General features: G+C 36.5%; 115 protein-coding genes, 22 tRNA genes, 3 rRNA genes, 5 pseudogenes and 1 riboswitch (2 of these 146 running past the window's edge). Of the genes and pseudogenes, 105 read left to right on the top strand and 40 right to left on the bottom strand.

Translation table 11 applies throughout. The annotated features are described in order from the left end of the window. On the bottom strand, positions 1–961 hold the 5' portion of the coding sequence (locus tag LCF45_RS24245) for a 2-hydroxyacid dehydrogenase (protein ID WP_033707944.1). 32 nt of this gene lie to the left of the window's left edge; 961 of the gene's 993 nt are visible here — the first part of the coding sequence; the start codon lies at positions 959–961; its stop codon lies beyond the left edge, outside the window. A 296-nt stretch (positions 962–1,257) separates the two neighbouring features. Between LCF45_RS24245 and LCF45_RS24240 the strand changes: the two genes are divergently transcribed. From LCF45_RS24240 to yugI, 3 genes are all read left to right on the top strand, one after another. Further along, positions 1,258–1,755, top strand: a complete 498-nt coding sequence (locus LCF45_RS24240) for an Lrp/AsnC family transcriptional regulator (protein ID WP_002129688.1) — start codon at positions 1,258–1,260, stop codon at positions 1,753–1,755. Continuing rightward, positions 1,752–2,942, top strand: a complete 1,191-nt coding sequence (locus LCF45_RS24235; RefSeq protein ID WP_002129685.1) for an aminotransferase — start codon at positions 1,752–1,754, stop codon at positions 2,940–2,942. The genes LCF45_RS24240 and LCF45_RS24235 overlap by 4 nt, the downstream gene beginning before the upstream one ends. A 252-nt stretch (positions 2,943–3,194) precedes the next feature. Next, complete coding sequence (gene yugI, locus LCF45_RS24230) at positions 3,195–3,539, top strand: S1 domain-containing post-transcriptional regulator GSP13 (RefSeq protein ID WP_002015848.1); 345 nt, start codon at positions 3,195–3,197, stop codon at positions 3,537–3,539. Between the two features lie 112 nt (positions 3,540–3,651). Here the strand turns inward: yugI and LCF45_RS24225 are convergent, their stop codons facing one another. Beyond that, a complete protein-coding gene (locus tag LCF45_RS24225; protein ID WP_002089278.1) occupies positions 3,652–3,885 on the bottom strand; it encodes a DUF378 domain-containing protein in 234 nt (77 codons plus the stop codon). A 282-nt stretch (positions 3,886–4,167) separates the two neighbouring features. Here LCF45_RS24225 and LCF45_RS24220 point away from each other — a divergent pair, with 282 nt between their 5' ends. After that, positions 4,168–5,520 (top strand): glucose-6-phosphate isomerase, encoded by a 1,353-nt coding sequence (locus tag LCF45_RS24220; RefSeq protein ID WP_002015845.1) that lies wholly within the window; start codon positions 4,168–4,170, stop codon positions 5,518–5,520. A gap of 108 nt (positions 5,521–5,628) precedes the next feature. Continuing rightward, positions 5,629–6,042: a YugN-like family protein gene (locus LCF45_RS24215; RefSeq protein ID WP_078206630.1), complete on the top strand. Its 414-nt coding sequence runs from the start codon at positions 5,629–5,631 to the stop codon at positions 6,040–6,042. On the opposite strand, the gene LCF45_RS24210 is transcribed toward LCF45_RS24215, so the two are convergent. Together LCF45_RS24210 and LCF45_RS24205 are read right to left on the bottom strand one after the other, a co-directional pair. Continuing rightward, on the bottom strand, positions 6,029–7,024 hold the full coding sequence (locus tag LCF45_RS24210; RefSeq protein WP_002167466.1) for a potassium channel family protein: 996 nt from the start codon (positions 7,022–7,024) through the stop codon (positions 6,029–6,031). The genes LCF45_RS24215 and LCF45_RS24210 overlap by 14 nt on opposite strands. A gap of 95 nt (positions 7,025–7,119) precedes the next feature. Further along, positions 7,120–7,803 (bottom strand): MgtC/SapB family protein, encoded by a 684-nt coding sequence (locus tag LCF45_RS24205; RefSeq protein WP_002034530.1) that lies wholly within the window; start codon positions 7,801–7,803, stop codon positions 7,120–7,122. 552 nt (positions 7,804–8,355) lie between these two features. On the opposite strand from LCF45_RS24205, the gene LCF45_RS24200 reads away from it, so the two are divergent. The 30 genes and pseudogenes from LCF45_RS24200 to LCF45_RS24060 all read left to right on the top strand — a co-directional run bounded on the left by LCF45_RS24200 (position 8,356) and on the right by LCF45_RS24060 (position 19,010). Further along, positions 8,356–9,907 (top strand): 16S ribosomal RNA (locus tag LCF45_RS24200). Positions 9,908–10,053: 146 nt separating this feature from the next. Next, positions 10,054–12,975 (top strand): 23S ribosomal RNA (locus LCF45_RS24195). 101 nt (positions 12,976–13,076) lie between these two features. Further along, positions 13,077–13,192 (top strand): 5S ribosomal RNA (gene rrf / locus LCF45_RS24190). The 16S, 23S and 5S rRNA genes sit together here with 22 tRNA genes alongside, the layout of an rRNA operon. 5 nt (positions 13,193–13,197) lie before the next feature. Next, a tRNA-Val gene (locus tag LCF45_RS24185) sits at positions 13,198–13,273 on the top strand. A 4-nt stretch (positions 13,274–13,277) separates the two neighbouring features. Next, positions 13,278–13,353 (top strand) — tRNA-Thr (locus LCF45_RS24180). 10 nt (positions 13,354–13,363) lie between these two features. Further along, a tRNA-His gene (locus tag LCF45_RS24175) sits at positions 13,364–13,439 on the top strand. Between the two features lie 24 nt (positions 13,440–13,463). Then, positions 13,464–13,544 (top strand) — tRNA-Leu (locus tag LCF45_RS24170). Between the two features lie 29 nt (positions 13,545–13,573). Continuing rightward, positions 13,574–13,648 (top strand) — tRNA-Gly (locus tag LCF45_RS24165). 16 nt (positions 13,649–13,664) lie between these two features. Next, a tRNA-Leu gene (locus LCF45_RS24160) sits at positions 13,665–13,753 on the top strand. Between the two features lie 3 nt (positions 13,754–13,756). After that, a tRNA-Arg gene (locus tag LCF45_RS24155) sits at positions 13,757–13,830 on the top strand. An 11-nt stretch (positions 13,831–13,841) separates the two neighbouring features. Beyond that, positions 13,842–13,915, top strand: a tRNA-Pro gene (locus tag LCF45_RS24150). 14 nt (positions 13,916–13,929) lie between these two features. Next, positions 13,930–14,002 (top strand) — tRNA-Ala (locus LCF45_RS24145). Positions 14,003–14,022: 20 nt separating this feature from the next. Next, positions 14,023–14,099: transfer RNA gene (locus LCF45_RS24140), tRNA-Met, on the top strand. Between the two features lie 4 nt (positions 14,100–14,103). Next, positions 14,104–14,180, top strand: a tRNA-Ile gene (locus LCF45_RS24135). Positions 14,181–14,197: 17 nt separating this feature from the next. Further along, positions 14,198–14,290: transfer RNA gene (locus tag LCF45_RS24130), tRNA-Ser, on the top strand. 27 nt (positions 14,291–14,317) lie between these two features. Beyond that, positions 14,318–14,394 (top strand) — tRNA-Met (locus tag LCF45_RS24125). Positions 14,395–14,397: 3 nt separating this feature from the next. Then, a tRNA-Asp gene (locus tag LCF45_RS24120) sits at positions 14,398–14,473 on the top strand. A gap of 14 nt (positions 14,474–14,487) precedes the next feature. Next, positions 14,488–14,563: transfer RNA gene (locus tag LCF45_RS24115), tRNA-Phe, on the top strand. A 14-nt stretch (positions 14,564–14,577) separates the two neighbouring features. Then, positions 14,578–14,653 (top strand) — tRNA-Thr (locus tag LCF45_RS24110). A 10-nt stretch (positions 14,654–14,663) separates the two neighbouring features. Next, positions 14,664–14,739, top strand: a tRNA-Lys gene (locus LCF45_RS24105). 13 nt (positions 14,740–14,752) lie between these two features. Beyond that, positions 14,753–14,823: transfer RNA gene (locus LCF45_RS24100), tRNA-Gly, on the top strand. A gap of 10 nt (positions 14,824–14,833) precedes the next feature. Continuing rightward, positions 14,834–14,910, top strand: a tRNA-Ile gene (locus LCF45_RS24095). A gap of 7 nt (positions 14,911–14,917) precedes the next feature. Next, positions 14,918–14,992: transfer RNA gene (locus LCF45_RS24090), tRNA-Asn, on the top strand. A 6-nt stretch (positions 14,993–14,998) separates the two neighbouring features. After that, a tRNA-Ser gene (locus LCF45_RS24085) sits at positions 14,999–15,089 on the top strand. Between the two features lie 6 nt (positions 15,090–15,095). Next, positions 15,096–15,167 (top strand) — tRNA-Glu (locus LCF45_RS24080). Between the two features lie 137 nt (positions 15,168–15,304). Next, a pseudogene (locus tag LCF45_RS27095) lies at positions 15,305–15,367 on the top strand (RNA polymerase subunit sigma-70); the annotation flags it as partial. A 309-nt stretch (positions 15,368–15,676) separates the two neighbouring features. Next, positions 15,677–16,207, top strand: a complete 531-nt coding sequence (locus tag LCF45_RS24075) for a sigma-70 family RNA polymerase sigma factor (protein WP_012261907.1) — start codon at positions 15,677–15,679, stop codon at positions 16,205–16,207. After that, a complete protein-coding gene (locus tag LCF45_RS24070; protein ID WP_078206442.1) occupies positions 16,200–17,228 on the top strand; it encodes a DUF4179 domain-containing protein in 1,029 nt (342 codons plus the stop codon). The genes LCF45_RS24075 and LCF45_RS24070 overlap by 8 nt, the downstream gene beginning before the upstream one ends. A gap of 170 nt (positions 17,229–17,398) precedes the next feature. Beyond that, positions 17,399–17,642 (top strand): annotated as a pseudogene (locus tag LCF45_RS24065) (IS4 family transposase); the annotation flags it as partial. Between the two features lie 423 nt (positions 17,643–18,065). Next, positions 18,066–19,010: an L-lactate dehydrogenase gene (locus tag LCF45_RS24060; RefSeq protein ID WP_002129674.1), complete on the top strand. Its 945-nt coding sequence runs from the start codon at positions 18,066–18,068 to the stop codon at positions 19,008–19,010. A 173-nt stretch (positions 19,011–19,183) separates the two neighbouring features. Here the strand turns inward: LCF45_RS24060 and LCF45_RS24055 are convergent. Beyond that, positions 19,184–19,537: pseudogene (locus tag LCF45_RS24055) on the bottom strand (dockerin type I domain-containing protein); the annotation flags it as partial. Continuing rightward, a pseudogene (locus LCF45_RS24050) lies at positions 19,531–19,650 on the bottom strand (TasA family protein); the annotation flags it as partial. The pseudogenes LCF45_RS24055 and LCF45_RS24050, both read right to left, overlap by 7 nt. Positions 19,651–20,120: 470 nt before the next feature. Between LCF45_RS24050 and glgB the strand changes: the two are divergent. From glgB to glgP, 5 genes are all read left to right on the top strand, one after another. Then, positions 20,121–22,058: a 1,4-alpha-glucan branching protein GlgB gene (gene glgB, locus LCF45_RS24045; protein ID WP_263894338.1), complete on the top strand. Its 1,938-nt coding sequence runs from the start codon at positions 20,121–20,123 to the stop codon at positions 22,056–22,058. After that, positions 22,006–23,136 (top strand): glucose-1-phosphate adenylyltransferase, encoded by a 1,131-nt coding sequence (gene glgC / locus LCF45_RS24040; RefSeq protein WP_002129671.1) that lies wholly within the window; start codon positions 22,006–22,008, stop codon positions 23,134–23,136. The genes glgB and glgC overlap by 53 nt, the downstream gene beginning before the upstream one ends. Before the next feature lie 18 nt (positions 23,137–23,154). Beyond that, positions 23,155–24,189, top strand: coding sequence for a glucose-1-phosphate adenylyltransferase subunit GlgD (gene glgD / locus LCF45_RS24035; protein WP_033731555.1), 1,035 nt, complete (start codon positions 23,155–23,157; stop codon positions 24,187–24,189). A gap of 137 nt (positions 24,190–24,326) precedes the next feature. Then, entirely contained in the window at positions 24,327–25,757 is a 1,431-nt protein-coding gene (gene glgA / locus LCF45_RS24030; RefSeq protein ID WP_002167471.1) for a glycogen synthase GlgA, read from the top strand. An 18-nt stretch (positions 25,758–25,775) separates the two neighbouring features. Next, positions 25,776–28,184 (top strand): glycogen phosphorylase, encoded by a 2,409-nt coding sequence (glgP, locus tag LCF45_RS24025; RefSeq protein ID WP_263894337.1) that lies wholly within the window; start codon positions 25,776–25,778, stop codon positions 28,182–28,184. Positions 28,185–28,433: 249 nt separating this feature from the next. Here glgP and LCF45_RS24020 read toward each other — a convergent pair whose 3' ends face one another. Next, positions 28,434–29,156 carry a lipase family protein gene (locus LCF45_RS24020; protein ID WP_002089241.1) on the bottom strand — a complete coding sequence of 241 codons (723 nt, stop codon included), beginning with the start codon at positions 29,154–29,156 and terminating at the stop codon, positions 28,434–28,436. Positions 29,157–29,297: 141 nt separating this feature from the next. Between LCF45_RS24020 and LCF45_RS24015 the strand changes: the two genes are divergently transcribed. Beyond that, positions 29,298–30,068, top strand: coding sequence for a MerR family transcriptional regulator (locus LCF45_RS24015; RefSeq protein ID WP_050000920.1), 771 nt, complete (start codon positions 29,298–29,300; stop codon positions 30,066–30,068). Positions 30,069–30,091: 23 nt separating this feature from the next. Here LCF45_RS24015 and LCF45_RS24010 read toward each other — a convergent pair whose 3' ends face one another. Then, complete coding sequence (locus LCF45_RS24010; RefSeq protein ID WP_263894336.1) at positions 30,092–30,874, bottom strand: TIGR00266 family protein; 783 nt, start codon at positions 30,872–30,874, stop codon at positions 30,092–30,094. Positions 30,875–31,195: 321 nt separating this feature from the next. Here LCF45_RS24010 and cspD point away from each other — a divergent pair, with 321 nt between their 5' ends. After that, positions 31,196–31,396, top strand: coding sequence for a cold-shock protein CspD (cspD, locus tag LCF45_RS24005; RefSeq protein WP_001193051.1), 201 nt, complete (start codon positions 31,196–31,198; stop codon positions 31,394–31,396). Positions 31,397–31,439: 43 nt separating this feature from the next. Here the strand turns inward: cspD and LCF45_RS24000 are convergent, their stop codons facing one another. Beyond that, positions 31,440–32,171, bottom strand: coding sequence for a yteA family sporulation protein (locus tag LCF45_RS24000; RefSeq protein ID WP_002129658.1), 732 nt, complete (start codon positions 32,169–32,171; stop codon positions 31,440–31,442). A gap of 124 nt (positions 32,172–32,295) precedes the next feature. Continuing rightward, positions 32,296–33,249, bottom strand: coding sequence for a 1,4-dihydroxy-2-naphthoate polyprenyltransferase (locus LCF45_RS23995; protein WP_002129656.1), 954 nt, complete (start codon positions 33,247–33,249; stop codon positions 32,296–32,298). Between the two features lie 193 nt (positions 33,250–33,442). Here LCF45_RS23995 and LCF45_RS23990 point away from each other — a divergent pair, with 193 nt between their 5' ends. The 18 genes from LCF45_RS23990 (at position 33,443) to LCF45_RS23905 (ending at position 51,149) form a co-directional block, all read left to right on the top strand. Continuing rightward, complete coding sequence (locus tag LCF45_RS23990; protein WP_002129654.1) at positions 33,443–34,837, top strand: isochorismate synthase; 1,395 nt, start codon at positions 33,443–33,445, stop codon at positions 34,835–34,837. Next, complete coding sequence (gene menD / locus LCF45_RS23985; protein ID WP_002129652.1) at positions 34,834–36,588, top strand: 2-succinyl-5-enolpyruvyl-6-hydroxy-3-cyclohexene-1-carboxylic-acid synthase; 1,755 nt, start codon at positions 34,834–34,836, stop codon at positions 36,586–36,588. The genes LCF45_RS23990 and menD overlap by 4 nt, the downstream gene beginning before the upstream one ends. Continuing rightward, the gene (gene menH, locus LCF45_RS23980; RefSeq protein ID WP_197219516.1) at positions 36,585–37,397 is read left to right on the top strand and encodes a 2-succinyl-6-hydroxy-2,4-cyclohexadiene-1-carboxylate synthase; all 813 of its coding nucleotides are present in this window, start codon (positions 36,585–36,587) and stop codon (positions 37,395–37,397) included. Before menD ends, menH begins: the two co-directional genes overlap by 4 nt. A gap of 68 nt (positions 37,398–37,465) precedes the next feature. Beyond that, a complete protein-coding gene (gene menB, locus LCF45_RS23975) occupies positions 37,466–38,284 on the top strand; it encodes a 1,4-dihydroxy-2-naphthoyl-CoA synthase (RefSeq protein ID WP_002089233.1) in 819 nt (272 codons plus the stop codon). Positions 38,285–38,405: 121 nt separating this feature from the next. Then, positions 38,406–38,531, top strand: a complete 126-nt coding sequence (locus LCF45_RS23970) for a hypothetical protein (protein ID WP_263894335.1) — start codon at positions 38,406–38,408, stop codon at positions 38,529–38,531. Continuing rightward, positions 38,528–38,686, top strand: a complete 159-nt coding sequence (locus LCF45_RS23965) for a hypothetical protein (protein WP_033713152.1) — start codon at positions 38,528–38,530, stop codon at positions 38,684–38,686. Before LCF45_RS23970 ends, LCF45_RS23965 begins: the two co-directional genes overlap by 4 nt. A gap of 212 nt (positions 38,687–38,898) precedes the next feature. Next, positions 38,899–40,344, top strand: a complete 1,446-nt coding sequence (locus LCF45_RS23960) for an o-succinylbenzoate--CoA ligase (RefSeq protein ID WP_263894334.1) — start codon at positions 38,899–38,901, stop codon at positions 40,342–40,344. Further along, entirely contained in the window at positions 40,345–41,451 is a 1,107-nt protein-coding gene (menC, locus tag LCF45_RS23955; RefSeq protein ID WP_263894333.1) for an o-succinylbenzoate synthase, read from the top strand. A gap of 246 nt (positions 41,452–41,697) precedes the next feature. After that, complete coding sequence (locus tag LCF45_RS23950; protein WP_002015820.1) at positions 41,698–42,396, top strand: response regulator transcription factor; 699 nt, start codon at positions 41,698–41,700, stop codon at positions 42,394–42,396. Further along, on the top strand, positions 42,389–43,495 hold the full coding sequence (locus LCF45_RS23945; RefSeq protein WP_002164874.1) for a HAMP domain-containing sensor histidine kinase: 1,107 nt from the start codon (positions 42,389–42,391) through the stop codon (positions 43,493–43,495). The genes LCF45_RS23950 and LCF45_RS23945 overlap by 8 nt, the downstream gene beginning before the upstream one ends. An 82-nt stretch (positions 43,496–43,577) precedes the next feature. Then, complete coding sequence (locus LCF45_RS23940) at positions 43,578–44,438, top strand: M15 family metallopeptidase (protein WP_263894332.1); 861 nt, start codon at positions 43,578–43,580, stop codon at positions 44,436–44,438. Between the two features lie 276 nt (positions 44,439–44,714). Continuing rightward, positions 44,715–45,815, top strand: a complete 1,101-nt coding sequence (locus LCF45_RS23935) for an amidohydrolase/deacetylase family metallohydrolase (RefSeq protein ID WP_263894331.1) — start codon at positions 44,715–44,717, stop codon at positions 45,813–45,815. Beyond that, positions 45,793–46,896 (top strand): DgaE family pyridoxal phosphate-dependent ammonia lyase, encoded by a 1,104-nt coding sequence (locus LCF45_RS23930; RefSeq protein ID WP_263894330.1) that lies wholly within the window; start codon positions 45,793–45,795, stop codon positions 46,894–46,896. Before LCF45_RS23935 ends, LCF45_RS23930 begins: the two co-directional genes overlap by 23 nt. 1 nt (position 46,897) lies before the next feature. Next, positions 46,898–47,653: a 2-dehydro-3-deoxy-phosphogluconate aldolase gene (gene dagF / locus LCF45_RS23925; protein ID WP_002129639.1), complete on the top strand. Its 756-nt coding sequence runs from the start codon at positions 46,898–46,900 to the stop codon at positions 47,651–47,653. Beyond that, positions 47,646–48,662 carry a sugar kinase gene (locus LCF45_RS23920; RefSeq protein ID WP_002129637.1) on the top strand — a complete coding sequence of 339 codons (1,017 nt, stop codon included), beginning with the start codon at positions 47,646–47,648 and terminating at the stop codon, positions 48,660–48,662. Before dagF ends, LCF45_RS23920 begins: the two co-directional genes overlap by 8 nt. After that, positions 48,662–49,387, top strand: coding sequence for a GntR family transcriptional regulator (locus tag LCF45_RS23915; protein ID WP_002015828.1), 726 nt, complete (start codon positions 48,662–48,664; stop codon positions 49,385–49,387). Before LCF45_RS23920 ends, LCF45_RS23915 begins: the two co-directional genes overlap by 1 nt. A gap of 65 nt (positions 49,388–49,452) precedes the next feature. Beyond that, entirely contained in the window at positions 49,453–50,778 is a 1,326-nt protein-coding gene (gene gntP, locus LCF45_RS23910) for a gluconate permease GntP (RefSeq protein ID WP_063226030.1), read from the top strand. 179 nt (positions 50,779–50,957) lie between these two features. After that, entirely contained in the window at positions 50,958–51,149 is a 192-nt protein-coding gene (locus LCF45_RS23905) for a YjcZ family sporulation protein (RefSeq protein WP_002167484.1), read from the top strand. Between the two features lie 53 nt (positions 51,150–51,202). On the opposite strand, the gene LCF45_RS23900 is transcribed toward LCF45_RS23905, so the two are convergent. The 6 genes from LCF45_RS23900 to LCF45_RS23875 all read right to left on the bottom strand — a co-directional run bounded on the left by LCF45_RS23900 (position 51,203) and on the right by LCF45_RS23875 (position 59,774). Continuing rightward, entirely contained in the window at positions 51,203–53,182 is a 1,980-nt protein-coding gene (locus LCF45_RS23900) for an FtsX-like permease family protein (RefSeq protein WP_000144926.1), read from the bottom strand. Continuing rightward, positions 53,179–53,931 carry an ABC transporter ATP-binding protein gene (locus LCF45_RS23895; protein ID WP_000393251.1) on the bottom strand — a complete coding sequence of 251 codons (753 nt, stop codon included), beginning with the start codon at positions 53,929–53,931 and terminating at the stop codon, positions 53,179–53,181. Before LCF45_RS23895 ends, LCF45_RS23900 begins: the two co-directional genes overlap by 4 nt. Positions 53,932–53,950: 19 nt before the next feature. Beyond that, positions 53,951–55,909 carry an FtsX-like permease family protein gene (locus LCF45_RS23890; protein ID WP_263894329.1) on the bottom strand — a complete coding sequence of 653 codons (1,959 nt, stop codon included), beginning with the start codon at positions 55,907–55,909 and terminating at the stop codon, positions 53,951–53,953. A 79-nt stretch (positions 55,910–55,988) separates the two neighbouring features. Beyond that, positions 55,989–57,959 carry an FtsX-like permease family protein gene (locus tag LCF45_RS23885; RefSeq protein WP_078203708.1) on the bottom strand — a complete coding sequence of 657 codons (1,971 nt, stop codon included), beginning with the start codon at positions 57,957–57,959 and terminating at the stop codon, positions 55,989–55,991. 94 nt (positions 57,960–58,053) lie between these two features. Then, complete coding sequence (locus tag LCF45_RS23880) at positions 58,054–59,076, bottom strand: sensor histidine kinase (RefSeq protein ID WP_263894328.1); 1,023 nt, start codon at positions 59,074–59,076, stop codon at positions 58,054–58,056. A gap of 2 nt (positions 59,077–59,078) precedes the next feature. Continuing rightward, positions 59,079–59,774 carry a response regulator transcription factor gene (locus tag LCF45_RS23875; protein WP_000276730.1) on the bottom strand — a complete coding sequence of 232 codons (696 nt, stop codon included), beginning with the start codon at positions 59,772–59,774 and terminating at the stop codon, positions 59,079–59,081. A gap of 414 nt (positions 59,775–60,188) precedes the next feature. On the opposite strand from LCF45_RS23875, the gene LCF45_RS23870 reads away from it, so the two are divergent. From LCF45_RS23870 to LCF45_RS23855, 4 genes are all read left to right on the top strand, one after another. After that, a complete protein-coding gene (locus LCF45_RS23870) occupies positions 60,189–60,461 on the top strand; it encodes an autorepressor SdpR family transcription factor (RefSeq protein WP_001070538.1) in 273 nt (90 codons plus the stop codon). Beyond that, positions 60,458–61,093: an SdpI family protein gene (locus LCF45_RS23865; protein WP_000716338.1), complete on the top strand. Its 636-nt coding sequence runs from the start codon at positions 60,458–60,460 to the stop codon at positions 61,091–61,093. The genes LCF45_RS23870 and LCF45_RS23865 overlap by 4 nt, the downstream gene beginning before the upstream one ends. A 160-nt stretch (positions 61,094–61,253) precedes the next feature. Beyond that, a complete protein-coding gene (locus tag LCF45_RS23860) occupies positions 61,254–61,970 on the top strand; it encodes an ABC transporter ATP-binding protein (protein ID WP_002167491.1) in 717 nt (238 codons plus the stop codon). Beyond that, the gene (locus LCF45_RS23855) at positions 61,960–63,534 is read left to right on the top strand and encodes a permease (RefSeq protein WP_263894327.1); all 1,575 of its coding nucleotides are present in this window, start codon (positions 61,960–61,962) and stop codon (positions 63,532–63,534) included. The genes LCF45_RS23860 and LCF45_RS23855 overlap by 11 nt, the downstream gene beginning before the upstream one ends. A 65-nt stretch (positions 63,535–63,599) precedes the next feature. Here the strand turns inward: LCF45_RS23855 and LCF45_RS23850 are convergent, their stop codons facing one another. After that, entirely contained in the window at positions 63,600–64,472 is an 873-nt protein-coding gene (locus LCF45_RS23850; protein ID WP_000377692.1) for an AraC family transcriptional regulator, read from the bottom strand. A 305-nt stretch (positions 64,473–64,777) separates the two neighbouring features. On the opposite strand from LCF45_RS23850, the gene LCF45_RS23845 reads away from it, so the two are divergent. Continuing rightward, positions 64,778–65,548, top strand: a complete 771-nt coding sequence (locus LCF45_RS23845; protein WP_000859658.1) for an ABC transporter ATP-binding protein — start codon at positions 64,778–64,780, stop codon at positions 65,546–65,548. Beyond that, entirely contained in the window at positions 65,535–67,484 is a 1,950-nt protein-coding gene (locus tag LCF45_RS23840; protein ID WP_033731526.1) for an ABC transporter permease, read from the top strand. Before LCF45_RS23845 ends, LCF45_RS23840 begins: the two co-directional genes overlap by 14 nt. A gap of 65 nt (positions 67,485–67,549) precedes the next feature. Here the strand turns inward: LCF45_RS23840 and LCF45_RS23835 are convergent, their stop codons facing one another. After that, positions 67,550–68,008, bottom strand: a complete 459-nt coding sequence (locus LCF45_RS23835; RefSeq protein WP_001064712.1) for a hypothetical protein — start codon at positions 68,006–68,008, stop codon at positions 67,550–67,552. A 307-nt stretch (positions 68,009–68,315) separates the two neighbouring features. Between LCF45_RS23835 and LCF45_RS23830 the strand changes: the two genes are divergently transcribed. The 8 genes from LCF45_RS23830 to LCF45_RS23795 all read left to right on the top strand — a co-directional run bounded on the left by LCF45_RS23830 (position 68,316) and on the right by LCF45_RS23795 (position 76,221). Beyond that, positions 68,316–68,894 carry a class I SAM-dependent methyltransferase gene (locus LCF45_RS23830; RefSeq protein ID WP_078203705.1) on the top strand — a complete coding sequence of 193 codons (579 nt, stop codon included), beginning with the start codon at positions 68,316–68,318 and terminating at the stop codon, positions 68,892–68,894. Beyond that, on the top strand, positions 68,894–69,508 hold the full coding sequence (locus tag LCF45_RS23825) for a DedA family protein (protein WP_000418950.1): 615 nt from the start codon (positions 68,894–68,896) through the stop codon (positions 69,506–69,508). The genes LCF45_RS23830 and LCF45_RS23825 overlap by 1 nt, the downstream gene beginning before the upstream one ends. Before the next feature lie 28 nt (positions 69,509–69,536). Beyond that, entirely contained in the window at positions 69,537–70,238 is a 702-nt protein-coding gene (locus LCF45_RS23820) for a response regulator transcription factor (RefSeq protein WP_000033680.1), read from the top strand. Beyond that, the gene (locus LCF45_RS23815) at positions 70,222–71,730 is read left to right on the top strand and encodes a sensor histidine kinase (protein ID WP_016127568.1); all 1,509 of its coding nucleotides are present in this window, start codon (positions 70,222–70,224) and stop codon (positions 71,728–71,730) included. Before LCF45_RS23820 ends, LCF45_RS23815 begins: the two co-directional genes overlap by 17 nt. A gap of 112 nt (positions 71,731–71,842) precedes the next feature. Further along, entirely contained in the window at positions 71,843–72,208 is a 366-nt protein-coding gene (locus LCF45_RS23810) for a YxeA family protein (RefSeq protein ID WP_003192005.1), read from the top strand. Positions 72,209–72,408: 200 nt separating this feature from the next. Further along, the gene (gene mreC, locus LCF45_RS23805) at positions 72,409–73,173 is read left to right on the top strand and encodes a rod shape-determining protein MreC (RefSeq protein ID WP_263894326.1); all 765 of its coding nucleotides are present in this window, start codon (positions 72,409–72,411) and stop codon (positions 73,171–73,173) included. Between the two features lie 423 nt (positions 73,174–73,596). Next, positions 73,597–74,358, top strand: a complete 762-nt coding sequence (locus LCF45_RS23800) for an ABC transporter ATP-binding protein (protein WP_263894325.1) — start codon at positions 73,597–73,599, stop codon at positions 74,356–74,358. Between the two features lie 15 nt (positions 74,359–74,373). Continuing rightward, complete coding sequence (locus LCF45_RS23795; RefSeq protein WP_215574047.1) at positions 74,374–76,221, top strand: FtsX-like permease family protein; 1,848 nt, start codon at positions 74,374–74,376, stop codon at positions 76,219–76,221. Between the two features lie 217 nt (positions 76,222–76,438). Here the strand turns inward: LCF45_RS23795 and LCF45_RS23790 are convergent, their stop codons facing one another. The 3 genes from LCF45_RS23790 to hpt form a co-directional block, all read right to left on the bottom strand. Next, positions 76,439–76,618, bottom strand: coding sequence for a cold-inducible protein YdjO-related protein (locus LCF45_RS23790; RefSeq protein WP_002067775.1), 180 nt, complete (start codon positions 76,616–76,618; stop codon positions 76,439–76,441). A 149-nt stretch (positions 76,619–76,767) separates the two neighbouring features. Next, positions 76,768–77,670: a diacylglycerol/lipid kinase family protein gene (locus LCF45_RS23785; RefSeq protein ID WP_263894324.1), complete on the bottom strand. Its 903-nt coding sequence runs from the start codon at positions 77,668–77,670 to the stop codon at positions 76,768–76,770. Positions 77,671–77,754: 84 nt separating this feature from the next. Then, entirely contained in the window at positions 77,755–78,282 is a 528-nt protein-coding gene (hpt, locus tag LCF45_RS23780; protein WP_000687586.1) for a hypoxanthine phosphoribosyltransferase, read from the bottom strand. A gap of 161 nt (positions 78,283–78,443) precedes the next feature. On the opposite strand from hpt, the gene LCF45_RS23775 reads away from it, so the two are divergent. The 6 genes from LCF45_RS23775 (at position 78,444) to LCF45_RS23750 (ending at position 83,185) form a co-directional block, all read left to right on the top strand. Continuing rightward, the gene (locus LCF45_RS23775) at positions 78,444–78,659 is read left to right on the top strand and encodes a hypothetical protein (RefSeq protein WP_002129607.1); all 216 of its coding nucleotides are present in this window, start codon (positions 78,444–78,446) and stop codon (positions 78,657–78,659) included. Between the two features lie 185 nt (positions 78,660–78,844). After that, positions 78,845–79,177, top strand: coding sequence for a hypothetical protein (locus tag LCF45_RS23770; protein WP_000410949.1), 333 nt, complete (start codon positions 78,845–78,847; stop codon positions 79,175–79,177). 186 nt (positions 79,178–79,363) lie between these two features. Further along, positions 79,364–79,858, top strand: coding sequence for an LPXTG cell wall anchor domain-containing protein (locus tag LCF45_RS23765; protein ID WP_263894323.1), 495 nt, complete (start codon positions 79,364–79,366; stop codon positions 79,856–79,858). Between the two features lie 89 nt (positions 79,859–79,947). Then, positions 79,948–80,568, top strand: a complete 621-nt coding sequence (locus tag LCF45_RS23760) for a class D sortase (protein WP_033731505.1) — start codon at positions 79,948–79,950, stop codon at positions 80,566–80,568. 53 nt (positions 80,569–80,621) lie between these two features. Further along, positions 80,622–81,311: a response regulator transcription factor gene (locus LCF45_RS23755; protein ID WP_263894322.1), complete on the top strand. Its 690-nt coding sequence runs from the start codon at positions 80,622–80,624 to the stop codon at positions 81,309–81,311. Further along, positions 81,308–83,185, top strand: coding sequence for a sensor histidine kinase (locus tag LCF45_RS23750; protein ID WP_002184777.1), 1,878 nt, complete (start codon positions 81,308–81,310; stop codon positions 83,183–83,185). The genes LCF45_RS23755 and LCF45_RS23750 overlap by 4 nt, the downstream gene beginning before the upstream one ends. A gap of 208 nt (positions 83,186–83,393) precedes the next feature. On the opposite strand, the gene LCF45_RS23745 is transcribed toward LCF45_RS23750, so the two are convergent. Beyond that, entirely contained in the window at positions 83,394–84,065 is a 672-nt protein-coding gene (locus LCF45_RS23745; protein ID WP_002129599.1) for an energy-coupled thiamine transporter ThiT, read from the bottom strand. A gap of 86 nt (positions 84,066–84,151) precedes the next feature. Further along, positions 84,152–84,253, bottom strand: a riboswitch (TPP riboswitch). Positions 84,254–84,447: 194 nt separating this feature from the next. On the opposite strand from LCF45_RS23745, the gene LCF45_RS23740 reads away from it, so the two are divergent. From LCF45_RS23740 to LCF45_RS23730, 3 genes are read left to right on the top strand one after another with little or no spacing between them, the layout of a single operon-like run. After that, positions 84,448–84,675 (top strand): FeoA family protein, encoded by a 228-nt coding sequence (locus tag LCF45_RS23740; RefSeq protein ID WP_000060512.1) that lies wholly within the window; start codon positions 84,448–84,450, stop codon positions 84,673–84,675. After that, positions 84,672–86,660 carry a ferrous iron transport protein B gene (feoB, locus tag LCF45_RS23735; RefSeq protein ID WP_002129597.1) on the top strand — a complete coding sequence of 663 codons (1,989 nt, stop codon included), beginning with the start codon at positions 84,672–84,674 and terminating at the stop codon, positions 86,658–86,660. The genes LCF45_RS23740 and feoB overlap by 4 nt, the downstream gene beginning before the upstream one ends. Before the next feature lie 16 nt (positions 86,661–86,676). Beyond that, entirely contained in the window at positions 86,677–86,844 is a 168-nt protein-coding gene (locus LCF45_RS23730; protein ID WP_000989601.1) for a FeoB-associated Cys-rich membrane protein, read from the top strand. Positions 86,845–86,879: 35 nt separating this feature from the next. Here the strand turns inward: LCF45_RS23730 and LCF45_RS23725 are convergent, their stop codons facing one another. Continuing rightward, a complete protein-coding gene (locus tag LCF45_RS23725; protein WP_002129594.1) occupies positions 86,880–87,458 on the bottom strand; it encodes a lipoprotein BA_5634 family protein in 579 nt (192 codons plus the stop codon). Between the two features lie 403 nt (positions 87,459–87,861). Between LCF45_RS23725 and LCF45_RS23720 the strand changes: the two genes are divergently transcribed. From LCF45_RS23720 to LCF45_RS23700, 5 genes are all read left to right on the top strand, one after another. Further along, the gene (locus LCF45_RS23720) at positions 87,862–88,527 is read left to right on the top strand and encodes a PspA/IM30 family protein (RefSeq protein WP_002015754.1); all 666 of its coding nucleotides are present in this window, start codon (positions 87,862–87,864) and stop codon (positions 88,525–88,527) included. 80 nt (positions 88,528–88,607) lie between these two features. Further along, entirely contained in the window at positions 88,608–89,012 is a 405-nt protein-coding gene (locus LCF45_RS23715; protein WP_002015753.1) for a DUF350 domain-containing protein, read from the top strand. Positions 89,013–89,033: 21 nt separating this feature from the next. After that, on the top strand, positions 89,034–89,540 hold the full coding sequence (locus LCF45_RS23710) for a DUF4178 domain-containing protein (protein ID WP_002129592.1): 507 nt from the start codon (positions 89,034–89,036) through the stop codon (positions 89,538–89,540). 13 nt (positions 89,541–89,553) lie between these two features. Further along, the gene (locus LCF45_RS23705) at positions 89,554–90,372 is read left to right on the top strand and encodes a DUF4247 domain-containing protein (protein WP_002129590.1); all 819 of its coding nucleotides are present in this window, start codon (positions 89,554–89,556) and stop codon (positions 90,370–90,372) included. 97 nt (positions 90,373–90,469) lie between these two features. After that, a complete protein-coding gene (locus tag LCF45_RS23700) occupies positions 90,470–90,688 on the top strand; it encodes a hypothetical protein (RefSeq protein ID WP_033707954.1) in 219 nt (72 codons plus the stop codon). A gap of 138 nt (positions 90,689–90,826) precedes the next feature. Here LCF45_RS23700 and LCF45_RS23695 read toward each other — a convergent pair whose 3' ends face one another. Beyond that, positions 90,827–91,699: a YitT family protein gene (locus tag LCF45_RS23695; protein ID WP_000738210.1), complete on the bottom strand. Its 873-nt coding sequence runs from the start codon at positions 91,697–91,699 to the stop codon at positions 90,827–90,829. A gap of 202 nt (positions 91,700–91,901) precedes the next feature. Continuing rightward, positions 91,902–92,936 carry a YdcF family protein gene (locus tag LCF45_RS23690; RefSeq protein ID WP_002129589.1) on the bottom strand — a complete coding sequence of 345 codons (1,035 nt, stop codon included), beginning with the start codon at positions 92,934–92,936 and terminating at the stop codon, positions 91,902–91,904. Positions 92,937–93,681: 745 nt separating this feature from the next. On the opposite strand from LCF45_RS23690, the gene LCF45_RS23685 reads away from it, so the two are divergent. Together LCF45_RS23685 and LCF45_RS23680 are read left to right on the top strand one after the other, a co-directional pair. Next, positions 93,682–94,494, top strand: a complete 813-nt coding sequence (locus LCF45_RS23685) for an S-layer homology domain-containing protein (protein WP_002089166.1) — start codon at positions 93,682–93,684, stop codon at positions 94,492–94,494. An 84-nt stretch (positions 94,495–94,578) separates the two neighbouring features. Then, complete coding sequence (locus LCF45_RS23680) at positions 94,579–94,812, top strand: spore germination protein (RefSeq protein WP_002129587.1); 234 nt, start codon at positions 94,579–94,581, stop codon at positions 94,810–94,812. Positions 94,813–94,981: 169 nt separating this feature from the next. Here the strand turns inward: LCF45_RS23680 and cydB are convergent, their stop codons facing one another. After that, positions 94,982–96,010 carry a cytochrome d ubiquinol oxidase subunit II gene (gene cydB, locus LCF45_RS23675; RefSeq protein ID WP_002129586.1) on the bottom strand — a complete coding sequence of 343 codons (1,029 nt, stop codon included), beginning with the start codon at positions 96,008–96,010 and terminating at the stop codon, positions 94,982–94,984. After that, the gene (gene cydA / locus LCF45_RS23670; RefSeq protein WP_002129584.1) at positions 96,000–97,349 is read right to left on the bottom strand and encodes a cytochrome ubiquinol oxidase subunit I; all 1,350 of its coding nucleotides are present in this window, start codon (positions 97,347–97,349) and stop codon (positions 96,000–96,002) included. The genes cydB and cydA overlap by 11 nt, the downstream gene beginning before the upstream one ends. A gap of 223 nt (positions 97,350–97,572) precedes the next feature. Between cydA and LCF45_RS23665 the strand changes: the two genes are divergently transcribed. Then, positions 97,573–98,136, top strand: a complete 564-nt coding sequence (locus LCF45_RS23665) for a beta-class carbonic anhydrase (RefSeq protein WP_263894321.1) — start codon at positions 97,573–97,575, stop codon at positions 98,134–98,136. On the opposite strand, the gene yidD is transcribed toward LCF45_RS23665, so the two are convergent. Further along, positions 98,133–98,369 carry a membrane protein insertion efficiency factor YidD gene (gene yidD / locus LCF45_RS23660; RefSeq protein WP_002112460.1) on the bottom strand — a complete coding sequence of 79 codons (237 nt, stop codon included), beginning with the start codon at positions 98,367–98,369 and terminating at the stop codon, positions 98,133–98,135. The genes LCF45_RS23665 and yidD overlap by 4 nt on opposite strands. A 128-nt stretch (positions 98,370–98,497) precedes the next feature. Here yidD and luxS point away from each other — a divergent pair, with 128 nt between their 5' ends. The 4 genes from luxS to LCF45_RS23640 all read left to right on the top strand — a co-directional run bounded on the left by luxS (position 98,498) and on the right by LCF45_RS23640 (position 100,977). Further along, a complete protein-coding gene (luxS, locus tag LCF45_RS23655) occupies positions 98,498–98,971 on the top strand; it encodes an S-ribosylhomocysteine lyase LuxS (protein ID WP_001141371.1) in 474 nt (157 codons plus the stop codon). A gap of 236 nt (positions 98,972–99,207) precedes the next feature. Beyond that, positions 99,208–99,969 carry a MerR family transcriptional regulator gene (locus tag LCF45_RS23650; RefSeq protein WP_098632321.1) on the top strand — a complete coding sequence of 254 codons (762 nt, stop codon included), beginning with the start codon at positions 99,208–99,210 and terminating at the stop codon, positions 99,967–99,969. Beyond that, positions 99,966–100,661 carry a DMT family transporter gene (locus tag LCF45_RS23645; protein ID WP_002129582.1) on the top strand — a complete coding sequence of 232 codons (696 nt, stop codon included), beginning with the start codon at positions 99,966–99,968 and terminating at the stop codon, positions 100,659–100,661. The genes LCF45_RS23650 and LCF45_RS23645 overlap by 4 nt, the downstream gene beginning before the upstream one ends. A gap of 1 nt (position 100,662) precedes the next feature. Next, entirely contained in the window at positions 100,663–100,977 is a 315-nt protein-coding gene (locus tag LCF45_RS23640) for a DMT family transporter (protein WP_002129581.1), read from the top strand. A gap of 27 nt (positions 100,978–101,004) precedes the next feature. Here the strand turns inward: LCF45_RS23640 and LCF45_RS23635 are convergent, their stop codons facing one another. The 6 genes and pseudogenes from LCF45_RS23635 to ytzI form a co-directional block, all read right to left on the bottom strand. Continuing rightward, positions 101,005–101,235, bottom strand: a complete 231-nt coding sequence (locus LCF45_RS23635) for a YczI family protein (protein ID WP_063226026.1) — start codon at positions 101,233–101,235, stop codon at positions 101,005–101,007. An 11-nt stretch (positions 101,236–101,246) separates the two neighbouring features. Beyond that, positions 101,247–101,469: pseudogene (locus LCF45_RS27090) on the bottom strand (hypothetical protein). Between the two features lie 29 nt (positions 101,470–101,498). Next, positions 101,499–101,732 (bottom strand): hypothetical protein, encoded by a 234-nt coding sequence (locus LCF45_RS23630; RefSeq protein ID WP_002129577.1) that lies wholly within the window; start codon positions 101,730–101,732, stop codon positions 101,499–101,501. Positions 101,733–102,072: 340 nt separating this feature from the next. Then, positions 102,073–102,303, bottom strand: a complete 231-nt coding sequence (locus tag LCF45_RS23625) for a DUF3953 domain-containing protein (RefSeq protein ID WP_002089156.1) — start codon at positions 102,301–102,303, stop codon at positions 102,073–102,075. 13 nt (positions 102,304–102,316) lie between these two features. Next, positions 102,317–102,547, bottom strand: coding sequence for a DUF3953 domain-containing protein (locus tag LCF45_RS23620; RefSeq protein ID WP_048517047.1), 231 nt, complete (start codon positions 102,545–102,547; stop codon positions 102,317–102,319). Further along, the gene (ytzI, locus tag LCF45_RS23615; protein WP_002129575.1) at positions 102,540–102,689 is read right to left on the bottom strand and encodes a YtzI protein; all 150 of its coding nucleotides are present in this window, start codon (positions 102,687–102,689) and stop codon (positions 102,540–102,542) included. The genes LCF45_RS23620 and ytzI overlap by 8 nt, the downstream gene beginning before the upstream one ends. 83 nt (positions 102,690–102,772) lie before the next feature. On the opposite strand from ytzI, the gene LCF45_RS23610 reads away from it, so the two are divergent. From LCF45_RS23610 to LCF45_RS23600, 3 genes are all read left to right on the top strand, one after another. Beyond that, positions 102,773–103,090 carry a hypothetical protein gene (locus tag LCF45_RS23610; protein ID WP_002089150.1) on the top strand — a complete coding sequence of 106 codons (318 nt, stop codon included), beginning with the start codon at positions 102,773–102,775 and terminating at the stop codon, positions 103,088–103,090. A gap of 84 nt (positions 103,091–103,174) precedes the next feature. Further along, complete coding sequence (mutTA, locus tag LCF45_RS23605; protein WP_002015736.1) at positions 103,175–103,654, top strand: antimutator 8-oxo-(dGTP/GTP)ase; 480 nt, start codon at positions 103,175–103,177, stop codon at positions 103,652–103,654. 108 nt (positions 103,655–103,762) lie between these two features. Beyond that, positions 103,763–104,299 carry a DUF3267 domain-containing protein gene (locus LCF45_RS23600; protein ID WP_263894320.1) on the top strand — a complete coding sequence of 179 codons (537 nt, stop codon included), beginning with the start codon at positions 103,763–103,765 and terminating at the stop codon, positions 104,297–104,299. An 89-nt stretch (positions 104,300–104,388) separates the two neighbouring features. Here LCF45_RS23600 and LCF45_RS23595 read toward each other — a convergent pair whose 3' ends face one another. Next, a complete protein-coding gene (locus LCF45_RS23595) occupies positions 104,389–105,063 on the bottom strand; it encodes an HAD family hydrolase (RefSeq protein WP_002129571.1) in 675 nt (224 codons plus the stop codon). 93 nt (positions 105,064–105,156) lie between these two features. Here LCF45_RS23595 and LCF45_RS23590 point away from each other — a divergent pair, with 93 nt between their 5' ends. Then, positions 105,157–106,275, top strand: coding sequence for a hypothetical protein (locus LCF45_RS23590; RefSeq protein ID WP_002129569.1), 1,119 nt, complete (start codon positions 105,157–105,159; stop codon positions 106,273–106,275). Between the two features lie 225 nt (positions 106,276–106,500). Further along, positions 106,501–106,728, top strand: coding sequence for a hypothetical protein (locus LCF45_RS23585; RefSeq protein WP_002129567.1), 228 nt, complete (start codon positions 106,501–106,503; stop codon positions 106,726–106,728). Positions 106,729–106,762: 34 nt separating this feature from the next. On the opposite strand, the gene LCF45_RS23580 is transcribed toward LCF45_RS23585, so the two are convergent. Genes LCF45_RS23580 through LCF45_RS23570 form a run of 3 tightly spaced genes read right to left on the bottom strand, consistent with a single transcriptional unit; the run spans position 106,763 to position 109,345 of the window. Then, a complete protein-coding gene (locus tag LCF45_RS23580; RefSeq protein ID WP_002129566.1) occupies positions 106,763–107,569 on the bottom strand; it encodes an ABC transporter permease in 807 nt (268 codons plus the stop codon). Beyond that, entirely contained in the window at positions 107,562–108,326 is a 765-nt protein-coding gene (locus LCF45_RS23575) for an ABC transporter ATP-binding protein (RefSeq protein WP_263894319.1), read from the bottom strand. Before LCF45_RS23575 ends, LCF45_RS23580 begins: the two co-directional genes overlap by 8 nt. 11 nt (positions 108,327–108,337) lie before the next feature. Beyond that, positions 108,338–109,345, bottom strand: coding sequence for an ABC transporter substrate-binding protein (locus tag LCF45_RS23570; RefSeq protein ID WP_002089139.1), 1,008 nt, complete (start codon positions 109,343–109,345; stop codon positions 108,338–108,340). Positions 109,346–109,465: 120 nt separating this feature from the next. Between LCF45_RS23570 and LCF45_RS23565 the strand changes: the two genes are divergently transcribed. The 3 genes from LCF45_RS23565 to LCF45_RS23555 all read left to right on the top strand — a co-directional run bounded on the left by LCF45_RS23565 (position 109,466) and on the right by LCF45_RS23555 (position 110,821). Beyond that, positions 109,466–109,762: a DUF3986 family protein gene (locus LCF45_RS23565; protein ID WP_002129563.1), complete on the top strand. Its 297-nt coding sequence runs from the start codon at positions 109,466–109,468 to the stop codon at positions 109,760–109,762. Continuing rightward, positions 109,717–110,004, top strand: coding sequence for a hypothetical protein (locus LCF45_RS23560; RefSeq protein ID WP_048517045.1), 288 nt, complete (start codon positions 109,717–109,719; stop codon positions 110,002–110,004). The genes LCF45_RS23565 and LCF45_RS23560 overlap by 46 nt, the downstream gene beginning before the upstream one ends. Before the next feature lie 193 nt (positions 110,005–110,197). Further along, positions 110,198–110,821: a YwbE family protein gene (locus LCF45_RS23555; RefSeq protein ID WP_263894318.1), complete on the top strand. Its 624-nt coding sequence runs from the start codon at positions 110,198–110,200 to the stop codon at positions 110,819–110,821. A 41-nt stretch (positions 110,822–110,862) separates the two neighbouring features. Here the strand turns inward: LCF45_RS23555 and LCF45_RS23550 are convergent, their stop codons facing one another. Continuing rightward, complete coding sequence (locus tag LCF45_RS23550) at positions 110,863–112,116, bottom strand: glycosyltransferase family 39 protein (RefSeq protein WP_078203699.1); 1,254 nt, start codon at positions 112,114–112,116, stop codon at positions 110,863–110,865. A gap of 290 nt (positions 112,117–112,406) precedes the next feature. On the opposite strand from LCF45_RS23550, the gene LCF45_RS23545 reads away from it, so the two are divergent. Further along, a complete protein-coding gene (locus LCF45_RS23545; protein WP_002129556.1) occupies positions 112,407–114,473 on the top strand; it encodes an LTA synthase family protein in 2,067 nt (688 codons plus the stop codon). A 212-nt stretch (positions 114,474–114,685) separates the two neighbouring features. Continuing rightward, on the top strand, positions 114,686–114,910 hold the full coding sequence (locus LCF45_RS23540; protein WP_254841661.1) for a peptide ABC transporter permease: 225 nt from the start codon (positions 114,686–114,688) through the stop codon (positions 114,908–114,910). Between the two features lie 49 nt (positions 114,911–114,959). On the opposite strand, the gene LCF45_RS23535 is transcribed toward LCF45_RS23540, so the two are convergent. Continuing rightward, on the bottom strand, positions 114,960–115,343 hold the end of the coding sequence (locus LCF45_RS23535; RefSeq protein WP_263894317.1) for an alpha/beta fold hydrolase. 426 nt of this gene lie beyond the right edge of the window; only the last 384 of its 810 coding nucleotides appear in the window; its start codon lies off the right edge, out of view; the stop codon is at positions 114,960–114,962.

Raw genomic sequence — 115,343 nt, 5'->3', positions numbered from 1 at the left:
CTTGTAATCCTGCTACTAAATTTTCAGCAGCTGTCATTGCCATTTGCTGCCGAGTTTTTAATGTTGCAGATCCGATGTGCGGTAAAGTTACAACGTTTTGTAATGATAAGAGCGGATTCTCTTTTTGAATCGGCTCTTGTGTAAATGTGTCGATGCCGGCTGCAAATATTTTCTTTTCTGTTAACGCATGAATTAATGCAGTTTCATCTACTGTTTTCCCGCGAGAAGCATTAATGAAAATTGCTGTTTCTTTCATTAATGAAAATTCCTTTTCACCGATAAGATGATACGTTTCATCTGTTAATGGAGTAAGAAGAATAATAAAATCAGATTGTTTGATTAAAGTTTGTAAATCACAATATGTAGCATCAAATTTTTGCTCAGCTTCTTCTTTACGGCGACGATTATAGTAAAGGACATTCATATCAAAGCCGAATTTCGCTCGTTTTGCGACAGCTTCTCCAATTCGTCCCATTCCGATAATACCAATCGTACTATGATGTACATCTAGTCCGAAGTGTTCTTTTCCAATTTCAGCGTTCCATTCACCATTTTTTACATAGGAATTGAGTTCGCAAACACGGCGACCAGCAGATAACATAAGAGCGAAAACGAGATCGGCTACTGTATCATCTAACACATATGGAGTATTCGTTCCGATAACATTTTGTTTTTCCATCGCTTTTAAATCAAAGTTATCATGGCCAACAGAAATGTTACTTACTACTTTTAAATTAGGAGCAACCTGCAATAACTCTTCATTTATAGTAGATCCGAAATTTAATAACCCATCTTTATCTTTTATTTTTTCTAATAGAACATCACGAGGTACTTTCTCATTTTGATCCCATTTTTCAAAATCACAGTGTTCTGATAAATAGTTTTCTACAAATGTTGGAACTGGTTCGGCAATATATACTTTTGGTTTCACGGTTCCATCCCCTTTCCTCTTTACCTGGATTGGTGTGTGCTAATAATCAGCGGGATAAAGCATTCCGCTGATTAAAGTTTCACTTTATCCCGCATTAATGGACAGTAAGCTTTCCGCCTTGAAGAACAGCTAAGGCAAAGAATATAAGTTGGAAAGCACCTATCCGTAAATGCCCGATTGGTGCGGGTTAATAATCAGCGGGATAAAGCATTCCGCTGATTAAAGTTTCACTTTATTTTGACATAATTCTCGAAAAAAATCTTCTTTTCAAACTGGAAAGAGTATTTGTATAATTTAGACAGAAACTAAAAGGAAGGATGATTTATATGGTGACAGAGAAAGAATTGGAATTATTAGCTTGTCTTGAAAAGAATAGTCGTTTATCTGTAGATACATTAGCGAAGTTGTTAAATATAGAAGTAGAAGAAGTGAAAAAAATGGTTGCGAAATTAGAAAGTGAAAAGATTATCGTGGACTATGTAACACATATCGATTGGACAAAAGTGAAAGAACATACTGGTTTAACGGCGATGATTGATGTGAAAGTTACACCGAAGCGTGGTGTCGGTTTTGATGCAGTAGCTGAACAAATTTATCGCTATTCAGAAGTGAAATCCGTTTATTTAATGTCTGGGACATATGACCTTTCTATTACATTAGAAGGAAAGACGATGGGAGAAGTAGCGATGTTTGTTTCTGAGAAATTAGCAACAATTGAATCTGTCGTTTCAACGACAACTCATTTTATTTTGAAGAAGTATAAACATGAGGGGATTATTTATGAAAAGACAGATGATGATAAGAGAATTGTGGTGACACCGTGAAGCAATTTGACCTATCTAGAGTAGCAGAATCTTTACAACCGTCCGGTATACGAAAGTTTTTTGATTTAGCGGCAAGTATGAAAGGTGTTATTTCACTTGGAGTGGGAGAGCCGGACTTTGTTACACCTTGGAATGTAAGGCAAGCATGTATTCGTTCTTTAGAACAAGGATATACGTCATATACAGCAAATGCAGGATTATTGGAGCTCCGTCAAGAAATAGCAAAGTATCTAAAAAAACAATTTGCAGTATCTTATGATCCGAATGATGAAATCATTGTTACAGTTGGAGCGAGTCAAGCGCTAGATGTAGCGATGCGTGCTATTGTAAACCCTGATGATGAAATACTTATTATTGAACCAAGTTTCGTTTCGTATGCACCGCTTGTTACGTTAGCGGGCGGGGTCCCAGTTCCAGTGGCGACTTCATTAGAAGATGAATTTAAAGTACAGCCAGATCAAATTGAAGCAGCTATTACAACGAAAACAAAGGCAATATTACTTTGTTCTCCCAATAACCCAACAGGCGCAATGTTAAATAAATCCGAATTAGAAAAGCTAGCTGTTATTGTTGAGAAGTATAATTTAATCGTGTTATCGGATGAAATTTATGCAGAGCTCGTATACGACGAAGCATATACGAGTTTCGCGAGTATTAAAAATATGCGTGACCATACGATTTTAATTTCAGGATTTTCAAAAGGGTTTGCCATGACGGGATGGCGTCTTGGGATGATTGCAGCCCCTGTTCAATTTTCAGAATTAATGCTCAAAATCCACCAGTATTCAATGATGTGTGCACCGACGATGTCTCAATTTGCAGCACTTGAAGCATTACGCGGGGGAAATGATGAAGTAATTCGAATGAGAGATAGCTATAAAAAACGTCGTAACTTTATGACGACATCTTTCAATGAAATGGGCTTAACATGTCATGTGCCAGGCGGGGCATTTTATGTCTTCCCTTCTATAGCTTCAACCGGACTATCTTCAGCAGAATTTGCAGAACAATTATTATTAGAAGAAAAAGTGGCTGTTGTTCCTGGAAATGTGTTTGGCGGGAGTGGTGAAGGATTTATTCGTTGTTCATATGCAACATCGCTTGAGCAACTTATGGAAGCAATGAAGAGAATGGAACGGTTCATAGAGAATAAAAAAAGGACAAAACACAATACGTTTTGTCCATAAAAGGGGGGGAATACTAGAAAGCCATGTGTTAGTATTATATCCTAATATTGGAGAATTATACGTATTACAGGAAATTTTTTCGTGAATTTTGAATGAGTTCTATCAAAGTGGTATAATTTACTAATATAAGGTGGGAGTATCCTCGGTGTTTTACTTAGGATACTTACCACTAATCGGATATTTAACAATAAATACATCTGCTTTGCTATTTACAATTGTAGAGAAAATGGTAAACGTATGGGAGTGTTTCACATGTCAGAACAATATACAACGGGAGTGGTTGTAACAGGGAAAGTAACTGGAATTCAAGATTACGGTGCATTTGTAGCTTTGGATGCAGAAACACAAGGACTTGTGCATATATCTGAAATCACAAATGGGTATGTAAAAGACATTCATGACTTTTTAAAGGTCGGAGATACAGTAGAAGTAAAAGTACTTTCAATTGATGAAGAACACAGAAAAATGAGTTTATCGTTAAAAGCGGCGAAAAGAAAGCAAGGACGAATTCTTATACCGAATCCATCAGAGAACGGATTTAATACACTGCGAGAAAAGCTAGCAGAATGGATTGAAGAGTCGGAGGTAATAAAGTAAAAGAGGAACGCATATGAGCGTTCCTCTTTTACTGTGACTTATGATATATATATTTGCAAATATGATTGCATGCAATCATATTCGTATGTCGGAGGCGAAAAAGACATACTGACTATTGAATTTCATGTGTTTCTGGGTGAGTACCAAGATTCTCGGATGGTTTAAATAGTAAGCCGAGATTGATAAGCCCAGAAATACCAACGATGCCGTAAATAATACGTGCAAGAGCTGATTTCTGTCCCCCGAAAATAGCTGCTACTAAGTCAAACTGGAAGAACCCGATCAGTCCCCAGTTAACAGCGCCGATTACAGTGAAGACTAATGCGATACGTTGCAAGGTACTCATGAAAAGCCCCCCCTTAATGTGAAGCGTGAGCAAGCAAGGAGTTAATAAGAAAATTTAACTCCTTTATAGAATGGTATAGTTTTGTTGTTTTTATACATGAAAAATGTACGAAAAACGATGTATATACATCTATACCGAAAAATTCGAATTTTTATGCAAAAAATGAACTTTTTCTAAAAAATAAATAATGGTTACGTTTACAATTGTTGAATCGCTTGATTTACAACTTTAGTTTCGCTAAAGTGAATACAGAAATACATATACATAATTGGAGGGAAAAAGATGAGTACACATGTAACGTTCGACTATTCTAAAGCGTTATCCTTCATCGGTGAAAATGAACTAACTTATTTACGTGATGCAGTAAAAGTAACACATCATGCAATCCACGAAAAAACTGGAGCTGGGAACGATTTCCTTGGGTGGGTAGAGCTTCCGCTTCAATATGACAAAGAAGAATTCGCTCGCATTCAAAAATGCGCAGAAAAAATTAAAAATGACTCTGACATTTTACTTGTTGTAGGTATTGGTGGTTCTTATCTAGGAGCACGCGCAGCAATTGAAATGTTAAACCATTCTTTCTATAACACGCTTTCTAAAGAACAACGTAAAACTCCACAAGTGCTATTTGTTGGACAAAACATTAGCTCCACTTACATGAAAGATTTAATGGACGTACTAGAAGGTAAAGACTTTTCTATTAACGTTATTTCCAAATCAGGTACAACAACAGAGCCTGCAATCGCATTCCGTATTTTCCGTAAATTATTAGAAGAAAAGTATGGAAAAGAAGAAGCACGCAAACGTATTTATGCGACTACAGATAAAGCGCGCGGTGCTTTAAAAACATTATCTGATAATGAAGGCTACGAAACGTTCGTTATTCCAGATGATGTTGGCGGTCGTTTCTCTGTATTAACACCAGTAGGTTTATTGCCAATCGCTGTAAGTGGCCTAAACATTGAAGAGATGATGAAAGGTGCAGCTGCTGGCCATAATGATTTCGCGAAATCAGAACTTGAAGAAAACCCAGCTTACCAATACGCAGTAGTTCGTAATGCTCTATATAATAAAGGGAAAACAATTGAAATGCTTGTTAACTATGAGCCAGCACTTCACTACTTCTCTGAGTGGTGGAAACAGTTATTTGGTGAAAGTGAAGGAAAAGATCAAAAAGGTATTTTCCCATCTTCAGCAAACTTCTCAACTGACTTACACTCATTAGGTCAATACATTCAAGAAGGTCGTCGTGACCTATTCGAAACAGTTCTTAAAGTAGGTAAATCTACACACGAACTAAAAATCGAATTAGACGACAACGATTTAGATGGATTAAACTACCTTGCTGGTGAAACGATAGACTTCGTAAACACAAAAGCATACGAAGGTACATTACTTGCACATAGCGATGGCGGAGTACCAAACTTAATCGTAAACATCCCTGAATTAAATGAGTACACATTCGGTTACCTTGTATACTTCTTCGAAAAAGCATGTGCGATGAGCGGCTACCTATTAGGCGTAAATCCATTTGACCAACCAGGAGTAGAAGCATACAAGAAAAACATGTTTGCTTTACTTGGTAAACCAGGATTTGAAGAATTAAAAGCAGAATTAGAAGAGCGTTTAAAATAATGAAAAGCGATCGGGTCTCCGGTCGCTTTTTATTATTTTATTGAAAGGTACATCGGTATATTCAAACTAGAATGGGTATGCTAAAGGAAAAGTCTAGGAGGGATGGGCTTGATTCCGATTCAATCAAAATTAGAAGGATGTACATATGCGTTATATAAGTTAGAAGAGGTTATGAAACCACTTGGATATAGTATTGGCGGTAATTGGGATTATGATAAAGGATGCTTTGATTATAAAATCGACGAAGAAGAAGGGTATCAATTTTTACGCGTACCATTTACAGCGGTGGATGGGGAACTAGATGTGCCTGGTGTAATAGTCCGTCTTGAAACACCGTATATTCTTTCGCACGTATATCAAGACGAACTAGATGATAATGTTAATGCTTTAACAGTTGGAACGAGTGGATTGGATCAATTTGCGGAGCCGCAAGATCCAGATGGAGATGTGAAAAGAAAGTATGTCAATATTGGTAAAGTATTGGTACAAGAACTAGAAAATCATTTTTTTAATGGTGAATAACGATGAGTATGTCGCTTTCGATGAGAATGAAAGAATGAACTGGATTGATCATATATTGTTCGTCGCGCTTTACACCTAGTAAGAGAATGTTTTGCTTTAAAAGAGTATAGCTACAATTTGCAAAGGATTGTCCGGTGCAGGACGGGGGAATCTCCATCAGTTGTAATTTGTTATCAGAGATTTCATCGTAAAGTGAGAATAGTACACCTGAAATGGAAGGGAATAAAAGAGAAGCGGTAAATACATAGCTCGTTAATTTATTTCCTTCTATAATTTCTGATACGCCAGCTCTCGTTGCATTTTGGATTTGTTCAGAAGTAAGAAGTTCAGCGATGCAGTGAATGTTTGGATTAAGTCCTTTTGCAGTTAAAATATTTAAAATGGACTGTGTATCTGCTAAGCTTTCGTTCTTCTCTTTATCCGCTGTTATTAATATAGTGTGAGCTGTTGTAATGTTAGCTTTTAATAAAGTTTGATCGTGATGCGGACAACCTTTTATAAATTCTAAATGATGAAATGGCTTTGGAAGTAAAGAAAGTGTTTCATCAATTAAAACGATATCAAGGTTCGGTTGTAATATGTGCATTTGTTTTACAACATGTTTTGCACGCTCATTCCAGCCAACGATAATCATATGACCATTAGAGGTAGCAGCTGCTTCACCCTTAATTCTCATATATTGTTTATTAATCATGTCGGTAGCGAATAGAACCATATAATAAGAACAAAATCCCGTTCCTAATAAAATAATACATATACCAATAAGTTTTCCTATCGTTGTATGGGGGGCGAAATCGCCGTATCCAACGGTGAAAATGGTAACGATTGACCACCAAACCCCGTCGAACCATGTGGTGAAGTGAGATGGCTCTAATATATGTATAAGAAAGCCGGAGAAGGTAGTAAGTACAATAATAAAACAAATTAAACGAAATATAATGGAATCACGAAATGTATCTACTAAATTCGGACGGGATTTCAAGTTCCTATTCCTCCTTACTTTTCAGGACTACATTCATTGTTACCATTATAGAAAAAAGAAAAACTCTCTAATTAAAAAGAGAGTTCATTTCATAATTAATACATACTTTCAACTTCAGTTTGTTGAACACTTTCAAGATGCTGAAGAGCATAATAAACATCAGCAGTATGTCTTTTTTGATCGATAGACAATTTTAAATGTAAATAGTGCGAACCATTTTCCAATGTTTTGAGCTTCATGTTCTTAACTTTTATATCCATTTCTTTTATTTCTTCAATTACGGTCGGGATATTGTCCATATTTCGTACAACGAGTTTCACTGCGATATCACGTTGGCGAAATGATCTAGGACCGACGTATTTCATCGCTAATGGTATAAGTTCTACACTAATCATAAGGAAACACATTCCGAAAATAGCCTCGATATAGAAACCAGCTCCAACGGCAATGCCGATGCCAGAAGCACCCCAAATCATAGCGGCGGTCGTTAACCCCGCAATACTATCGTTTCCTCTGCGTAAAATTACACCGGCACCTAAAAAACCAATTCCTGATACAATTTGAGCGGCAAGTCGAAGTGGATCCATATTCATATGATCGGTATGTGGTAAGTTGTAAGCTGCTTTAATAGAAACAATGGTTAGGAGGCAACTAATAATAGAAATAACTAAACACGTTTTTAAGCCGAGTGGTTTACGTTTTAATTCGCGCTCTAAACCGATAGCGAATCCTAAAATAGCCGAGAGACCTAGTTTTATTAATAAGTCGGTGTAGTCCATGTATATTCCTCCTTGTATGATATGGTATATGAATAAAACGTTTATCCCACTATTTGCGGGCAGTAAGCCCCGCCTCAAAATTCGCCGAATGCGAGAAAGTTAGGTGGGGGACAACTGCCCGTAAATGCCCGATTGGTGAAGGCTAATAATCAGTGGGGGATGAATACCCCCCACTGATTAAAGTTTCACTTTATATAGAAAGAAACGTTTTTTGACAGAGTGACTTTCTATAGAATATATGTAGGAATTACTTAGAAATGAAAGAGATGTTTCGTTTAAGTATATGATATTAAAAAAGAAATGTAGTTGGTTTCAAAAAAGTTTTCAAAAGGTGTTGCATTTCATTTTTTCACATGATATATTAATAAACGTCGCTGATGCAGAAACGCAGAAAACGACAAAAAAGAAATTGAAAAACATAGTTGACATCGAAAAATGAAGATGTTAATATGATGAAGTCGCTTCTGAAGCGGCAGATAAGTTCTTTGAAAACTGAACGAAACAAACAACGTGAACGTCAATTTTTATTTTTAGATGCTAGACAAACTAACTTTATTGGAGAGTTTGATCCTGGCTCAGGATGAACGCTGGCGGCGTGCCTAATACATGCAAGTCGAGCGAATGGATTAAGAGCTTGCTCTTATGAAGTTAGCGGCGGACGGGTGAGTAACACGTGGGTAACCTACCCATAAGACTGGGATAACTCCGGGAAACCGGGGCTAATACCGGATAATATTTTGAACTGCATAGTTCGAAATTGAAAGGCGGCTTCGGCTGTCACTTATGGATGGACCCGCGTCGCATTAGCTAGTTGGTGAGGTAACGGCTCACCAAGGCGACGATGCGTAGCCGACCTGAGAGGGTGATCGGCCACACTGGGACTGAGACACGGCCCAGACTCCTACGGGAGGCAGCAGTAGGGAATCTTCCGCAATGGACGAAAGTCTGACGGAGCAACGCCGCGTGAGTGATGAAGGCTTTCGGGTCGTAAAACTCTGTTGTTAGGGAAGAACAAGTGCTAGTTGAATAAGCTGGCACCTTGACGGTACCTAACCAGAAAGCCACGGCTAACTACGTGCCAGCAGCCGCGGTAATACGTAGGTGGCAAGCGTTATCCGGAATTATTGGGCGTAAAGCGCGCGCAGGTGGTTTCTTAAGTCTGATGTGAAAGCCCACGGCTCAACCGTGGAGGGTCATTGGAAACTGGGAGACTTGAGTGCAGAAGAGGAAAGTGGAATTCCATGTGTAGCGGTGAAATGCGTAGAGATATGGAGGAACACCAGTGGCGAAGGCGACTTTCTGGTCTGTAACTGACACTGAGGCGCGAAAGCGTGGGGAGCAAACAGGATTAGATACCCTGGTAGTCCACGCCGTAAACGATGAGTGCTAAGTGTTAGAGGGTTTCCGCCCTTTAGTGCTGAAGTTAACGCATTAAGCACTCCGCCTGGGGAGTACGGCCGCAAGGCTGAAACTCAAAGGAATTGACGGGGGCCCGCACAAGCGGTGGAGCATGTGGTTTAATTCGAAGCAACGCGAAGAACCTTACCAGGTCTTGACATCCTCTGAAAACTCTAGAGATAGAGCTTCTCCTTCGGGAGCAGAGTGACAGGTGGTGCATGGTTGTCGTCAGCTCGTGTCGTGAGATGTTGGGTTAAGTCCCGCAACGAGCGCAACCCTTGATCTTAGTTGCCATCATTAAGTTGGGCACTCTAAGGTGACTGCCGGTGACAAACCGGAGGAAGGTGGGGATGACGTCAAATCATCATGCCCCTTATGACCTGGGCTACACACGTGCTACAATGGACGGTACAAAGAGCTGCAAGACCGCGAGGTGGAGCTAATCTCATAAAACCGTTCTCAGTTCGGATTGTAGGCTGCAACTCGCCTACATGAAGCTGGAATCGCTAGTAATCGCGGATCAGCATGCCGCGGTGAATACGTTCCCGGGCCTTGTACACACCGCCCGTCACACCACGAGAGTTTGTAACACCCGAAGTCGGTGGGGTAACCTTTATGGAGCCAGCCGCCTAAGGTGGGACAGATGATTGGGGTGAAGTCGTAACAAGGTAGCCGTATCGGAAGGTGCGGCTGGATCACCTCCTTTCTATGGAGAATTGATGAACGCAGTTCATCAATAAACGTTGACTTGTTTTGTTTCGTTCAGTTTTGAGAGAACTATCTCTCAAGTTTAAATGTATGTTCTTTGAAAACTAGATAACAGTGTAGCTCATATTTTTTTAATTTTAGTTTGGTTAAGTTAGAAAGGGCGCACGGTGGATGCCTTGACACTAGGAGTCGATGAAGGACGGGACTAACGCCGATATGCTTCGGGGAGCTGTAAGTAAGCTTTGATCCGAAGATTTCCGAATGGGGAAACCCACTATACGTAATGGTATGGTATCCTTACCTGAATACATAGGGTATGGAAGACAGACCCAGGGAACTGAAACATCTAAGTACCTGGAGGAAGAGAAAGCAAATGCGATTTCCTGAGTAGCGGCGAGCGAAACGGAATCTAGCCCAAACCAAGAGGCTTGCCTCTTGGGGTTGTAGGACATTCTATACGGAGTTACAAAGGAACGAGGTAGACGAAGCGACCTGGAAAGGTCCGTCACAGAGGGTAACAACCCCGTAGTCGAAACTTCGTTCTCTCTTGAATGTATCCTGAGTACGGCGGAACACGTGAAATTCCGTCGGAATCTGGGAGGACCATCTCCCAAGGCTAAATACTCCCTAGTGATCGATAGTGAACCAGTACCGTGAGGGAAAGGTGAAAAGCACCCCGGAAGGGGAGTGAAAGAGATCCTGAAACCGTGTGCCTACAAATAGTCAGAGCCCGTTAATGGGTGATGGCGTGCCTTTTGTAGAATGAACCGGCGAGTTACGATCCCGTGCGAGGTTAAGCTGAAGAGGCGGAGCCGCAGCGAAAGCGAGTCTGAATAGGGCGTTTAGTACGTGGTCGTAGACCCGAAACCAGGTGATCTACCCATGTCCAGGGTGAAGTTCAGGTAACACTGAATGGAGGCCCGAACCCACGCACGTTGAAAAGTGCGGGGATGAGGTGTGGGTAGCGGAGAAATTCCAATCGAACCTGGAGATAGCTGGTTCTCCCCGAAATAGCTTTAGGGCTAGCCTTAAGTGTAAGAGTCTTGGAGGTAGAGCACTGATTGAACTAGGGGTCCTCATCGGATTACCGAATTCAGTCAAACTCCGAATGCCAATGACTTATCCTTAGGAGTCAGACTGCGAGTGATAAGATCCGTAGTCAAGAGGGAAACAGCCCAGATCGCCAGCTAAGGTCCCAAAGTGTGTATTAAGTGGAAAAGGATGTGGAGTTGCTTAGACAACTAGGATGTTGGCTCAGAAGCAGCCACCATTTAAAGAGTGCGTAATAGCTCACTAGTCGAGTGACTCTGCGCCGAAAATGTACCGGGGCTAAATACACCACCGAAGCTGCGAATTGATACCAATGGTATCAGTGGTAGGGGAGCGTTCTAAGTGCAGTGAAGTCAGACCGGAAGGACTGGTGGAGCGCTTAGAAGTGAGAATGCCGGTATGAGTAGCGAAAGACGGGTGAGAATCCCGTCCACCGAATGCCTAAGGTTTCCTGAGGAAGGCTCGTCCGCTCAGGGTTAGTCAGGACCTAAGCCGAGGCCGACAGGCGTAGGCGATGGACAACAGGTTGATATTCCTGTACCACCTCTTTATCGTTTGAGCAATGGAGGGACGCAGAAGGATAGAAGAAGCGTGCGATTGGTTGTGCACGTCCAAGCAGTTAGGCTGATAAGTAGGCAAATCCGCTTATCGTGAAGGCTGAGCTGTGATGGGGAAGCTCCTTATGGAGCGAAGTCTTTGATTCCCCGCTGCCAAGAAAAGCTTCTAGCGAGATAAAAGGTGCCTGTACCGCAAACCGACACAGGTAGGCGAGGAGAGAATCCTAAGGTGTGCGAGAGAACTCTGGTTAAGGAACTCGGCAAAATGACCCCGTAACTTCGGGAGAAGGGGTGCTTTCTTAACGGAAAGCCGCAGTGAATAGGCCCAAGCGACTGTTTAGCAAAAACACAGGTCTCTGCGAAGCCGTAAGGCGAAGTATAGGGGCTGACACCTGCCCGGTGCTGGAAGGTTAAGGAGAGGGGTTAGCGTAAGCGAAGCTCTGAACTGAAGCCCCAGTAAACGGCGGCCGTAACTATAACGGTCCTAAGGTAGCGAAATTCCTTGTCGGGTAAGTTCCGACCCGCACGAAAGGTGTAACGATTTGGGCACTGTCTCAACCAGAGACTCGGTGAAATTATAGTACCTGTGAAGATGCAGGTTACCCGCGACAGGACGGAAAGACCCCGTGGAGCTTTACTGTAGCCTGATATTGAATTTTGGTACAGTTTGTACAGGATAGGCGGGAGCCATTGAAACCGGAGCGCTAGCTTCGGTGGAGGCGCTGGTGGGATACCGCCCTGACTGTATTGAAATTCTAACCTACGGGTCTTATCGACCCGGGAGACAGTGTCAGGTGGGCAGTTTGACTGGGGCGGTCGCCTCCTAAAGTGTAACGGAGGCGCCCAAAGGTTCCCTCAGAATGGTTGGAAATCATTCGTAGAGTGCAAAGGCATAAGGGAGCTTGACTGCGAGACCTACAAGTCGAGCAGGGACGAAAGTCGGGCTTAGTGATCCGGTGGTTCCGCATGGAAGGGCCATCGCTCAACGGATAAAAGCTACCCCGGGGATAACAGGCTTATCTCCCCCAAGAGTCCACATCGACGGGGAGGTTTGGCACCTCGATGTCGGCTCATCGCATCCTGGGGCTGTAGTCGGTCCCAAGGGTTGGGCTGTTCGCCCATTAAAGCGGTACGCGAGCTGGGTTCAGAACGTCGTGAGACAGTTCGGTCCCTATCCGTCGTGGGCGCAGGAAATTTGAGAGGAGCTGTCCTTAGTACGAGAGGACCGGGATGGACGCACCGCTGGTGTACCAGTTGTTCTGCCAAGGGCATAGCTGGGTAGCTATGTGCGGAAGGGATAAGTGCTGAAAGCATCTAAGCATGAAGCCCCCCTCAAGATGAGATTTCCCATAGCGTAAGCTAGTAAGATCCCTGAAAGATGATCAGGTTGATAGGTTCGAGGTGGAAGCATGGTGACATGTGGAGCTGACGAATACTAATAGATCGAGGACTTAACCATATAATATGAAGCAATGTTATCTAGTTTTGAAAGAATATAAAAAACTTGTTGACTTTAAATGTCGAATAAGTTATGATAATTCTTGTCTTAAATGAATACAGTCTGGTAATGATGGCAGAGAGGTCACACCCGTTCCCATACCGAACACGGAAGTTAAGCTCTCTAGCGCCGATGGTAGTTGGGACCTTGTCCCTGTGAGAGTAGGACGTTGCCAGGCAATTCGGAGGATTAGCTCAGCTGGGAGAGCACCTGCCTTACAAGCAGGGGGTCGGCGGTTCGATCCCGTCATCCTCCACCATTTAGCCGACTTAGCTCAATTGGTAGAGCAACTGACTTGTAATCAGTAGGTTGGGGGTTCAAGTCCTCTAGTCGGCACCAGAAAATCATGGCGGTTGTGGCGAAGTGGTTAACGCACCGGATTGTGGCTCCGGCACTCGTGGGTTCAATTCCCATCAGTCGCCCCATTTTTTCTTTTTAAATTATAATATGCGGGTGTGGCGGAATTGGCAGACGCACTAGACTTAGGATCTAGCGCCTTTGGCGTGGGGGTTCGACTCCCTTCACCCGCACTTTTAATAAAATAACTCAAACATGTCTTGCGGAAGTAGTTCAGTGGTAGAATACAACCTTGCCAAGGTTGGGGTCGCGGGTTCGAATCCCGTCTTCCGCTCCAATTTTCAGTATGACATGCCGGGGTGGCGGAACAGGCAGACGCACAGGACTTAAAATCCTGCGGTGGGTGACCACCGTGCGGGTTCGACCCCCGCCCTCGGCACCATATGCGCCCGTAGCTCAATTGGATAGAGCGTTTGACTACGGATCAAGAGGTTAGGGGTTCGACTCCTCTCGGGCGCGTTTTTTATTAACGGGAAGTGGCTCAGCTTGGTAGAGCACCTGGTTTGGGACCAGGGGGTCGCAGGTTCAAATCCTGTCTTCCCGATATTTTCAAAATATGGGGCCTTAGCTCAGCTGGGAGAGCGCCTGCCTTGCACGCAGGAGGTCAGCGGTTCGATCCCGCTAGGCTCCACTTATTTGAATATAACTTATGGCGGTGTAGCTCAGCTGGCTAGAGCGTACGGTTCATACCCGTGAGGTCGGGGGTTCGATCCCCTCCGCCGCTACCATAAAGGACCTTTAGCTCAGCTGGTTAGAGCAGACGGCTCATAACCGTCCGGTCGTAGGTTCGAGTCCTACAAGGTCCACCACTCAAAGTTCATATCTCGGAGGTATACCCAAGTTCGGCTGAAGGGATCGGTCTTGAAAACCGACAGGCGGCGAGAGTCGCGCGGGGGTTCGAATCCCTCTACCTCCTCCATTTTTTCTAAATTAAATATTATATCATCGCGGGGTGGAGCAGTACGGTAGCTCGTCGGGCTCATAACCCGAAGGTCGCAGGTTCAAATCCTGTCCCCGCAACCAAATGGTCCCGTGGTGTAGTGGTTAACATGCCTGCCTGTCACGCAGGAGATCGCCGGTTCGACCCCGGTCGGGACCGCCATTTTTTTACATAAAGGCTCGGTAGCTCAGTCGGTAGAGCAGAGGACTGAAAATCCTCGTGTCGGCGGTTCGATTCCGTCCCGAGCCACCATTTTGAAATCGCAAGCCGGCTTAGCTCAATTGGTAGAGCAACTGACTTGTAATCAGTAGGTTGGGGGTTCAAGTCCTCTAGCCGGCACCACTTTCAAAATGAGCCATTAGCTCAGTTGGTAGAGCATCTGACTTTTAATCAGAGGGTCGAAGGTTCGAATCCTTCATGGCTCACCATTTTTAATTTAATGCGGGTGTAGTTTAGTGGTAAAACAAGAGCCTTCCAAGCTCTGGTCGAGAGTTCGATTCTCTTCACCCGCTTATCTATTATGGGCCTATAGCTCAGCTGGTTAGAGCGCACGCCTGATAAGCGTGAGGTCGATGGTTCGAGTCCATTTAGGCCCACCATAATTATTCCGCAGTAGCTCAGTGGTAGAGCTATCGGCTGTTAACCGATCGGTCGTAGGTTCGAGTCCTACCTGCGGAGCCATATTATAGAGAAGTACCCAAGTGGCTCAAGGGGCTCCCCTGCTAAGGGAGTAGATCGCGAACGCGGTGCGAGGGTTCGAATCCCTTCTTCTCTGCCAGATTTTGGCCCGTTGGTCAAGTGGTTAAGACACCGCCCTTTCACGGCGGTAACACGGGTTCGAATCCCGTACGGGTCATACTAAAAGAGATAGCATAATCTGCTATCTCTTTTTTGTTGTATAAAAGTGGACTTTGAATAGTCTGCTTTTTTTTTATGGATTTCTTGTATACTTTTTTCTATTTGAATCGTCTAACTAATAGAAAAGAGAGAGCGATGGAGTATGAAAAGCTTATTATAGAAACATCAAAAAGTATTTATAGATATTTGCTTAAAATAGAGCTAACATCACATGCCCATCAAGCTAAGATTTTAAGACACCCCCATAACGAGAATTTTACCTTTTTTACAGTTATTTATGAGAATTCAGCTCGTTTTTCCGTTTTGGGAGATCTTTTTTACTTTAAATTTGGTATGAACAAGCTATATATTTGGCTCTTATTTCTATCTGGATTTCTGGTGTCTTTTCTTTAATGCTGGATATTAATCATTGCAATAAGTTGTAGGAGATTTATGTATATGCACTTATTTTTGCAACCTTTTTATCCTCTCATTCGACTATATTAGTAAAGGGAGGAAGAAATAAAAATGGACATAGCCTATCTAGTAAAACAAGCAACAAGAGGAAATGATCAAGCATTTGAACAACTTATTACTTTTGTTCGCCCGAAATTATATCGAACAGCCTATTCTTATGTAAGAAATGAACAAGATGCACTGGATATATACCAAGAAACAATTTATGAAGCATATCTTTCACTGAGAAAATTAAAAAAGCCGGAGAAATTTCAAAGTTGGATTACCAAAATTCTTGTTTTTAAATCCATTGATTTTGTAAGAAAATCCTCTAGACAATTTGTTGCGAATGATGAAATATTTGCTAATTTATGTACAGAAGAAAGCATGAATAAATTAGAACAATCATTGGATTTAACCGAGGCATTTAATTTCTTAGATCCTACTTACAAAACTATTATTTTATTAAGGTATTATCACGATTTATCTATTAAGGAAATTGCTGAGGTTCTTAACTCTCCAGAAGGAACGGTAAAATCTCAATTACATCGAGCAAAGCAAGCCTTACGCCCCATTTTAAAGGAGGGATATAGTTATGAATAAAGAAGAATTTAATCACCATATCAATGATATTCCTATACCAGAAGACCGGTTAATTCAAAGAGAAAAAACAGCCATGCTTCAAGCTAAGAAAAATCAATACCGTAGAAAAAAAACAATCAAGTATTCTAGTCTTGTTGCTTGTGGAATATGTGTTTCTCTCTTAGGTTTTGGATTCATTTCTCCTGCTATGGCAAAGACTTTATCGAGTGTTCCAGTTATAGGCCCCATTTATGCACAATTTAATGATATTGCTTCTGATAAAATTGAAAAGGATGAGCTTGCTACATCAATTGAAAGACAAGATAACCATAGTGGTTTAACGATGAATGTGAAAGAAGCAGTTTACGATGGCGGACGTTTAGTGATCACGGTGGAATACAAAGGAGAAAATACTATTTCCAATAGCAATGAAGAGAAAGCTGGATTTAGTTATGTAACCATTAATGGGAAAGAAGTCAGAGCTGCAATTAGTTCTACTTCACAGAAGTCAAAAGGACGAAACACCATTATTGAGCAGCATGAATTCACTCTGGCTAATTACGGTGAATTTGGTGATAAAATTGATGTTTCCGTCCATGGAGAAGATTTATTTGGAAAAGCAGGAACATGGAATGTAGCATTTCCTCTTACAAAAGTTGAAGGTGAGATTCGTAAATTTACTCCTAATATAAAAACATTAACGAAAGATAATCTGTATGCATTAACAGTAGATCAAGTAACTTTTTCTTCACTTTCAACGAGGATTGATTTGACCTTTGATTATCCAAAAGAAATGGAAGCTAATGATAGTTGGCCAGCACTTGATTATACTGTCACTGATGTTAAAGGAAAAATCTACGAAGGAGTCAGCTTGCAAGTTGGTAGCACGGGACTCTACGGACACCATATTGTTTTAGCTCTTCCACCAATGGATAATCCTCCAAAATCCTTAACAATTAAACCTACGTATCTTAGTGGTCAAAATGATACTTTAAAAAATGGAGGTTCTGAAGATTTAAAAATGACTGTTTTACTACAATAATTGAAGGGCTTTGCTAGGTTTCCATGTCTATTGACTGTTAATAAGTGACGTTGTGTTAACTTGATGTGTATGGAAAAAACATCACTATCAAGCTAAGATAAATTTGTATCCATGTAATCAAAAAAACGCTATTCTTTTTGTAGAATTATACAGAAAGGATGGCGTTTTTGATGAAGTCTATCATTTCAAATGAACTGAACCTTTTCGCACAAGAGCTCCAGTAGTCCTACAAGAGATCGCCAAACAAGTTGGTTTTATACAGCGATCTAGCAAGTATCAAGCAAACGAACTCATTGCCCTTTGCGTATGGCTCAGTCAAGAAATTGCATACAATTGTGCAGTCAGTTAGAAGTTTCTACAGGTGTACTTATGAGCTCAGAAGGACTGAATCAACGCTTTAATCCAGAAGCTGTCTTTCAATAGGTGATCTACTGAAGGCAGCTTCTTTATGCTGTTATTATTATAGGGTTTTGTCGGTAAGTCGATATTCCTTGTCGAATCGTTGATATATTTTGAGTTACGGTAGATATATTCTAAAAATCGTTGATATATTTAAATAATCGTCGATATAATTTCACTTACCGACAAAAAACCTAAGAAAAACCCTTTCACAATCTAAAGAAAACGCCTCCATTGAGATGGATTTCACCCGCACTCTAATAACTTTACACTCTATGTGAAAAAGTTCACAAATAGGTCATAATTTGTGAAGGAATTCACAATAATCCGTGCTACAATATGTATGTAAAGAAGTTAAACAACATTAAATTAGTATTTTAATTAATTACTTAAACAATAATAAAAAATAGATATAAACAATTGAAAGGGGAAATTAACATGAAAAAAGGTATCAATCGCGTAGTATTAGTAGGAACAGGAGCTGTAGGTTGTAGTTACGCTTACTCAATGATCAACCAAGGTGTAGCTGAAGAATTCGTACTAGTAGATGTTAATGAAGCAAAAGCAGAAGGAGAAGCAATGGACTTAAGCCATGCGGTACCATTCTCTCCAGCACCAACAAAAGTTTGGAGCGGTAGCTATGCAGATTGTAAAGATGCAGATTTAGTAGTTATCACTGCTGGATTACCACAAAAGCCAGGTGAAACTCGTTTAGACTTAGTTGAGAAAAATACAAAGATCTTTAAACAAATCGTTCGCGGTATTATGGATAGCGGATTCGATGGAATCTTCTTAATCGCAACTAACCCAGTTGATATTTTAACTTACGTAACTTGGAAAGAATCTGGTTTACCGAAAGAGCGCGTAATCGGTTCTGGTACTACTTTAGACTCTGCTCGTTTCCGTTACATGTTAGGTGACTACTTAGATGTAGATCCACGTAACGTTCATGCTTACATCGTTGGTGAGCACGGTGACACTGAACTTCCAGTATGGAGCCACGCTACTGTAGGTGTACAAAAACTAGAAACAATCTTAGCGAACAACGAACAGTATAACCAAGAAGATTTAGATAAAATCTTTGAAAATGTACGCGATGCAGCTTACCACATTATTGAGCGTAAAGGCGCAACTTACTACGGAATCGGTATGTCACTACTTCGTGTAACTAAAGCAATCTTAAGCAACGAGAACAGCGTATTAACTGTATCGGCATACCTTGAAGGTCAATATGGTGAGAAAGATGCTTTCGTAGGTGTTCCAGCTGTTATTAACCGCGAAGGTGTACGTGAAATCGTAGAACTTGAGCTAAATGAAGAAGAAAAAGCGAAATTCGCTCATTCTGTAAAAGTATTAAAAGAAACCATGGCACCAGTACTATAATAATTGCTAAATAATTCAGAGGCGGGAAACTGCTTCCTACCTCTGAGTTTTTATATAATTTAATATAAATTCCTTTTCCGGTTTCCCTTGTATATCCCCAATATACCCCTTTTGCTGGATAAGGGTCGTTTATAGAAAAGAGCACTCTACTTTATATAGAGTGCTCTTTATTATTATTTTTTAGGTGTTAATCCTAATTTCTTTAAAATATCTGCCAGTGTACCGCTTTTTGATTTTTCTACAGGTGTTTGTGATTTTGCTGCATCTGGTCCTTTTTTCAAGAATTTCTTTTCTACGAAGCGAATGTCTTTTTCGTCGACGATGCCGTCATTATTAAGATCGCCATCTTTTACAGATACTCCTTTTTTACCATAGTTATTAGCGATAATTTCAGCATCTTTAATATCAATTATTTTATCGCCATTTACGTCGCCTGCAAGGTTTTCATCTGGACGAGCATATTAATATTGACCGAGTAGCTTACCATCTTTTTCATTACCTAATTTCGTTGTTAGACGGTTTGAAATGAATTACCCGATGTTTCAGAATCACTGAAATAGGCGAATACACCGCCGAATGTAAGGGATAAGCCAAGTGAAGCTGTGACAACTCCCATTCCAACCTTTTGTTTTAATGACATAAGAAAGCTCCCTAATTTAATTTTTATCAGACTTTCGCCTGGAGCATCGATAGAGTAAACATAGTGTTTCAGTATGAATTATATTTGCGAAGGTTCAATGTTCTTTATTGAGAATGAGTATATGCTTATGAATTTTCCATTTCAATAAAATTGTGACAAAAAATATTGAGAAACATTTTTTTATAACAGATTATTTTGTTACGATTTTAAGTGATAAATAGCGAGTAAAATAGGATAAATCTTATGAAATAAAGGTTGAGAAATAAATAATAGGATGAAAGGCTAGTAGGAAATGAAGCGTTTGCAATGAATATTCGTCAAAATTCGATAATTTACACGGAAAATGTGAAAATTTTAAGTGAAATTTAAGAAAAAAACGAATATTTTTTAAAAAATAACAAGGATATTTCAGTTTTTCGCAGAAATGATAAAGAGTAAAAAATTTCTGTCATCTTAGTGAGGTGAACATATTGGATGTAATAAATTGTGAAGAAGTGAAACGAGATGAGTTTCATACAGAAAAGTACTATGACAGTTATAACATCTTTGGCGCACATATTGTGACGGAAGATGGGATGCGAGGTGTACGATTCACAGTATGGGCTCCTCATGCGAAAGCAATGAGTGTTGTTGGGGATTTTAATGAATGGGATTATGAGCAACATAAGATGCTACAAGTGACAGAAGAGGGGATTTGGTCCTTGTTTGTACCGCATATTGAAGAGAATGATATATATAAGTATGCGATTGAAACGATGGATGGTGACGTTATTTTAAAAGCGGATCCTTATGCAGTATATGCAGAAGTAAGACCAAATACGGCATCTGTAGTTTTTGATATAGAGGGATATGAATGGAATGATAAAAACTGGATTCGTAAGAGAAAGAAAAAATCGATTTATAAAGAAGCGATGACAGTTTATGAATTACATTTCGGTTCTTGGAAAAAGAAAGAGAAAGGCGCTCTGTATTCTTACAGAGAAATGGCCGAGGAGCTCATTCCGTATGTGGTGGAACATCAATTTACACATATTGAAATTATGCCGCTTGTTGAGCATCCATATGATCGTTCTTGGGGATATCAAGGAACAGGATATTATGCAGCGACAAGTAGATTCGGCACGCCACATGATTTGATGTATTTTGTCGATGAATGTCATAAATATGGAATCGGTGTCATTTTAGATTGGGTACCGGGGCATTTTTGTAAAGATGCTCACGGTTTATATTTGTTTGATGGGACACCGACTTATGAATATAAAGATAGAGACGTACAAGAAAACCTTGTATGGGGAACTGTTAATTTTGATTTAGGGAAGAGAGAAGTACGTAATTTCTTAATTTCAAATGCGTTATTTTGGATGAAGTATTTCCATATTGATGGTTTCAGGGTAGATGCAGTTGCGAATATGCTGTACTGGAATAAAGAAGGAAAAGAGCAAAGCAATGAACACGCCGTTTCTTTCTTACGAGAGTTAAATGAAGCCGTGTTTGCAGAAGATGAAGAGTTTCTTATGACAGCGGAAGATTCAACAGCTTGGCCACTTGTAACAGCTCCAACATACGAGGGTGGACTTGGATTCAATTATAAATGGAATATGGGTTGGATGAATGACGTGCTGAAATATATGGAATGTGCGCCAGAGTACCGGAAATACATTCATGAGAAAATGACATTCTCTTTAATATATGCTCACTCTGAAAACTTCATATTGCCGCTTTCTCATGATGAAGTCGTTCATGGGAAAAAGTCGTTATTAAATAAAATGCCGGGAGATTACTGGGATAAGTTTGCTCAGCTTCGTTTATTATATGGATATTTCTTTACTCATCCAGGTAAGAAATTACTCTTTATGGGTGGAGAATTCGGGCAATTTGATGAGTGGAAAGACCTTGAAGATTTAGATTGGAATTTACATGATTTTGAAATGCATCGTAATATGCATGATTACTTTAAAGAGCTCATAGCATTGTATAAGCGCTCAAAACCACTTTGGCAGTTAGATCACTCGCCTGAAGGATTTCAGTGGATTGATGCTAATAATAATGAGCAAAGTATTTTCTCGTTTATCCGCCAAGGGGATAAGCAGGAAGATGCGTTAGTTGTCGTATGTAATTTTACGAAAGCTACATATGAAAACTATAAAGTAGGTGTACCAGATTTCGAGTACTATAACGAAATTTTAAACAGTGACTCGGCGCAATATGGCGGATCGGGGCAAGTTAATAAGAAACGTCTCAAGACGATTCTAGAGCCATATCATAATCAAGCGGCACATGTAGAAATTACAATTCCACCATTTGGCGTATCCATATTACGACCAGTGAAGACGAGAAAGGGGAGCAAAAAACAAGATGGCTCAAAAACAAAAGTGCGTAGCAATGTTACTAGCAGGGGGAAAAGGTAGTCGTTTAAGTGCATTAACAAAAAATTTAGCTAAGCCAGCTGTTCCATTTGGTGGTAAATATCGCATTATTGATTTTACGTTAAGTAACTGTGCAAACTCCGGTATTGAAACGGTGGGGATTTTAACACAATATCAACCGTTAGAACTTCATAATTATATTGGAATCGGAAATGCTTGGGATCTTGATCGTGTAAACGGTGGAGTCACTGTGTTACCTCCTTATGCGGAGTCTTCAGGTGTGAAGTGGTATACAGGTACGGCAAGTGCTATTTATCAAAACTTAAACTATTTAAGTCAGTATGAACCAGAATATGTCCTTATTTTATCAGGCGATCATATTTATAAAATGGATTACAGCAAAATGCTAGATTACCATATTGAGAAAGAAGCGGACGTTTCGATTTCTGTTATTGAAGTGCCGTGGGATGAAGCAAGTCGCTTTGGCATCATGAATACAAATGAAGAGATGGAAGTTGTTGAATTTGAGGAGAAACCGCAATTTCCAAGAAGTAATCTTGCATCAATGGGAATTTATATTTTTAACTGGGCTATTTTAAAAGAATATTTAGAGATGGATGCAAGAAACCCTGAATCTAGTAATGACTTCGGAAAAGATGTACTTCCGCTTTTATTAGATGAAGGGAAGAAGTTGATGGCGTATCCGTTTGAAGGATATTGGAAAGATGTTGGAACGGTGAAAAGCTTATGGGAAGCGAATATGGATTTACTTCGCGATGAAACATCGTTGAACTTGAACGATCGTAATTGGCGCATTTATTCTGTAAATCCAAACGAGCCACCTCAATATATTGCAGAAAAGGCAAAAGTAGAAGAGTCACTTATTAATGAAGGGTGCGTCATTGAAGGGGACGTGAAGCATTCTGTTTTATTCCAAGGAGTGACGGTGGAAGAAGGTAGTATGGTAATCGATTCTGTCGTTATGCCGGGGGCAAAGATTGGTAAAAACGTTGTGATTGAAAGAGCGATCGTTGGATCGGAAATGGTTATTGAAGATGGGACAATAATTCGTCCAGAAAAAAATGTGGATGATGTAGTACTAATTGCTGAAGGAAAATAGAAAAGGGGGATGAAATGAATGGGAGAAAAAATGTTAGGAATTATTAATGCAACGGGAAGTTTTCCTTCCTTAAAGAAAGTAACAGGGCATCGTTCATTAGCGGCGTTACCGTTTGGAGGCCGTTACCGCCTCATTGATTTCATGCTTTCAAATATGGTGAATTCTAATATTCATAGCGTGGCGGTTTTTACAAGTCATAAAAATCGTTCTTTAATGGATCATGTCGGTTCAGGAAAACAGTGGGATTTAGATAGAAAGCGTGATGGACTGTTTTTATTCCCACCGAACTGCCAATGTGATCATGACGAATTTGGATCTTTTGCACATTTTAGAAGACATATTGATTATTTTCTAAGAAGCAGAGAAGAATATGTTGTTATTACGAATAGCCATCTTGTAACAGCGTTAAACTTTCAAGCGGTGTTAGAGCGACATATACATACGTCTGCAGATATTACTGAAGTTTGTCATGAAGGGGTTTCGCTTCAAACATATGTGTTAAAGAAACAATTATTGCTAGACTTATTTGAGGCATATAAAGATGTGGAGCAATACAGTTTATTTGATGTAGTGAGAGAAAAGAGCGGGAAATCACTGCATATTACTACGTACGAACATACAGGATATGTAGCTATTATTGATTCTATTGAAAGTTACTATAAACATAGCCTAGAAATTTTGCAGCCTTCTATTTGGAAGCAATTATTTAAGAAAGAAGCACCAATCTTTACGAAAGTAAAAGATGAGCCACCAACTCGTTATATGAAGGGTGCAGTAGTGAAAAATACGATGATTGCAAACGGTAGTATTATTGAGGGTGAAGTAGAAAATAGTGTTGTCTCCCGTTCTGTTAAAATTGGAAAAGGTTCAATTGTTCGTAATAGTATTATTATGCAAAAGAGCCAAATTGGAGATAATTGCATAATAGACGGTGTTATTATCGATAAAGATGTGAAACTTGGCGACGGCGTAGTGTTAAAAGGAAATGCCGATGAGCCATATGTTGTAGAAAAAGGTAGTGTACAAAATAGTACAATCAACAGTTATTCGTAAATAGCAGGTGCATAATTAGTGGGGGATTTAGAAAACCCCCACTAATTAAGGTTTTACTCTATATGAAAACTTGAAGGGAGGAAGCTGTAAGAAGAGCGATTTATGATGTATACGCTTTTCGTGCAGTGGAACAACAGGTGAATATTTTATTTGCAGTATCAGAATGTGTACCGTTTATTAAATCCGGAGGTCTAGCTGATGTAGCAGGAGCGCTTCCAAAAGAATTAAAAAAATTAGGAGTGAATGTTCGCATTATACTTCCAAACTACAGTCTTATCCCGAAAGAGTTAAGAGAAGGATGTACGCTTCATAAAGTAATTAGCGTTCCCCTTGGATGGAGAAATCAATATTGCGGGATTTTAAAAGGTGAGCAGGACGGGATTACGTATTACTTAATAGACAATGAATATTATTTTAAGAGAGATTCTCTATATGGCCATTATGATGATGGGGAGCGTTTTTCTTATTTTTCAAAAGCAGTTTTAGAGTGTATTCCGCATCTTGATTTCGAAGTAGATGTTCTTCATAGCCATGATTGGCATACAGCTATGGTTAATTTCTTACTTCGTGAAAAGTATCAAGATAACCCGTTATATGAGCATATTAAAACGGTATATACGATTCATAACTTGCAGTTCCAAGGTGTATTTCCTCCTGAAGTGATGTACGACTTACTGGAGCTTGGTCATGAATATTTTCATAGTGAACAGCTTGAGTTTTATGGAAACGTGAACTTTATGAAAGGCGGTATTATCGCATCTGACCAAATTACAGCGGTTAGCCCGACATATAAAGAAGAGATTCAATATGAGTTTTTCGGTGAGAAGTTAGATGGATTGCTACGAAAATATAATGATAAGCTTAGTGGCATTGTAAATGGAATTGATACGAGCGTATATAATCCAGAAACAGATCCATATATTACGGCTCAGTATAGTGCAGAATCGCTAGATGAAAAGAATGAAAATAAACGCGCATTGCAGCGTTATTTTGGTTTACCAGAAAAAGAAGATACACCAGTTATTTCGATGGTAACACGATTAACGAAACAAAAGGGGCTTGATCTAGTACGTACTGTATTCCGTGAAATAATGGAAGAAGATGTACAATGTATTATTTTAGGATCAGGCGATTCTGAATACGAGCAGTTCTTTGAATGGATGGCATACGAGTATCCAGAAAAGGTAAAAGTATATATTGGGTTTAATGAAGCGTTAGCGCACCAAGTGTACGCGGGAAGCGATTTGTTTTTAATGCCATCGCTGTTTGAACCGTGTGGACTTGGACAACTTATTGCGCTAGCATATGGCACGATTCCAATTGTAAGAGAAACAGGCGGATTAAATGATACTGTACATTCTTACGATGAGGACACTGGAATTGGGAATGGCTTTAGCTTTACGAATTTTAATGCGCATGACATGTTACATACGATTCTTCGTGCAATTGAGTTTTATCAAGATAAACCGGTATGGGATAAGCTTGTAAAGCAAGCGATGACTGAAGATTATAGCTGGGGGAAATCTGCTCTTGCATACAAGAAATTGTATAAAAGTCTCATGGAATAACATTGAGGTGGTGAAAAAATGTTTACTCATGTTGAAAGCTTCAAATCCGCTTTTCTAGAAAAATTAGAAACGATGTATGGGAAAAGTTTCAAAGATTCTACAACTCGTGATCAGTATAATACGCTCGGTCATATGGTACGTGAGTATATGAATAGTCAATGGATTGCAACGAATGAAAGGTATCGTTCTGGGGATCAAAAACAAATGTATTATTTATCCATTGAATTTTTACTTGGGCGTTTACTAGGCAGTAATATATTAAATTTAGGCATTCGAGATGTATGTGAAAAAGGACTTTTTGAACTTGGAATTTCTTTGCACGAGTTAGAAGAAATTGAAGCAGATGCTGGCCTTGGTAACGGTGGACTTGGACGTTTAGCAGCCTGTTTTCTCGATTCACTCGCTTCTTTAAACTTACCAGGACATGGCTGTGGTATTCGTTATAAGCATGGTCTGTTTGATCAAAAAATTGTTGATGGCTATCAAGTAGAATTTCCAGAACAGTGGCTTCTTCATGAAAACGTTTGGGAAGTAAGAAGGTATGACCAAGCAGTAGAAGTAAGTTATTTTGGAAACGTTGAACCACTAGAAATTGATGGACGTTTAGAGTTCAGGCATACAAATGCAGAAGTTATTATGGCAGTACCATATGACGTTCCAGTTGTAGGGTATGAAACCAGTACTGTAAATACGCTTCGGCTTTGGAATGCGGAGCCAGTTCCTTTCCCGCAAAATTGTAAAGATATTTTGAAATATAAGCGTGAAACAGAGGCCGTATCGGAGTTTTTATATCCAGATGATACGCATGATGAGGGGAAAATACTTCGTTTAAAACAACAGTATTTCCTCGTATCAGCAAGTTTGCAAAATATCGTTCGTATGCATAGGGAGAGACACGGTAGTCTTCGTCAGTTACATGAAAAAATCGCGATTCATATAAACGATACACATCCGGTTCTAGCAATTCCAGAACTTATGCGTATTTTATTAGACGAAGAAAAATTGACATGGGAAGAAGCTTGGCACATAACAACGCAGACGATTTCCTATACGAATCATACGACGTTATCAGAAGCGCTTGAGAAATGGCCAATTCGCATTTTTAAACCGTTATTACCGAGAATTTATATGATTATTGAAGAAATTAATGAACGTTTCTGTCATGAGCTTTGGGACCGTTATTCGTACGATTGGAAGCGTATTGAGGACATGGCCATTATTGCGCATGACCTTGTGAAAATGGCTCATTTAGCGATTGTTGGTAGCCATAGCGTTAACGGTGTGGCGAAAATTCATACAGAAATTTTAAAGCAGCGTGAAATGCGATTGTTCTATGAATTTTATCCAGATAAGTTTAATAATAAAACGAATGGAATTGCTCATAGGCGCTGGCTAATGAAGGCGAATCCACAGCTGACGAATCTTATTTCGGAAGCGATTGGAGAAGAATGGAAGAAAGAGCCAATTAAGCTGCAAGCACTGCAAAACTTCATACATGATACTAGTTTTCAAGAAAAGCTTGCAGGGGTAAAACAAGAGCGTAAGATTATTTTAGCGGAGAGCATTCATAATAAGATGGGGATCACTATTGATCCAAATTCTATTTTTGATGTGCAAGTGAAAAGGCTACATGCTTATAAACGACAGTTATTAAATGTTCTTCATATTTTGTACTTGTATAACCGTTTAAAAGAGGATACTAGTTTTTCATTTTACCCGCGTACTTTTATTTTTGGAGCGAAAGCATCACCTGGCTATTATTATGCGAAGAAAATTATTAAATTAATAAATGAGCTTGCAAGAAAAGTGAATACCGATCCGTACGTAAGTCAATTTATGAAAGTTATCTTTCTAGAAAACTACCGAGTTTCTTTAGCGGAAGATATATTCCCGGCGGCAGATGTAAGTGAACAAATTTCAACTGCAAGTAAAGAAGCATCGGGAACAGGTAACATGAAATTCATGATGAATGGTGCAATTACACTCGGAACGTTAGATGGAGCTAATATTGAAATAAAAGACCGGGTCGGTGATGATGCCTGCTTCATTTTCGGCTTAACAGCGGATGAGGTTCTTCATTACTACCAAAAAGGTGGATATCGTGCAAGTGACTATTATCACCACAATATGCACATTAAAAAAGTAGTAGATCAGTTAACGAATGGTTTCTTTGCACAGTCGGGAGCTGAATTTGAAGCGATTTATGATTCTCTCGTTATTCAAAATGATGAATACTTCGTTCTTCGAGATTTTAGCCCATATGCTGAAAGACAAGAAGCTGTCGGAAGGGCCTACGAAAATAGGGAGAAATGGCTGGAAATGTCGATTTTGAACATTGCACAATCGGGGCATTTTGCGAGTGATCGAACAATTTTGCAGTACAGTAATGAAATTTGGGGTATTGGTAATACTGTTAAACTTTTTTAGATGAAGGCCCCTTTTGAAGGGGCTTTTATTTATTTTGCTTAAGAAAGGTAAGGCATGAACGTATATATTATACCTGTTCCGCCATATTCGCCTGTCGCAAAGTATGAAAATGTAAAGAAACCTGTAAACGAAAAAATTATTATAAGAAAAAGTGCAAAGAAAAATTTTAGCATGTAAGGTCCCCTCATCCGAAAGTAATTTCATAGATTATTATAGTATACAAATATTAAATTTCCAATTGTTTACTGGTTAAAAATGAGAGGTCAGACATGTTTTGTATGTTGTAATGGAATGGTTATTCGTAATGGATTTTGTATTTTTCGTAAATGTCATGTTGTGATGGACGTGTGCATATTCCCAGTCTTTATCATTAAAATGGACATTTCTTGGAGGGAGAAGAGGAACGACATCGAATAAATTGACAAAACGAAAGCTACTAGCTACTTGCAGTTTATAATAATTTCGAAAGGCGATATCTCCAACTTTCGGAGAGGCAAAGGTATAAAGACCGTACTGTGCGAAGGCAGTATTTATACGTGCATCTAGTATGTGTAGTGTAGCGAGTGCACCGCCTAAGCTATGGCCTGTTGCAAGAAGTTTCTTATGGGCTGGTAATGACACGAGCATATCCATAATGGAATCCCGGCAAGATTCATAAATTGAAAGAAAGCCATTATGGACATTTCCACTATTTAAAGCATATGGGTATGGCTTTTGGTTAACGAGTGAATCGATAATCCAATCTGTATCTGTTTGTGTGCCCCTAAAAGCTACAATAATTGTATCCTCAGATTCTAATATGAATCCGAACCATTCTGTCTTTTGAATGGCCTTTCCTTGAAACCCTTGTACATATTGGAACCCATCGGGTATTTCGAAAATGCCATTTTGTTTATATTGTTCATACGTTAGATCGCAGCAAGATGCTAACAATATGGCAGTGTCTTTATCAAAGGATAAAGGAGTACGCATCAAGAAAGCCCTCCTTAAGAAAAGGTATAGTTCAATATATGCAGTGAGGGACTTGATTCATTCTTTTTGAAAAAAGGCTTGAACCTACAGTTACGTGAGGGAGTATGATTTTTGTAAACATATTGTTAGGAGGAGTGTAGGATGAGCAAAAAGGAAGGCTATTCAATTGGTGAGTTTTCAAAGAGAACAGGTATATCAATACGAACACTACAGTATTACGATGAACTTGGCCTGCTTAAACCTGAAAAAAATATAAGTTCAGGACACCGTGTATATAAAGATAGAGATATATTAGCGCTCCAAAAAATAGTGAGTCTTAAAGTATTAGGATATAGTTTAGAAGAAATTCGTGTCATGCTCAATGTGAAAAGTTTGAATATAAGCTTAAAAGAAACATTACAAAATCAAAGAGTAGCCTTTGAAGAAAAGAAAAAACAACTTGAAGTTTCGATAAAGGCGATTGAACGAACAATGGTATACCTTGAGGAAGATGAAGAGGTAGATAGTAACATATTAATGAGCTTAATTAATAGTATCCAAAAAGAAAACGAACAACGTTTATGGCTTGAAGAATATGTATCAAAAGAAGTGGCTGATGGATTATATAATAAGCAGGAAGAAGAGGACATAGCACTTGATAAAGAGTTTATGCGTTTAGCAAAAGAAGTGAAAAGGTTATTTGGAAGACAAATTGAGGATTCAGAAGTGCAAAAATTGGTTGATGAACATATGAAAGCGACTCTTAAGTATGTCGGTGAAGAGACAATGTATTCTCTAGGTAAATTAGAGAATGTAGAAGAACAATATAATAATATGATGCCTTTTCCTTATACGGAAGAAGAAGGGGCGTGGCTTAATGAAGCGATGAAATACTTTATGATCCAAAATGGTTTGTATAGTCCACCTAAATAAAAAGTGCCCTATAAGGGCACTTCTTACTCTTTTCCATCTAATAAACGACCAAGTCCGCCTAAAACGCTACCTTCACCGCTGTTTTGAGCTGCTGGGCTTGTAAGGCGTGCTGCTAAGCGGCTAAGTGTTAAGGACTGAATCCAAACCGTTCCAGGACCTTCTAGCGTTGCGAAGAATAAACCTTCACCGCCAAATAGAGCTGTTTTTACTTTTCCAACGAATTGAACATCGTAGTTAACGTCTTTTGTCATTGCAACGAGACAACCTGTATCAATGCGAAGTTTCTCACCAGGTTTTAATTCACGCTTATATACAGTTCCGCCTGCATGCATGAAAGCTAGACCATCACCTTCAAGTTTCTGCATGATGAAACCTTCACCACCGAAGAAGCCAGTTCCTATTTTTTTAGTAAACTCAATTCCGATAGAAACACCTTTTGCGGCACAAAGAAATGCATCTTTTTGGCAGACTACTTTTCCTTGATATTCTGTTAAATCAACAGGAATAATTTTTCCAGGATAAGGAGCGGCGAATGATACGTGTCGTTTGCCATGACCTGTATTTGTAAATACAGTCATAAACATACTTTCACCTGTAACGAGACGTTTACCTGCGCCCATTAATTTACCGAATAGACCATTAGATGGTCCAGAACCATCACCGAAAATCGTTTCCATTTCGATATGATCTTCCATCATCATCATTGCGCCAGCCTCTGCGACAACGCTTTCTTCTGGATCCAATTCAATTTCAACAAACTGCATATCATCGCCATATAATTTATACTCGATTTCATGTGATTGCATTTTTTCACCTCATCATATGTAGTAATTATATTGTACAGAAATCAAAGGAATTAGAATACTGTAGTTTTATTAATTTTTGAATAAAAATAGAATAAAAATTTAAGGTTATACTAGAATTATAAAAAACGATGGGACGAAAGTGTTCTCATTTGACGTTTTTGATATAGCATGATATAGTGAAAACACTATTGAGCTACATAATGTGGTACGGAAATAAAGCACGTTGTATTAAAGGCTGTAAGCTTGTTATACATTCATGTCCTTTATATCCACCTTTTCATGTGGATTCATAGTTTCATTTTTATTTAGGAGGTACATGACATGCAAACAGGTAAAGTTAAATGGTTTAACGGCGAAAAAGGTTTTGGCTTCATCGAAGTTGAAGGCGGAGAAGACGTATTCGTACATTTCTCAGCTATTCAAGGCGACGGCTTCAAAACTTTAGAAGAAGGTCAAGAAGTTTCTTTCGAAATCGTTGATGGAAACCGCGGACCACAAGCAGCTAACGTTACAAAAAACTAATTAGCTAGCGAAAAAAAGCATTCCGAATTTCGGAATGCTTTTTTTATGCTTTAGAACCAGACTCATCTGAAGATAATTCACCTTTAAAGGTGCGTTCTTCAAAGTCATCAAGCAATTGTTCATATTCTTCATGTTCTTCTGTTGCGAAAACTTGTGGGTTTTTTCCATACATATCTGTTCCAATAAAGTTTTCGAAATCCTCTACATACCCAACATTTTCTTCACTATTTACGTACATGCCATTATAGTTTTTTGAATCCTGTCTTTCTAAATCGGATGGTGTTTCTGATGTTCCATAATTTGCGACGTCTTGCCAAGCATCTTCAGCATCGTACTCTACAGAATGATCTTCGTCGTGCTTATGAAACGAAGGATCTAGCACCTCTTCTTCAACTGGGCGCGTCTGCATATCTAATTTATTTGTAGTGTGCTGAATACACGTTGTAGCAGTTGGCATTGCTTCTAATCTTTCAAATGGAATTTCCTCACCAGACACTTCGCAAATTCCGTACGTACCAGCTTCAATTTTTTGCAGAGCATGTTTCGTATCTTCTAACTGTTTATGCCAAAATTCGATGAGTCCGAAATCTTTCTCACGTTCGTACAATTCTGTAGCCATATCACCTGGATGGTTGTCATAGCTAGACAATTCTCCTACTGAATCACGTTCAGATGCACGGTTTTCATCTTCATGAGTTTGTATCGTTTGTTCAACTTCTTGCTGTTGTTTTTCTAGAATAGATTTAAATTGATTTATTTGTTGTGGAGTTAACATAGTCGTCCACCTTCCTACAATTCAGTTTCTTTACATAGTATGAGCGTTGAGAGTAGGAATTATGAGATGAATTTCAGCCGGGAAGTCGGTATATGAAAAAAGGAGCCGCATAAGCAGCTCCTTTCTATAGGAAGTATCCAAGCAATAATCCGATTCCCATTAGGAGACCGAAAATTGTATTTGTTTTTGCTGTTGAAATCATCGCAGGTACCATTTCCATTGGAATGCTTTTGCCGATAAAGCCTTTCGTCGCTTTAAATGCTTTCGGTACACTTAAGAATACGATAAGCATCCATGGTGATACGATGTTAACGATGATTAAAGCGATTGTCCAAATGTAGGCAACGATAAACATAGAAGCAAGTACACCAACGGCTCTTTCGCGTCCAACGAGAATTGCTAACGTTTTACGACCATTTTCTTTATCACCATCTAAATCACGAATATTGTTAGATAGTAAAATTGCACCAATTAAAATGGAGCTTGGAATAGATAATAAAATCACTTCTGATGTTACTGCGCCTGTTTGGATAAAGAATGAAATACCAATAATAATGACACCCATAAATAATCCTGCTGTTAGCTCTCCAAATGGTGTGTACGCAATTGGAATAGGGCCACCAGTGTAAAGGTAAGCAACGGCCATACAAACAAGACCGATTGCAGCAAGCCACCAGCTAGAGTTCATACAAATATAAACACCTAATAGCGTTGCGATGCCTAAAAATCCGAATGCTAAGTTAAGAACGGTTTTTGGTTTAATGCCATCGCGGACGATAGCACCGCCTATTCCAACTGAACCTTCATGATCGAGTCCTCTTTTATAATCAAAGTATTCATTAAACATGTTCGTTGCTGCTTGAATGAGAAGGCAAGCAAGAAGCATCATAAAGAAAAGAGGAAGATGTATTTGATTTATACCTCCGACCTGCATTGCAAAAGCTGTTCCGATGAAAACAGGAACGAAAGCTGCTGTTAATGTATGGGGACGTAATAAACTCCACCAAATTCGCCAGCCTGTTTGTTTACTTGGCTTTGGCGACGTAGGAGAGGAATTCGTTTCGACGTTCATTTCCATGTTGAATCCTCCTTGGTCACATATTGTACACAATTAAGTGTAGAAAAAGCATCATTTAGTGTCAACGTTTATTTTCTAGGAAGAGAAGGTGAATTTCTCAGAAATGCTAAACGTTGACAGGCCTTTCCTTTGAGGTGTATCTTAAAATCAAGCGTAATTATGACTATTTTTCGCCCATAGGGGGGAGACAATTGTGATTCAAACGAAACGAAAAGGCTTACAAGAAGTTCTTGTTACAGCTATTAAGCGTGCGACTGATGAAAAAACATTAGTTAGTTTTGTAAAACAAATAGATTGGGTGGATCCACTTCTGTTTTATGCAGCAGGAAAAAGGATCGCATTCGAAAATAGATGTTATTTTGCAGACCCAGCTCAGCATGTAATATTTGCTGGAATTGGCTCTGTTTTCACTATAGCAAATTCTTCTCACAAACGCTTTCAAACTGCTCGTGACGAGTGGGATAAAGTAAAAGAGAAAGCATTCGTACAAAGAGAAGGATACGAATTTGGAACAGGTCCTCTTTTATTTGGTGGATTTTCATTTGACCAAGAAAAAGAAAAAACGAATCTTTGGAAAGAATTTGATGATACCACATTTTCACTACCAGCATTTTTATTAACTGTAAAAAATGAAAAGGCGTGGTTAACGATTAATCAGTTCGTTTCAGCCGAAGATTGTGCAGAAACTCTTTATAACGAAATTATTTCTGTAGAAGAGAGAATTTTACAAGAGAGTAAATGTGCACTAGTAGGATCAAAATTAACAGTTACTTCTAAAGTAGAAGTTGATCCGAGTGGCTGGATGAACGCGATTGGAAAAGTGCAAGATGAAATGAAGCAAGGGAACGTGCAGAAGGTTGTATTAGCAAGGGAGCTAAAATTAACGATGGATCAGCATATTGATTCCGTTCTTGTTTTAGAAGCGCTTCGCATTGGGCAACCGGATTGTTACGTATTTTCTTTTGATTATAAAGGAGCATGCTTCTTAGGGGCGACACCTGAGCGATTGATTCGAAAAGAAGGCGAGAAGTTCACATCGATGTGCCTTGCTGGTTCAATTGGTCATGGCAATTCTATAGAAGAAAGTAAAAAAAATGGTGAGACGCTTCTTCATGATGAAAAGAATTTGGCTGAACACGGTTATGTAGTTAACATGATTCGAGGTGTGCTAAGTGAGCATTGCGAATCTGTTAATATTCCGGAGAGCCCAGGCTTATTAACGACGAAAAATTTAATCCATTTATATACGCCAGTAGAAGCAAAAGGTGATGCAAGTCTTTTAACGATGGTAGAAGAATTACATCCAACACCAGCTCTTGGTGGTACACCTCGTCATGAGGCGTTGAAATTAATCCGTGATGTAGAGCTTTTAGATAGAGGATTATATGGTGCACCAATTGGCTTTATAGATGATGAAGGAAATGGTGAATTTGCGGTTGCACTTCGCTGCGGATTATTAAATGGCGAAAAGGCATCCTTATTTGCCGGCTGTGGTATCGTAATTGATTCAGTAGCTCAGCTTGAATATGAAGAAACAAGTTTGAAGTTTAGACCGATGCTTGGTGCTTTGGAGGAATTAATGAAATGAACAATCATATAGAAGCATTATCATATTATTTAGGCGCGTTCGTGGACGAACTGACGCGTCTAAATGTATGTGATGTTGTCATTAGTCCTGGCTCACGGTCAACGCCGATTGCCTTACTAATGGAACAACATGAAGGAATGAAAACATATTTACATGTAGACGAAAGATCAGCAGGATTTTTTGCGCTCGGTATTGCGAAAGCAAAAAAACGTCCTGTTGCGCTATTATGTACGTCAGGGACGGCAGCAGCGAACTATTATCCAGCTGTATGTGAAGCGTTTCATTCACGAGTGCCGCTTATCGTATTAACAGCGGATAGACCGCATGAATTAAGAGATGTGGGTGCACCACAGGCGATGAATCAATTTAATTTATACGGTACTTTTGTGAAGCAATTTACAGAGATGGCACTTCCTGAAGCGAGTGAAGCAATGTATCATTACGCTCGAATGACAACGCAGCGTACGATAGCAAGTGCACTTCTAGCCCCGCAAGGACCTGTTCATCTTAATTTTCCAGTTCGCGAGCCGCTTATACCGGATTTCTCATTAGAAAGTTTATGGGATAAAGGGCGTGGTGAATATACAGGAGTAGTTCAGCAAGGGAACGTGACGATGCCGAGTGAATATGTAGATTCTCTTGTAGGGCGCCTTTCACATATGGAAAAGGGGCTTATTATTTGTGGAGACGGCAGTCATCCAGAAATAACAGAAGTTGTTATGAAAGTAGCTGAGAAAACAGGGTATCCAATTTTAGCAGATCCACTTTCTAACCTCCGTAGTGGTAATCATGATAAAACGATGGTTATAGATTGTTACGATACATTTTTACGAAATGAATTGTTAAAAGAAACGTGGAAGCCGAATGTTTTAATTCGTTTCGGAGGAATGCCTGTCTCTAAAGCATTAACGCAGTTCATCAAAAAACAAACGAAAGCTGTTCATATCGTTGTCGATGAATCTGGACAATGGAGAGATCCAGCTCTAGTTGCGACAGAAGTTGTACAAGCTAGTGACAGTGAATTTTGCAGAGCATTACTAGAGAAAATGCCAGTTATGAAAAAGAATGATTGGTTCGGAATGTGGAAACAAATAAACGAGAAAACGAGAGAAACGCTTCGTGAGATGGAAACATATGAAACGGCATTTGAAGGGAAAGTAATTACGGATATTGTAAGTGTATTACCAGAAGGGGCAACGTTATTTGCGAGTAATAGTATGCCAATTCGCGATACCGATTCATTTTTCTTCACATCGGATAAAAACATTCAAGTAATGGCGAACCGCGGTGTAAATGGTATTGATGGAATCATTTCAACAGCTTTAGGAGCGAGTATTATTTGTGATCCGCTCGTATTAGTAATCGGTGATTTATCATTTTATCACGATTTAAACGGACTATTAGCCGCGAAACTACATGAGTTAAATATAACGATTGTTGTTGTAAATAATGATGGTGGAGGTATTTTCTCATTCTTACCACAATACGAGAAAAAGGAACATTTCGAATCATTATTTGGAACACCAATTGGGCTTGATTATGAACATGTTGTCAAAATGTATGGTGGTTCATTTAGCCGTGTAAATGGTTGGGAAAACTTCCGAGAAGAAGTACAAACTGGAACGAAAACGAATGGATTACACGTCGTGGAAATTTGTACGAATCGCGAAGAAAACTTGAAATTACATCGTGAACTATGGGCAAAAACAATGGACGTTATTACTACATCTTTGCAAGGTGAATCAAAATGAAAGTAACATTGCAAGGTGTATCGTATGAATATGAAGTAGCCGGAAGCGGGGAACCACTTCTACTTCTTCATGGTTTTACGGGAAGCATGGAAACGTGGGGTTCCTTTATTCCTTCTTGGAGCGAGCAGTTTCAAGTCATTCTAGTAGACATTGTTGGACACGGGAAAACGGAAAGTCCTGAAGATATGATGCATTATGATATTCAAAATGTGGCACTGCAAATGAAAGAACTACTGGATCATCTTCATATTGAAAATGCGCACATACTTGGCTATTCAATGGGTGGTAGACTTGCGATTACGATGGCATGCTTATATCCAGAATATGTGCGTTCGCTTCTTTTAGAAAACTGTACAGCTGGACTTGAGAGTGCAAAGGAGCGAAAAGAACGCAAGGAAAAAGATGAACGACTTGCCGATAAAATTGAGCAAGAAGGCATCCGAAGTTTTGTATCGATGTGGGAAAATATTCCGCTATTTGAAACGCAAAAACGTTTAGTGCAAAACGTAAAAGAAGCGGTGCGAAAAGAACGACTTGCTAATAATCCAAAAGGACTTGCAAATAGTCTTCGTGGCATGGGAACAGGGGCTCAACCTTCATGGTGGAACGAATTGCAAAACCTAAAAATGCCTGTCCTTTTACTGAATGGAGAAAGCGATGAAAAGTTCTTTCGCCTATTAAAAAACATCGAAAAATGCATCCCTCATGCGAAATTTGTCAAAATTGATGGGGCTGGCCATGCAATTCATGTGGAACAACCGGAAAAGTTTGATACAATAGTAAAGGGATTTCTAAAAACTATGCAGTGATACTTTTTTCAGCAAGAAGGAAGTTGCACTTATAGCGGAGATCAGAAATATAAAAGGAGGTAATAGTAATGACTATTGAATGGGTAAAAGAAGGCAATTACGAAGATATTATTTATTCAACATACAATGGCATCGCAAAGATTTCGATTAACCGCCCTGAAGTACATAATGCATTCCGTCCTAAAACGGTAATGGAGTTAATCAATGCTTTTGCACACGCTCGTGATGATGCAAATGTTGGCGTTATCATTTTAACAGGTGAAGGTGGACGTGCATTCTGTTCTGGCGGCGACCAAAAAGTTCGCGGTCATGGTGGCTATGTAGGTGACGACCAAATCCCACGTTTAAACGTATTAGACTTACAACGTCTAATTCGCGCAATCCCTAAACCGGTTATCGCAATGGTAGCAGGTTATGCAATCGGTGGTGGACACGTACTTCATATCGTATGTGACTTAACAATCGCTGCAGACAACGCTGTATTCGGACAAACAGGTCCTAAAGTAGGAAGCTTTGACGGTGGATACGGAGCTGGTTATTTAGCTCGTATGGTAGGCCATAAGAAAGCTCGTGAAATTTGGTACCTATGCCGTCAATATAGTGCACAAGAAGCACTTGATATGGGCTTAGTAAACACAGTAGTACCATTAGAAGAACTTGAAGCAGAAACAGTACAATGGTCACAAGAAATTTTAGCAAACAGCCCAATGGCACTTCGTTTCCTAAAAGCTGCATTCAACGCAGACACAGACGGTTTAGCTGGTATTCAACAACTAGCTGGAGACGCAACGTTATTGTACTACACAACTGACGAAGCAAAAGAAGGCCGCGATGCGTTCAAAGAAAAACGCACTCCGGACTTCGGTCAATTCCCTCGTTTCCCGTGATCAAACCAAAAGCGGAAGCGGCTCGCTTAGAATGTGAGGGGGATGGAGCTTCTGACAGAGAGGCGCTTTTTGCCTCGTAGGAAGAAGTGAAGCCACCGAACATTCTAGCCGCTGTAGCTGGATGAAACCAAAAGCGGAAGCAGCTCGTTCAGAACAAGAGGGCGTTGGAACTCCTGAAAAAGAGGCGCTTTTTGCCTCGCAGGAAGGCGTGAAACGACCGACTGTTCTAGCCGCTGTAGCTGGATGAAACCAAAAGCGGAAGCAGCTCGTTCAGAACAAGAGGGCGTTGGAACTCCTGAAAAAGAGGCGCTTTTTGCCTCGCAGGAAGGCGTGAAACGACCGACTGTTCTAGCTGCTGTAGCTGGATGTTTTAAAAGCGGAGCCGACTGTTTAGCCCCGTAGGCTAAGGTTCTTTCGCACAGAAAGTGTTTTTTACTTTCTCGTGCGGAAGGTTCTTAGACGGAAGGGGCTAGGAGGCGCAGCTGGATGTGATGAAAAGCGGAAGCAGCTCGCACACAATGTGAGACGCAACCAAAAGATCACACCGGAAACAAAACAACTAAGAGACTTGATGTCATATCAGGTCTCTTTCTTTCATGAAAGGAGAATGAGTGATGGAGACGATGCCGAATTGGTTAATGCAACGTGCATTTTTAACACCTGATCGCACTGCAATTGAAATTGAAGAGGAGAAGGTTACTTTCGTGCAGCTGCATGAAAAAGTAGTATCTGTTTGTGAACACCTCACGCATATAGGAGTGAAGCGGGCGCAAAAGGTGGCTGTTCTGATGAAAAATGGTATGGAGATGATTACAGTTATTCACGCCCTATCTTACATAGGTGCAGTAGCTGTGCTTTTAAATACGCGTCTTTCAAGAGAAGAGCTACTTTGGCAAATGGATGATGCGGAAGTTGTTTGTTTAGTGACGGATCAAGAGTTTGAGACGGAAAATGTTCCAGTATGTTCATTTGCTGAAGTGATGCAAGGACCGAAGGCGGAAGCATTTATACAAGAAGAATTCTCTTTAGAAGAAGCGATGACAATTATTTATACGTCAGGGACGACAGGGAAACCGAAAGGCGTTGTTTTAACGTACGGTAACCACTGGGCAAGTGCAGTCGGTTCTTCGCTTAATTTAGGGCTTCGTGATGATGATTGTTGGTTAGCTTGTATGCCAATGTTCCACGTTGGTGGGTTATCTCTTTTAATGAAAAATATTATGTACGGTATGCGCATTTTACTCGTTCCAAAATATGATGCTAATTTTATTCATAAAGCACTTCAAACGAGAGGCGTTACGATTATTTCTGTCGTTTCTAAAATGCTAACAGATTTATTAGAACGACTTGGCGAAGGTACATATCCATCTTCTTTACGATGCATGTTACTTGGGGGAGGACCAGCACCGAAGCCGTTATTAGAAACATGTGTGGAAAAAGGAATTCCTGTGTATCAAACGTACGGTATGACAGAAACATCATCGCAAATTTGTACGTTAACAGCAGATTACATGTTAACGAAAGTAGGATCAGCCGGAAAACCACTATTTCAGTGTCAGCTTCGTATTGAAAAAGACGGCGTAGTTGTGCCGCCCCGTGCTGAAGGAGAAATTGTAGTAAAAGGACCGAACGTAACAGGTGGCTACTTTAACCGTGAAGATGCGACGCATGAGGCGATCAGAAATGGATGGCTTCATACTGGTGACCTCGGTTATTTAGATGAGGAAGGATTTTTATACGTATTAGATCGACGCAGTGATTTAATTATTTCTGGCGGAGAAAATATATATCCAGCTCAAATTGAAGAAGTATTGCTCTCTCATCCGGCGGTAGTAGAAGCGGGTGTTGTCGGTATGGCTGACGAAAGTTGGGGACAAGTACCAGCTGCTTTTGTTGTAAAAAGTGGAGACGTAACAGAAGAAGAAATTCTTCGTTTTTGCGAAGAGAAATTAGCGAAATATAAAGTGCCGAAGAAAGCATGTTTCTTAGAGGAATTACCACGAAATGCTTCGAAGAAATTGTTAAGACGAGAGTTAAGACAATTAGTGGAGGAGATGTAGGTGGAAATAAAAAAAGCGACACTTTATATAACGGAAATGCCGCTCATTATCCCGTTTGCGGCAAGTTACGGGACTTATGAAAAGCGTGAAAGTATCGTCATTGAATTAGAAGATACAGATGGATACATTGGTTTTGGTGAAGTCGTTGCATTTTCTGAACCGTGGTATACGGAAGAAACGGTGAAGACAGCGCTGCATGTACTTCAGGATTTTTTATTACCAGATTTATTGAAAGCTGAAATCTCTCATCCGAATGAAGTACCATCTTTGTTCCAACATATAAAGAGAAACCGAATGGCAAAGGCCGGAATTGAAGGTGCTGTCTGGGATTTATATGCGAAGCGTCAAAAGCAGTCGTTAGCGATATTGCTTGGCGGAAATAGGTCTGAAATTGAAGTCGGCGTTGTGATTGGGATCAATACAATTCCAGTTATGCTAAAACAAATCGAGAAGTACGCGGAAGAAGGATACGAGCGCTTTAAAGTGAAAATAAAGCCAGAACATGATTACGAATTACTGAAAGAAATTCGTAAAGAGTTTCCGAATATCCCGTTAATGGCTGATGCAAATTCAGCTTATACATTAGCGGATACGGAGAAGTTGAAACGACTAGATGAATTCCAACTTATGATGATTGAACAACCGTTAGCGGATTATGATTTTCTTGATCATGCACAGTTGCAAAAGAAAATTGAAACACCGATTTGTTTAGATGAAAGCATCCATAGTTTAGAAGACGCACGTGTTGCGATTACGCTTGGCAGTTGCCGCGTCGTTAATATTAAACCAGGGCGAGTGGGCGGATTAACAGAGTCCGTTCAAATCCATAATTATTGTATGGAGCATAACATACCAGTTTGGTGCGGTGGTATGGTAGAAATGGGGATTTCACGAGCTCAAAATGTTGCACTTGCCTCTTTGCCAAACTTTACGATTCCTGGAGATATATCTGCTTCTAGTAGACATTGGGAGAAGGATATCATTTTACCAGAAGTGATGCTTGAAGGCGGAAAAGTAAGGGTACCGCAAAGTATTGAACGTGAGTATGAAGTAGATCGAGGCAGGTTGGAAGAAATAACAAAGCAGCGGATTATTTTTGAGCGATGAATGGGAGCTTTTATTAGTACTGACTACCTGCAAATAGCGGGATGATTTTGTCGTTAATTGTCGGTAAGTCGATATATTAAAAAAATCGCTGATATAATTTAAATTACAGTTGATATATTTTGAAAATCGCCGATATAATTTCATTTATCAAGGTTACTCTTACGGGTAGCCTTTTCTTATTGTACAAATTGGATAGACTAGTTTAAAATCGAGCGTATGAAAACAGAATAAAGTAGGGGGACTAAAATGAAGCGCATTTCAATTTTAATAGCTGATGATGAAGCGGAAATTGCTGATTTAATTGAGATACATTTAGAAAAAGAGGGTTACCACGTCGTTAAAGCAGCTGATGGAGAAGAAGCCATGCATATTATTCAAACGCAGCCAATTGACTTAGTGGTTTTAGATATTATGATGCCGAAAATGGATGGATATGAAGTGACGAGGCAGATTCGCGGCAAGCACCACATGCCAATCATTTTCTTAAGTGCGAAAACATCTGATTTTGATAAAGTGACAGGTCTTGTATTAGGCGCAGATGATTATATGACGAAACCTTTTACACCGATTGAATTAGTTGCACGTGTAAATGCACAACTGCGTAGATTTCTTACGTTAAATCAGCCGAAAGTAGCGGAGAATAAATCTGCTTTAGAAATAGGCGGAGTCGCTATTGATCCTGAGCGAAGAACAGTAAATGTGTACGGAGAGCCAATTGAATTAACACCAAAAGAATTTGATATTTTATATGTATTAGCAAGTCATCCGAAGAAAGTGTACAGTGTGGAAAATATTTTTCAGCAAGTATGGGCTGAAGGGTATTACGAAAGTGGAAATACAGTTATGGTACATATCCGTACTTTGCGAAAAAAGCTTGGGGAAGATAAAAGAAAGGATAAGTTAATAAAAACAGTGTGGGGGGTAGGTTATACTTTCAATGGCTAAAACGATGAGAAGCTTTCGCTCGAAGATGATTATGCTATTTGCGTTAAGTATGATATTAGCTGGTGGCGTAACGTATTTGATTTATGAGGGGCTACGTCTCTATTATAAATTAGCAGTTCGTTATGAGGATCCTTTAGCCCAATTTCGTTCAATGGTAAGACAAATTGGGGACATTAATTTCTTTTTAATTGTATTTATTCCTCTGTCCATTATGTTTTTCTTCTTTCTTACTAGACCGTATTTAAAATATTTTGATGAGATTTCGAACGGGATTCATCATCTTGCGAACGGAGATTTTTCAAATCAAGTTCGTGTTTCATCAAATGATGAGTTTGGATATATCGCACGCGAAATTAATGTAGCGAGTGAAAAATTAAAAGAAGCGGTTGAACGAGGAGACTTTGCGGAAAGTAGTAAAGATCAGCTAATTGTCAACTTAGCTCATGATTTAAGAACGCCGCTAACATCTGTTTTAGGGTATTTAGATTTAATTCTTAAAGATGAGAATTTGACGAAGGAACAAATTAAACATTTTTCCACAATTGCTTTTACGAAATCCGAAAGGCTTGAAATCTTAATTGATGAATTATTTGAAATAACGAGAATGAATTATGGCATGTTGCAAATTGAAAAAAGACCAATTGATATAAGTGAATTACTTATACAGTTAGATGAAGAATTATATCCGTTATTAGAAAAAAAAGGTTTAGAAGCGAGATTGAATATGGATTCGCATTTACCTATTAACGGTGACGGGAAATTGTTAGCTCGAGTATTTGAAAATCTTTTAACGAATGCGATTCGCTATGGATACGATGGAAAGTTTGTTGATGTGAACGGATATATTGATCATGAAGAGGTAGTTGTACAAATTATTAATTACGGAGATAGCATTCCAGAAGAGGATTTACCATATTTATTTGATATGTTTTATACAGGTGATAAGGCCAGGTCAGAGCAACAGGGCGGAACAGGCCTTGGGTTATTTATCGCAAAAAATATTATCGAACAGCATGATGGGACAATCTCTGCTGAAAGTAACGTAATTAGAACGATATTTGAAGTGAGATTACCAAAAGAAGAGAGCAAAGCAATTTAATAAAAATTTAAACTTTACCCCACTTTTTATTTTAATAGTTTTTTCTATTCTATACGTAAGTTACGTTAAGGAGGAACTAGAAATGAAAAAGTGGGTATTTATTTCTCTTTTTATAGTATGTACAGCATGTGTAGGCTTTTATATATTACCAGTATTTCAAAAGGAGATCGATGTTAAAATTGCAGAAAAAGATAACAAAGTAAAAGCCGCGAACACTGAAAAGATAGAGGTTACAGAGGAACAAATTTATAAAGGTGATCTATTATTAGTTAATAAAGATTACCCGGTTAAAAAAGATAGTGTTAGGTCCGATATTATAAATGTAAATCACAATAGTGAATTAGTAAGAGGTTATGTGGTATTTGATAGAAATCTTCGTTTATCAAAGGATATTGTAAAAAAGTTTTTAAACGTTGTCGATGCAGCTGGGAAAGATGGAGTACAGCATTTCTTAATGAGTAGCGGTTACCGAGATTTTCAAGAACAAAGTAAATTATATAAGGAAATGGGATCTGATTATGCACTTCCAGCAGGATACAGTGAACATAATTTAGGGTTATCACTCGACGTTGGGTCTACTCAAAAGAAGATGGAGAAAGCGCCTGAAGGAAAATGGATTGAAGAGAACGTATGGAAGCACGGATTTGTTTTACGTTATCCGAAAAATAAAAGTGATATTACGGGCATTCAATATGAGCCGTGGCACATACGTTATGTCGGCTTACCACATAGCGCAATTATGCAAAAAAAGAAGATTACGTTAGAGGAATATTTGGACTTTTTAAAAGAGGAAAAAGAAGTTTCAACGGAGGTTGAAGGTAAGAAATATACGGTTTCTTATTATAAAGTTTCAGATCGTATGAACGTGAATGTTCCAGTAAATAAGCAATATGAAATTTCGGGGAACAATATGGACGGGGTTATTGTGACGGTTCAAGAATAGAGAAAAAGGCTGGTCCGTTTTGGGTCAGTCTTTTGGCATATAAGAAATAGATTGCCGTTTTTTGTCGGTAAATCGATATTCCTTGTCGAATCATTGATATAATTTCCTGTACTATCAACATTTTGTGGATTGTTTTTTTATTTACCATTAAACATTATAACGTTATATTTACTTTTCTTTTTTTTCGTGATACTCTAAATATGTGAAAGAGATATAAAATGAAATTTTAATGTAAGCGTATTCTTATGGCTTCTTATAGAAAAGGGTGGAAATACAATGACAGAACGATTCGTGCTACGTAATGTGAAGCGTGTGAACGGGGAAGAGATTGACATTGTAGTTGAAAATAATAAAATCGCACAGGTGACGAAAGCTGGTGCTGGCGAGGGTGGAAAGGTTCTTGATTACTCAGGTACTTACGTATCGAGTGGATGGATTGATTTGCACGTTCATGCTTTTCCAGAGTTTGATCCGTATGGCGATGAGGTAGATGAAATTGGCGTTAAGCAAGGGGTAACGACAATTGTTGATGCGGGAAGCTGCGGAGCTGATCGTATCGCAGATTTAGTACAAAGTAGAGAACAGGCAAAAACGAATTTATTTGCCTTTTTAAATATTTCTCGCATCGGTTTGAAACGAATTGATGAATTATCCAATATGGAATGGATAGATAAAGAGAAAGTAATAGATGCAGTAGAAAAGTATAAAGATGTAATCGTTGGATTAAAAGCGAGAATGAGTAAAAGTGTCGTTTGTGATAGCGGAATTGAACCGCTGCACGTAGCGCGTTCTTTATCTCGTGAAACATCATTACCGATTATGGTACATATCGGTTCAGCTCCTCCGCGTATAGAGGAAGTTGTACCTCTTTTAGAAAAAGATGATGTCATTACACATTACTTAAACGGGAAAGAAAATAATTTATTTGATGAAGAAGGAAAACCGATATCTGTGTTATTAGATGCAGTGAAACGCGGTGTTCATTTAGATGTTGGGCATGGTAATGCTAGTTTTTCTTTTAAAGTAGCAGAGGCAGCGAAGCGTTACGGCATTGCCCTTAATACGATTAGTACAGATATTTACCGGAAGAATCGTATACACGGTCCAGTTTACAGTATGGCTAACGTTCTTTCGAAATTCCTTTACTTAGGTTATCCGCTAGAAGAAGTAATTGGTGCAGTTACGAAAAATGCGGCAGAGTGGCTGAAAAAACCAGAGCTTGGTCGTATTCAAGAAGGCGATATTGCAAACTTAACTTTATTTACGGTGAAAGATGAACCGATTACGTTAATTGATTCAGAAGGGGATCAGCGCATTGCTGAAATAAGAATTGATACGAAAGGGGTTGTAATCAATGGGTCATTCATTGAATGCTAAGTACGGATTAAAAAGAGTTATTAATGCGAGCGGTAGAATGAGTATTTTAGGTGTATCCGCTCCTACAGATACAGTTATGGATGCGATGAAACACGGTGGACAAAATTATGTAGAAATTGCTGATTTAGTAGATAAAGCGGGAGACCATATTGCGAGAATTCTAGATTCAGAGGCAGCAGTTGTTGTAAATTCAGCATCAAGCGGAATTGCGCTTTCTATCGCTGGTATCGTTACAGAAGGAAATCGTCGTAAGAGTGAACGACTTCATCAAGAGGTAATCCTGAAAAACGAAGTGATTATGTTAAAAGGTCATAACGTTCAATACGGTGCTCCTGTTGAAACGATGATTTATTTAGGCGGCGGTAAGCTCGTTGAAGTGGGTTACGCAAATGAAGGGAAAGCAGAGCATATTGAAGATGCAATTGGCGAAAATACAGCAGCTATTCTTTATGTGAAATCGCATCATGCAGTGCAAAAAAATATGATTTCTGTTGAAGAAGCATGGGAAGTTGCGCAGCGAAATAACGTACCACTTATCGTCGATGCGGCAGCTGAAGAAGATATTCAAAAGTATGTGAAGTATTCAGACCTTGCAATTTATAGCGGTTCAAAGGCAATTGAAGGACCTACTTCTGGTATTGTCGGAGGTAAACGAAAATATATTAAATGGCTAAAAGTACAATTACATTGCATCGGAAGAAGTATGAAAGTTGGGAAAGAGACGACTTTCGGCTTACTTCAAGCGCTTGATGAGTACGGAGTGAAAGAAGATAAGAGTGAGCAAGAAAAAGAGTTGTTACAAGTACTTATGCCGCTGAAAGAGTTAAACGGTGTAAATGTAACGATCGTTCAAGATGAAGCTGGAAGAGCAATTTTTAGAGCGCGTATTCATATTAACGAGAACGAATTAAATAAAACTGCAAAAGATGTTGTGACCGCGTTACGCGAAGGGGAAATCGCAATTTACACACGTGATTACGGAGTAAGACAAGGATTCTTTGATATTGATCCACGCCCACTTCAAGGTGATGACATACATGTAATTGAAGAAAAAATGAGAGAAATTGTAGGGGGAAACTAAGATGACAAACATTCAAAAACGTTTTTATAAAGGCCGCGTAGCATTAAATGTATTAGCGAACAATACCCGAAATGCGAAAGATATCTTTGAGGCAGCAGAAGGTTATGTAGTCGTTGGAGTGTTATCAAAAGATTATCCAACAGTAGAAGAAGCAGTAACTGCGATGAAAGCATACGGAAAAGAAATTGATGACGCTGTATCAATCGGACTAGGAGCAGGAGATAATCGCCAAGCAGCAGTTGTAGCTGAAATTGCGAAGCATTATCCAGGTAGCCATATTAACCAAGTGTTCCCTTCAGTTGGAGCAACACGTGCAAATCTTGGCGGAAAAGATAGCTGGATTAATAGTTTAGTATCACCAACAGGAAAAGTAGGTTACGTAAATATTTCTACTGGCCCAGTTAGTGCGGCTGGGGAAGAAAAAGCAATCGTTCCAATTAAAACAGCAATCGCACTTGTACGTGATATGGGCGGGAATTCATTGAAATACTTCCCAATGAAAGGTTTAGCGCATGAAGAAGAATATCGCGCTGTTGCGAAAGCATGTGCGGAAGAAGGATTTGCATTAGAGCCAACAGGCGGAATTGATAAAGAAAACTTTGAAACAATTGTACGTATTGCATTAGAAGCAAACGTAGAGCAAGTTATCCCGCACGTGTACTCTTCTATTATTGATAAAGAAACTGGCAATACGAAAACAGAAGATGTTCGTGAATTACTAGCGGTCGTGAAGAAGTTAGTTGATCAATATGCGTAAGAAAATTGCAGCATTCGGTGAAGTTATGATGCGCCTGCAAGTGCCAGGGTATGAATTGCTATCGCAAGCAAACACCTTAAATTACTCATTTTCTGGTACAGGTGTGAACGTTGCAGCAGCACTTTCTCATCTAGGGCATGAAGGTTTTCTTATTTCAACTTTACCGGAAAACTCTGTTGGGGATGCTGCGGTATCACATATTCAAAAGTTAGGCATTCAGGCACCGTTTGTTTCAAGAGGCGGTAAATATGTTGGTATGTACTTTTTAGAAAATGGATTTGGAGCACGCGCAAGCCGCGTTACATATTCGAACCGATTAGAAAGTAGTTTCAATACGGCATGTGAAGAGATGTACCAATTTGAAGAAATCGCAAAAGAAATTGATATCGTTCATTTTTGCGGGATTACCCTTGCGATGAATGATACTGTGCGCCATCATATGAAATCTTTGGCGAAGGCAGTTAAAGAAAATGGAGGCACTGTCGTTTTCGATTGCAACTATCGTCCATCGCTTTGGGGAGAAGATGGGTATGAACAGGCGAAACCGCATTATGAAGAAATGCTGGGACTTGCTGATATTGTTATGATGAATGAAAAAGATGCGATGTTTGTTCTCGGAATGAAAACGGAAGAGACGGAGCGAGAAGCACAGCTTGTTGATCTTATTCCAAAAGTCGCTGAAATATATAATATCGCTACAATTGCTGGGACACATCGTTCTATTAATAGCGATAATACACACTCACTTCGCGGATTCATATGTAAAGATGGGACGTTCACTTTTGCCAAAACACTTACGTTTTCTGTATATGATAGAATAGGTGCTGGAGATGCTTATACGAGCGGAATTATTCATGGCGAGATAGAAGAGTTTGCACCAGAGAAAGCTGTTTCATTTGCGTCAGCAGCTGGAATGCTTGCACATACAATCGTCGGTGATACGCCAATGTCATCAGAGAAAGATATACTTCGGGCAATGACGGCATCAGTAGGTGATGTAGAAAGGTAGTGGGTGTAACGGTGAACGTAACGAGAAAAAGAGGTCCATTATATTTACAAATTAAAAATATTATTCGTGATCGAATATTACATGGTGTTTATGCCATTCATACAAATATTCCTTCTGAACCACAATTAGAAGAAGAGTTCAAAGTGAGTAAAATTACAGTGCGAAACGCAATTAAAGAACTCGTTCAAGAAGGATATTTAGAAAAGAAAAGTGGTAAAGGAACGAAAGTCATTCGAAATACTTCTGCGACAAAGCTTTCAAAGGGAAAGAAATTTACAGAAGTGTTAGTGGAAGAAGGCTATAAAGTACAAAAGAAATTGCTAAAGGCAGAAGTGGTTCATAATGAAGAAGGAACAGTACCATTTCGTTTATTTGGTAAAGAGAGTTTTCGTATTGAGCGCCTATATGCTTTAAATGATACTCCGTACATTCATTATACGCACTATTTCTCAGCACAAATGGCAAGTACAGACTTAGCGGACTTTGACTTACAATCGCTTTATGATCTAGTCGAGGACCGTGGTATACATTTAGAAAACTTCAGAGATGAATTCGCTGTTGGATTTGCGCCTAATTTCGTTGCAGAAGCGTTAGGAGAAAAAGAGGGAACAGCGTTATTAAAACGTATGCGCTATTCTTACGATGAAGTTGGAGAAGTAATTGAATATAGTGAAGGCTACTACAATACGGAAATGCAGCATTACGTTGTAAATTATGATGTGTAAAAAGTGAAGAGGGACCAATTCCCTCTTTTTTTGTAAAAAAATTTCATATCGAAGGGGAATGGGATATGGATATATACTTATTAATCGTCACGTTAATTGCGATCGCAATTGTTATTTTAGGGGTATCATGGTGGAAATGGCATGCGTTTATTAGTCTAACAGTTGCTAGTCTATTTTTAGCTATTATGTCTGGGTTGAACTTGACCAAAATTGTTACTGCCTATGAAACTGGTGTTGGTAGTGTACTAGGGCATTTAGTTGGTATTTTGGCTCTCGGAACAATTTTAGGGAAAATGATGTCCGATTCAGGGGCTGGTATGCAAGTAGCAGATTTCTTCATTCGATTCTTCGGGGTGAAAAAATTACCTTGGGCTATGTTATTCGCCGGATTTGTTATAGGGATTCCAGTGTTTTTTGAAGTGGGAATCGTCATTTTATTACCACTTGTTATTTCAATTCGAAAAACAACGAAACAAAATATATTGTTAATTGCTTTACCTGTTATTGCTGGATTATCGATTGTACATGGGCTAGTGCCGCCGCATCCAGGTGCGATGACAGCAATCGGGATTTATAACGCGAATTTAGGAAAGGTACTATTGTATTCATTAATTATCGCGTTACCAACAGCAATTATCGCAGGACCGGTATTTGCAAAGTGGGTACATAAGAGGGTTATACCTGAAAATGAACCGGAGCTTGTTCGAGTTACGACAGTATCTACTGATTTGCCAAGTCGTAAAGCTTCATTCTTTATCATTTTATTACCAGTAGTTTTAATGATTTTATCAGTAGTCGCACCATATATTTCATTACCGAAAAAAATAACTGAATTTTTAGTATTTGTAGGAAGTCCGGTAATCGCTTTACTTATTTCATGTTTCGCAGCGTTTTATTTGCTTGGTATAAAACAAGGAATTAATAAAAAGATGATTAAAAAATTAACAGATGAAAGTTTACTACCTGTCGGTTCCATTATTTTAATAATTGGTGCAGGCGGTGGATTTAAACAAATATTAATTGAAAGCGGCGTTGGAACAGCCATCGCTCAAATGGCAGAACATATTTCATTATCACCAATCGTCTTAGCGTTCATGGTAGCGGGATTAATCCGAATTGCAACAGGTTCAGCTACTGTAGCATTAACGACAGCAGCTGGAATTGTTTCACCGGTTATTCAGCACATGTCGGGTGTAAATTTAGAATTACTCGTTATTGCAACCGGTGCAGGTTCATTAATGTTTTCTCACGTAAATGATGCAGGATTCTGGCTTGTAAAAGAGTATTTAGGTTTGACAGTAAAAGAAACGTTTAAAACGTGGACGGTGATGGAGACATTGTTATCATTTATTGCATTCGGCTTTGCGCTTTTACTTAATATGTTTGTTTAGAAGAAGGGGGTGCCTATTTAAAGGTATCCTCTTTTTGTGTTGGGGCTCTTTTCATGAAACAAGCCCGTTTTTAGGAGTGCCAAGCTTCCGATTTGCCCTGAAAACATAATATAAATGGAATCCCCTCATTTAGAGCAAGTTGAACTTGTTATGAATGATACTAAAGGAGGAATAGAGTAATGAGCGAAAAGTGTGAACACAGACATGATGATTGCGACCGTAGACGTGGCTGCGGCGGCGGTTTTGCGCTTCTAATCGTATTGTTTATTTTATTAATTATCATCGGTGCTAGCTGCTTCGGCGGAGGCGGCGGTGGTTGTGGTTACGGCGGTTATGGTGGATATGGCGGCGGCTATGGTGGATACTGCTAATTATTAAAAACTATTGGAAATAGCCTTGTGCAATATGCACAAGGCTATTTTATTCATATTTTTATATGCTGTGATAATTTATTAATGTACAGAGAGCGGATTAAGAAAAAGAAAATAATCTCGATAATCCCGAAAAAGGTGAGTACAATCAGTAACTCTTTTAGTAACGAGAAAGAAAACATGCTTTGTAAAAACTTAACCGCAAATAACGTGTGAACACCAGCAACGATGTAAGGAACGAAAAATAAAATTCCTAATTGAATCGTTGCGGAGCGAAACATTTCTGATTCAGTTAAGCCCAGTTTTGTAATCGTAATGTACTTTTGTTTTTCATTCGTTAAGTCGTTATACATACGGAAGTATAAAACGCTAGCCGCTCCGATAAAGAAGATAAAGCCAAGAAATGCCCAAATAAAGAATTGAGCAACTGCATTTTCTTTATTATGGAGTAACTCATCAGTAGCTGTATAAATATTAAAAGGGACGGGAGATGCATGCTTATCATCTTTATGTGCCTCATAATATTTTTCGGTGTCATTACTAATACTTTTTAATATATTTTTCGTTGGAATAATTGCATTTTCCCAATTATCCACGAAGTAGTTATAAACTGTAATGGTTTCAATATGAGGAATCATAGTATCGATTGCATAATCTTGCATAATAACTAAATTTGCTAATGCAAATGGTGGTGCTATTCCTTTGTTAATAAATCCCTTTATATAAAACTCCTTTTTATTGGATTCAAGCGTAATTGTATTTTGTTTTACAAATGGATTTGATACAAGGTTTAATAGCTCTGGTGAATAGCCAGAAATAATGTAAACTTCTTTTGAATCAAGGGTGATTGTAGGTCTCTTTAACTGCTTAGCAATTTCGTTATAATCACTCATTTTCATAATTGCAATCTCTTCTTTTGAAGCATTATCTTTTAAAAGCGTAAATTTATATTTTTTATATTGAAAATGAGCATTGGAAAGTTCGGATTCAATAGTATTAACGTGCTTTCGTTCAAGGGAATGATCCCCTTCTAATTTGTATGTGAAGGGAATAGGATATCGCTCTAGTATCGACGCTTTTGTATTATTATTCGCAGCAAATAGTCCGATAATAATCGTAAATGCAAGCGCAGATAGCATAGAAACGATAAAGAGTACATTAATATTACTACGGGTACGAGCAACTAAGTCTGAAATCCATAACATGTTTATTTGTTTCAAATAAAACTTTCTACGTTTCTTTAAAATATAGATAAGAAGAAGAAATGTTTGTGAAAAGAAAAAATATGTTCCGACTACTACGAGTGGCAAAATAGATAATATAATAAAGAAGACAGATCCGTTTTGCACATTTTTTTCGGTTACGTAGCCTTGTGGATAACCAGCAATATAATAACATAACCCTAAACAAGTTAAAGCAAATATCGAAATGAGTATAGACGGCCTTTTTTCGGCTGTCACTTTCTTGTTACCTTTAATAAGATGGACTGTTTTACGAGTCCGAATAAACATAGGTGTAAATGTAGAAACGATTAAAAATAAAATGATAAACGTTACGGTTGTCACGATAATCGCTTCTGTTGGCCAATATAAATAGAGACCTTTCGCACTTGTTAATTTTGAAGTGACTAATAAGAAAAAATTAGAGAACACTAGGCCACCTTGTATACCGATAAAGATGGACAATATCCCGATTATCATGTTTTCAGTAAATAACAGTCTTTTTAATTGTTTCTGTGAGATACCGAGAATCGTGAGTATCCCGAATTGCTGCTTCCGTACATTTAAAAATGTTCCAATTGAATATAAGAGAAAGAAGAACGAGAACATAACAATCACAAGCTGTGCTGTACTCGCTAAGTTCATTAGAGGATCCCGTTCTTGAAAGCTTTGTACATTTTGTAAGCGTGGATGATACGCGTATACAGTAAATGAAAAGAAAACCATAATAGAAAAAGCACTACTTACAAAATAAGCAAAATATGCTTTAGAATTACGCGAGACATTTTTAAATGCAAATTGCCAAAACGTCATCCACGCCTTCCTCCTAATAATGCTAAAACATCTAATATTTCTTGATAAAATTTCTCGCGATATAGTCCGCGGTGTAATTCATTGTAAAGCCCACCATCTTTAATGAAAATAACGCGGTTACAATAACTTGCTGCAAACGGATCATGAGTAACCATTAAAATTGTGGCATCCTCTTCTTTATTTAACTTCGTAAATAACTCCATTACATCGATTGCTGCTTTCGAATCTAAGTTTCCTGTCGGTTCATCGGCAAGTAGAAGTGAAGGATGATGAATAACAGCACGTGCTACTGCAGTACGCTGCGCTTGTCCTCCAGAAACTTCAAAAATACGCTTGTCCAAAATATGATCAATTCCAAGCTTTTTTGAAATGTTATCAAGCTTTTCGTCCATTTCTTTTAAAGGAACATTATCTAACGTTAAAGGGAGTACGATATTTTCACCGATTGTTAGTGTATCTAGCAGGTTAAAGTTTTGAAAAACAAACCCTAACTCTTGGCGGCGGAAAATAGCTAGTTTCTCTCTACGAAATGTGTGCGGTTTTTTTCCATTAATCACGACATCACCAGAAGTAGGGGAGTCAATTGTAGAGATAACGTTTAAAAATGTAGATTTACCGCTACCAGATGGTCCCATGATAGCAACAAATTCACCTTTATCTACATGTAAATTTATATTTTTTAAAGCGGTATGAGGTACTTTTCCTTCATACACTTTTGAGACGTTTTTTATGTGTAATACTTCTTCCATAATAATCACCTTTCTATTTTTAAAACTTAATATGTTGTGATAATTTTTGCATATAAAAGGAACGAATTAAAAGGAAAAAGATAATTTCAACCGTTCCAAAGATTACAAGTACAACTGTAATCTCAGCGAATAATGATAGATGTAATATCTCTTGTAACATCTTTGTCGCAAACATCGTATGGATCGATGCCATAATGTAAGGAACAAAGAAAAGAATCGCAAGTTGAATTGTAGCGGATTGCTTCATTTCGACTTCTGTTAAACCGATTTTTGTAATCGTTATATACTTTTCTTGCTCATTTGTTAAATCTGTATACATACGGAAGTAAAGAACACTGCCAGCTCCGATAAAGAAAATAACACCTAGGAAAGTACCAATTAAGAAAAACGAAGCAACATTTAATTTTGTTTTGTATAGAGAATCGCTTGCTTCACTTGCATGAAACGGTGGATGTTCTGCCTGAATAGCTGCATTGTCATTATCAATTTTTGTTATAAATGCTGAACCGATATTATGTGCCTTTTCCCAATCTGGAACTTTGAAGCTATATACACTCATCTGTTTTGAAGTAGTTGATAAGGCTTCTACATTTTCATCAGATAGTACGAGTAATTGGTATATTAAGCTGTTTGGGAAGGGGTTATAACTTTTATATTCTTTCACTTGTAGTTGTAAATTGTTTTGAGTAAGTGGAAGAATATTTTTCTTTTCTTTAGTATGAATTGTTCCAATAACTTGATCGTCTAAGTCTTTCATAAGAATATAAGATTCATTCTTATTCACCGTGAGAGTTTCCCAGCTTAATGCTTTAGCAAGTACATTATAGTCACTTTGTTTAATGGCATAATAGAGCTGTGAGTTATCCTCAGCTGAAGATACTTCATATATGTCTGTTTTAAATTTTGTATAAGTAAATTGCTCTTCGTTAAATTTTTGTTCTAACCAATTTAAATGTTCATCAGCTAACGTATTTTCAGTATGTGATAAATAAGTAAACGGGAAAGGATTTTGCCTTATTTCATCAAACTTTGTGAATTTCCCAAACCCATATAAGAATGTAATCATTGTAAAAGCGAGTGTCGATAACATCGTCACGATAAAGAGCATGTTAATATTTGTCCGAATCCGAGTTGCTAAATCAGAAACCCAAAGCATATTAATACGTTTCATATAAAATTTTCTTCTCGTCTTTAATATGCGAATGAGTAAGAAGCTAATTTGTGAGAAGAAAAAATATGTCCCAGCTGCAGCAAGTGATGGGATGACAAATATACAGGAGGCAGCGTACAAAAGCCCAGCGATATCTCCTAGTGACATAAAATATAGCGGGTTTGCTGCTAAAACATATCCAGATATTAAACATATCGCACCAAATAGAGAGATGAGTACGGATGCTTTTCTTTCTTTTTGTTTTGTTCCTTCTTTTAAAAGACGTACAGCTTTTCTCGTACGGATTAGCATCGGTGTAAAAGATGATACGAGAATGAAGAGTCCAAGAAAGATAATTATAGTTAAAACGATAGCACCTGTAGGCCACCAATATAAATATAAACCAGGCACATGCGTAATTTTGGCGGTAACTAATAAAAAGAACTGTGAAAAGACAAGGCCAAATTGAATGCCGAAAAATATGGATAGGCCACCAATTAGCATGTTTTCTAGAAATACGAGCCTCTTTAATTGCTTTGGAGATATGCCAAGTACTGTTAAAATCCCGAACTGTTTTTTTCGTACTTTTAAGAAAGTACCGATTGAATATAGTAAAAAGAAAAATGAAAAGAATACAATGACAACTTCTGAGATTGTCATTAATATGTTCAGAGCAACATTCACGCCTGTCATATGCAATTTAGGATGAAATAAATAAACTGCAAACGAGAAGAAAATTGCAATGGAAAACGCACTGCTTACAAAATAGGCGAAATAAGCTCTGGCGTTCCGCGAGACGTTTTTAAATGCAAACTGCCAAAATGTCATTCACCTAGACCTCCTAATAGAGTGAAGAGGAAAAGGATATAAGAGGTATCCTTTTCCTATACTAATATATTTATAAAACTTAACCATTCGTATACTCTGATAACTTTTGCATGTAAAAGGAGCGAATGAATAAGAAAAAGATGAATTCAACTACTCCAAAAATAATAAGAACGGCTGAAATTTCTTTGAATAGTGATAAAGCAATTACGTCTTGAAGCATTTTTGTTGCGAACATTGTATGAATGGACGCCATAACGTACGGAACGAAAAATAAAATGCTAAGTTGAATGGTTGCAGATCTTTTCATCTCTGCATCTGTTACACCAATTTTTGAAATTGCTACATATTTTTCTTGTTCGTTCGTTAAATCTGTATACATTCTGAAGTAAAGAACGCTACCAGCTCCAATAAAGAAAATGACACCTAAGAATGTCCCGATTAGGAAGTATGCGGCACTTCCTGATGTGATTCTATATAATGAGCCTGCTGATTCATAGAAGCGTATAAGTGGTCCTTCGTATTGGAATTCCTGTCGATCTCTTTGTATTTTCTTCATAAAATCATCAGCAATTTCATACGTCTTTTCCCAGTTTTGTACGTTATAATTGTACGCTGCTACATGCTTTGTTGTATTTGGTAAGTTGTTTACAACAGCGTCAGGTAAAATTAAAGTTTGATATGAAAAGTCAGAGGGAATGGCCCCTACTTGTTCATAGCCCTTTACTTGTAATATCGTATTTGTGCTAGAAAGTGTAATGGATTTTCTATTGAAGCTTGGCTCAAATTGGCTGAATAAGGTGAAATAAGCGCCACCGCTTAAGACATATGCTTCGTTATCGCTCATGAATAGTTGTTTCATTCGCAGGGAAGCTGCAAGTTTGTTATAGTCACTTTGTTTCATGGCATAGATGTCATTGTAAGTTGTTATACCTTCATCTTCTTTCAATGGTGTTTCATATAAATCAGCTTTGATCTTTTTATAAGAGAAATTTTCTTTTTGTAACTGCTGTTCAAGCCAAGTTAAATGCTCGTTAGCAAAAGGATTTGCGTCATATGAAAAATAAGAAAATGGAAAAGGTGAAGTTCTCGCAACATCTAGCTTTGTAAACTTTCCGACTCCATATAGGAACGTAATCATTGTGAAAGCAATTGTAGAAAGCATCGCTACAATAAAAAGCATATTGATATTCGTTCGAATACGACTTGCTAAATCCGAAATCCAAAGCATATTAATTCGTTTCATATAAAACTTTCTTCTTTTCTTTAAAATATAAATAAGTAAGAAACTAATTTGAGAAAAGAAAAAATAGGTCCCAATTGTAACAAGTGCTGGAATCACAAAAACACTTGACACCATATAGATAACGCCTACTTGCGTGTTTATTGAGAAGAAATATTTAGGGTTTGCAGCTAAAATATAACCACCTAATAAACAGATAGCACCAAATAGAGAGATAAATATGGATGGTTTTCTTTCCTTTTGTTTCCTACCATTCATTTTTAATAGGTTTACCGTCTTTTTCGTACGAATTAGCATGGGTGTAAATGAAGATACAGCGATAAAGAGACCAAGAAACACAATCGTTGTTAAAATGAAAGCATTCGTAGGGGGATATAAATATATCCCCGGTAGATGTGTAATTTTCGCTGTTACTAATAAGAAAAACTGCGAAAAGACAAGTCCAAACTGCATACCGAAAAAGATAGATAAAATACCAATTAACATATTTTCAGTGAAAACGAGTCGATGTAATTGTTTTTTTGATATACCTAAAATAGTTAAAATACCAAATTGCTTTTTACGAACTTTTAAAAACGATCCGATTGAATAGAGTAGAAAAAAGAACGAGAACAAAACAATTACAACTTCTGAAAATATCATTAATCCGGAAACTTCAGAGATCATAGTGAAATTTTGTAATTTCGGATGAAACAAATAAACAGCAAATGAAAAGAAAACAGCAATGGAAAAAGCACTGCTTACAAAGTAGGCAAAATAAGCTCTTGAGTTGCGCGTTACATTTTTAAATGCAAATTGCCAAAATGTCATAATATGAACCTCCCGCTAGAAGGCCAATATGTAGTTTTATTGCAAAAAATGTATGAGAGTATATTCTCATACATTTTGCTAGCATATGTTACGATCATGCTTCGGTCACCTTCTCCGTATTTTCTGCTTGATTATTTGCAGCGTTGTGGAAGATGATTTTAATCATCGTTCCTTTACCAACTTCAGAGTCTAGTTTCACAGAGTGACCTAAATAATCACAAATTTTACTTACAATATAAAGCCCCATACCAGTAGATTCTCCAAATGCACGACCGTTTTTTCCAGTGTAAAAAGGTTCAAATACTCTTCGAATATCTTCTTGCGGAATACCAACGCCTTCGTCACGAACTTCCAAAATAATATCTTTACCATTGCGATAAGCTGATAAGAAAACTTTCTTTCCGCGCTCACCAGAGTAGCGAACTGCATTTGTCATTAACTGATAAATAATGAACTTTAGCCATTTCGCATCAGAAGCAACTTTTAAATCTGAATGAACTTCTAAAACGGGGAAGACTCCGTTTCGAATGAATAGTTCTTTTAATCCGTTAATATTTTTTGTTACCGCATCTTTTAATGAAATCGTCTCAACATGGAAGTCCTCATGGAAGTTATTTAATCTTGCCATGTATAAAGCCATATCGAGCCCTTGATTTAATCGCTCTAGCTCTTTTTTGAATTTAGGGATTAAATGCTCATCTTCCATTTCAAGCACCATAAGCTGCATAACAGAAACAGGCGTTTTCATTTGATGTACCCAATGGTTAATAAATAATTGGTGTTCTTGCTGTTTTACTTCGAATGTTTGTAGGTCTTTTTGGAATAGGCGATATTGCGTACGAACGAGCTCGTTTACACTGTGGGGCATAGGAGCAGTCGCTCTTTCAATAAACGCATCTTCCATTTTCTCTGGTGGTTCACTTAATCTGTGGTACATTCTACGGTTACGAACGTAACGATAAGCGAGGAAACAGATGAATAAGTATAAGCTTAAAACGATGAAGTAAAACTTATTATTTTGAAATCCGTCTACTGCATCATAAAGAACGAAAATGATTCCGAAGTTTAATACATATAGTAGGAAAAATGCAAAATGATCACGTAAAAATAGCTTCATGTTTATTCACTCCAAGTTGCGTTAAAACGATACCCAAGTCCACGTACTGTTTCAATAGCATTTTCAATACCAAGCTCATTGAACTTTTTACGAAGACGCGTGATGTTTACGTTTAATGTATTTTCCTCAACGAAGCTTTCGTCGTCCCAAAGAGCGGCTAGTAAATCTTCACGACTCGCTGTACGCGGGAATTTAGATAATAGCATTTCTGCTAAAATTGCTTCTTTCTTCGTTAAAAGAACTTGCTCAGCTCCAAAATGAATTTCTGGACGCTCAGGGAATAGTTTTAGTCCTTCAACCTCAACGATACGTTCAGAAATATTTGGTGCATAATCACCGTAAATACGGCGTAATTGACCTTTGATTTTCGCCATTACAACGTCGTAGTGGAACGGCTTCGTAATATAATCATCCGCACCGCTTTCAATCGCCATAATTTGTTCCATTTCACCAGCACGAGCTGAAATGAAAATAATTGGACAAGTAGATTCATGACGAATTTGACGGCACCAGTAGAAACCATCGAATTTCGGTAAGTTTACATCAAGTAAAACAAGATGTGGTTTCACGGCGTTAAACGATTCCATAATATCATCGAAGTTCTCCGCAACAACAGCATCATAGCCATATTTTTGAATGTGAGATTGTAATAATGATGAAATATTTGGATCGTCTTCAACGATTAAAATTTTATACATATGTATATTCCTCCTAAAAAAACAATTGTAGCTATAGTGTATCATGTGTTTCAAGTCTTTTCATTATGTTGAAATGAGAGCTATATAAATATAAAAGTTTAAAAGACGACATAGAACTTGTCTTTTTAGGAGAGAGAGAGGATCCAGCCATGCATAGAAGCGGTCAGAGCCTTTTTTGCCCCGTACGAAGTAAAAACAAAGAAATCAAATGAATAGGCTTTCCTTTTTTGTTATACATAGCATAGTTGTGGCGTATTTATATGATGAAAGATTAAACAGGATTTATATAGTAAACAGTATGGGTCAAAAGTGGAAAAAGTAAAAAGGGCCTTATATATAATTGACAATTGACTGAAATCATTTTAACATTTAGATAAATATCTAAATGTCTAATTAGTGAAAGGAAGAAAGACATTGAATCAAGCATTCAAAGCATTAGCAGACCCAACAAGGCGAAAAATTTTAGATTTATTAAAAGAAGGCGATTTAACAGCTGGGGAAATTGCTGAACAGTTCAACATGACAAAGCCAAGTATTTCACACCACTTAAATGCACTTAAAAATGCTGAACTTATTCAAGATGAAAAAAGAGGGCAATTCGTTGTGTACTCTTTGAACACAACTGTCTTTCAAGATTTATTGACTTGGGTGTTTACATTTACAAATAAGGGGGAAGAGGGGAAATGAAAAAGCATCTTTTTGCAATTATATTAATTCTTATAACTTGTATAGCTTGGGCGTTTGCTTGGCCACATTTGCCGGATACAATCGCGACACATTGGAGTGGTGGTAAGGTAGATGGTTATTCTTCTAAATTATATGGAATGATTTCTATGGTTGGAATTATGATTGCGTTATATGTATTTCTAAATGTGATACCAAAGATTGATCCAAGGAAAGCAAATTACGAGAAATTTTCTAAAGCTTTTATGATGATGAATAACGGGATACTATTGCTACTATTTGTAGGAAATATAGATATTATTACAAGTGGACTAGGATATAATTTATTCATTAATCGAGTTCCAGAATTATTAGTTGGTGTTTTATTTTTAGTGATGGGTAATTATTTACCGCAGTGTAAGCCTAACTTTTTCGTTGGGATGCGTAATCCTTGGACGTTAAGTAATGAAGAAGTATGGCGGAAAACACATCGATTTAGTGGAAAAGTATTTGTAGCTTTAGGACTCATTATGATTATAAGTGTTTTCGCTCCAGCTGATTGGAGATCTTATATGATGCTAGGGATTATAGTAGTTGCTGTCCTCATAACAAATTTATATTCTTACGTTTTATATAAAAAAGAAATGCAATTGTGAGCAATAAGGGATTGAACTGTACTAGTCAAATTTTATATTTATAGTTTCTATGTGTTAAGAAATTTTAATACTCAGTGGGGATAACGAAAAAGCTCGCTGAGTAAATTTTTCGCTTTTGGGTCTGAAAATTCAGTTAAAAAGATAGTTTGGGGGAAATCACATGTTAGAAATTATAAATTTTAGCAAGACATACAAAGGGGGCAAAAAAGCAGTAGATCAGTTAAATATTACTGTTCAAGCAGGAGATATCTTTGGATTTATTGGGCATAACGGTGCGGGGAAAAGTACAACAATTAAGTCGTTAGTTGGAGTTATAGATTTTGAAGAGGGTGAAATTTTTGTTGATGGATATTCAGTAAAAAAGGATCCGATTGCATGTAAGAGAGTAGTGGCGTATATTCCCGATAATCCAGATTTATATGAGCAATTAACAGGAATTCAATATTTAAACTTTGTTGCGGATGTGTTTAAAGTGTCTGCAAAAGATCGGGAAAAGGAGATACAAAAGTATGGAGATGCTTTTGAGATTACACCGTACCTAGGTGATTTAATATCTTCTTATTCACATGGTATGAAACAAAAAGTGGCGATTATATCAGCGGTTTTGCATAAACCGAAATTATTAGTTTTAGATGAACCTTTCGTTGGTCTTGATCCAAAGGCTGCTGTAGTGTTGAAAGGTATTATGAAGGAGCTTTGTGAAAAGGGAAGTGCGATTTTCTTTTCTACGCATGTTTTAGATGTGGCGGAGAAGTTATGTAATAAAATAGCGATGATTAATAGAGGGAAATTAGCACTTTCAGGGGAAGTGAATTCTTTAATAAAGGAAGGATCATTGGAAGAGCTCTTTATGAAGGAGCTTGCTAATGAATATTAGTAGTCTAGGTCTTTTAAAAATCCGCTTGATAACGCAGCTTGGTTTAAATACTTTTAAATACGAAAAAGATAAAAAGAAGAAGCAGAATAAGATTTTACTGTCAGCATCTATTGCCTTAGTTGGTGTCATGTTAATGCTATATTGTGGGGCCTCGGCATATGGATTGGTGAGACTAGGAATAAGTGAAATTATCCCAGTTTATGCACTAGTTATTAGCAGTGTATTGACGTTGTTTTTCACTATATTTAAGGCAAATGGAGAGATTTTTGCTTTTAAGGATTACGATCTTTTAATGTCATTACCGATTCGTGTAAGTACGGTTATTACAAGTAGGTTTTTGTATTTATATTTGCTGAATACGATCTTTTCAATCATAATCATGCTACCAATGGGAGTTGTTTATGGCATACATGAGAGGCCATCAGTTTCTTTTTACTTTATGTGGTTCATCAGTATGTTTATAGCATCTTTAATTCCAACAACAATAGCAGCGATTTTTGGAGCTGCTATTACGGCAATCGCTTCTAAATTTAAAAATACGAATAAAATAACTACGACTTTAAGTTTTATAGTAATTATTACATTCGGTTTCTTTATGCTAAAAAGCGGAAATGCTCAATATAGTCTTAATGATATGAACGGAATAGGTGCAATTATTTCAGAGCAACTAACTAAAGTGTATCCATTAGCTAACATGTTTCAAAAAGCAATTGTTCATGCTGATATTGTAGCTTTCATCCTGTTTGTTGGGATATCGGTTATTTGGTATTATCTTTTTGTAAAAATCCTTTCGTTAAAATATAAGCAAATAAATACAGAGATTACCACTTATCATATGCTTTCAAATTATGAAATTCATAGCATGAGAAAAGAAAGTGTATTGGCCGCATTGTATAAAAAAGAACTGAAGCGTTTCTTTTCTTCTACAGTGTATGTGGTAAATAGCGGAATGGGAGTTGTGATGGCGCTAGCTTTCGCACTAGCTATAGTTGTAGTAGGACCAAGTCAATTAATAGCTTACCCTGGAATTGAGACCCTGTTGCAAAAGGTTGCGCCATTTGCTATTGCAGCAGCGATTTCGATGACGTGTACAACATGTGTGTCATTGTCATTAGAAGGAAAAAATGTATGGATTATTAAGTCGTTACCTATTACGCCAAAGATGATTTATGACAGTAAAATACTTATGAATCTTTCATTAAGTATACCTGCATCACTTATCAGTTCCGTATTACTGATAATAGGGTTAAAACTAGATATTTGGAGTTCTCTTTTAATCGTAATAACACCGATAACATATTCATTCTTTTCGGCAGTATGGGGGATTTTTATTAATAATCGATTTGGTTATTATGATTGGGTATCAGAAACTCAAATAGTAAAACAAAGTGTAGGATCGTTTGTCGGTATGTTTGGTGGCTTAATTATGGCTGTTATACCTGCCTTTTTAATCGGTACTGCTACGATCTCGAACTATAGAGTATTTACTTTGGTAGTTATTATAGTGCTTGCGATTATTACTATTTTCTTGTATAAGAACGAGTCGAGAAGAAGTATAAAATAAAAAGCTGCTTTTCCTTTAAAGAGGAAGAGCAGCTTCTTTATTTTGAAAAATTTTAGACCTTTATATTACTTTTTTAAAACAGGTACCCATATCTCGCTTCTGAAATTCGGCGATGATACGTCTTTACTTTCATTCCACAATATTTCCGGTCCTTCCGCTAGTTCATAGTTCGAAGAAGGGAACCATTCGGAATAAATACGTCCCCACACATTTTGTAATGCATCAGGAAATGGACCGACAGCTTCAAATATAGCCCATGTTGAAGCTAATACTTCAAGTTGTGTGAATTGCTCTGGACAAGTTTTCGTTGTGGCAACTCCAATGTAGTGATCGAGTTCGCCTTTTTCTTCCATTCTTCCTTCAGAAAAATTCGTAGAAGCACTAATAATGCCTGTAGGTTCAATATTTGAAAGGGACTTTAATATGTCGATTGATTGGCTGTCTAAACTTTTCCACATAGAAGCAATTTCTTCGTTTACCCCATTAAAAACAATCGGTACTCGTTTTTGTATACCAATGATTTGAAATGGCCCTTTTTCTTCAATTCGATAGTTCATTTCATTTCCTCCTTGAATGGATAGTTGGAAGGTCATTGGTGAATAAGCTTTCAAAGAACGACTAGTACTGCGAGCTTCTGAAGGCGTTATTCCGTGCAAATTTTGAAATGCACGTGTAAATGAATCTGGTGAGTTGTATCCATATTTTATAGCGACATCAATGACTTTTGCATTGCTATCTTTTAGTTCAAAGGCAGCAAGGGTAAGACGTCTACAGCGAATATATTCTGATAGTGATATGCCAGCTAGAAAAGAAAACATTCTTTTGAAATGATATTCGGAGCAGAAAGCTATTTTTGCGACTTCTTTAAAATCAATTTCGTGTGTAAGGTTGTCTTCAATATACTGCATTGCCGCATTCATATTTTTAAGTGAATCCATTATATGACCTCCTTTGTATATAGAATATCAGGAACGAAATAGCTCCATCCGACATTTCATGCACAACTTTGTGGGGGCATTTTTAACCTTACAAAATTGTAATGTTCCTGTAAGGAGAATGAATGGATGGCATGATATCCCAATGTTATAGTAACAAAGTACTTTAGTACATTAGGTTAAATTCTGATGTCTTTACTTATGTGCCTTACATAACTGTCATGTTTGTGTAAGAAACATCGATAGTGGCAAGAGTAGAGAGTGTATATAGTTGAAAATAGAGAATAGAAGAAATGAGGGATGTCGAGATGAAAACAGTGTTAGAAGCAAAAAATATTGAAAAAGTATATGACACAGGTGGGAATAAATTTGCAGCTTTAAAAGGTATTAACTTACAAGTAAAAGAAGGGGAGTTCGTTGGAATTATGGGGCCTTCTGGTTCGGGTAAGACGACTCTTTTAAATGTTCTTTCTACAATTGATAATGCGACGAACGGTGAAATTTTAATTGATGGAAAAGATATCGTGAAGATGAACGATGATAAGCTAGCGTTATTCCGCCGTGATCATTTAGGTTTCATTTTCCAAGATTATAACTTATTAGATACGTTAACGGTGAAAGAGAATATTGCGTTACCTCTTGCGTTATCAAAGGTGAAAGCGAGTGAGATTGATCGCCGCGTTCTTGAAATCTCAAAGAAATTCGGTATTGATCATATTTTAAGTCAGTTCCCATATCAAGTATCCGGTGGACAGAAGCAGCGCTGCGCAGCATCGCGTGCGATCGTTACAAGTCCTAGTATGATATTTGGGGACGAGCCGACTGGAGCACTTGATTCTAAATCAGCGACAGATTTATTAGAAAGTATGAAGTCGTTAAATGAATATGATAATTCTACAATTTTAATGGTAACGCATGATGCGTTTGCGGCTAGTTATTGTAAACGAGTTATTTTCATTAAAGATGGTGAGTTATATAAAGAATTACACCGTGGTGAATTAACACGTAAACAGTTCTTCCAAAAAGTCGTTGACGTAATGTCTTCCATTTCTGGAGGTATGGCTGATGACCTTATCTAGCATTGCCCTCCGCAACATACAGCGGAACTTTAAAGACTACTTTGTATATTTTGCATCTATGATATTTAGTATCGTAATTTACTTTACATTTAAAGCACTGCAATATAATTCACAAATGGAAAAAGCAGCGGAAGCATCAAAAAAGATTAGCGGTGCATTCCAAGTTTCCAGTGTAATGCTAATCATTTTCGTAGCAGTGTTTATTATATATTCGAACGGTTTCTTTACAAGAAAACGTAAAAAAGAAGTTGGGCTATATTCGTTACTTGGTATCCGAAAAAGACAGATCGGTAAAATGCTCTTTTATGAAAATATGTTAATGGGATTAATGTCTTTAATTATCGGGATTGCGATCGGTAGCGTCCTTTCGAAACTATTCCTTGAACTACTAGTAAGTATGATGGGATTAAACTTAAATGTTCATTTTGAAGTACCGATGGCTGCGATTATTGATACAGCAATTATTTTCTTTGTGATTATTTTATATACATCACTTCAAGGGTATCGTTTAATTTATCGCTTTAAGTTAATTGAACTTTTCCGCGCAGAGCGTGAAGGAGAAGCAATGCCAAAAGGATCCGTAATTATGGCGTTAATTTCAGTTTTCTTAATCGGCTCAGGTTATTTCTTAGCGTTAATGTTTATGAAGGCAGTTATGTATGCAAACTTTATGGCAGTCGCACTTTATATATTACTTGCGACAGTATTAGGTACGTATTTACTATTTATGTTCTTTACAGTATTCGTATTGAAACGTGCAAGAAATAATAAATCATCGTTTTATAACGGTATGAATATGATAACGACGTCACAGTTACTATATCGTATTAAAGGAAATGCAAAGTCACTTGCGACAATTTCTATTTTAAGTGCAGTAACATTAACGGCGGTTGGTACGTCAGTTACGATGTATTACAACACATTTACACAATCAAAAGCAGTTGCACCATACAGCTACTCTTATGAGAAGAAAGATGTAGAACTAGATAAGAAAGTAAATGCGATTTTTGCTGAAGAGAAAGAGAATCACCCTGTAAAAGATCAATTTGAAGTTGAGATGGTTCCTGTAAAAGGAAAGTTTGAAGGAGCTAAAGTCGATTTCATCTTTAATATGAACTACAGTATCTCAGAGAAATATCAATTTATATCTCAATCTGAATTCAACAAACTTGCGAAAAAAATCGATGCGGAAACAGTGAATATAGCTACTGGCGAAGCATTTATATATGATAGTTCTTATATTGAAGGGTATGAGTTTAGCCCTGAATATAAAGGAAATAAAGCGGTATTCCAAATTGGAAATGAAACGAAGACATTGACGATCCAAGGTGCAAATAATAATGCAATTACGAACTTAGGTGAATTAGTTGTTGTCGTTTCAGATGAAATGTATGAACAGGCGAAGCAAGCATTTGGAACACGTGTTGTAAAAAATATTGATGTAAAAGATGAAAGAAACAGTAAAGTATTAACAGAAAAATTAACAAAAGTGATGCCAGCTAGTGAATCAGAAATGGCACCACCATTTAGAGACTTCTATACTGGTTTCCATATGGGACTTGAAGCAACTGGACTAATGATGTTCATCGGAATGTTCTTAGGACTTGTATTCTTACTAGCAACAGGTTCTATTATTTACTTCAAACAGCTAACAGAAGCAAGTGCAGATCGTGAGCGTTACGTTGTCCTTCATAAAGTCGGTGTAACGAAACAAGAAATGAAAAAAGCTATTGCAAAACAAGTGAGCTTTATCTTTGCAATTCCACTAGTAATCGGAATTCTACACAGTTTGTTTGCATTAAAAGGTTTAGGGAACATACTACCATTTGAAATTATGATTCCGCTTCTAATTAGTATCGGAGTATACAGCGTTATTTATATCGGATATTACTTCTTAACAGTTCGCTCTTATTATAAGATTGTGAGCGCGAAGTAATGAAAGAGTTGTTTTATCTTAGTAAAAAAGCATCCGACTAACATGTTAGTCGAATGCTTTTTTGTCTATACGTGAGCTTTATTTTCGTCCGAACTATCAAACATGTCCATTACTTTAAAAATACCTTCCAATAGCAAGGTACATAGAATAGCGAAAATTAATACGGCATGAGGTGATAATTCAACTGATGTGAAGTTAAGGTCTGCCAACCAAAAGTAACCTACATAAAAACTTAGAAATGTGCTAACAGCCGAAAGTGTAAATCCTAAAAATCCTAATTCCTTTAATTTTTCCTCAGATAATTTACATAAACGTAAAACAATAGAGAAGAGAATTCCTACTATGAAAAATCCCATACATAATGCGAACAATGATATTATGCTTGGATACTTAACTTCATCGGGCATCCACTTTTTCATTCCCACTATTAAAAATGTAGGGACAAGAATAGGTAATAAAAGTGGTAGCACTATTTGTATAGCTGCAAATAATGCATTTGATTTATTATCGTTTTGATTATTCATAAAGCCTCCAAAAATGATTTCTATACTAATTTCAAATATCTTAGAGGATTCTAACATAAAAATAGTAACTTCGCTATACAAAATCGGAGTAGGATCATGATCATTCATGGTAAATAAACAAGATGCCTTATTCGTATATGTTCGAGTCGTTTATCCTTGTAATTCAATTTTTATATCTGCTTATAGTAAATAAGGAGATTTCCTTCATCTTCATAAAATCTTAAGAAATCTCCTCAATTTTTGTTAAGAAACGATAGTTATACTTAAACACAAGTTGAAAACTATTGAACGAATGGAGAGAAGTTACATGCAGCTCATAACATTCTTAAATGAATTTATTAAACATCCGAAACATACTGGTGCGATTGCGCCAAGTTCAAAGATATTAGCAAAGAAAATGGTAGATGTAATTGATTTTAATAGAGCGAAATGCATTGTAGAGCTAGGGCCTGGTACAGGAGCCTTTACGAAAGAAATTATGAAGAGAAAGAAGAAGGAGACAATATTTCTTCTTATTGAAATTAATGAAGTATTTTTCAAAGAGTTAAAGAGAAAATTTAAAGATGAGCAGAACGTGATTGTTATACACGGCTCAGCGGAAAATATAAAGAAGTATATGGAACAATTGAATATAGAATGTATTGATTACGTCTTATCGGGATTGCCTTTCACTTCTTTACCAGAAGAGGTTTCAAAGCGCATTTTAAACAGTGTAATGGAAACGATACATGAGAATGGAGAATTTATTACATTTCAATATTCACTTGTGAAAAAAGGATTTATACAGCATTTCTTCCCTGAAATTACACTAGAAAAAGTGTGGTTCAATTTCCCTCCAGCTTACGTCTTTAGCTGTAAAAAAGAGCTAAGGGGAGCATATGCATAATGGAGCTACATGAATTAATGTCATACATTGAGCAGTATGGTTATTGGGCACTATTTTTTTGTTTATGGCTTGGTATTATCGGTATGCCGATTCCAGATGAAATGATTGTAATGAGTGGTGGATTTGTATCATCGATGGGTATATTGAATTTGATTCCCGCCTTTTTATTAACGTATTTAGGCGTTGTATCCGGCCTTTCTTTAGGGTATATACTCGGGAAAATCTTTGGCATAAAAGTGCTTAATAAATTGATGAAAAAGAAAAAGATGAAGTATCTTCTAAAATCGCAAGAGATGATAGGGAAATATGGTCATTATGCATTAGTTATAAGTTATTTTATACCTGTTGTGAGGCATATCGTACCGTATTTAGTAGGAATGAATAACATGTCTTTTAAGACATATGCGATTTATTCATATGTAACAGGATTTGTCTGGACGTTAGTTTATTTTGTACTAGGTTCTATATTTGGAAAGCATATAGAAGTGATAGTAACCCTTGCGACCGAGTACGGTATATATTTTGGTGGCATCGTTATTGTAGTTTGTAGTATTTCTTATGTGTATATGCATAAGAAGAATGCAGTAGTGAGTGAAATAAAGCAACATTCTTAGTTTGGTAAATGATGCTGGAGGAGATTTTGTGAGTAAAGGAACGATACTAATCGTGGACGATGAGAAGGAAATTAGAAAACTTATCGCTATCTATTTAAAGAATGAAGGATACGAAGTATTACAAGCTGTAGATGGTGAAGAGGGGTTAGAAATAGTAAAGAAAAGAGACGTGCATCTAATTGTACTTGATATTATGATGCCGAAAATAGATGGCATTCATATGTGTATGAAAGTGAGAGAAATAGCGGAAATGCCTATTATTATGCTGTCGGCAAAAACGCAAGATATGGACAAGATTTTAGGGTTAACAACTGGGGCAGATGATTACGTAGCAAAACCATTTAATCCGCTGGAACTCATTGCTCGGATTAAATCACAACTTCGGAGATATATGAAAATGAGCGGGACAAGCGTAAAAGATGAAAGTGTATTTGAAGTTGGAGATATAAAGATAAATATAGTAACGCGTCAGGTCATTATTGCAAATGAAGAAGTGAAATTGACACCGAGAGAGTTTGAGGTATTAGAATTGCTCGCACGAAATCAAGGAATGGTATTAAATGCAGCGCAAATTTATGAAAGAGTATGGAAAGAACAAGCTTTCCAATCCGATAATACCGTGATGGTACATATTCGGAAAATACGCGAAAAGATAGAGGCGATTCCAAGAAAGCCTCGTTATATTAAAACAGTATGGGGAGTTGGCTACAAGATTGAGAAAGATATTTGAACCGATAATATGGATGAATCAAATTTTTAAAAAAATGATAGGTAAAACAGTGAGTTATTTGGAAAAAAGTATACGGATACAGCTAATTGCTACATTTACTTTCTGTACGTTACTCGGTGTATTAGTAGGATGGTCTTCATCTTCCTTTTTCGAGGATGCGAATAAAATTTCTATCATTGATTATGCATCAGGTATGGAAGCCATTGATGGACAGACACAATGGCTTGTTGGAAGTATAACAGAGGAAGGTAAGGAAATTAATATACAAGAACTGCTTGATCAATCGAATCATCAAAATCAACTGAAAATTTTAATAATAGATGAGAATGGGAAAGTCGTTTATAAAACAAAGGGAGCGCCGGAAGAACAAATCAATCTTCATGAGACGATGCGTAATGTGATGGATTTTAAAATGGATCAAGTACGATATGTAGAGGCGCAAAATTTAATTCAAGATGGAACTGAACAAAAGCGTAAGGAGTTTACAACCTTTTATCCGGTTACTGTTAATACGAAAAATATGTATATCATTGCAAGTGGTATACCACAAGGAAATGTGAAGTATATAGTGAATGAGAGTAGCCCATTTCCATCTTTACTAGGTTTTATCACTTTTATACTGTCTTTCTTTTATATAACGAAAAGGAAGATGAATCAGATTGAAGCGATGGCAGAAGGAGTAAGGGAATTTTCGAAAGGTAATTTACAATATAAAATCAAACAGGCAGGTCAAGATGAAATAGGTTTATTAACTTCTAATATTAATCAAATGGCAGAAAAGCTTTTGGCTAATATAGAAAAGGAAAAACAAATAGAGAAGCAAAAAAGTGAATTGATTACAAATGTATCACATGATTTAAGAACACCACTTACTTCTATTATGGGGTATTTACGTTTACTAGGTGATGCGAAATATGAAAATAAAGAACAGCATGATGAGTATATAAAAATTGCTTTCTCAAAATCAGAGCAGTTGAAGATGTTAATAGAGGATTTGTTTGAGTATACAAAACTAACAGATGAAAATATGGCGTTAGATTCGCAAGAAGTGTGTATGAATGAACTACTTGATCAGTTAATAGAAGAGCTAGTACCACAAGCGGAGGAGCATAATCTTTCTTTTGTGAAAGAATTTCAGGAAGATCGTATATATGCTGTTGTGGACTCAGAAAAAATGGTACGTGTGTTTGAAAATCTTTTAATAAATGCAATTAAATACAGTATAGATAAAGCAGAAATTCGAGTTTTACTTCAAAGAGAAGAACAGCATATCAAAATTTCTATAGCGAATCATAGTGAAGAATTTACAAAAAAAGAATTAGAGAATTTGTTTGAGCGTTTTTATAAAAAAGATCAATCAAGAAGTAGAGCTGTAGAAGGTTCAGGTTTGGGGCTTGCAATTGCAAAAAGCATTGTTGAATTGCACAAAGGAGAAATTCGAGCAGAATATGAAAATGGGGTTATTCAATTTATTATCTTATTGCCAATTTAATTAGAAGAGCATTAGGAAATTTGGTTACATTTTAATAAGTAATAGCGCTGCGATTGATTTAGAGGAAGTCCTTTAAGGGGAAGTATCTGAGAAGAGGAGAATAGAAAGTTTCATGAAAAAAATAAGTGTGTTTATCGTATTGATTATAGTTGGAGTTACATTACTTATCGGGAAAGGTGGACCGATTGTAGATCAACTCAATCCATTTATTAAAGAAGATGTTTATTATGCTGTTGTAGACAATGATGGTAAATTTGAGGCTAAGAAAGATGGTTTTGGTAGATGGCAATATAAATTCAAAGGATATAATGAATCCGGTCAAGAGCAAAAGATCGCGATGACTGCTTCAAAACATTTAAGAATAGGGTCATATTTAAAGATTAGATCTAAAGGAAGTTATGGTATGAAATGGGAGGAAGTACAAGTAGATGAAATACCTAATAAAGTAAAAGAGAAAGTACAAATAAAACATAATTAGTTATAGAAATTATAAGTTGCATTCCATGGATAAAGTAACGATCAAGCTTCGAATATAGTGGCAGTATATGATAATTTCTAAATTTTTTATAAAGAAGATAAAGTTTATCTGAACTTTATCCAAACTGTATTTCTTCTGTGTACAATGACTAGTATTCTATAGTATGTAGATAAAAAATAGTAAGGAGTAGCAGGATAATTATGCAGGTTTCTAAGAAGAAAATATTATTATTTCTTTCAATTATTCTTTTGGCTTTATTGATGGTGTATGTATGTACAAATAATAAGCATGTCCAAAATATTGTTCATAATATAGAAGACATCTATAAAGTATATAAAGAGAATCAGGTATTGAAAGGGAAAATTGAACATCAAGAATCGTTAAAGAGTAAAGTGCAAATGTTAAGTGAGGAGAAAGAAAGCCTTACTAAAATTATCAACAAAACGAAAGAATTAAAGGAACAGGGAAAATATAATTTCATTCAAGCTACAGTAGTAACCCGTGTAGCAGAAGAGTGGTATAGAGAAATTACTCTCGATAGAGGTTCACAACATGGTGTAAAGGCTGATATGGCTGTTATTACAGTGAACGGTTTTATCGGAAAGGTAGAGAGTGTAGATCAATATACATCTGTTGTGAAATTAATTACGAAAGATGAACGAACAAATCGTTTAGCAATCACCTTCCAAAATAACTCATCCATTTTAGGATTTGTCACAGGGTATGATAAGGAAAAACAAGCTCTTCGAATTAATAATATTCCATCAGATAAAGCGAAAGAAATAAAAATAGGTGATAGCATTATTACCTCTGAATTGAGCCAGAAAATACCACCTGGTCTTGAAGTAGCAGAGGTAATAGATCAAGAGCCCGATAAATATGGTCTTGCACATATTATTTATGCAAAACCCAAGGCGAATTTATATGATTTAGAAGATGTCATTTTAGTAGAACCTAAAGGGTAGCAAAGAATAGTGTCTATTAAAAGTGAAGAAGAGATGAATATCACTTTTTTTAGGTAGAGTAAGATTAAGAGGAATAAGAAAAAGTATGGAACAAAGAAAAAGAAGCTTTTGGAAAAGCACGAGAAGAAGTAAAATCAGTTCATAAATCTATAGATAAAATGGAAGATGCAGCTCTTCAGAAACAAGCAAAAATTAAGATTAAAGAGGAGAAATAAAGTCTTTATTTCTTACTCAAAAATAGAATATAGAAACCAAAAGTCCCAAGCTACTAGCTTTGGGGCTTTTTCATATTCTTAAAGAAATATTAAGAATATCCGCTGCTATTTATTAAGAAATGCTATCTATACTTAGAAATGGGTTAAGAAATGCTCGGGAAATATGTAAGGAAAACAAAAATTGGAAAAGAAGTGTAGGAGGATATAAATGACAGCATCAGTTGTAGAGGCAAAGAATGTACAAAAGGTATACGGTAGAAAAGATGAGAGTCAATCACATGCACTAAAGAATGTATCGTTCTCGATTCAAGAGGGTGAATTCGTTGGAATTATGGGACCATCTGGCTCAGGGAAAACAACATTATTGAATGTAATTTCTACATTAGATAAAGCGACAGGTGGAATTGTTGAAATTGCTGGAACAGATATTACGAAAATGAAGCAAGGGGAATTATCTGATTTTCGCTCAGAGAAACTAGGGTTTATCTTTCAAGATTTTAACTTACTTGAAAATTTATCAATCTATGAAAACATTGCATTACCGCTTTCTCTGCAAGGTGTTCATTCGAAAAGAATTGGATTAAATGTGAAAAAGGTAGCAGAGATGTTAGGAATTTCAGAGATTCTTCAAAAATATCCGTCCGAAGTATCTGGTGGACAAAAACAACGTTCGGCGGCGGCTCGTGCACTTGTACATGAGCCAGCAATAATTTTAGGAGATGAGCCAACAGGAGCGCTTGATTCTAAAAATGCGAAAAGTTTATTAGAGGCGATGACCAACTTAAATGAAGAACAGGATGTTTCAATTATGATGGTTACACACGATCCATTAAGCGCAAGTTATTGCCGACGTATTTTATTCATCCAAGATGGAGAATTGTATAAAGAAATTCATCGCAGAGGTACTCGTGAAGAGTTTTATAAAGAGATTTTAGATGTGCTTGCAGATTTAGGCACACAAAAAGCATAAGAAAGAAGGTTCAACATGTTATTCAAACTTTCCATGTCGGGACTAAAAAGTAAACGAAAAGACTATATGGTCTTATTAGTTGGGCTTATTATGTCTATTTCAATTTTTTATATGTTTCAAACGTTAGCGTTAAATAAAACGTTTATCGAAGGGAATTCCATGGATGGAATTTTTTCAGTCTTCCAAACAGGATCATTTTTATTAGGTTTCATTACATTATTTTATATTTTATACGCCAATTCATTTTTATTATCACTTCGGCAAAAAGAATTTGGTATGTATATGGTATTAGGGGCAAAAAAGCATAAAATTACATTGCTTATGTTTATTGAAACAATTGTATTAGGAATAGTATCTCTTATAGTAGGTGTGATAGTCGGTATAATCTTGGCACAAGGCGTTGGACATTTACTGATGAAGGAACTAGAATTTACTGGCGGTGGTTATCATGCATTTTATGTACCATCAATTATTGTTACTTTCATCTTTTTCATTGCATTATTTATGTTGTCCGCAATTATGAATGGTATGAAACTAGTGCGTAATTCGCTATTACAACTCGTTCACTCCAATAGTCATACAGAGCGTACGCCTATTAAAGGAAAACTAACGAATATAGTAGCACTTTTATCAATTATTTTATTAGCAGTTGGTTATGCTTCGATGATTTATATGAAAGAGTTAAAGGAATCAGGATTTATCATTGCTACAATTACAGTAACACTAGGAACTTATATGCTATTTGCATCATTCCTTCCCATTATTATTAACAAACTAAAAGCGAATAAAAATCGTAGTAAAAAAGGAATCAATGCATTTACGTTTGCACAGTTAAGTTTTTCTATTAATAGTTTAACGAAAGTATTAGCGACAGTGGCTATGTTAGTGGCTCTCGGTGCGGGTGCAATCTCCAGTGGTATGGCGTTAAAAAATAATGTCACAAATATGGTGGAGAGTGCAGAATACTATGATGTCGAAATTAAAAATCCCACAGCAGAAGAAAAGAAAATATTAGATAGTATTACATTTAAAGAAAAGAATGAATATCGATACAAATTAGATGAGCAGTTTATTTATCAATTGAAAGAAGATTTAGAAAGAAACCGTCCGCTAACACCTACTGGAAAAGACGAGAATAGTAGCCGATTCGTTCCTGTTTCGAGGGAGCTAATTGTCGGAGCCGTTTTAAGCCATAGGCAAGAAAAAAATGAGGATAATACCAATGTAATTCCAGAAGAGTGGGGAAATGTTTTAAGGTCTCTTCAAAAGACATATATGAATCCTAGTCAAAAGATACAAATTGTAGATCAAAAGATGTATGACGGGATACAAGGTAAAGAAGAAATTATAATACTGGGGAAAACGGACAATTTTATAACGTATAAAGAAGAATGGAAAAAAATCGATGAATTAGAGCTAGCTAGATATAAAGATATGAAAGAAGTACATCTTTTGAGTAAATATATGCTATATGAAGGATATTACAGTACTTACAGTGGAACAGTATTTATGGGATTTTTCTTAGGCATAGCTTTCTTAGCGATGCTGGCAAGCTGTTTAATGTTTAAAATTCTTTCTGGTGCTTCAAAAGATGTTATTCGCTATCAAATGCTTCGTAAAATTGGTGTGCGTTATGAGCTATTAACGAAATCAATTTATAAAGAGTTACTTTTAGTTTTCTTGTTCCCAGCGATCGTAGGTATAATGCACGTATTAGTCGGAATGAGCATGTTCTCGTTCTTAATAGATAATCCATATTTCCGTATTTGGCTGCCGATTATTATTTTCTTAGTCATTTATGTGTTTTATTATTTCATTACAGTTCAATTGTATAAAAAAATTGTTCTTCCGAAAGAAGTGTAGTATGTAGTGAGTAAGGGGGATGATGAATAGAGATAAATTTAGGGGAATATTATATGGAATTTATAGCGATGAAGAAGTTATAGATTGAAAGAAGCAGCTATTCTACGTAATAGCTGCTTCTTTCATTATTTATAATTAGGAAGCAACTTGTACTGTAGATAAGGAGAAATAAAATCCTCTATCTTTTCAGTATATAAAAGATAAAGAGGGAAAGGTATTATAACTTCTGTAGTAATCGTTCGCTGCTTTTCATGTCACCTTTACACAACGGACATTGTGGCTTATCTTCTAAAGAAAAGTTTTTACGCATCCATCCAAGGCAGTCGTCTGCTTCGCATTCCCACACAGCAATTGCTTCTGGTTCTTCTACAGGTTTATCATTTTTTCTCCAATACATGTGATCGCTCCTTTAAATTGAAAAGTTTTTTAGAAAAAACAAAAAAGGTTGTTAACGTTTTTGTTAACAACCTTTTATTTATTCATCATACTATATTTTTTTGAAAAATGAGAAGTTTAGTAATTATCGAAATTATAGTGAGATAGTGATTAAACAACCGCAGGATTATAAATCATCGTAAAGTGTCCTTGTAACAACTCAATATGACACGGTGTATGAAGAGAGCTTTCACCATCTGTATCTACTTCTTTTTCTTCTTCTGTTTCAATATGAATGGATTTCGCTTTTACATGGAAGATGTCATTTTCATTTGAGTCTTCAAATAGTTTTTTTCCGATATAATCTTTAAACGCTTGAATGCCTGTTGATTTGACTACGAAAATATCAAGTGTTCCGTCATCACATTTTACGTTCGGAATAAAGGATGGGATACCCCCGAGATATTCACCGTTTCCAACCATAACAAGGACAGCTTCGTCTTCATATACTTGTCCGTCGTAAGTGATTTTTACTGGGAATGGTTCAGCGTTTTTTACAGTTCGAATGGTGCTTAAATAGTAACCAATTTTACCAAGCTTTGCTTTCTCTTCTGCATCGATATTGTTTGATACTTCAGAGACGAGTCCAATGCCCCAGAAGTTTAAGAAGTGTTGTCCGTTTGCTTTTGCGACATCAATTGGTTTTACATGTCCTTTTGTAATGAGTTTCGCTGCTTCTGCAATATTTTGCGGAACACCAAGTGTGCGAGAGAAGTCGTTGCAAGTTCCGCCTGGAATGATTGCAAGTGTAGGTCTAGTTTCAAGAGGGGCTAAGCCATTAGTGCATTCAAATACAGTTCCGTCACCACCAAAGACTATAATTAAATCTACTTTACTAGCAAACTCTTGGCAATATTTTGTTGCATCACCTTGTTTTTTCGTATGAAGGATATGCAGGTCAGGAAAAGTTGCCGCAAGAGGTGGTACGATTTTTGTTAAGTTCGTATGTAAATCGCCTTGTCCTGCTTTCGGATTTACGATGAGGAGTACTTTTTCAAATTTTGTCTTTGTCATTTTTATTCTCTCCCTTTGTCTTTTACGAATCGTGATAGAAAATAAACTTCCATCAATAATTGATGGAAGTTTACTCTATTTATATTACTCCGTTACAACTGAAGCGATAAATGGTAAGTTACGATATTTTTCTGCGCAGTCGATACCGTAGCCAACGATAAATTCGTCTGGAATTTGGAAGCCAACATATTCAGCTTTTAAGTCCACTTTACGGCGTTCAGGTTTATCAAGTAACGTACAGAATTTCAATGCTTTTGGTTTATGCATGAAGAAGTGATCTTTTAAGAAGTGAAGTGTTAAACCAGAATCGATAATGTCTTCTACGACAATTACGTTTTTTCCAGTAATGTTTACATCGATATCTTTTAATAGTTTTACTTTTCCAGTTGTTTCTGTTTGATTTCCGTAGCTAGATGCAGAGATAAAATCGATAGTTACTTCGTTTTTAATATGACGAATTAAATCAGCAGCGAATACGAAAGATCCTTTTAATACAGCGATTACAACGATTTCTTCTCCTTCAAAATCACGTTCGATTTGAAGTGCTAGTTCTTTTACTTTTTCTTGTAATTGTTCTTCAGAAATTAAAGTGTCTTTTATTTCAATTTTCATTTGAATCCTCCTACAGTGTAAAACTTGTGAACATTTCGACTGTAAAGGATAGAAAGAAAAAAGTCAAAGAAGATATAAGGTTTTTACAGAAATGCCCACAAAATAGTCAGATGATATGATATACTGATCATATTAAGAAAACGCTTCCGTGAAGGGTGATTATGATGAAAAAGAAACAGTATACAAGTGTAACATTTATAAAAGCATTGCTTTTAACAATCGTTCTTGGTATGTTGGCTTACATAATTGATGTACCTGCAATTCGGATTTCATTAATTGGAATGACTTTAGTATTAGGCGCAATTTCCCACGGTATGATGTCACAGCTGCAAGAAGTTGGACTTGATGATATGAAAGATCATATAGATAAGAAATGAGAAACCTTCACGTATATAGAGTGAAGGTTTTTTCGTTTCTTACAAAAATGTAAGGTGATTTGTAAGACAAATCGATAGTTGCATAGTAGTGTTTTGGATAAACTATAAGTGTAAGGTAAAAGGCAAGCATATTTTAGGTAAATTAAGTTTTAGGCACTCTATATGTGAAAAAGGAGTAGGAGGGCATGGAGAAACATTGGACGACCTTTTCTTTTTTAGCAACTAGTAACACCGTAATGCTAGCTGGAGAAATGGATTTTTTGCATACGTTTGATCGAGAAGACGATCATTCTTCTTCTAAATTTACAATGAAATGGAGTAAGTGGAGCGATAGTTGTAAATTGGAAGAAGAGGCCCCTAACGAAAGGCAAAAAATTATTTTAACAAATCCTATTAAAGCATGGGTCGTTCAATGTCGTAAGTGTAACGTCAAAAATCACTTCAAGAAAACTGAGCCGAGACAATTAGTTATCACTCCGGCCCTTTCTACTTCTCAATCACGCGAAAGTAACAAATAAATATCGAGACACACACCCGAAAAAACATCGTATATATTACGGTGTTTTTTTATTTTTCTAAAATGAAATCTTTAACAGAATTCCATTTCATCTGCATCTTATATTTACATCTCTTGTTTATTCTAGTAATACATCCGGTGCGACGTGATGTGTTACTAGAATAAAGTATAAAAGGAGAGAAATAAAATGAAAAAAAAACTATTACCAATTTGTGCAATGACACTTTTAACAGTAGGATATTCTTCAGTAGCGAGCGCTTCTACTGGAACATTAACAAAAGAAGAATCAGCGCAAATGCAGCAAGATAAAGCTAAAAAAGAAGAAGCAATTAAGGAACAGCAAAAGAGCGAAGTAGAGAAAAAAGAAGCAGCACAAGTACAAGAAAAAAGTGATATGGCTAAAAAAGAGGAAGCAATAAAAGCAGGGCAAAAGAATGATACAGCGAAACAAGAAGTAACACCACAAGTGCAAGAAAAGGAAGCTCTTGCAAAAAAAGAAGCAGCAATTAAGGCAGGGCAAAAGAATGATGCAGCGAAACAAGAAGTAGCGAAACAAGCTGTACAAGGTGAAAAATTACCAAACACAGCATCAAATAATGTAGCAATGATGGCATTAAGCGCATGTCTTGTAGCGATAGGGACATTATTTGGTTTGAACCGTCGTAATAAGATTAAGGCATAAATAAAATATTGTTCTATAAAGAATGGGATAATTTCATATATTAAAAATGGTAGGTTACTCCTACCATTTTTTGCATGGAGGGATTCACAGTGACAGTTCTAAATCGTATTGGATTTACGTTAATGATAGTAGGCTTATTAATGGGAGCCTATTACGCTTTTGAATGGTATAAAGGAAAAAGTTCTGCACAAGATTTAACGACAGAAGAAATTAAAAATTTTGAACAACAAACATCCAAGCAGCATTCTAGCGAAGTACCAGTAAATGCACAAGTACCTTCTTCTCAAATACAACATAAAGAAGGCCAAAAAGTGGCTATGTTAAATATCCCGAAAATAAAGAAGAAATTTTCTGTTTATTGGGGAGCGAATGATGCAACTTTGAAAAAAGGAGTTGGTATGTTTGTTAGTGATTTAACGACAACTCCATCTGGAGGAGGACATACTGTACTCAGTGGGCATCGAGATACTGTATTTACAGATTTAGGAGAGTTAAAAGAAAAGGATAACCTTATTTTGGAGTATGATAATAAAACTTACACATACGAAATTCAAAAGACATGGATTACACATGCGGATGATCGTACCGTTATTGTTAAAAAAGAAGAACCTACATTAACATTGACGACTTGTTATCCATTTGATTATATAGGGGATGCACCGGATCGATATATTATCGAAGCAAAGTTAATTACGAGTAATTCAAAATAAATTATAGAGCTTTGAATAGTAATTTCTTAAAGCGAGAGGGGGAGACATAGATTATGTCAAAAAACATTTTGATTGTTGAAGATGAAGATATTTTACGCGAAATATTAAAGGATTACTTTTTGAGTGAACAATATAAAGTGCTTGAAGCGAGAGATGGAAAAGAAGCTTTAGTCTTATTTGAAGAAGAAGAGGTCGATTTAGTTATACTTGATATTATGTTGCCGGAACTTGATGGATGGTCTGTTTGCCGAAGGATTCGTAAGACGTCGGGGGTTCCAATTATTATGCTGACGGCACGTGTAGATGAAGATGATACATTACTTGGGTTTGAGCTTGGGGCAGATGATTATGTTGCGAAACCATATAGTCCGCCTATTTTATTAGCGAGAGCGAAACGATTATTAGAAAGCAGACAAGCATCAAAGAAACCTTTGGAAAATGAAGATGATACGTTATCAATTCATGGCATTCACGTCCATTTTCCGTCACGTACTGTTACTGTTGATGAGGCAGACATTACTTTAACACATACAGAATTTGAAATATTAGCTTATTTCATGAAAAATCAAGGGATTGTACTAACAAGAGAACAGTTAATTTCAAGAATTTGGGGGTACGAATTTGCTGGTGATGATCGAACGGTTAATAGCCATATTCGTAATTTGCGAAATAAATTAGGAGAAAAATCAAAGCACATTACAACTGTAGTGCGAACCGGTTATAAATTCGAGGGGAGCATATGAGAAAAGGGATTGTACTTAAATTATTTACCCTTACAACAGCTCTATGTATGTTGATTTTAGCGACGATATTTATTGGTCAAACGATATTTTTTAAACAATATTATGCGAACCGAAAAGTAGAAGATATTAAAGTGAATTTAAATTCCTTTGAGAAGAATTATTTGAATTATGTAGGAAATGCAGAAGGAATTCAGAAGCTGGAGCAAGATTTTTTAAGAGAAAATAATACGTGGATTACGATATTAGATCAGAATGGGAATTTAAAACATGTGGATGATTTTTATTTTGAAGTAACGATAGACCGTAGGCAACAAAAGAGCTTTGGACAACAAATATTCAAGATTCCCTTAGGTAATCTCGTCAATATAGAGGAGATTGATAATAAATTATCAGAGAATTTTTCAGGACAAGAAATTTATTTTTCTGGAGTGAGAAAAGAAGAAAGTTTTATTCCATTCTCTTTCTCGTTAGGTAAGCAAAATTTAAGTGGATCTAATAAACCGTTAGAAAAAGCATTTAATGAGAAAATGATTAAATTAGATCAGGAGAAAAAGATTAAATTAGATCAGGAGAAAAAGAAAGCAGCTGAGGAACAAGTTGTTAAGGAAAAGAAGCCGGCCGTTCAGGAGCAAGCTGCTCAGGAATTAGATGCTCCCATAGTAGGACGTGTTACGAAAGTACAGTTCCCCGATGTAAAAGGTCCTGTGAATCCAATTTATAAAAATAGTTTATTCTTAGATAGCATAAAGGAATTTCAAACTGATTTATTATTAAAAGAGAATAATCATATACAGTATTCAACACAAATAATGGACTATGAAAAAAATGATATAAAATATAAATTATTAATTAAACCAAAAAAAGAAAAAGACGGATCGGTAACATATATATATGCGATGGCTTCTTTACAGCCTGTAGATGAGGCTGTACAAATGGTGCAAGATTATTACATCTATATTGTTGCATTTGTAGTCGTTCTAATTTTTCTAGCTTCGTTTTATTACTCAAAACAAATTGCAAAACCGCTACTAAAAATAAATGATACAACGAAGAAAATAGCTCATTTGGATTTCACAGAAAAAATTCCGATTACTTCAAAAGATGAAATTGGTGATTTATCGCAAAATATTAATACATTATCTAATAAACTACATTCACATATTGGACAGTTAGAACAAGATATTGAAAAAGAAAGAAAGTTAGAAAACACAAGGAAAGAATTTATTGCGGGTGTATCGCATGAACTAAAAACGCCGCTGAGTATTATGAAAAGCTGTATTTTCATTTTAAAAGATGGGGTAGCTGAACATAAGAAAGACTACTATTTTCAGGCGATGGAAAAAGAAGTAGACAAGATGGATATACTAATTTTGGATATGCTTGAATTAGCTAAATTTGAGTCTGGCACATATAACATGAAGATGGATTCTTTCTATATCGATGGAGTGATTGAAGAAATATGTGAACAGCTTTCATCGGAGATAGAGAAAAAAGAACTGAGTGTGCACAAACATATATGTCCAGCTGAAGTGGTTGGGAATCAAAATAGAATTGAACAAGTAATTGTGAACTTCATTACGAATGCAATACGTTATACACCAGATAAAGAGGATATTATTATTTCCACAATAGACGAGAAGAATTATATAAAAGTGTGTATTGAAAATAAGGGTGCCCACATTGAAGAAGAACAATTAGATAAAATTTGGGATCGTTTTTATCGAGTAGATGCGGCACGGAAACGTTCACAAGGTGGAACCGGGCTTGGCCTTGCGATTTCAAAAAACATTTTAGAGCTGCACAATGCTGAATATGGGGTCAAGAATACAAAAGATGGTGTGTTATTTTACTTCTATTTACCGAAAAAAGCGTAGACAATACTATCTACGCTTTTTTAATTTATTTTCATATTATCTTTACCTAATCTTTACTTCTAAACAGTATACTTTGAATAGAAAATGAGGTTATGTAAGGAGTCGATGAACCGTGCATAGCAATTGGCTAAGTATAATGGTATTTATTTTCTTTTGTGCATTTATTGTATTTTTAATTGATATTACGATGTGAAAAAAGAGCGCTAAGTTAAGCGCCCTTTTTTTGTGAATTTATTTGATAAGCACTTATGCTTTTGAATAATCTTGGTGAAGTGATAAATAAAAATATAAGTAAAACGGTACATAGAATATAGGAACCAATCATTGTGCTACCGTTAAATATTAAAGAATATAGAATAGCTGATTGACCTTTCGGTGCATATTGTCCCCAGAAAATAATACCGGCAATAAAGTGACAGAAGTAACGAGCTAGACTACCGATAAAAGTAGCAATGATAATGTATCCAATTACTTTCTTTCCTTGGTTTTGTTTTGATGAAGGCTTATCTTTACGGCTACTTAAGTTTGATTGTTCGTTTCCATTCTTATTAGATGCTAGAAGTGCTTTTTGAATTGGACGATAGAATAAACCAGCAAATCCAATGAATGCGAAAGCAACGAAGTATTCAATGATTACTTGAATTGGTGTGACGATAATGGCATCGCCTACGACAATTTGTAATAATCCCCAAATTAAGCCTCCTAAGAAAGCCATTTTGAAGCCCCAGCGGTATGCGATAATAAAGATAGGAATCATAGCGAATGAGATGGAACCGCCTGTTGCTGATATTTTGATTGAAAGTGGTAAAATATCGATGACCAAGGCGAAGGCTGCAAGAATAGCAGATTCGATCATCGCTTGTAAATTGGTGTTACGCATGTTGTCTCCCCCTAAATCCAAGTTGCAAAAAAAGAATAGATATCATAGGAGGATACGAAATACGTAAATAAAAAAAGAGGTGTGTATTTCGGACGTTTGCACAATTCCTGCGTTAGCATTAACTAACAGGTTCAAAGGGTCGGAACGAATTGTTCCCTCTCAGCGGTAAGGCTCCCCCTGTGATAACGAGATTCTTTATTTGCTATTGTTCATTGTAAGCGAAATGGATGAGAATGGCAAATGAATACCGTATGACAATTATTGAAATAGAATTGTAGCGAAATGTTAATAAATATGAAGCAAAAGGGTATAGTCCAATTGAAATAGAGTATGATATAATTTTTCTGAAAATAATTATCATTCTCTTCTGAGGGGGAAGGTTATGAGCTTAGTAGATATTAAAATTGGCGAGAAAGTGTTAGTAAAAAGTATTCAGTCTTTAGATCAGTTATTAAAGCGTAGACTAGCTGCTTTCGGTCTCGCGGAAGGAAGCGAACTTCGCTTGAAACAGAAAGCGATGTTTAAAGGTCCTTGTACATTGGAGTGTCGTGGACAGTTAATTAGTATTCGTCATTGTGACGCGAAAATGATAAAGGTGGAATTAGCGTGAATAAGGTTGCTTTGCTAGGGAATCCGAATACAGGGAAAACATCATTATTTAATGCACTTACTGGTTCTTATGAATATGTAGGAAACTGGAGCGGTGTAACAGTAGAAAAGAAGGTTGGTAAATTAAAAGATAAGCAAGGAACATTAATTGATTTACCAGGCGTTTATGATTTGAATCCAGTTTCACGTGATGAAGGTGTCGTTACGAATTTTCTACTAACAGATGAATTTCATCATATGTTAAATATAGTGGATTCTTCTCAATTTGAGCGAAATATGCATTTAACATTGCAATTACTTGAATTTGGTAAGCCCGTTTCAATTGGTTTAAATATGATTGATGTGGCAAAGCAAAGAGGAATTGTGATTAATGTAAAAAGGCTATCAGAAATATTAGGTGTAACAGTCGTTCCTGTCATCGCAAGAACCGGAAAAGGCTGTGAAGAATTACTTACTACTCTTCATGAAGAGAAACAAAAAGAGAAAAAGCCATTCATTATTTCATATGGCGTACAAATGGATGAAGGAATTGGAGAGGTAATCGCTCTTTTAGAGACAGCGAATTATGAGCATCCGAGATGGTTAGCCCTTCAATTTTTAAGCAATAACGAAGTAGTAGAAAAAGAAATGAAAGCATTACCAATTTATAAGGAACTTATAGCCATTCGATCTCGTTTAGATGGAAAACTTGATTGTACGTTGGAAGAGCACATTTACAAGACTCGTGAAGCGTATATTGAAAAGTTAAAAACAAATGTTATGCAACATGAGAAAGAAGGAAAAATTCCTTTTTCAGAAAAAATTGATAGGTTAATTACACATAAAATTTTAGGACTTCCAATCTTTTTAGCAGTTATGTTTTTTATTTTTCAGGTTACGTTTACGTGGATTGGTACACCTTTATCTGATATGCTTGATGGATTTTTTGGCGGACAACTTACTGATTGGGTTACAGCTGGGCTCACAAGTGTTGGGGCTTCTGACTTTATTCAAGCACTCGTTACAGAAGGTATTATTGCTGGTGTTGGTGCGGTATTAGTATTCGTTCCACAAATCTTTGCACTATTCTTCTTCATTTCATTATTAGAAGACTCAGGATATATGGCACGAATTGCAGTTGTTATGGATAGAATTATGGAGTTTTTCGGTTTAAACGGAAAAGCATTTATTCCGATGATTATCGGCTTTGGATGTAACGTTCCAGGTATTATGGCAGCGAGAACGATTGAACAAGAAAAAGAAAGGTTACTTACAGTTCTTGTAACACCGTTTATGTCTTGTTCGGCACGTTTACCTGTATATGCACTATTTGCGGGAGTTTTCTTCCCTCATAGTCAGGCGACTGTTGTGTTCTCTTTATATATCGCAGGGATTGTTCTTGCATTACTCGTTACAAAAATTATGTCTCTTACTATTTTAAAAGCAGAAAAATCTATTTTTGTAATTGAACTACCACCTTACCGTGTGCCGCAAGCGAAAACGTTATGGCTGAGCACGTGGGAGAAAGGTAAAGGATTTGTTCGTAAAGCGGGTACATTCATCTTCGGTGGTTCTGTTGTCATTTGGTTATTAAACTATGCAGGTCCATCAGGATTTGGTGTTGATATGGGAGACAGTTTCTTAGCGATGATTGGTGGATTTATTGCACCACTTTTTGCACCGCTCGGCTTTGGAACGTGGCAAGCTGCAGCATCCCTTTTAACAGGATTTTTAGCGAAAGAAGTTGTCGTTTCTACGATGGCAATTATTTATGCGGTTAAAGAAGATGTGCTAGGAAATGTAATGGGAGCACATTATACTGCGCTATCAGCCTATGCATTTATGTTCTTTATTTTATTATATGTTCCGTGCTTAGCGACAGTAGCTGTTATTAAACGTGAAACAGGATCGATGAAATGGACAGTTTTCTCTGTCGTTTATCCGCTCGTTGTTGCTTATGTATTAACGCTCATTATATACCAAGTTGGGTCCTTACTCGGATTCTAGAAGGAGATGTATCGCGGTGATGGTCAATATTATAATTGGAGCTATCATTTTTGGTTATGCAGCATATACGTTAGTTAATTTTGTAAAGAGAAGTAAAAAGGGAAAATGCGCAGCATGCTCTTTAAGTAAGTCATGTCAGTCGCAAACTTGTAGTCCAGATATGGAGCAAATTGCTCATAAATAGAAAAAAGCTTTGCGAATTTCGCAAAGCTTTTTTGTTTACTTTTTAATTTTTACAAGCTGAGAAGCTTCTACTCCGTTGTAACCAGGGAATTCTTTACTAGGGTCTTTATCGAATTTTAATACACCAACAGATTTTTCATCACCTTTTACATTTCCATAAGTTGCATCGTCAACAATTGCGAACATGTCTGCATATGCACGGCCACTTCCGATAATTGTGTTGCCTTCGTATTTTAATTTTGCCCCATCAAGTGTAGCATTTTCTACTTTCTCTTTTGCAAATAACACGCCTTCTTCTGTTGTTACAGCTGGTAATTTATCAAGTGGTTTTGTATCATCGTTTTTATCAACTTTGCTAAGTAATTCTTTTTTCACCAGTTCTTCACCAGTTTTCTTATCCATTACAAGAACTTTTTTACCCTCTAATGTTGTCATTTTCATTTTATAGAAGTCTTTTTCTTTCACTTCTTTTTTATTTTTATCTGTAACTTGTTGAATTTGCTCATCTGTTCCGTATAGTACAAAGCCGTTCGCTTTTTCTCCTAATAAAGAACAACCTGATAATGCTCCGAATGAAATTGCTGCTGCTAATCCGATTCCTACTAATTTTTTCATGATGATTGCTCCTTTTATATGTTTTATAGTAAATACATTTTTTGTATTAGTCCTGAAATTATGAGAAGCTTGTTTGTTGCTTCTGGTATTAGTGTATAAGAAATATTGAAACGTAACTATCGAGTTAGCTTACAGTAACATTACAATAATGTAATTTAGTGAAAGTGCATAAAAATATGTCAATTCTGAAGAGGATTAATGAGAATATATTAGGAATACAATGTTTTATCTAGAATGTCATATTATATTGGCTGTATTTTGGAAATAACATGTAAGGACATATTAGTTTTGTTATAATAAACACATAGGCTGTAAAAATGAATATTCTTTACTGTTAAGGGAGATTTTTCAGTTTTCCAAGTAGTGAATTTGAAATATGAGGTAAGTCATAGGAGGAATTAGAATGTCTGTATTTAAACGATTACGAGATTTAACAATGTCGAATGTATATTCATTAATTGAAAAAGCGGAAGATCCAGTTAAGATGACGGATCAATATTTACGCGATATGCAAGCGGATGTACAAGAAGCTGAGAAAAGTGTAGCAGCTCAAATTGCACTTGAGAAGAAATTCAAAATATTATTTGAAGAGCAAGAAGCACTTGTGAAAAAACGTGAAGAGCAAGCTCATATGGCTGTTCAAGCAAGCAATCTTGACCTTGCGCGTCGTGCTCTTGAAGAAAAACAAAATGCAGAGCAAAAGATGAATGAGTATAAAGCGAGCTATGAGCAAAACAAAGCAGCTGCTGATAACCTTCGTCTTAAGCTAGAAGAAATGCGTAAGCAATTAACAGAGCTGAAAAATAAACGTGAAACACTTGTTGCACGTGTAAATGCAGCGAAAGCACAAAAGAATATTAATCAGGCGATGTCTGGATTTGATTCAAATTCAGCAAAAGCTGGTTTAAGCCGTATGGAAGAGAAAGCACTTCAATTAGAGGCTGAAGCAGAAGCAAGCGGTGAAATTTACAAGAAAGAAAAGTCGTTAGATGATGAATTCGCAAGCTTAAACAAAAATTCTGTTGTTGACGATGAATTAGCTCGTATTATGAAGCAGTACGAGAAATAATATAGAATAGACAAAGAAACCGACATGTCTGAAGAGAATTCATGTCGGTTTTCTATTACTTTTTTAGAGGAGGTTTTGTAATGACGTGGATGAATGTTTTAGCTATGCTTGTATGGACTGGAGCGAGTGCGGTACTTTTATTTGCAATTATGTGGGTTGATTCGATTTTTACAAAATACAATGATTTAAAAGAAATGAAAAATGGAAATACAGCAGTGACAACGCGTTTCGTTATGAAATTATTTGCGCAAGGGTACATTTTATCTCAATCTATAACGAAAGCGAATGACTTATGGCAAGCGCTTCTTGCCTCAGCAGTTTCATTCGTTATTTTATTAATTGTAGAAATGTTCATTGAGTTTGTGTTAAAGAAAATGTCTGGTTTAGATTTAGAAGAAGGAACGAAAGAAGGCAGCTTAGCACATGCGTTGTTAGCTGGTTCATTACATATCGTTGGTGCACTTATTTTAGGTGCTTGTTTATAAAGAGAAAAGGAGGGGTAGATTGTGAGTTTATTTAAACGTATTAAAAATATAATGAAGAGTCCGGAGCCGCCGAAGCCAGAAAAGAGTCTTTTAACGTTGGCTCCTGGCGATATGATTGAAGTCTCGTTAGTCATGTACGAATTAACTGGGAAAATGAGCATGCATTCTCGCAAGGAGATTATTTTAACTTTGCAGGATGGGAAAGATATTCGTTATTTGAAAATTGAAGACCGTGAAAATACGTATTACAAATTGTATACACCGATTGATGGTCGTTTAGATTCAATCGATGAAATTCCGACGACGATTGAAATGGATGATATAGAGTATCATATGGAAGAACAATATAATGGACGTGTTGTTGTTATGGGGAAAACACCATTCGCTGCTTCAGAAGAACAGTACGTATGGGAATTCCAATCTGATAACCGCAAATTATTACGTGTTGAATGGCAAAATGGTCGCACAATGATGTATGAGGGAGAAGTAATTATTCCTGCTGATGTACAAATCATAAGAGCAACATAAGGGGGGCGTAATCATGTCAAACCGATTGTTTACCATGATTAAATCGTTCGTGATCCCTATACTTGCTATCGTTACATTACTTGTTATTGCCGGTTATGCTTTATCGGGCTGTCAAAGTGGTCAGGCGAAGTCAATTCAGGACCGTTACCCACTAGAGTCTGTCGCAAAGGATGGTAAACAAGAATCTTACGTGTATAGGGCCGCCAATCGGTCAGTTCCTGAAGTTGCAAAGGAACTTATAGCCGAAAGGAAACCGAAGCAAGCATCTAAAGAAGACGAAAATCAAATGTTCCTCGTTTATTCTGATAAAATGTATAATTTACAAAAGGATAAAGAGAAACCATCTGATACGTTAATTGAAATAAGCAATGAAGAATTTGTCCGTCAAAATTACCAACCATCCTTCTTACAAGGATATATCATGGGGAGTATATTAAACGATATATTCGGTTCACGCAAATCATCATACGGTGATTATCGCGGATATAATGACAGACAAAATCATAAACCGGTGATCCCGGAAAGACCACCTACGAAAGAGGAAAAGAAAACCCCGCCTCCAATTACGAAGGAAGGGAAAGGATCTATTATTAAGCGAGGCGATAATGTAGATCCGAAATCATCTGTAGGTGATAAAGGAAGTATTACGGAAAAAGGAAGTAAAACGACGCCACCGCCTTCTACCGGAAGCAAAGGGAAAATTACGAAAAACCCGGGTGGCTCGAGTGGATCTGATGTGAAGCCGAAATCATCCATTAAAACCCCACCAAAGAATACGTCGCCCCCGAAAACAAGGGTTGGCGGTTCAGGGAAAATTATGAAGAGAAGATAGTATAGAGACCGAAAAGTGGAATTTGCTTTTCGGTCTTTTTATTATGGGAATTAATTCCTTATAGCTGGTACAATTAAGTTATAAGGAGGAGATTATTATGAGTATATATAAAAGGTTTAGTTTGATTATGTTCCTCGTCTTATTCCTCAGTTTGTTTATTAGCACAACGATGAAATTTCACTTTATAGTAGGTATTCTATGGATACTGTGTACATGTACTCTCTTTCTATATGTTCCGCTTCGCTTTCAGCATGAAGTGCCCGCCTTTCAAAAGTCCGTCGATTGGATTAAAAGCGGGGGAAGATGGGGGGAGTAAAATGTATCAACGGTTTTTCGATTATATCTATCGTAGCTCAAAATATATCAACGATTCGAAAAGGAATATCGATTTACCAACTTCATAATAAAAAGAGGCTGCACCAATATTTTGGCACACCCTCTTTTTTCATAATGATTAATGAATATCACGTTTCTTAAAGTTACCGCCTTTTACTTCAGCTACGTCATAAACTGTAATAAAGGCATTAGGATCGATTTCATTAATCAGGTCCTTCATTTTACTTTCTTCTAAACGGTTAATTACACAAGAAATTTCTTTGAATTTCTCTCTTGAATAACCACCATATACTTCGTTATACGTTGCGCTTCGGCCTAAACGATCGCGAATTGTTTCTACCATTAATTCAGGCTCTTTCGTGATGATTTTAAATGTTTTCGAACCACTTAAACCAACTTCAACGATATGAATCACTTTCGAAGCGATAAAGTAAGCAATTGCCGAAAGGATAGCCCCTTGAAGACCAAATACTGTTGAAACAAAAATAAAGACAAACATATTTAAGAATAAAATAAGGTCACTTGTTCCAAAAGGTAACTTACGAGAAAGTAATACAGCTAGCATATCGATTCCATCTAATGCGCCGCCGTTACGTAAGGCTAGTCCCATACCGAAACCGATAATAATACCACCAACAACTGTAACGAGTAGTGTATCGCCTTCAATAATAGTTGGTATTCCGTGCATGACAACGGTACCTATTGCTAATGAAGCAATCCCGATGATGGAATAAATTGCAAAGCTTTTACCGATTTGTTTATATCCTAACCAAACGAAAGGAATGTTAATAACTGCGATTAGAGCTCCTAATGGCAATCCAAATAATCTTGAACTAACGATACTTAAACCAGTCACACCACCGTCGGATACGTTATTTGGAATTAAGACAGCTTCTAATCCGTACGCTGTGATAAATGCCCCAATAATAATCATCAAAGCTTTTGAAGCAATTTTCAGCTTATTGGGCTTACTCTTGATCATTTTTTTCATATAATTTCCTCGTTTCAAACTAGTTTCTTTTTCTTACATGTTTGCTAATCAGTTCGATTCATGCCTAACAACCATTTTAACATTATATTTGAAAAAATTCTCCTTTAATGGATGTATGCAGGGAATATTATCACCATAGTACCATTAAAATATTTTTGAAATTCGTATAAGAAATCCCATCCTTTTAAAGGATGGGATTTTGTTAAGAAAGTATAAAACTAACGACTGTTAGGAATAAAGCGAAACCTAAAATAGTTCCACATATTTTCATATGGCGCTTACGCCCCATAACGACAATTGCGACATATTCGCGAATCATTGCATTAGGCCAGTAATAAAAGGCTGTTTTTGATCCGATTCCTTGGCTATTAAGGCCAGCTTGTCTTGCATATATGCCAGCACGGAAAAGATGGAAATTATTCGTTGTAAAAATACTTTTATACTTACCTTCTGGCTTTAAAGAATCCATAATTTCTTTAGAGAACGACATGTTTTGATATGTGTTTACAGAACGATTTTCTTGTACCGTATGTTCAAGCGGAATGCCTTTTTCAACAGCATAATTTTGCATCGCTTCTGCTTCCGGAAGACCTTCATCAGGCCCTTGCCCACCAGAGAAAATGATTGTTGGTGGTGTATTCACAGCGGCTTGCTTCCAATAAAAGTCGATTGCTTTATTAATGCGACTTGCAAGTAAGGGTGGCACTTTGTCATTAATTAAGCCGCTACCAAGAACGATGATGAAATCTTGATTACGTCTCGGTCTATTGAATTGGTATAGAAAATAAGCGCTTAAGAAGTTAGATAAATGTATAAAGAAATACATAGTTACAAGAGAAATAGCAGCAAAAATAAATTGAAAATGCTCTGAGAATAAACTTGCTGGATTTATGATAGGGATTAGTATACAGAATAAAATCCCTAAAGCAGCAATTAAAGTTAAAGAGTTTGTAAAGCGTCTTCCTTCACGCCTCATCAAGATTCTCGCATTAAGAAATAGTCCAAACATTAGAGCAACGATGCCAAAAGGTATCATGAAAAGTAGAGCTAACATGGGTAGAATAACGATGAAATGTAAAGTGTTACTACCAGATGCAAACGAGGCGATTGCACAAAATAATAGAAATGAACAGAAAAAGGCATTAAATAAAAAGCCATTTATTATTTTTCGTGGATCTTTTAAGTAAGAGATAAGAAAAATAATAAACAATATAAGAGGAATGATTCCGAAAAACATAAATATAGTACACCTCAATTTGTATAATGTTTTATTGCATCCTTAATATTACATGATTTTGAAGATGTTGATAAAAAAATAACGATTTAGAATTTTCTCAACAATTGATATAGTTAAATATGGTAAAATGTATTCAAAGTGATATATTAAAAGTAAAATGGTTGAAGAGGCACTCTGTGGAGTGTCTTTTTCTTTTTGGTATGTAATTATGCATATTATGTTTATTTTCAAGGGAAGAGGATTAAAATATAAGTTGTGGATACACGCTATAAAGCAGAATTTTATATTAATATTTACCTCTACTCTTTTTGTACCTAACAATCTTGTAACAATTCATGATTCTGTTTTCTAGTGTGTGTTTACAAAAAGCGGGATGGGGTATATATAAACAGGGGAAAGGACGTCTTCTTGAAAGGCGTCTTTTTGTTTCTTAGTATAGATAATTTCCACTATTAACGTAGTGCAAACTATCTATACTAAACATTAGCAATCTTCCGTATAAAGATTATCAATTTACTATATATTCCAGTGGTGTTAAGCTACATATGAAAGGCTTTCTTTTTCAAAATATTACCCCTAATAAATTTTGAAAGAGTCAACTGTCTCCAAAATTGCCATTTGTGCTTAGCAAAAAAAGAATCCTTCGGGGTTCTTTTTTTGTATTCGACAGAATATGACAAAATGGATTTATATAATTTGTTATATTGTTAAATGGTTATTATGGAAAAGAGAAGGAGACTTAAGTATGGGATTTAAAAAATTACTTTTAACAGGTGCAATTGTTGCAACTACAGCATTTACTTCAATCGGGACAGCGCAGGCAAGTACTCAGTTTAAAGATGTTCCAAACAATCATTGGGCTTATAAGGCAATTATGGATTTAGCAAATAAAAACATTGTTGCTGGATATGGAAATGGGATTTTTGGATTTGGTGATGATGTAACTCGTGAGCAAGTTGCAGCCCTTATGTTCCGTCAATTAAAGCCAGCAGTAAAAGAACAGTATAATAATCCGTATAAAGATGTTACTGATCGTTCGACTCAGTTTAAAAAAGAGATTCTTGCTTTAACAGAGATCGGTGTATTCGCTGGAGATGACACAGGGAACTTTAGGCCGAAAGATTCGTTAACTCGCGATGAAATGGCACAAATTTTAACAAAAGGGTTTCAATTGCAAATTAGAGGGGATCATAATTTCCCGGATGTAGATAGAAATGGATGGGCGAATCCTGCGATTACTGCAGTTAAATCAAATTATATTACAGCTGGAACTGGTGATGGTAAATTCGCACCTAGAATGCATGTAAGTCGTGAGCAATATGTTCAGTTCTTATATAACGCGACATTACCACTTGAAGAAAGACCAGGAGCAAGACAAGAACAACCACAACCAGAGGTGAAGCCGGAACAAAAGCCAGAACCAAAACGCTTTGCTAACTGTAAAGAAGCAAATGATGCTGGAGTTTACGATATTACAAGAGATAGTCCGTATTACGGTAAGCATTTAGATCGTGATGGCGATGGAATTGCTTGTGAGAGAAAGAAGAGCGGTAAATAAGAAAAAAGCACTCAGCCTGAGTGCTTTTTTCTTATTCACACATGCTATTTTTTTAGGCGATTCTCATAGAATGGGAGTAACGAAATGAAAGTAGGTGATAAAATGCCAGCTATTGTGGAAGGGGTTATTATTGAGAACTGTAATGGGACAATTAACTTAGGTGATAAATATAACGTACATCCAATTGAAAAAACGAAAGCTTATAATGGATCGGGATCTTCAAATACCGGATTAAATGTGAGGACATTCAGTGGTATTAGTACGGCAGATGTAACGGATGACGATGTGTATGACCAAGTAATTCAATCTACGTTATAATTTTTATATGTAAAATTGCATAAAATGATGTGCTTGCCCTGTGATACAATTTAGTTGTGAGCTGTTAGTGATTCTTCTTTATCATAGTTGTTAGATTAGAAATGTAACATCTTATCGAAAATCATACGTAAAATAAAAAAGACACTTCGCTCGAAGTGTCTTTTTTATTTTAGTGATATCCTTTAGCAGAGTCTTTATGAATTTTATTTTTAAATATGCTGTAGCTCCAAAGCTGATATCCAATAACGATTGGTACCATGACGATTGCAACGAAGAACATAATTTTTAAATTTAATTGACTACCAGCTGCGTTGTATAACGTTGTACTATAAGCGTCGTTAATACGAGATGGTAACATTCTTGGGAACATACCTGCAAAACCAGTTGTCATAAACATTGCGATTGTTAAGCAAACGAATGTGAATGCAAGGCCGATTTTATGTTTGTACACCATAATAAGTGTGAGTACACTCATTAACATTGCAAGTACTGGAAGAATGAATAGTACAGGATATTCCGTGAAGTTTTGAAATAAATTTGTACGATTTGCAGTTGCGACATAGAAGATAGCTAAAATGATAGCAGCTGCCATTGAAAATGGTCTTGCAATTTTATAAGCACGATCAGATACTTCGCCAGTTGTTTTAATCATAATCCAAAGGGCACCAGATACGACGAATATAGCAGTGAAGAAAAGACCGCCTAAAATACCATAATGGTTTAGTAAGCTAAGTAAAGTTCCTTCATAACCATCTTTTCCGATTTGCAGCCCGTAATACAGGTTAGCGAATGTAACACCGAATAAGAAGGCGATTAGGAAACTACCAATTGTAAATGCCCATTTACAAGTTTTTTGCCAAATTGGTGAATCGTCTTTATGCATAAATTCAAGTCCAGCGGCACGAGCAAATAGTGCAAGTAATACTAAAAATAGTGGTGTATATAGGTAGCTAAACATATTTGCATATGTGACTGGAAAGGCAGCAAATGTTGCACCACCAGCTGTAATTAACCATACTTCATTACCACCCCAGAACGGGCCGATAGCTTCTTGTAATTGATTTCGTTCTTGTCGGTCTTTCGCAACGAATGGGAAAATCATTCCGTTACCGAGTGCGTAGCCATCAAGAATGAAGTACACTGTCCAAATTACGCCCCATAAACCGAACCAGATAATTGCAAGCATATCATGAGACATGAGCCGCACCTCCTTCAGTAGCAGGTTCTTCTAATGCAGCGGGTCCTTTTTTCGCGAACTTCAGCATTAAGTATACGTCTGCAATTAAGAGTAAAGTGTAGAACAATATTAAACTAATTAATGAGAACCAAATTTGTGGAACTGATATAGGTGACACGGATTCTGCTGTACGCATTAGTTTATAAACTGTCCACGGTTGACGACCTACTTCAGCGACAATCCAGCCAGCATTAATTGCAATATATGGAAGTAAAACAGACCACATTGTAATTTTTAAATAACGTTTTGAGTTTTCTAGTTTTCCTTTTCGGTTTAAATAGAAACCGTACCAAGTTAATGCCATAAAGAACATGCCAAGTGCAACCATTAAGCGGAAGCTATAGTACACGAGGTTAACATTTGGACGATCTTCTTTTGGAATATCTTTTAAACCAACAATTTCTCCATCAAATGAGTTTGTATAGAAGAAACTTCCGAGCTTTGGAATAGTAAGTAGTTCAAAGTTTTTTTCATTTTTCACATCAGGAATTTGAATGATTGAGAAGCCTTGTCCTTTTCCGGTTTCCCAAACAGCTTCCATCGCAGCTCCTTTTGCTGGTTGATATTTAGCAGCTGATACACCGGATTGATGGCCCATAAATGGTGTAATTGTTGCGGCGAATAAACCTAACATTAAACCAAATTTAAATGATTTTTTGAAGAATTCCACTTCGTTTTTACGTAGTAAGTGATATGCACTAATTGCCATAACGAAGAAAGCACCGACAATATAACAACCAATTACAGTGTGGAAGAACATATTCCATGCATATGGATTTGTAACAAGTGCCCAGAAGTCATTTAATTCAGCGCGGCCGTTACGTACTACGTACCCAACAGGATTTTGCATGAATCCGTTTGCAGTAATAATCCAAAGGGCAGAAATATTTGTTCCAAGTGCAACCATCCACATACAGAAAGCACGGAATTTTGGTGAGATTTTGTCTTTACCGAATAACCATATTCCCATGAAAGTAGATTCTAAGAAGAAGGCAACGAGTGCTTCGATTGCGAGAGGTGATCCGAAAATATCCCCCATATATTTGGAGTACTCAGACCAGTTTGTTCCAAATTGGAATTCCATCGTAATCCCAGTTATAATCCCCATTACGAAGTTAATTGTAAAAAGTTTTCCCCAGAAATTTGCCATTTTGCGGTATGTTGGATTCAATGTGCGGGCGTATTGAGTTTCCATACATGCTACTAAAATAACAAGTCCGATTGTCAAAGGTACAAATAAAAAGTGATAAAAAATAGTAATTGCAAATTGAAAACGACTTAGTAACAGAACGTCGGACATAATAAATATTCACTCCTTTTTTACATTATCTACAATCAGTTTATAGTGAAAAAACGTTTAAAGTATGTGAGACTTGTTACAAAGGTGTGTGTATATTTTGAAAGAATTATGTCGATTATCTGAAAAATCCTATTTTTACTATAAAGCAATATCCTTTTTGAGTTTTTCAAATTTTGGTACACTACATATGTAATGTAAATGAGAGAAAAGAGGGTTCTTTACTATGAAGTCATTAGAAGAGATTTTACAATACAATGAAAAATTCGTTGAAGAGAAAAAATACGAAGAGTATGAAGCAGGAAAATTTCCAAATAAAAAAATGGTAATTATCTCTTGTATGGATACTCGTCTTGTTGAATTATTACCGAAAGCAATGAATATGCGTAACGGTGATGTGAAAATTATTAAAGTAGCAGGCGCTGTTATTTCACATCCATTCGGAAGTATTATGCGTAGTATTTTAGTCGCTGTATATGAGCTTGGAGCTGATGAAGTATGTGTTGTCGGTCATCATGATTGTGGTATGGCAAAAATTCAAGCAAGCAGTACAATTGAAAAAATGAAAGAGCGCGGCGTAACAGAAGAGAAATTAGATACACTTCGTTATTCTGGAATCGATTTAGAAAGATTCTTACAAGGGTTCTCTAGTGTAGAAGAAAGTGTAGAACATAGTGTGTCAATACTCCGCAACCATCCGTTACTTCCGGAAGAAGTACCTGTTCACGGTCTTGTTATAGATCCTGACACAGGAAAATTAGATTTAGTTGTAAATGGTTACGACAATTAAGAATTTACTTTGTCATCCTTTTTATCTGGGACAGGATCAAATCCTCCTGGATGGAAAGGGTGACATTTTAATATACGCTTACATGTAAGCCAAAATCCTTTGAAGGCACCGTGTTTTTGAAACGCTTCTAATCCATAATGAGAGCAAGTCGGATGAAAGCGGCACGTTGGCGGTGTCATCGGAGAAATGAACTTTTGATAAAAGCGTATAATACCGATAAAAATCTGTTTCATAATGGTCTCCTTTTCAGCATAGTCTTAAAGTATTATAGCACGACAGTACATAATACTTTACTAATGTGCATTTCCGTTATATCATATTGGATATAACGGAATTAAATTAAAAGCGGGAGAGATGTTGTATGCCATCAGTAGAAAGCTTTGAATTAGATCATACGATTGTAAAGGCACCTTATGTAAGACATTGCGGAGTTCACAACGTAGGTAGCGACGGTATTGTAAATAAATTCGATATTCGTTTTTGCCAACCGAATAAACAAGCAATGAAACCAGATGTTATTCATACGTTAGAACATTTATTAGCATTTAATTTACGTAAATATATTGATCGTTATCCGCATTTTGATATTATCGATATTTCACCAATGGGTTGCCAAACAGGATATTATCTTGTAGTAAGCGGAACACCGACGGTTCGAGAAATCATTGATTTATTAGAACTAACATTAAAAGATGCGGTTCAAATTACAGAAATTCCAGCTGCAAATGAAACACAATGTGGCCAAGCGAAGCTTCACGACTTAGAAGGAGCACAACGCTTAATGAACTTCTGGCTAAGCCAAGATAAAGATGAACTTGAAAAAGTATTTGGATAAAGAAAAACTGCCTGTGAAAGGGCAGTTTTTTTATTTGTAAAAGAGAAAGGTACAGATTTTATATAAAAACAATGAGTTTCACTTATGAGCATTTTTAAGAAATGAAAGGCAGTAGGTGAATATATTAATGAGAGCTCCTGTTTAAAAAACAGGAGTTTTTTGTGTGAATGGAGTATTGACTTTAACGTATACGTCAAAGTTTATAGTGAAGATAAATAAGGCGTGAGGAGGAAACGATGGATAAGTATAGCATTGGTCAAATTTCAAAAGAAACGAATGTAACGACGAGAACACTTAGATATTATGAGGAAATTGGATTATTAAAACCGTCGTACGTTGCCGAGTCAGGATATCGTTACTATTCAAAAGATGATGTAATTACATTGCAACAAATAACAACGTTTAAAAAGCTTGGTTTTAAGCTTTCGGAAATAAAAAAAGTGTTAAAAGAGGAAAAGGGAAATTCAGAAGAAAGATGGAAAAGTGCAATTCAAAATGAGATTCGAACAATACAAGCAGAAGTAAAAAGATTACAGGACTTAGAAAAACTATTATATACAACATTTCATTCCATTGAATTAACAGGGGAGCTTAAAACAGAGGATTTAATGTTATTTATAAAATCCGTACAGGGAATTGATCAGAGGGAGAAATTTTGGAAAAGGTATTTTAATGAGGAAGAGCAGCAGATTATTCAGGGCTTACCAACATTTGAAGAAAACGATAAAAGAACGAAAGAGTGGTTGCAAGTATTAAGAGAAATTCGTGAGCGTATAAATGAACCAGTAGATTCACCAGAAGTTCAACAATTGGCGGAAAAAGTAGTGGATTTTTCCATGCACGTATTTCAAGAGGATGAACAATTAATAAATAAGTATTGGGAATTAATTAGACCTGAAGAGGGGGAGATTGCAAAAGTATATGGACTTGATTCGGAAACAATGGAGTATATAGATGAAATGGTAGAGTATTATTTGAAAAAGGAGGAAGATAAATGACAGCTATGCAAAAAGAGAAGCTATATGGAAAGGAGCACGCACGATTAGAGCGGCAATACTTTTATAAACATGTGAGCATTTTCATTCTTGCACAGCTTTTATTTATTTTTGTAATAGGGCTTGTACCAGCTCAAGAGTTACCAAGTGGATCTTATATTCTTCATATGAAAGAATGGATTTTGAATAAACAAATAGGCTTTTATAAAAATGAAACTATTAATACCATTGTCAGTGTTTGGACATCGGTACTTATGATTCATTTTATATGGGCGATGTCTTACATTCTTTTTCCGAAAAAGAAACGTAGCTCTTCAAAACAAGAAATGCGACAAGAGGTAAAAGAAGAAGTGAAAAAGAAAAAGGAGATTAGTACAAATAGGGCGTGGCTGTATTTAGTATTTGGAGGCTTAATCGAAATATATTGGGCAACAGGATTAAAAACAAATTCGATGAGTATTTTGACACTTATTGCAATTTTATCTAGCTTTCATCTATTAATTGAAGCAACTAAAAGAATCCCAATTGGAACGGCATATGCAGTATTTACTGGAATTGGGACAGTGGGAACGATAGTAGTAGATATTTTATATTTTAAAGAGCCATTTTCGTTTATTAAAATTTTTCTTGTTTGTTTATTAGCATTATTTATTATCGGATTGAAATTTAGTGGCGACAAGGAAGAGGTGAAATAAAATGGCATGGATGTATTTAATTATAGCTGGGCTCTTTGAAATTGTCGGTGTAATTGGGATAAAGAAAGTAGCAAAAAATAATAGTTGGACGAATAATATTATTTTAATAGGTGGTTTTATTATTAGTTTTCAATTTTTAACGATGGCGCTTCAAGAAATTCAGTTATCCATCGCATATGCAGTTTGGACTGGAATCGGAACGCTCGGGGCAGCAGTTGTCGGTATTTTATTCTTTCAAGAACCTAAAAACGCTTTTCGGATTATTTGTATCGTTGGGATTATGGGGACGATTATTGGATTGAAAGTAGTGAGTTAAAGAAGAGCAAAATCTGCTCTTCTTTTTTTATGAAAGTAGACTAGACACTCCAACATATAAAATAAAGGCAGAACCGAGAAAATAAACAAATACTTTTGCTTTTTGCCGCTCTTTTATTTCATCAATTCCAAAAAGGATAAACATAATACTTAAAAGGATAAATACGAATGGTAAAAGCATAGAGAAGTTTGAAAAGAGGCTAAATAGGGCGAGAATAAGAGCGATAGTCGCTATTATAATTCGAATGTTTTTTAACATGAAATCCTCCTTTAGAAGAACAGTATAAATGGAATAACAAAAACAATCGTAAAAAGACTTAAACCGATGCTAATAGCTCCAATTTGTTTTTGTTGTTTTTGAATCGTCTCAATTCCTACTAAAATGCCATACAAATGGTAGGTGAAAAGATTTGTATGGCATTGTAAATGTACTGTATAAACATAGAATCAAAGTAATAAAAACGATGATTAGTTGTATTTGTTTTATGTGCATTTTAGCCCCTTTTAAGTAGAAAGAGTTAGTTACCTGGAGATAATAATTATAATAGCGACGATTAAAGTAAATACGCCAGAAAAGAAGGAGAGTGTACTATGTACTTTCTTTCCTTTCTGTTTTTCTTCTGCGCTCATGATGAAAGTCATAATAGATAAGGCAATAAGCATATAGGGCATCGTAACAAGCGGGTTTGTAGATATTCCATATAGAGCGAGAGAGATGACAATAAGAGCGGATATGATGCGAAATGTTTTTAGCATACTACCACCTATCTTCTTGTAGTTTTAAATTAGCCTTCAATGTAATAACAGTTCGTAGTTGGTATTTAAAGTTTCATTCTACATGTAACGAAGGTAGTTCGATATTACAATGAAGAGCATAAGAATAGAAACGAAAAAATGCGAGATACCCATTGATTTTCTTCCGGATTTCAGTTCATTAATTCCTAGAAGAATAAAGAAACAACTGAGAGCAAATTGCATGTATGGGAGAAGTGTGAAATTATCGGTAGCAAGAGAATAAGTGCAAAGAGAGATTGTGAGAAGCATGAAAAAATAGCGTATTCCAGTTAGCATCGAATTCCTCCTTTAAAGAGACTATTTATCGAAATATTTCTGAGAAGCCAAGAAATAAAGCAACAGCTCCTGCTAACAGAGCAAGTATGCTACCACCTTTTTGCTGTTTTAAGATTTCCTCTATACTAATAATGAAAGCCATCCCCCCTAAAAAGATGAACATATAAGGCATGATTTCCCTATTACCAGTAAAAAAGCTATAGATTGCTATAGATAAAGCAATAAGTGATAAAGTAATCCGTAATCCTTTCAGCATAAAAGACCCTCCTCTATTTTATGTAGGTAATGATAAAAACAAGCCAAATGAAAGCACCAGCAACAATGCAAATAAATCCGGTTCCTGAATCCTTCTTTTTTATTTGCTCAATTGCGATGAGAAACATTAAAGCTCCTAATAGAAATTGTGAAAGTGGTAGAAAGTTATTTTGACCTGTCAGTAAACTAATAGCGGATATGATGATGACACTGAGTGCGATTAAAATGCGTAGTATATTATGAATGCTCTTTACTGTTTTTTGTATAAGGGTTATCTTCTGGTTTATCAATCGAATGTTTGTAAGAATAGCCTTTATTAATCGTCATAACGGAGAGTACCAATACGATCAGTACGATTATAATGCCGATAATTAATATTTTGAGCATGAAATCCCTCCTTTTCTTTATTTTACATAATTTTGTAATTGATGAAAACAATAGAAATTAAAAGGATGAAAGAAGGGTGTTACATGGAGAATAAAAAAACATATTATATATCAGTTGGAAATGGTCAAATTTCGCAAGTGAAGACGGCGGATACGTATAATTTTGAAATTTATGCAAATGACGAAGAGATTACGGAGTTAAGAGAGTATTTTGATCAAGCTTATGAAGAGGACTTAGGTTCGTATGTACGCTCTCACGTTCCATTCGTTGAGTATCATCACGATTCGAATAATGATCGATATGATGAACAACTACAAAAAGCATATAAAATGATTTATGATCTAGGGAATCATGAAACGAAAGAATTAGTCGCACAAATGGGAATAATCAATGGATTGTAATTGGATAATATTATGCAGAAAAGCGAGAATATGCTACAATTTGTGGTAGGAAAAACTTGTAATCATCAATAGGGGAGTAATGGCATGTACAAATTTAAAGATTATTACCACAACACTGTACAATTATCGTTTGAACGTTACCCATTTTCTCCTGAGCCAAAGCATGTTTGGGTTGTATGCCGGTACGGGGATCAATGGTTATTAACGCATCATTTACGCCGTGGTCTTGAATTTCCAGGTGGTAAAGTAGAACTCGGGGAAACACCGGAAGAAGCGGCAGTTCGAGAAGTTCATGAGGAAACCGGCGGCATAGTTTCTGATTTAACTTACTTAGGGCAATACAAAGTATCCGGAAAAGACAAAATAATCATTAAAAACATTTATTTTGCAACAATTAGTGCGGTAGAGCAACATACGCATTACGAAGAAACGAAAGGGTCTGTGTTATTAAAAGACATTCCTGATAATATTAAAACTGATAGAAAATTTAGCTTTATTATGCGCGATGATGTATTAGCGCGTACGATGAAACATATAGAAGAAATCGGCTGTTTTACGAAGTAAAATGGCCGGTTTCTTTTTTTATGTTCAAAATGTAAATATATCTTTATATTATTTTGGGTATATTATACAATTTTGTAAAGATATATTTACATTTTAGGAGGTGAAAAGGTGGATAACAGGAAAGAAACAACTGTCTCTGTTTCAATGGTTAAATTAAATGTTTATTCATTTTTTATAATATTTGCTCTGGCGATTGGAATTGGTTATTTACATGCGCTTTTTTCAGGTGAGTTTCAAATTGAAATTACATTGCCGATTATGTTTCTTTTGATTATTGGAATGATTATTCTCGTTTGTATTCATGAGGCAATACATTTAATTGGATTTCGTTATATCGGAGGTGTTCCGTGGAGTGAACTAAAATGGGGCGTCAATTGGAAATTAGGTGCTGCATATGCTCATTCTAAACAGGTGATTACAGTAAAGCAAATGAAGACAGTGTTAATGCTTCCGTTTTTACCAACTGGAATTTTACCAATTGTATTGGGATTAGCTATGAATCTGGAGCCACTCTCATTTTTAGGAATTCTACTAACAGCAGGTTGTATCGGTGACATTGCTTTATATAAAAAAGTTTCAAATTTTCCAGATGATGCGCTAGTTAAAGATCATCCGAGTAAACCGCAGTTTACAGTATATGAATAATAAAGGAAGAGGAGGCGTTTTTGAACAACGGCCTCCTTTTTTTGTTGGTAAATCGATATATTTCAAAAATCGCTGATATAATTTATTTACTATTGTATTGTTTTTACCTCCACCTCTAAAAACGAAAGCACCTCTAATAAATCATCCACCACACGTGAATGTTCAAAGTCACCCCAAAATAAATCTCTCTTCCAAACGCCAAGAATCCCTACTTGTTCAGAAGCAAGCACATCATTTTCTGGATGGTCTCCAACGTAAAGGCATTCTTCTGCTTTAACATTTAGCTTTTGCAAAGCTCGTTCGAAAATCTCAGGATGTGGTTTTTTAATTCCTTCTGCTTCTGAAATGAAAATTGTGTTTGTATACGTATGTATGTTTAGTGCTCGAAGGTTGCTCATCTGAAATTTAGTAAAGCCGTTTGTAATAATACCAATTTTAATGTTTCGCTGTTTTAATTGTTGAAGTAGTTCATGCATGTTTTGGAAAGGAATACAATGATGTTGGAAGTTTGTAATGTAGTCGTGCAGCAGTTGCTCTTGCGTTAAAGTGGTAATGTTGTATTCGCAAAGGAGAGTGGAATATACCTTATCTTTCCACGTGTAACCATTATTGTCGAGTTCGAGAAAACGAGAGCAATACTCGAATTTTTCTATGTTTATCAAATGAAAGGCGAAGCGATTATATTGATCACGAATAAATTGCTCTAAAGATTGACGACGATCTAATAGTGTTCCATCTAAGTCAAATAAGACTGCTCGAATCATGGGAAACCTCCATACAGTTTTTATAATTAATTATCGCATATTCGTTAAAAAATGATTATGATATTTTTGTAGAATGGAATAATGGAGGGGCGTATGAAGAAACTGTATGGCAAGTTAATGTGTTTTATGATTTCAATGGGCTTAGTAGCTGGATGTGATATGTCGGAGCAAACTTCGAAAAGAGAGAAAAAAGATGTGTGCGAAACGACAGAAGAATGCACACAAATAGGTGATAAAACACTTCAAAAAGTATATAAAAAGATAGATGGACTTTCAGAACTTGAAGTACTAGAGGATTATGATTTAGAAGGACATTCAAGTAACGATATGAAAGAAGCAGAAATGAAAAAAAAGGATGATGAAAATTATTTCTTTTTAGCTTCTTATTATATTGATGGTGATGAAATTGTAGATCCTTATTTCGATAAACTAGATCGCAAACGATTGAATAAGGCTTTTGCGGAGGATAAGGACGCGAAAGAAGAAGTATTAAAGCAACGTCAAGATAGGGATTATCATGAATCGTTATGGGAGATGTATAGCACGCTTATTCCTGCTAAGTATCGCACTGACATAAAAGAGTTTGATATGGTAACAGATGGATACGATGGAATTGTCGCTCATGTTATGCCGAGTATGGAGTATCCGAAAGAGTGGACCATTAGCTTAGATACGCTTGATTCTGCAGTAAATATCGATCAAGTGATGAAAACATTAATACATGAGACGGCTCACGTATTGACACTGGGACATAAACAAATACCAGTAAATGAAAAGTACTTAAAGGCTTTTGAAGAAGATAAAGATATTTCATCATACCAAAATAAATGTAAATCTCTTTTCTTACAAGAAGGATGTGCGAAGGAGAGCTCTTATATAAATCAATTTTATAATTCTTTCTGGAAACCAATTGACCAGGAGTGGACAGAAAAGAAAGTGGAAGAAAGCGAAGAAGCTCAAATTGAATTTTTTAAGGAAAAGCATGGTGAGTTTGTTTCACTGTATGGGACGACAAATGTAGCAGAGGATATTGCGGATACATTTACAGCGTTTATTTTACAAGATTCAAAAAAGGTGAAAGAAGGAACAGAATTAAAATATAAAAAAATTGCCTTCTTCTATCAATTCTCCGAGCTTGTAAAAATGAGAGCGGAAGTGTTAGCTGGGTTATATAATGTGTCGAAAACGATGGAACAACCAAGTGGACACTAATGCGAATTATGTGTTCGATATATTTTAGCCAAGGGAAAACGTGAAGAATTGTAGTTCTTTGCGTTTCTTCATGTTGATAAAATTGAAAATTCTGTCTTTTTTAAAAAAGAAGAAGGAACTGAATCATTAAAATAGAATTAGTATAAAAACGTCACAAATTAGACACAATTATAATGCGCATAGTATAGGGGCTATAAGTTTACTCTCGAGGAGGTAATGAAACGTATGAAAACGATTCTTGCTGTTGCTGGTCTCATTTGGGTAATGTCTCACGGTTTTCCGATTTTTGAAGGGGAGCAAATTCGTAGTGCATTAAATAAAGAGTTTAATGATTATCATATTATTGATCGAAAAGATAATGTCGTTACGGTGCGTGTGAAAGATTGTTTCCATACAGTTACGGTTGCTAATGGGAATATTGCAGACGATTCGAAAATGTGTGATAAAAGGTAAGAGAAAGAAGCTGACTCTAGCATATCGCTCTAAGTCAGCTTTTTTTTCGTTTTCCAATAAGGAGTTTTTCAAATGCCTCGACAAATACATACATAAGAGTTGCGAGGACGCAAGTGAGCAATACACTGAGCAAGACGAGTGTGAAGTTAAAGACTTGGAATCCGTAGCTAATTAAATAGCCAAGTCCTTGTTTAGAAACGAGGAGTTCCCCGAAAATAACACCGACCCATGATAAGCCAACATTCACTTTTAACGTTGAAATAATTGCAGGGAAAGATGAAGGGAGAATAACGTGCTTATAGCATTGCCATTTATTTGCGCCAAATGTGTCCATGACCTTAATATAGTTGGAATCGACTTCTTGAAATGCGCTGTAAATAACGAGAATGGTAATGATGATAGAGATGATTACCCCCATTGCGATAGAGGATGAAATATTTGGACCGAAAATAACAATGATGATTGGACCGAGTGCAACTTTTGGCATTGCATTTAGGACGACGAGATAAGGATCAAGTACGCGGGCCAAAAGTGGCATCCACCAAAGGAGAGTAGCAATAATAGCTCCAAGTACAGTTCCGAGAATAAAACCTACTCCTGTTTCAAGTAATGTCGTCCATATGTGGACCAAAAGTGAACCGTCAATCCATTTCGTTAAAAAGAGATCCCAAATACTTGAAGGAGAACTAAAGAGTAAAGGATCAATCCATTCTTTTTTACTAGCTATTTCCCATAGTGCAAAGAAAAGAACAAGAAGTACAAGTTGTAAAGAGCGAGCTAACCATGCATGTTGTCTTTCTTTTTTTCGAAACTGTTCATGTAGTTGTTTTATATTATCCAAGTCGTTCCAGCTCCTTCCATATTTCTTGGAAGAGGGATGGGAAGTCATGGTGGTGGCGTGCTTCTAACGGCGATAAGGAACGGATACTTTCTGGGACGATGAATGTTTTTGCGATTTTTCCAGGGTTCGCCTGCAGTAAATAAATACGATCACTCATCGCAATTGCTTCTTCAATATCATGTGTCACAAGTAGGGATGTTTTCTTATAGTTACGTAGTAATGTGAAGACGAGATCTTCTAGTTTTAATTTTGTTTGATAATCAAGAGCGGAAAATGGTTCATCTAACAATAAAATTTTTGGGTCGGTCGCTAATGTTCGAACGAGTGCAGCACGTTGGCGCATACCACCGGATAGTTCACGAGGGTATTGCTGTTCTATATCATATAGGCCGACTTGTTTTAAAAGCTTTAATGTATGTTCTTTCGTATTTTCATCATAAACCTTCCGAATATGAAGTCCGAGCATAATATTTTCTTCAATTGTTTTCCACGGAAACAAGTAATCTTGCTGGAGCATATAGCCCATAGAGGGGGTCTTACTTGCAATCGGTTCACCATCTAAAAATACGATACCTTCAATTGGATCGAGTAGACCTGCGATGATGGAGAGGAGCGTTGTTTTTCCGCAACCACTTGGACCAAGGATTGAAATAAATTCGCCTTCGTCTACTTGCAAACTCATATCTTCAAGAATAAGTTTGGCATTTTCTTTTGCAAAAAAGCAGTGAGAAACGTTACGTATTTGTAAAAAGCTCATACACTTCGCCTCTATTTCTTAATAACGCTTTCGGCAATTTTTGTATTGACGAGCGCTTCATGTGGAACTTCTTTTTGTAATTCACCAGATTCTTTCATAATCGTTTGGAGTTGTTTCCATTCTGCATCATCTAATAATGGATTTGTCGCATAAGAATGTTGTTTTTTGTAGCGCTCAATTACTTTTACTGAAATGTCTTTTGAAGTGTCTTTAAATAGTGGTGAAACGGCATCGGCAATCTCTTCTGGACTATGTGTATCAACCCATTGCTGCGCTTTATATAGTGCGCGCGTGAATTTTTCAGCAGCAGCTTTATCTTTCTTTAAGAAACTTTCTTTTGCCATAAACGTTGTATAAGGGACAGTACCAGATTCAGCTCCGAAAGACGCGACGATATAACCTTTTCCTTCTTTTTCAAGTATACTTGCAGTCGGTTCAAAGAGCTGTACAAATTCTCCCGTACCAGATGCAAAGGCATTTGCAATATTAGCAAACTCGATATTTTGAATTAAGTTCGTATCTTTGCGAGGGTCAATGCCATTTTTCTTTAAAACGTATTCACCAACCATTTGCGGCATGCCGCCTTTACGCTGTCCTAAAAACGTAACGCCTTTTACGTCGTTCCAATTAAAAGAGTCTAATTTTTTACGGGAAACTAAAAATGTGCCATCTGTTTGTGTAAGCTGTGCAAAATTAATGACAGGATCTTTTGCTCCTTGTTGATGAACATAAATAGACGTTTCTGAACCAACGAGAGCAATATCAATTCCGCCAGATAAAAGGGTGGTCATCGTTTTATCTCCGCCAGCTGTTGTTTGTAAGTCAATATTTAAGCCTTCATCTTTAAAAAATCCTTTTTCAATTCCAACATATAATGGTGCGTAGAAAAGAGAGTGTGTAACTTCGCCAACGCGAATTTTTTGAGCTTGTTCTTTCGTACTTTCCTTTGTACTACTACAAGCAGCGAATGTGAAAACAGCTAGTAACATGATGCAAAAAACGGTTATTAATTTTTTCACTATATGACACCTCCTAGAAGTCAATCTACAAGCATAATATGTAGGTAAGTGCCCATATGTGAGTATATATAGCAGGAATTTTTTGGTTAGTAAAGAAGTACAAATATAAGGGGTGATAAAATGGATTACGAATACGATGATAGCGTACATTTACATCTTGATTATTTCGGAACTGAATGTGATATGGAATCGATTGCTTATAAGAGGAAGCATGAAGACGTGTGGGATGTGTATTTTAATTTTGGAGTATACGGTATTCAAAAAGATGATGTAGGGGCAGGGGTGTTTATGGACGAATATGCCGGTTATTACGTTTTTTCTGTACATGCTCGTGATTTGAGCTGGGAATTTGGAAGTGCTCAGTTTGAGGAATGGGTTTTGAAGAACCGTATAGTAGAAAGAACGCTTCAAAAATAGGGAGGAATTTTGTATTTGAATTTCTCATCTTATTGCTTATTTGCGTAATTGGAATTTACATCATGCAAGTGCTTACTTACCGATTCGCAAAGAAAAATATTCATAAATATAAGGAAATGAAATGGATTTATATGTGGCTAGACATGACTATGAAAAAGGGTCCGAGATTAGATTTGTTTGATTTTGTACTTATAGTAATCGTAAGTATCATATGGAAAATATGGATGCTTCCTCTTGTATAGTAAACATGCTAATCATCGTATCCTAATAAATAACGAGAAGAACCTGTCACACGACAGGTTCTTCTCTATTTGGAGTATGTAGTGTTACATGGAAAATCCAATATATACGACAAATTACGACAAAGGGATTCATACATATTTGTTATTCTATTAAAGGTCATTATTTGTAATGTATATATAGGAGGATTTTTTAATGTTAAAAAAATTATTATTATTTTTACTTACGGGCTTATGTGTAGTTGTTTTAACAGCTTGTAAAGATGAAGAGGAAAAGCTGAAGGTAGCGGAAGAACAGAAAATAGATGAGAAGAAAGTTGAAGAAGATAAGAAGGTAGAAGAGGAAAGCAAACAAGAAGAGCAGCAAAAGGAAGAGGAAGAAAAACGTAAGCAGGAAGAGCAGCAAAGAGTAGAGGAAGAAAAACGTAAGCAGGAAGAGCAACAAAGAGTAGAGGAAGAAAAACGTAAGCAGGAAGAGCAACAAAGAGTAGAGGAAGAAAAACGTAAGCAAGAAGAGCAACAAAGAAGAGTAGAGGAAGAGAAGCGTAAGCAAGAAGAGCAACAGAAGATTCAGCAACAGCAGTCGGCGCAACAAGAGAGAACACAGAAACAAGAAAAAACAACAGAAGCAACAGGTGGGAAACCGACAAGATCACAAATTTCGGTTGGTTCACATGTAGTTATTCAATTGGATAAAGATTATAGTAAAACAGTGGGTGGTGTTGTGAAAGATATTTTAACAAATACAGAAACACATACGTACGGAATTAAAGTTCGATTACAAGATGGACAAATTGGCCGTGTTCAAAGTGTTGGATAAATAAAAAAGAGGTCGTCCATCTTTGGACGACCTCTTTTTTATTATGCTTGGCTAGTGCGGAAAAATGGAAGCTTCTGCACAGCGTAAACTAACCCATATGCAAGAATTAAGCACATAAGAGGGTTAATGAAAAATCCGTAGCGATTAATTGCTAAGAATAAGTTTGAGAAGATGATGTAAATAACAGAACTTGCTACTAGCATCATAACGCGCTTATGCTTAAATGAATTTAGCATGAAACAGAAACTGCTCAAGAATGTGCCTATGATGAAGACTCTATGACACATTTGCATAAATTTATGAATATGGTATTGGTCTACAGCAGGAGCTGTTTTGAATAACTCAATTGTTTTACCGACAGTGAACCAAGAGAACCAATATGTGAAGTCCGTTTTAAATCCATTTTTGATTAAATCTTTTGCATATGCATTTTTATCATCTAAGCCCTGGGCTTTCATTTGGTTAACTACATTTTCATAGCCAATTTTGTTAAATGGATCTGCACCGGCAATTAATGGGTCCGCACCTTGGGTTGAGAATAAAATAAATTGATTGAACGCTAAATAGTTACGAACAACCCAGGCACCGATAATAAAGAACGGGCCAATGAGCCATAATAATCCAATTCGAATTGATTCTTTAAATCCATATGTGAACAAGACGACAAGAACAGGAATGAGCATCATTGGAGCTGGATTTGGGCGGAACATAAGTAAAATGGAAACAACAATTCCAAACCATATATGGAATTTTGCTTTATTGTATTTCCATGCGAGAACAAATACATACACGCTTAACGATAATAAGAATATTGAAGGAACTTCTGTTAGTAATGTACGGAAGTATGTATAGTTACTTGGATAAATAGCATATAAAATACTTGCGACAATTCCATAAATATTCTTTTCAAATAACTCTTTCCCTATTAAGAATACTAATAACACTGTGCCGAGGTTCAGTATCATATTAATAACAGTTGCCACGTAATAGTAAGGAAGTGATGTAACATCAGAAATAATCATAGCGCCAGCTAATAATAGCGGCTGACCTGGTGTGATGTATGCATTTTTTCCAGGAACTTCACTAGGCTCCAAATAAACATATCCGAAGACACCGTGTTTTAGTAACTGTTCAGCTGTTAACGAATAGTTGAACGCATCATTTGCACCATATGTTACTTTGACTACCTCTCCATTTAATCCTGGTTGTTTTACTAGACAAAAAACGTGCAACAGGAAAGAAAGCGCCAAAATTACATATACCGCTTTAGGCAAATTTTTAAACTTATTTAACAAAAATGAGCAGCTCCTTTTTTATTAATTCTTTCTTATTTTCATGATAAAACCCTAATAGCATTAAGGTTTTCCAAAACATAGTTATTATATCATAAAGTGGAATGAAGGAATTTAGTTTTTTTAGAAGGGATAGTTGGTATTCCAAAATTAACTGTTGATTAAGGGAGAATTAAGAAACTACAGTTATAGTAGAATCCAGTGTGAAGACGAAATGCATGAAGTATGTTATCTTAATAGAAACTGTTTTTACGGTGCGGGGTGAAATTAATAAACAGAAAAGAGGGAGTGAATTGAGGGATAATTATTCATTTCATCAGCCAAGAAGAAGTATATTAATTTCGGCGGTTTTAAGTGGTTTAGTAACCTTATATATTGTACCCACACTTTTCTTGATTTTAAAATATTTTAGTTTAGATGCGATGAAAGATATGTTAAATCAAAAAATTGTTTTAAGTATAATGACAATTTTGATGTGGGTTGTACTATTGTATGTTGCGCATTTGAATAAAGATATTGTTAATAAATTTAAACGGATTATTAGGATTTATATTAGAATGTTTTTAGTAGCGCATGTGGTTACTTTGCTTTTTATCTTCACGCAAAATAATATGAATCTCGTAAATACACTGAATTGGATTTACAATTATAACGCACAGTTTATATTTAGTTTAATTGTAATTTATGCGATATATGTTTTGGTGTATAACGTGCTTGGGAAAGTTTTTTTGAGTACTATTTTGACAAGCATTTTGCTAATCATTTTGGTTATTGTAAATCACTTCAAAATTGTTTTTAGGGGAGACCCACTATATCCTTCTGATTTTACACAGATTGGACATATGCAATCTGTTATACCAATGGTGATGGATTATTTTAGTTGGGGTTATATTCTTCTCGTTATTGTAAGTGTTGTTGTCTGTATTTTGGCGGGTATGTATGTGAGGAAGTATATTCAAAATGTAAAAGTTCATGCAGGCGTACGAGTTCTATTTATAATAGGATCCGTTTTTATTTTATATGTGTATGGTAATTTTACGAATACGTTTATGAATAAATGGTTTCAAAAGTCAGGTATAGAGTTCGTTTTGTGGAATCAAAATGAAAATTATGCTTCAAATGGTTTTGTGCTAGGATTTATAAGTAATTTAGATACGACAGTCATTGAAAAGCCGAAAGATTATTCAAAAGAAAATATGCTTCAAATAGCAAACGATATAAAGAAACAATATAGTAGCAATATAGGGGCGCAGAAGCAAAAAGAGAAACCGAATATTATTTTTGTAATGAGTGAATCGTTTTGGGATCCAACGAAGTTAACGAACCTGTCCTTTAGTGAAGATCCTTTACCTAATTTGCATCATTATATAGAAAGTTTTCCTGGTGGACAAACTATTTCTCCTGCATTTGGAGGAAATACTGCAAACGTTGAATTTGAGGCATTAACGAGTTATTCAATGAGTTTGTTAAAACCAGGCTCTATACCATATCAGCAAGTCGTTACAAATAAGAAAGAAATTCCATCAATTCCTCGAGCATTGAAAAAAGAAGGGTATTATACAAGTGCAATTCATTCGTTCGGTCGCTCATTCTTTAAACGGGATGATGTATATAAAGTGTTAGGATTTGATAAGTTTAATGCACAAGATACGATGGAAAATGTAGAAGTTGATGGAGATTATATTAGCGATCTATCTATGAGTAAAGAGATAATAGCTGAATTAGAGAAGCAAAAGAAACCTACGTTTGTTCATGCAGTTACGATGCAAAATCATTTTCCATTTACAGAAGGAAGATTTGGTGAAAATCAAATAGAGATTAGTGGATTAGAAAATGAAGAGTCGAAGGCTGAATTAGAGACTTATACAGAAGGGTTAAGACGTTCAGATGAAGCTCTTCAATATTTAATAGAGGAGCTAGATAATTTAGATAGACCTACATTATTAGTATTCTTTGGGGACCATCTCCCATCACTAGGAACAAATAAATCTCTTTATAAAGAGACTGGTTATATAACAAATGAAAAAACGCCAAGTGAACGATTAGCGATGGCGCAAACGCCGTTATTAATGTATGCAAATTTTGATATGCCAAATGACAATTTAGGTTTAGTAAGTCCAATCTATTTTTCAAATCTTGTCTTTGATTATGCTGGATTAAATAAGGTACCGTTCTATCAATTTTTATCGAAGTTATATGGAGAAATTCCCGTACTTCGTGATGAATTGAAGATAGGAAAAGACGGAGAAGCAATAAAAAGTTTAACAGAAAAACAAAAAGAAATGTTAAAGCAATATGAGTTTATTCAATATGACTTACTCATCGGAAAGCAATATAGTAAGGATATATTATTTAAATAGGCGACAAAAAAGAACTTGTATACGATACAAGTTCTTTTTTCATAGTATTTAACGGGATAACCAGACAAGCTAGGTTTAGGGAGTATTACTTGTACATTTAGTATATATTAAAATAGAGTCGTTTTAATAATTGATTTGTGAGAAGTATGTGAATTTTTCATCTAGTATATAATTGGACAATTTGTTTAATTTTAATAGAATCAGTTCCAGATTTGTTATTAATTTTTAGTTTGCAATTATTTGTTTTATGGATTTATAAACAAACAGGATTTCGAGTTGTTAGTATTTATGCGTTTAACGATAAGCGTGTTTATTTTTTATCTATTCTTTGTATGACTATTGTTCCAACTCTTCATTTTTTCCGCATTATCGTTTTATTTTTAATGGAAGAGAAGAATAAGTCATATGTGGAATTTGCTCGTGCAAAAGGTAGTTAAGAAAAAAGAATTTGCCGTAAGGGCAAATTCTTTTTTTACTGTAAAGGAACTATGAATTTAAAAATTTTATCAGTTCCTTATTTAATTCATCCGCTTGATCGATTGGAGAGCCGTGGCCACTATTTGTAAGAGGATATAGTTCAGAGTTTTTAATTCGCTCTTTTGTTAGCTCAGCACTTTTATAAGGGATGAGTTGGTCGTGAACACCGTGGAATATTTTTGTTGGGGCGTTAATTTTACTTAAGTCTTTCGTTACGTCTTCGTTTGCAGCAGCTTGCAAAATTTTGATGAGAGCATAAGAAGCGGACTGCATACCGAGATAAGAAAACCATTCTAACGTGGCAGCGCCTAAGTTTCTATTAAAAAATGATAAAGATACATCACTTAGAAACTTAGGTAAATTTACATACATTTGAGCAATCAGAGCATCTGC

The sequence above is a fragment of the Bacillus sp. 41-22 genome (assembly GCF_025809295.1).
Lineage (GTDB): Bacteria > Bacillota > Bacilli > Bacillales > Bacillaceae_G > Bacillus_A > Bacillus_A mycoides.
The sequence above is the reverse complement of the archived record's forward strand: the minus strand, read 5'-3'. Positions and strand labels throughout refer to the sequence as shown.

Excerpts from the sequence above, each read along its gene's own strand:
- LCF45_RS24240 (WP_002129688.1), top strand. The coding sequence starts at position 1,258 with ATGGTGACAGAGAAAGAATTGGAATTATTAGCTTGTCTTGAAAAGAAT.
- yugI (WP_002015848.1), top strand. The coding sequence starts at position 3,195 with ATGTCAGAACAATATACAACGGGAGTGGTTGTAACAGGGAAAGTAACT.
- LCF45_RS24225 (WP_002089278.1), bottom strand. The coding sequence starts at position 3,885 with ATGAGTACCTTGCAACGTATCGCATTAGTCTTCACTGTAATCGGCGCT.
- LCF45_RS24220 (WP_002015845.1), top strand. The coding sequence starts at position 4,168 with ATGAGTACACATGTAACGTTCGACTATTCTAAAGCGTTATCCTTCATC.
- LCF45_RS24205 (WP_002034530.1), bottom strand. The coding sequence starts at position 7,803 with ATGGACTACACCGACTTATTAATAAAACTAGGTCTCTCGGCTATTTTA.
- LCF45_RS24075 (WP_012261907.1), top strand. The coding sequence starts at position 15,677 with ATGGACATAGCCTATCTAGTAAAACAAGCAACAAGAGGAAATGATCAA.
- LCF45_RS24070 (WP_078206442.1), top strand. The coding sequence starts at position 16,200 with ATGAATAAAGAAGAATTTAATCACCATATCAATGATATTCCTATACCA.
- LCF45_RS24060 (WP_002129674.1), top strand. The coding sequence starts at position 18,066 with ATGAAAAAAGGTATCAATCGCGTAGTATTAGTAGGAACAGGAGCTGTA.
- glgC (WP_002129671.1), top strand. The coding sequence starts at position 22,006 with ATGGCTCAAAAACAAAAGTGCGTAGCAATGTTACTAGCAGGGGGAAAA.
- glgD (WP_033731555.1), top strand. The coding sequence starts at position 23,155 with ATGGGAGAAAAAATGTTAGGAATTATTAATGCAACGGGAAGTTTTCCT.
- glgP (WP_263894337.1), top strand. The coding sequence starts at position 25,776 with ATGTTTACTCATGTTGAAAGCTTCAAATCCGCTTTTCTAGAAAAATTA.
- LCF45_RS24020 (WP_002089241.1), bottom strand. The coding sequence starts at position 29,156 with ATGCGTACTCCTTTATCCTTTGATAAAGACACTGCCATATTGTTAGCA.
- LCF45_RS24015 (WP_050000920.1), top strand. The coding sequence starts at position 29,298 with ATGAGCAAAAAGGAAGGCTATTCAATTGGTGAGTTTTCAAAGAGAACA.
- LCF45_RS24010 (WP_263894336.1), bottom strand. The coding sequence starts at position 30,874 with ATGCAATCACATGAAATCGAGTATAAATTATATGGCGATGATATGCAG.
- cspD (WP_001193051.1), top strand. The coding sequence starts at position 31,196 with ATGCAAACAGGTAAAGTTAAATGGTTTAACGGCGAAAAAGGTTTTGGC.
- LCF45_RS24000 (WP_002129658.1), bottom strand. The coding sequence starts at position 32,171 with ATGTTAACTCCACAACAAATAAATCAATTTAAATCTATTCTAGAAAAA.
- LCF45_RS23995 (WP_002129656.1), bottom strand. The coding sequence starts at position 33,249 with ATGGAAATGAACGTCGAAACGAATTCCTCTCCTACGTCGCCAAAGCCA.
- menD (WP_002129652.1), top strand. The coding sequence starts at position 34,834 with ATGAACAATCATATAGAAGCATTATCATATTATTTAGGCGCGTTCGTG.
- menH (WP_197219516.1), top strand. The coding sequence starts at position 36,585 with ATGAAAGTAACATTGCAAGGTGTATCGTATGAATATGAAGTAGCCGGA.
- menB (WP_002089233.1), top strand. The coding sequence starts at position 37,466 with ATGACTATTGAATGGGTAAAAGAAGGCAATTACGAAGATATTATTTAT.
- LCF45_RS23970 (WP_263894335.1), top strand. The coding sequence starts at position 38,406 with ATGAAACCAAAAGCGGAAGCAGCTCGTTCAGAACAAGAGGGCGTTGGA.
- LCF45_RS23965 (WP_033713152.1), top strand. The coding sequence starts at position 38,528 with ATGAAACCAAAAGCGGAAGCAGCTCGTTCAGAACAAGAGGGCGTTGGA.
- LCF45_RS23960 (WP_263894334.1), top strand. The coding sequence starts at position 38,899 with ATGGAGACGATGCCGAATTGGTTAATGCAACGTGCATTTTTAACACCT.
- LCF45_RS23950 (WP_002015820.1), top strand. The coding sequence starts at position 41,698 with ATGAAGCGCATTTCAATTTTAATAGCTGATGATGAAGCGGAAATTGCT.
- LCF45_RS23945 (WP_002164874.1), top strand. The coding sequence starts at position 42,389 with ATGGCTAAAACGATGAGAAGCTTTCGCTCGAAGATGATTATGCTATTT.
- LCF45_RS23940 (WP_263894332.1), top strand. The coding sequence starts at position 43,578 with ATGAAAAAGTGGGTATTTATTTCTCTTTTTATAGTATGTACAGCATGT.
- LCF45_RS23935 (WP_263894331.1), top strand. The coding sequence starts at position 44,715 with ATGACAGAACGATTCGTGCTACGTAATGTGAAGCGTGTGAACGGGGAA.
- LCF45_RS23930 (WP_263894330.1), top strand. The coding sequence starts at position 45,793 with ATGGGTCATTCATTGAATGCTAAGTACGGATTAAAAAGAGTTATTAAT.
- dagF (WP_002129639.1), top strand. The coding sequence starts at position 46,898 with ATGACAAACATTCAAAAACGTTTTTATAAAGGCCGCGTAGCATTAAAT.
- LCF45_RS23920 (WP_002129637.1), top strand. The coding sequence starts at position 47,646 with ATGCGTAAGAAAATTGCAGCATTCGGTGAAGTTATGATGCGCCTGCAA.
- gntP (WP_063226030.1), top strand. The coding sequence starts at position 49,453 with ATGGATATATACTTATTAATCGTCACGTTAATTGCGATCGCAATTGTT.
- LCF45_RS23905 (WP_002167484.1), top strand. The coding sequence starts at position 50,958 with ATGAGCGAAAAGTGTGAACACAGACATGATGATTGCGACCGTAGACGT.
- LCF45_RS23900 (WP_000144926.1), bottom strand. The coding sequence starts at position 53,182 with ATGACGTTTTGGCAATTTGCATTTAAAAATGTCTCGCGTAATTCTAAA.
- LCF45_RS23895 (WP_000393251.1), bottom strand. The coding sequence starts at position 53,931 with ATGGAAGAAGTATTACACATAAAAAACGTCTCAAAAGTGTATGAAGGA.
- LCF45_RS23890 (WP_263894329.1), bottom strand. The coding sequence starts at position 55,909 with ATGACATTTTGGCAGTTTGCATTTAAAAACGTCTCGCGGAACGCCAGA.
- LCF45_RS23885 (WP_078203708.1), bottom strand. The coding sequence starts at position 57,959 with ATGACATTTTGGCAATTTGCATTTAAAAATGTAACGCGCAACTCAAGA.
- LCF45_RS23880 (WP_263894328.1), bottom strand. The coding sequence starts at position 59,076 with ATGAAGCTATTTTTACGTGATCATTTTGCATTTTTCCTACTATATGTA.
- LCF45_RS23875 (WP_000276730.1), bottom strand. The coding sequence starts at position 59,774 with ATGTATAAAATTTTAATCGTTGAAGACGATCCAAATATTTCATCATTA.
- LCF45_RS23865 (WP_000716338.1), top strand. The coding sequence starts at position 60,458 with ATGAAAAAGCATCTTTTTGCAATTATATTAATTCTTATAACTTGTATA.
- LCF45_RS23860 (WP_002167491.1), top strand. The coding sequence starts at position 61,254 with ATGTTAGAAATTATAAATTTTAGCAAGACATACAAAGGGGGCAAAAAA.
- LCF45_RS23855 (WP_263894327.1), top strand. The coding sequence starts at position 61,960 with ATGAATATTAGTAGTCTAGGTCTTTTAAAAATCCGCTTGATAACGCAG.
- LCF45_RS23850 (WP_000377692.1), bottom strand. The coding sequence starts at position 64,472 with ATGGATTCACTTAAAAATATGAATGCGGCAATGCAGTATATTGAAGAC.
- LCF45_RS23845 (WP_000859658.1), top strand. The coding sequence starts at position 64,778 with ATGAAAACAGTGTTAGAAGCAAAAAATATTGAAAAAGTATATGACACA.
- LCF45_RS23840 (WP_033731526.1), top strand. The coding sequence starts at position 65,535 with ATGACCTTATCTAGCATTGCCCTCCGCAACATACAGCGGAACTTTAAA.
- LCF45_RS23835 (WP_001064712.1), bottom strand. The coding sequence starts at position 68,008 with ATGAATAATCAAAACGATAATAAATCAAATGCATTATTTGCAGCTATA.
- LCF45_RS23830 (WP_078203705.1), top strand. The coding sequence starts at position 68,316 with ATGCAGCTCATAACATTCTTAAATGAATTTATTAAACATCCGAAACAT.
- LCF45_RS23825 (WP_000418950.1), top strand. The coding sequence starts at position 68,894 with ATGGAGCTACATGAATTAATGTCATACATTGAGCAGTATGGTTATTGG.
- LCF45_RS23810 (WP_003192005.1), top strand. The coding sequence starts at position 71,843 with ATGAAAAAAATAAGTGTGTTTATCGTATTGATTATAGTTGGAGTTACA.
- mreC (WP_263894326.1), top strand. The coding sequence starts at position 72,409 with ATGCAGGTTTCTAAGAAGAAAATATTATTATTTCTTTCAATTATTCTT.
- LCF45_RS23800 (WP_263894325.1), top strand. The coding sequence starts at position 73,597 with ATGACAGCATCAGTTGTAGAGGCAAAGAATGTACAAAAGGTATACGGT.
- LCF45_RS23795 (WP_215574047.1), top strand. The coding sequence starts at position 74,374 with ATGTTATTCAAACTTTCCATGTCGGGACTAAAAAGTAAACGAAAAGAC.
- LCF45_RS23790 (WP_002067775.1), bottom strand. The coding sequence starts at position 76,618 with ATGTATTGGAGAAAAAATGATAAACCTGTAGAAGAACCAGAAGCAATT.
- LCF45_RS23785 (WP_263894324.1), bottom strand. The coding sequence starts at position 77,670 with ATGACAAAGACAAAATTTGAAAAAGTACTCCTCATCGTAAATCCGAAA.
- hpt (WP_000687586.1), bottom strand. The coding sequence starts at position 78,282 with ATGAAAATTGAAATAAAAGACACTTTAATTTCTGAAGAACAATTACAA.
- LCF45_RS23775 (WP_002129607.1), top strand. The coding sequence starts at position 78,444 with ATGATGAAAAAGAAACAGTATACAAGTGTAACATTTATAAAAGCATTG.
- LCF45_RS23770 (WP_000410949.1), top strand. The coding sequence starts at position 78,845 with ATGGAGAAACATTGGACGACCTTTTCTTTTTTAGCAACTAGTAACACC.
- LCF45_RS23765 (WP_263894323.1), top strand. The coding sequence starts at position 79,364 with ATGAAAAAAAAACTATTACCAATTTGTGCAATGACACTTTTAACAGTA.
- LCF45_RS23755 (WP_263894322.1), top strand. The coding sequence starts at position 80,622 with ATGTCAAAAAACATTTTGATTGTTGAAGATGAAGATATTTTACGCGAA.
- LCF45_RS23750 (WP_002184777.1), top strand. The coding sequence starts at position 81,308 with ATGAGAAAAGGGATTGTACTTAAATTATTTACCCTTACAACAGCTCTA.
- LCF45_RS23745 (WP_002129599.1), bottom strand. The coding sequence starts at position 84,065 with ATGCGTAACACCAATTTACAAGCGATGATCGAATCTGCTATTCTTGCA.
- LCF45_RS23740 (WP_000060512.1), top strand. The coding sequence starts at position 84,448 with ATGAGCTTAGTAGATATTAAAATTGGCGAGAAAGTGTTAGTAAAAAGT.
- LCF45_RS23725 (WP_002129594.1), bottom strand. The coding sequence starts at position 87,458 with ATGAAAAAATTAGTAGGAATCGGATTAGCAGCAGCAATTTCATTCGGA.
- LCF45_RS23720 (WP_002015754.1), top strand. The coding sequence starts at position 87,862 with ATGTCTGTATTTAAACGATTACGAGATTTAACAATGTCGAATGTATAT.
- LCF45_RS23715 (WP_002015753.1), top strand. The coding sequence starts at position 88,608 with ATGACGTGGATGAATGTTTTAGCTATGCTTGTATGGACTGGAGCGAGT.
- LCF45_RS23705 (WP_002129590.1), top strand. The coding sequence starts at position 89,554 with ATGTCAAACCGATTGTTTACCATGATTAAATCGTTCGTGATCCCTATA.
- LCF45_RS23700 (WP_033707954.1), top strand. The coding sequence starts at position 90,470 with ATGAGTATATATAAAAGGTTTAGTTTGATTATGTTCCTCGTCTTATTC.
- LCF45_RS23695 (WP_000738210.1), bottom strand. The coding sequence starts at position 91,699 with ATGAAAAAAATGATCAAGAGTAAGCCCAATAAGCTGAAAATTGCTTCA.
- LCF45_RS23690 (WP_002129589.1), bottom strand. The coding sequence starts at position 92,936 with ATGTTTTTCGGAATCATTCCTCTTATATTGTTTATTATTTTTCTTATC.
- LCF45_RS23685 (WP_002089166.1), top strand. The coding sequence starts at position 93,682 with ATGGGATTTAAAAAATTACTTTTAACAGGTGCAATTGTTGCAACTACA.
- LCF45_RS23680 (WP_002129587.1), top strand. The coding sequence starts at position 94,579 with ATGAAAGTAGGTGATAAAATGCCAGCTATTGTGGAAGGGGTTATTATT.
- cydB (WP_002129586.1), bottom strand. The coding sequence starts at position 96,010 with ATGTCTCATGATATGCTTGCAATTATCTGGTTCGGTTTATGGGGCGTA.
- cydA (WP_002129584.1), bottom strand. The coding sequence starts at position 97,349 with ATGTCCGACGTTCTGTTACTAAGTCGTTTTCAATTTGCAATTACTATT.
- LCF45_RS23665 (WP_263894321.1), top strand. The coding sequence starts at position 97,573 with ATGAAGTCATTAGAAGAGATTTTACAATACAATGAAAAATTCGTTGAA.
- yidD (WP_002112460.1), bottom strand. The coding sequence starts at position 98,369 with ATGAAACAGATTTTTATCGGTATTATACGCTTTTATCAAAAGTTCATT.
- luxS (WP_001141371.1), top strand. The coding sequence starts at position 98,498 with ATGCCATCAGTAGAAAGCTTTGAATTAGATCATACGATTGTAAAGGCA.
- LCF45_RS23650 (WP_098632321.1), top strand. The coding sequence starts at position 99,208 with ATGGATAAGTATAGCATTGGTCAAATTTCAAAAGAAACGAATGTAACG.
- LCF45_RS23645 (WP_002129582.1), top strand. The coding sequence starts at position 99,966 with ATGACAGCTATGCAAAAAGAGAAGCTATATGGAAAGGAGCACGCACGA.
- LCF45_RS23640 (WP_002129581.1), top strand. The coding sequence starts at position 100,663 with ATGGCATGGATGTATTTAATTATAGCTGGGCTCTTTGAAATTGTCGGT.
- LCF45_RS23635 (WP_063226026.1), bottom strand. The coding sequence starts at position 101,235 with ATGTTAAAAAACATTCGAATTATAATAGCGACTATCGCTCTTATTCTC.
- LCF45_RS23630 (WP_002129577.1), bottom strand. The coding sequence starts at position 101,732 with ATGCTAAAAACATTTCGCATCATATCCGCTCTTATTGTCATCTCTCTC.
- LCF45_RS23625 (WP_002089156.1), bottom strand. The coding sequence starts at position 102,303 with ATGCTGAAAGGATTACGGATTACTTTATCACTTATTGCTTTATCTATA.
- ytzI (WP_002129575.1), bottom strand. The coding sequence starts at position 102,689 with ATGCTCAAAATATTAATTATCGGCATTATAATCGTACTGATCGTATTG.
- LCF45_RS23610 (WP_002089150.1), top strand. The coding sequence starts at position 102,773 with ATGGAGAATAAAAAAACATATTATATATCAGTTGGAAATGGTCAAATT.
- mutTA (WP_002015736.1), top strand. The coding sequence starts at position 103,175 with ATGTACAAATTTAAAGATTATTACCACAACACTGTACAATTATCGTTT.
- LCF45_RS23595 (WP_002129571.1), bottom strand. The coding sequence starts at position 105,063 with ATGATTCGAGCAGTCTTATTTGACTTAGATGGAACACTATTAGATCGT.
- LCF45_RS23590 (WP_002129569.1), top strand. The coding sequence starts at position 105,157 with ATGAAGAAACTGTATGGCAAGTTAATGTGTTTTATGATTTCAATGGGC.
- LCF45_RS23585 (WP_002129567.1), top strand. The coding sequence starts at position 106,501 with ATGAAAACGATTCTTGCTGTTGCTGGTCTCATTTGGGTAATGTCTCAC.
- LCF45_RS23575 (WP_263894319.1), bottom strand. The coding sequence starts at position 108,326 with ATGAGCTTTTTACAAATACGTAACGTTTCTCACTGCTTTTTTGCAAAA.
- LCF45_RS23565 (WP_002129563.1), top strand. The coding sequence starts at position 109,466 with ATGGATTACGAATACGATGATAGCGTACATTTACATCTTGATTATTTC.
- LCF45_RS23560 (WP_048517045.1), top strand. The coding sequence starts at position 109,717 with ATGGGTTTTGAAGAACCGTATAGTAGAAAGAACGCTTCAAAAATAGGG.
- LCF45_RS23555 (WP_263894318.1), top strand. The coding sequence starts at position 110,198 with ATGTTAAAAAAATTATTATTATTTTTACTTACGGGCTTATGTGTAGTT.